The organism is Leptothoe sp. LEGE 181152, assembly GCF_032906605.1.
GTDB classification, from domain to species: domain Bacteria; phylum Cyanobacteriota; class Cyanobacteriia; order Phormidesmidales; family Phormidesmidaceae; genus Leptothoe; species Leptothoe turfae.
The window spans coordinates 57,672-173,014 of sequence record NZ_JASATU010000006.1 but is presented as its reverse complement, the minus strand read 5'-3'; the positions used below and the strand labels follow the sequence as shown (position 1 = coordinate 173,014).

The following is a 115,343-nucleotide window of genomic DNA, read 5'->3' as shown; positions in this document are numbered from 1 at the left end:
GTTACTATTGTTTACAAGGGTTGCAAAGCGTTACTGCTAACCAACGTTGTCCAATCTCTTCGGGTAATGCTTTTTAGACCCTTCTCACACACTTAGTTTCGAGGAGCCCATCATGTTTGCACCTATCGTAATTCTGCTTCGTAATCAGTTTGGCAAGCGTGAATTTAATCAAATGCGCGGAAAGGTCATTGCCCTACATTCGAAAGTGATTACAACGGTTTGTAATTGGTTCGGTATTGATCGCACAGAGCGTCAGAATCTGATTCGTGTAGCACGTGACAATGGTAAGAGACTTGGATTTTTGGCGTAAGAACTTGAATTTCATAGCATTCAGCCTGTTTCCTGACTAGTGGCTGACTGCATATATTATCTTTCCTCTCTCCAGAGATACAATACAGTCTGGCCTCTATCGTTTATGGTAGAGGCTTTTCATCGTTAGAGAGTTTAACTGTTTGGTACACCATAGCTAACAGCCCCTGACAGTGATGCCAGGGGCTGTTTTTGTCCTAAGAAGGTGACTTCTGAACAGTCGTTTTGAGTGAATTTCACCAATCTAGAAACAGGAGTCTAAGACTTTTTATTAGATTGTTTGCGAATGATGATGATGTCACCATCCTGATATTCAAAATCTTTTGAACCCTTTTTCTTAGAGGATTTGCCAGCGCCAGCACCTTGAGCCATGAGGAACAGTAATACGAATGGCAATGAAATGAAGAGAATCGGGGACATTACGTTATCTCCTAAAAAACATTGGCAGACATGAGACAGTAATCTGAAGCATCAGGGTAATGGCACCCTGAGTAGGCGCATATCATGGGTTCAATTACTCTAGAGAAAAAATGAAGGTGTTGATTTTCACTCCCTGTGATACCTGATGTAGTACGCAGTCAAAAGTGATGATTACTTAGCAGACAGTTGTTTGATTGGCCTAGATATTTAATCAAAAATACGGAAAATTTATGACTGAGTCCGTATTGCTTACAAAAGCATTGTATGTTTTCGCACCTATCCTTGCGTTACCCTTATGGGTACTTTTCCGTTAAAGATACGTAACATTTACCTTTTGGTTTGTGTGTTCTCTATCCATAACCGTGACTTGTTTGATGCAGGCTGACCATATTCGACGGAATCAAACCATCTTTCATTCTCTTCATATGATGCCAACAACAGTACCCCCACTCCGCTGTTTCCTTCTCAAGGGACAACAGAGTGGGGGTAAGAGAGAGCTATAAGCGCTAGGTTACGTTTCCTCAGGATTCCACTGAAGACATTTGTGCTCCTGTGGGGTCAAAGTTGCTAGGAAATTGTGTGGTTCCTGCTATATAGTCTGCATCTTTGAGATTAGCCTTGTCTAATCTGGCTTCCCTAAGATCGGTGCCTATCAGCATAGCACCGCGTAAGTCGGCATTATGCAAATCGACCTTGCTGAGGGTGGCATAGCTAAGGTCAACACCGCGCAGATTGGCTTGACTGAGGTCAACGTTGCTCAAGTCGCTGTAGCTAAGATCCGAACCCTTGAGGTCCACTTGGCTAAGATTCACATTAGCCAGAGATAGACCTGAGAACGCTCTTTGACCGCGACTGTAGTTTTGAAGTAAGGCAGTAGCTTGAGACATAATGCACACCTATTTAGCTGCAAAGGCTGGAGTATGAGGGCTCTGGAGTGTTAGCTGAGCATCGGGCTGCTGGCAAGCGGCCATTGTTTTGACATGCTCCATTTCATCGTCACGGATGGCGACGAACACATCGTAAAGATTTTTAATTTGGGGACGGCGCTCTGTAGGGGGATGAGAAGTTTGGAACTCATCGAACATGTAGAGATCCCCATCACGATAGTAGCTGATGGCTACTTGAGGAGCGGGTTCTTGCTTGAGAGTAGCTTCATTCGACTGTAGGAACTTGTCATAGCTAGCATAGGCATGCTCTTCGACTAATTCCATGAAGTGATAAGCCGCACGCGGATTAATGGCGTAGATGGCAACAATAATCCAGTAATAGAGCAGGGCTACATGGCGAGCCAGAAAACGATCAACCCATTGTTGGCTGCCACCCAGCTCTTCCATGATGAGCAGGTGATGCAGCTCATTCCAAGATTCAGCAAAGTGGACTTTTAGCCAGTCGACTTTCCGCCACCAGCCTAAGGTTTCATAAAGATGCAGGACAGATAGGTAGGAAAAATAGGGAACACGGGCAACGGTTTCTAAAACGTAAAAGCGTGGGTAGGGTCGATTTTTGTAGACTGTGTTGATAACAAAAACAAGAATGCCTACTAGAGCTTTAATCATGAGGTGTTCTCCAAGAGGTTAGAGAAAGAACTTTGTTGTTGGTACCTGATTGGTTGAGGTGAGGTGCATCAGTTGCCGTGAATTAGGCAGGCTGCAAACTTACTTCTGTCTCAAATAATCTAGCGATTTCTAGGATTAATGGTGGTGTTTCTTGATATCTAGTAATAGACAACATATGTGTTGTTAAACATGTTGTTAAACGTGTTATGAGGTTGTTAAACATGTTGTTAAGTTGTTAAACATGTTGTTAAAATACTGAAGTAGTTTGCAATCTAATTGCCTTGTTTTTGAAGGGGGAGAGAATTTGTCTGTTGAATGTTGCTGGTGTGATGCCTGATGACAGGTATTTTATGCAGTCCGAATTGTTGGGATGGATGCTGCTTCCCTAAAAACCCTCCTGGGGTTGCTTGGTATGAGTCCTCTCCATCAGATGGGTGTACAGCCAGGGAGCCGTTTGAGTCAATCAGTGCTACTTGACTACTGAAGCTACATACGCTCTATCCCTTTCGCCAACATCTTGAATGTGATGCTTGCCGTAGACTTCGTTACGGATAATTTACATTTTCCAACCAAAATGAATTCTGCGTGCCATTACATCGAAAAATATTGAGAAACATAGACGGTTTTGGCCTGGCTGCGTCTGCAACCTATAGCCTTCAAAGAACCGCATATAGAAACGCTAGTTAAGACGACCTATGGCACAATCCCCTAACTCACAGCCTGCTATCGAATCAATTTTGCACGAGCAGCGACTGTTTGAGCCGCCCGCTGAGTTTGCGGCAGCGGCAACTGTTTCTGGCGCTGATCAGTATCAAGCTCTCTACGATAAGGCGGCGGCTGATCCTGCTGCATTCTGGGCTGAACTCGCTGAGCAGGAACTGAATTGGTTCCAGAAATGGGATACCGTTCTTGACTGGCAGCCCCCCTTTGCCAAGTGGTTTGTCGGTGGCAAAATCAATATTTCCTATAACTGTCTAGATCGACATCTCGATACCCATCGCCGGGATAAGCCAGCCATTGTATGGGAAGGGGAACCTGGCGATTCTCGTACCCTCACCTATGCTGAGCTCCACGTTGAAGTGTGCCAAATGGCTAATGTGCTCAAAGGCATGGGTGTAGCCAAGGGGGACCGGGTGGGCATTTATATGCCAATGATTCCTGAGGCAGCTGTGGCAATGCTAGCCTGTGCCCGTATTGGTGCTGCTCACACCGTTGTCTTTGGTGGCTTTAGTTCTGAAGCCCTACGGGATCGTCTCAATGATGCTGAGGCCAAGGTCGTCATTACTGCTGACGGTGGTTTCCGCAAAGATAAGGCAATGCCGCTGAAGCCTGCTGTAGACGCAGCCTTAGCAGAGAACGCTGTGCCCACCGTAACCAACGTGCTGGTGGTGCAGCGCACAAAGCAGGCTGTGGATTGGACTGACGGCCGCGATGTGTGGTGGCACGATGTGAAGCCCGGTGCTGCCACTGAGTGTGTTGCTGAGCCGATGGACAGTGAAGATCTGTTGTTTATTCTCTACACCAGCGGTACCACGGGTAAGCCGAAGGGGGTGGTGCACACGACGGGTGGCTACAACCTTTATACCCACATGACCTTTAAGTGGGCCTTTGACATCAAGGAGGATGATGTCTACTGGTGTACGGCTGATGTGGGCTGGATTACAGGCCACAGCTACATTGTGTACGGTCCTCTGTCCAACGGTGCCACCAGTGTGATGTATGAAGGTGCACCCCGTGCGTCTAATCCAGGTTGTTTCTGGGATGTGGTGCAGAAGTATAAAGTGACTATTTTCTACACAGCTCCCACGGCCATTCGTGCCTTTCTGAAGATGGGGGACCAACACCCCAATGCTCGTGACCTATCTTCTCTACGGATTCTTGGGACTGTGGGTGAGCCCATCAACCCAGAAGCGTGGATGTGGTACCACAGGGTCATTGGCGGCGAGAAGTGCCCAATTATTGATACCTGGTGGCAGACTGAGACCGGTGGCTTTATGATTACGCCGTTGCCTGGCGCGATCGCAACCAAGCCCGGTTCAGCCACCAAGCCGTTCCCCGGTATTTTGGCCGATATTGTTGATGCCGAAGGCAACCCTGTTGGTGCCAACGCAGGGGGATACTTAGTGGTCAAGCATCCCTGGCCTAGTATGATGCGTACGGTTTACGGAGATGATGCCCGCTTCCGCCGCACCTACTGGGAGCACATTCCCCCCAAGGATGGTAAGTATGTCTATTTTGCTGGTGACGGTGCCCGTAAGGATGAAGACGGTTATTTTTGGATCATGGGTCGTACCGATGATGTACTCAATGTGTCGGGACACCGCCTGGGCACCATGGAAATTGAGTCGGCGCTAGTCTCTCACCCCGCTGTGGCAGAAGCCGCTGTGGTGGGTCGCAGGGATGAGATCAAAGGTGAAGATGTCTTTGCCTTTGTGATTTTGGAAGGCACACACAGTGCCAGTGATGAGTTGAAGGCTGAGCTGAAGCAGCATGTGGTGAAGGAGATCGGTGCGATCGCAAGACCCGGCGAAATTCGATTTGCAGACGGTTTACCCAAGACCCGCTCTGGTAAAATCATCCGTCGCTTCCTGCGTAACCTGGCCAGTGGCGAAGATCTAGTCGGTGATGCCACCACCATGGAAGACCAAGGCGTCCTAGAGAAGCTGCGGACTGGAGCATAAACCAAGCGCTGAATGGGTGTTTTTCATCCTTCACTATAGATAAACAAGATAAACAGGCAGTGGATCTAGGCTGAATGTCGCTCCGCTGCCTGTTTACTATGACTCTAAAGCTGTGCATCTGAAGCCGTGCATCTAAAGCCGTGAGGCCATGCCAATTATTTACTCTCGTTCCATCAGTCGCGGATCAAAATCGCTGCTATCCATCGCTTCTGCGGGTCCGCCAATGTCTTCTATGGCCTGGGTCCAAGCCTCTAATCGGGCTGCTTGACTCAGGGCGATGTGATACGGCAAGGGACGAAAGGACTTCAACCTGTCGGCTGTTCTCTGTACCTTGGGGCGTTGATCCAGCACTGGGCGAGCAGGCTGTGGTTTGGGACGATCCATAAATGCTGATGTACGTAAGAATGATTCCATTCTAAAGGGGCTTTTCTGTGGTGTAGTGTGGTTAACCACCTTAAAAACCGTACTTTAGGCGATGTCAGCCGTTTAATTGTAGCGATGACTGTAATTAAAATTGAGTAAAACATCTTCGTAATCTAGTTCCAAAAATCGGTCTAAAGGCATGTAAAGCCAGCGTAACGAAGAATCTGGATCTCCTTTAGTCATGCGGAAACCGAGGGTGAGGGCAAAGTCTTCTGACAGGGGGTGAATGGCAATGGTGTAAATGTCACTCAGATTGGGAAAATCATCGCGAATTTTGCGTAAGGTGATTTGAGAGTCTTTAATAAATTCACAGGCCGTCTCATAGGTCCACACATTTATCTCAATTTGCCAGCTACGCACAAACACTGTGTAGCAATCAGGATCGCCTTTGGTTGCCACTGTGATGGGATCGTCTTCTCTCATATCCAGCCGACTCAGGTGTAAGCTGCGACTAGGAGAGAGATCAAACTTCTCTTCTGAATCGGGATGGGCCGGTAAGAATGCAGCGAACCCTACCGGTTCTTTGGTAGACATCCGTCGTAAGACCCGCAGGCCATCAGGATATTGCCGAGACCATTGGCGTATGCCTTTCTTGATATTGTGCAACATTGATTCAGGTCTTTCAGGATCATAGCTATAGACCTGTTCTAGAATATTGGCAACAAGGGTGGCATCATTGCGAGGATCAAAAGCATCCGGATAGAATGTGTCATCTGCTTTCTCCTCCGGTAGCTCAAAACTTTGAGGAATATTTAAGCTCAGTCGTGTAGCAACACCGTCGGATTCGCCCCGTCTCAGAAGATTTTTAGAAGCGAGCTTGTCTAACATTTGTCCAGCAGCTCGCGGTGTTCCCTGGTTTTGGGTATAAAACAAATCTGCTGCATCGCTGTGGGAGCAGTAAAAACTACTAATCTGACGGTTGAGGGTGCTTATGGGCGCATAGTCCATGCCCCGTTGTTGCAGATAGCCGTAGCCCCACAGCCGCACAAAATAGGTTGCTTGCCTCAAGGTTATTTTTAAACCTGGCTGATGCACGATGTGTTCGATGTATTGGGTTTGTATATCAAGGGGGAACCAATCCTCAACATTGTTTGGTTTTAGCTCCTGATCCATGGTGATGCCGCTCCTATAAGCCATGAATGTCCTACGGGGCATGGGATGTCGTAACCTTGCTTCACCCCTGCTTCACCCTGCTTGATGCTAGCTCATGCTCCTCTGGGGTGCCACCCTATTCTTGATCAAAAAACATGTCCTTAACCATGACTTCTGCAGGGTTAAGGCGGCGGCATCTCCCTCGTAGGCGCTGTTCCGCCACATTGCGTAGGTTAGGAGTGTGATCAGGCGAAGCAAGAAAATCTGATTTCTGCCCCAAGGAATTCTAGGTTTGACGACGGCTGATCACGTCCCCCAACTTTTAAGCAGACCTATGCTATATACCGTGACCGACCTCCCCTTACCCCTGGGTGAGGTATCTGAGCCCATGGCCCATGGCTCAATTGAAAAAACTCTTAGCTCTGATAAGCTTGACCTGATTTTTGAACTGCTGCTAGGCCAGGTTTTCCCGTTTCGCGGTTTTATTCTGTTTGATGCAACTGGCAAGCTACTGCGGAGCACAACAAAGGCAGATGAATTTTGTGTCCTGCTGCACAAAAGTGTACCGGGCCAAGCGTTTGGTATGCCTCAGCTTTCAACATTGCCCGACCAGGTGCTGGCGCTCCGTGACTTTCTGATGGAGAGCTGTGTAGATTTTCCAGACCATACGCTGCAGTTGTATGACACTGTATGTCTGCCGGGGGGCATTCGTCTCCATCTCAATGCGGAATGGATTGATCTGGCAGATCAGCCAACGAAATGCATTTTGGTGACCATTGATGATCTGACCAAGATTGCCCATGATCGAGCGGTGTGTGATGCCTATCGCCATGGTTTGACCAGCCGTGAAGCTGAGGTCTGGGAGCTTTATCTGCAAGGGCTTTCCTACCGTCGAATCTGCAAGGAATTGATGATTACCCTGAACACGGTTAAAAAGCACATGAAGAGCATTTTCTGCAAATGCAGCATTGAATGTCGCTGTCGACACCTGGTATAGCGGTGTGCCTAATTTTACACGTAGCTGGAAAGTTACATAATGGCTGGAGATACTTAGAAACCGTCATTATGTAATTTACAAAAACATATATATTCCACGTGCTAAGTGATATAAAACACACTGTCAAGCAGCCATGATCACTCAGATTAGTCTGTAAGTGTTTAAGCTAAAGGTGTTTCCTTAACTTAGAACAAGTGCAGCACATGTTTAGCTGCCAGAGAACAACACACTCATGCGCTCCACTTTTCCAGTGATTAAACCTGCCAATAGCCATCCCCCGGACGTTGTGGAAATTTTGTCTTCAATGTGCCACGTGGCTCAACCTGAGGCTCCTCAGCCCATTGCTCGATGGATTTTGGAAGAAGGTCAGCTATTGGGCGTGCTTGTGGCATCGTTTCCTTCTCCATGGGTACGGGATACGTCGGCTTGTGGTGGATCGGCTTAGTGGTTTTGCTTTGTGGATGATTAAGGTGCCGTCTGGTTGTTGGGGGCTGCTTTGGTTATTGGTTATTAGATAGTGGTGGTGTTGTCACACTGTAGTTTTCTATGTGGCAGCGACGACTTCATGCAACTGTTGGGCATCTAAATTTTGATGCAAAATCTGACCATCTCGAAACCAAATTATTCGACGGGTGTTACGGGCTACTTCTACTTCATGGGTAACCATGACTACGGTCATGCCGCTGGCATTGAGTTGCTCAAAAATGTGCAAAATTTCTTCAGTGGTTTGAGTATCCAGGGCACCGGTTGGTTCATCGGCTAATAGTAGGACTGGCTGATTGACAATGGCGCGTGCGATCGCAACCCGTTGCTGTTGTCCCCCCGATAACTGTCGTGGTTGATTCTGTAATCGGTCACCCAGACCCACTTTAACCAGGGCGTCTTCTGCTCGCTGTTGTCGTTCACCATAGGCAACTCCGCCATAGACCATGGGCAGCATGACGTTATCTAGCGCTGTTAATTGGGGTAGCAAATGAAACTGTTGAAAGACAAACCCAATTTTGCGATTGCGGATATGGGCGAGTTCGTCGTCACTCAGCTGATCGACTTCTACTTTGTCCAGATGGTATTGGCCAGTGGTGGGGCGATCCAGGCAGCCGATGATATTCATCAGCGTGGATTTACCGGAGCCAGATGCTCCCATGATTGAGCAGTAATCGCCTGGGTCGATGGCAAAGCTGACACCTGCTAGGGCATGAACCTGGACATCTCCCATGTTGTAGGTTTTGGTAATATTTGAAACTTGAATGAGAGCCATGATCGACGTTAACTTCTCAGTGCAACAATGGGGTCTAACCGCGCTGCTTGCCTGGCAGGGACAACGCCAAAAATGAGGCCAATAGTCCCCGAAACCCCAGTGGCCAGCAGAATTGAATTCACTGTAATTCCTGGTTTCAGTGGGCTAAAAGTTGCTACCATCACAGCCCCACTTGTCCCTAAACCAATACCAATCACCCCTCCCGCAACCGATAGAATAATCGCCTCAATCAAAAACTGAGTGAGAATTACCCGCTGGGTTGCTCCGATCGCCTTGCGTAGACCAATCTCATGGGTGCGTTCGGTTACAGATACCAGCATGATGTTCATCACACCGATGCCGCCGACTAAAAGAGAGATGCTGGCGATCGCCGCCAGCATTAAGCTCAATCCTGCGGTGATTTTGGCCACCATGTCCTGGAATGACTTATTGGCCCATACTGAAAAGTTCTTTTTGCCGTGGCGACGGGTGAGAATATTACTAATCTGAAAAGCTGCAGCCCTGATGCTTTCTGAATCTTGTGCTGAGATTTCGAGAAAATCGATGGGGATGCCATTGGGGGATTGGCGACCAGAGAGCTGATAGGCCATGGTGGTGATGGGCACGTAGGCTGTTTCGTCGTAATTGACGCCAAACAGTGTGCCTTTGCTAGTCATCACTCCCATCACCTGAAAGTTGAAGTCCCCGACCTGCACCATTTTGCCTAGGGCAGAGGCTTCACCAAAGAGACGCTTTTCTAACGCAGAGCCTAAGACAATGACGGGGGCATGTTGCTCTAGATCAGTGGAGGTTAAAAAACGTCCTTTAGCCAGTGTGAGACTGCGCACGTAGCCAATACCTGGGGTGGTGCCGATGACGCTGCCACTGCGGGACCGAGAGCCATAGGTAAACTGTAGCTGGGCATTGATTTGAGGTGCTATTTCTAAGACAGCGGGGGCTTGGGATGCGATCGCATCCACATCTGCCAGGGTGATTTCTGCGGCGTCATCGTTGGGGCCTAAATCTTCGTCGCTGGCAAAAATAGTCAGCTGGTTAGGGCCAAAGGATTCTAGCTGATCTTGCGTAAACTGTTTGGCTCCTTCGCCTAAGGCCACCATGGTAATGACAGAAGCATTGCCGATGATGATGCCTAACATCGTGAGCAAACTTCTGAGTCGATTGGCGTTCAAATTTTTGGCCGCCATTTGAATATTTTCGGTGAATTGCATAGCTAGAAGGGATTATCAACGCCGTCAATTCTTTGGTCTGCGGGAGGTTCAATTAAAATCTCGTCTCCGGGGTCCAGACCTTCCATGACTTGCACCTGCGTTCCGGCTGTTGGCCCCAGTTGCACTGGTTTTAATGTGGGACCGTCCTCTTGTTGGGCATAAACCCCCGTTGTGCCATCGGTCTCAGTGACGACGGCTGCTAAGGGAATGACCAGTGCATCACTAATGGGTTGGCCGATAAATATTAGCCGTACATTCATGCCAGATTTCAGCTGCTCCTGGCCGCTTTTAAGCAGGACCTTGACCTGGAAAACAGTGACCTGGTTATCGCGAATTGCCCGAGGGGCAATGAGTTTGACTTCTCCTGAAAAGACTTCATTGGGATAAGCACTGCTGCGAACTTCTACGGTTTGCCCCACGGCTAGTTTGGCAATGCTCGCTTCCGGGACTTTAGCCTCAATTTCTAAACCGCTGGAGAGTTCAGCAATAGACGTGGATGCTGCACCATCCGTTGACGAAGCTGCTGTGGCAGGCGATACAAAGTCACCAGCCTCGGCAAAGCGACGGGTAATGATGCCATCAAAAGGAGCCCGAACAACTGTTTCATCTAGCCTTACTTGGACTGCGGTGAGCTGAGCTTGGGCTTGAGCAACAGCGGCTTCTGCCTGGGCAATCTCTTCTGGTCGGGTGCCATTTTGCAATCTCATGAGCACTGCCTGTGCTTCCTGTAGTTGTTGTTCCTCCGCTACTAAGTTAGCGCTCGCCTCTTCTGCAGTGGTTTGGTAACTGTCAAGTTCGTCGGCTGAAATCGCCCCTTGCTTTGCCAAGCCATCAAAACGGGCTAGCTGTTGTTGGGCCTGCTGCAATCGTGTCTGAGCTGCTTTAATCGATGCCTCTGTCATCGCAACACGGGCACGGGCTTCGGCAATCTCCTCTGAACGTGGCCCTGCCTTTTGTTGCTCTAGGGTTGCTTGGGTCTCGGCGAGCACCGCTCGATATTGTTCAACCTCAGCCTGACTGCGGCGGCTGGTCATACGAGCAATAATCTGGCCCTGGGTAATAAAATCACCTTCTTGAATAAAAAGTTCCGCGATTTTACCTGAATCCTCAGGACTTAGATTAATAACACGCTCGGCTTGTACGACACCACTGGCCTGGATTTGTGAGTTTAAATCCTGTTTTTTAACGAATACAGTTTGTTGTTCTGCAATTGGGGGCTGGCGTTGTTGGATGTAGGTAAATGCGATCGCACCCACCAGACCCACAGCCACTATCCCCACTGACCACGGTGGAATTGGTTTTAAGCGAGTTAATGTTTGCGCTTTCATAGTTGGGTTAGCATGTCACTCATGGTTGCATCCTAGAAAATCTCTGGGCTATATGCCATCGGCCCAGGCACCTGAACCGCTAGTGCTGAGGATCGATTTCTCTCTAGGACTTTAGGACTATTGGACAGGCTATAGATTAGGGTCAGAAGATCCTAGTGCTTTCTTGAAAGAGCGGTTTAGCATGGGTAGTGAAGACAGATATTGTCCCTGCCCATTCACCTATCTGCCTAGACTCGTGAAACATTGGCCTAAGTCCCAAGCCCATCCTTTTCGGGTGCTACACATCATTGAGTGGATTTTGCTGGGTATTGCCGTATCAGAGCTGCCGTGGGAAAGTCTGCCCTATTTGTCTGATCTTATGGGCAGCTCACTGGCGGAGACGGAGCCCATACCGTTTGCCTGGTTCTGGAGTCTAATGTGCCTGTTGTTGCTGGGGCTACTGGGGCGGCGTTTACCCATAGGGTCAGCCGTCAGCAAGTGGGGATATACGGCTGTCCAAATTGGACTGATTTTAGTGGCAACGTCCTTGGCCAATTGGCAATCTCCGTTTTTGATGCCTTACCTTGTGGTTATGATTCGTGGGTACTTGATTTTTAGCCATCGGGAGCGCTGGGTGCTGGCAGCGCTAACATTTGGGATTGCGATCTCATCTCTGGCTATTCCCCTGCTAGATATTCCAAGACTACAGTCGGCCTTTAATGAACCTCTGCCGTTGACGACTGACAAGGTTAGAACCATCAGTATGGTGATCGGCCTCTACGGCATTGTGCTTTGTGGCCTAGTATCGGCCTTTGTGCTGCTGCTGGTTAATGCCCTACTGGCGGAACGTGCCAGCCGACAACAGTTAACGGTTGCCCACCATCGGCTACGACAATATGCGCTTCGCATTCAAGATCAGGCAGCTTTGCAAGAGCGTAATCGTATTGCCCGAGAGATTCACGATGCCGTGGGCCACAGCCTTACTGCCCTACGTATTCAACTAGAGAATGCACGATTGTTTTCTCACTCTGATACCCATAAAACAGAGGATCACCTGAAAGTAGCACAACAGCTAGCTGCTAAGGCCCTCAGTGAAATTCGCCAGTCTGTTTCTACGCTACAATCTGATCCGCTCCAGGGTAAATCGCTCATAACAGTTTTAGAACAGCTGTGCTTAGACTTTCAACAACATATGAACGGCGAATTTGTTTATACCCTTGATGTTCTTCGTCCGTTGCCAACAGAAACTAGCGCCACCGTCTATCGACTGCTGCAAGAAGCCATGACCAATGTGGCTCGTCACAGCCATGCTGATCGCATTAAGCTGCAGGTGAAAACAGAATCAGGCTACCTGTGGCTAATATTAGAAGATAATGGCATCGGCTTTGACCCTGCCAAAAATACGGCAGGTTTTGGTCTCAGTAGCATGAAAGAGCGTACGGCAGCGATGGGTGGGCACTTACAATTCATTACAGCCCCTGGTGAAGGCTGCCAGCTTAGGGCGCAATTGCCGTTAGTTGAGGTGATGGCGTGATTCAGCTAGTGATTGTGGATGACCAGGCGTTGATTCGTCAGGGGTTAAGCAGTTTGTTACAGACTAAGCCCGATTTACGGGTGGTGGGCGAAGCGCAGAATGGCCAGGTGGCGTTGGAGTTAATTGAGTCGTTAGTGGGTACCCCAGACCAACCGCATCTGATTTTGATGGATGTACGGATGCCGGTGATGGATGGTGTAGCGACAACGCAGCAGATCTGTGAGCGATGGGCAGATATTAACGTGTTAATTCTAAGTACGTTTGATGATGATGCCTATGTTACCGATGCGATGCGCTATGGCGCGAAGGGCTATCTTCTGAAAGATACGCCTTCAGAAGAGCTGGCAGAGGCGATTCGGTCTATTCACAAGGGATATACCTATCTGGGGCCGGGGTTATTTGCGAAAACCCAAGCGATGATGCAACGGGCAACTAGAGAGGTTCCGCCAGAGGTGTTAACCCTCTCCCCCAGAGAGAAAGAGGTGTTAAAACTGATTGCTACTGGGGCCAATAATCGCGAAATTGCTGCGGCTCTAACTATTTCAGAGCGAACGGTAAAAAACCATGTGAGTAGTATTTTGGGGCACTTACAACTTCGCGATCGCACCCAAGTTGCCTTACTAGCCAGTAAGTTTTTGCCATAGAGCACTGGCCCTATAGCCTTTGTCTTTCTAAGCTAGAACACGCTGTCGTCGGATATCGTATCTGGCTACGTAACTGGCTGGGCTAACCCGTAGATATATAACATCGTGGATCATGTTTGAGTGCTCTTCACTGGGTTGGTGAAACGTGAGGCTGTTGCGATCTCACTTTTCCTTGTAGGCGGCTACAGCTTGCTGACGATTTGACAAGATTTTGGCCTGCTTGATTTTAGAGAATTACCCTTAAATACCATTTCATGTACTTCCCTGATCGTTAAACTGAGATCTTGCACCTGGCAAGGAAGCATTAACCCGCCTTGGATTCAAAGTTGCAAGGCTAACTGGCTCAAAACCGCTCAAGCGGTTAAAGAATTCCTAAAAGCTCTATATCTAGGGCTGCCCAGCCAATCTTGTCCCTTGAGTGGACAGCCCTCAATTAGCGTTGGGTTTTGAACCCAACGTGGGTTTGAGCTTCACAACCGACCTTAGTGCGAGATCTGAGTCAAAGGACATCATGGATGCGTGATAAAGGCTCAATGTCTAAACAACCCTAAATATCTGACTGAATTTCAATAGATTCAGCAATGACTCCAGTTGGTTGACTAGCTACAGTGCCATTGATTTGAACGTTTTGGCCTGGACTCAGTTGGTTGGCATCAGAGGAATTAGAGCCTGCGGTGACCTGCGTCTCTTCTAGTAACTGCACATAATATTTTTGGTTGTCAGCTGTTTCAACAACCAATTGAAGCGGCCAACTTTCCATCACTTCAGTAATCTTGCCATTGAGTTGGATAGCTTGAGTAGTCATGGCGGAATCAGTGGCGACGGGACTGGGAGATTCAGAAACGGCTACTTCGGGTGAAGAATCGTTGGTAGACGCAGTCTGGCAACCCAACAGAGAGATAATTAAGCTCAGTAAATAAACCGTTGTTACAGCTCCCTTTACTGACAAGGGTAGCGAAAATATCATGGGTTGTCCTCCCAGAATAAAGTCGATTGACACGTAACACTCTGGGCACGTGTCAATCGATGTGTGTTCTCATCTAAACTTAGTTTAGACAACGAATGGGGCTGACGATTTTGGGTACAGCCCTTACAGTCCCAGATTCTTCCATTCCAGCATGCGGTCAAAAACAGGACGAGTAATCCGTGTTGACTTGTTAGGACACCCACCATAAGCGTGGATACCCACAGCATGGCGCTGACCATCACGGTAACGCCAGACAGGACTGCCACTCTGTCCACCAGCGGTATCTAGCATGTAGTACAGACGACGATTGGTGACTCGAGTGATCCGACCAGCGTTAAACCACTGTGTACCAAAGGGCTTGTCACCTGGATAACCGGAGTTGTTTACCAGTAAGTTGTTGAGTGAACTGCTCGATAAGCTGGTAAAGCCAAACCAACCGACTCGGTTTCCCAAGGTATTGTTGGGCAGAATGACGGCTCCATAGTCATATTCGGGACTGCGATCGCGAGTCCAACCGGTGACGCTTCGGAAGGACGTTCCGACCTGAGATCCATAGGGTCGATTCGCCGCATCCATTCCTGGAATAACCTCAATGCGTCGAGCCCAGCCCCCTGCAGCGTGGCTATAAACACAGTGACCAGCCGTCATCACAGTGCGGGGGCCTATAAACCAGCCCGTACACCCGCTTGTGCGGCCATCGGCCCGAGTGATGATGAGCTTACAAATGGCTCGCCAAGGATATCGATTGGCAGGCGAAATACGAGCTCGATTATCAACACCGCAGACAGATTCAGGTTCGTCGTCAAACTCTAGGGCACCAGCTTCAGGTAAATTCTCAAATTCCTCTGTAATGGTAATTTGTTCACCTAGAGTGCCTTCGTTTTGAGCGTAGGTATAGTCAAATCCTAAAACGGATTCAAGCTCTCCTACAGCTTCAGTGCCATCAAAACTCTCAGAGACTAATTCTGTCTCTTCTGTTGGAGCTGTGCTTTCGCTCGATACTGACTCGTGTAAACTCTCGTCAGTGGGCTTGGTAGATGGATTTGGCGTCTCTTCTGAAGAGACAGCTTGATGTTGAGTCATGACAAATACTCCTTAAGGGTAAGTGTGTTTTTGCAGAAACTAGGGCTGCCTCATTGGTGGCAGCCTCTTGATTCATGGATTTTTTACGATGCCTCGATAATGGCTCAAACAGTAGTTCAATGAGAATCACCCCGATGGGTGATTTCTTTCTTTTGTGATTTGTGAGATATGGAAGGGAGGATTATCTTTCTCAATTAATGACATCCTCAATAAATGAGAATATCTAGGACGACCCTTCTGTGATCATTGTCACTGAATTGTCTCAGCGAATTTCAGACATGGCTTAAGACTTTCCAGAGAATGTCCAGATTAGACTCAGTGCACCCTAGCATGCTGGTAAGTGTCAGGTAATTCACATCAGCACTACATTGATGACAGTGGGGGCCGTTCAGGGTGCTTTCAATACGAATCAGCCAGGCTCCCGGATCTGTTTTTGAGACATTAAGGACGTGAATGTCCGGTAGATCAAGCGGAATGCGAATGGAGTTATCCATAGTGCCTCCAGAGGATTCACCACCGTAATCATCCCACAAAGGACATGCTCTCGTCCGTAACACTAGATATCGTAATCAACCACGGCAGTTCCAGAAGAGCCTTAATCCTTAAGGATGGGTTGCGATCGCACCCATCCTCAATCCAGCATCCAAAGCCTCGGCCCGTGGAGTATATAAAGCCAAAAAAATCCCCTGGCGAAGAACGGTCAGGGGTTTGCTGTGCTTTAAGTGGATTTGAGAGATAGGAGAGCTAATGAGTTCTCTGTTGTATGAGAATTTAGGCGATTCCAGGAGTATCCCACACCGTTTTTTGTGATCGTGCCTGCGAGCACTGTGGCGTGAGTTGATGAGGTCTTGCCTAGATGATTCAACGCATGGTTGTTTGCTGTGGCCCCATACGTTGTAGCGTTGGGCAATTAGTCTAGGAAAGCTTTAAAACACGACAGCACCCAGAACACTCGACCGAGGAACTCTTCTAAGGTAAACAAAACTTTTAAGAGTTGTTGTATATCAGGCGAACCTACTATAAACAGGGCTCTCTAGTGCAATTAAGAAGGAATATCAGTGATGTGTTTGGGCACTGTTTTTGAAACGTTGAACGATTCTATCAAGCTATCTATCGTTAGACCTCCTTTTGTTGTGACTATGAGCTTTTCAACCCATGTGTACAGCATATTCCAGTGGTGCTGAGATATCTCTTGGGTGATACAAACGTTAACTTGTTATTTGTCACTGCTGTTACTGCCAAGTAGTGAGATAAGTCTATGGAGCGACAGGGTAGAAATGGGTTTGTGATGGCAACGCATCCTCTAGACTAAAACCAAAGTATGAGGTGTGTTGATGGTGGATGAGCCGCGTTTGCTGATGACTCGGTGGCCGAGGCTGGTACTGTGGTTTATTTTGTTGCGGGATGTGGTGGTTCCGTTGTCAAGCGCAACGGAACCCACGCTGCTGCGGTCCTTAGTGGCTACGTGGCCGAGTGCTGATTCATCCGCCGTCGGCTTACTAGCGGCGTGGGGCTTCGGTCCCCTTTTGAGTCATAAAAAAGCCTCTACCAAATCGATAGAGGCTTAAGGTGTCTGTTGCAGGAAAGAGAGAGTTTGAACAGCGTCCAAGGGCTTAAACGTCATACATGCGAGATTCAGGGGCGTGGGGATTTTCGGCACAGTAGCGGGCAAAGGCCGTGGTTGGACTTACCTGTTGCTGGTGGGCCTTAGCTGTTTGTAGTTCTTCAACGGTTTCCCAGGCAATCGCGGCATCAATACTTCTGAGGCCATGCATCTCAGTTAGTCGACGAGCATGTTCTAAGGCAGCTTTTAGCCGAGTTTCAAACGTTGCTTTAGACAAAGGCTTCTGTGACGGCGTAGAGATTGGAGAAACTGTAGACGATGCAATTGTGGTGTAAGCCATGGTGAGAACTGGTTTGTTGTGAACTGTTCATAGCTTATACATAATCCTGGCAAATATAAAGGTCGCAAATATATAAGTTGTATCTATGATTCATCAGCTTTCTTTACCTATTTGCGTTGAGGTGGCACTCAGTTGTGGTTATATGATCGCTTCACCTAAGGAAAAGCCTCTACCAATTGGTAGAGGCTTAGAGTGTGTGTTGGAGAGTCTGAGTCGAAAAGGGTGCCCTGGGAATGAAGCTTTCACAGATTAGGGAGTCTGCACCGGGCACCCAAAACTGTCAGCCAGAGTACCGAAACCTTTCGGCCCCGGGCACCCAAGCTTGGGTACCGCAACAGCTCAGCGATCTGTTAGCGGACGGACTTAGTACGAGCATCCAGTGCATCAAGGCGAGCTTCCTGGATGTTATCGACTGCTTTAGTGCGGGCATCTAGCGCATTCAAACGAGCGGATTGAATATCCTCAACGGCTTTGGTTTGGTTATTCAGGTGCTCTAGACGTAGCTTGTGGACGCTGTTCTTGGTGCGAGCATCCAATGCATCAAGACGAGTCTCTTGTATGTTGTCAATTGCTTTAGTACGAGCGTCTAACGCATCTAAGCGAGCAGCTTGAATGTTATCGACAGCCTTAGTGCGGGCATCGAGGGCATCTAGTCGAGTGGCTTGGATATCTTCGATGGCCTTGGACTGGTTGTTGAGGTGCTCAATGCGTAGTTTATGGACGGAATTCTTAGTGCGGCTGTCTAGCGCTTCGAGGCGAGCGGACTGAATATTGAAGCTAGCGGGCTCGACGGCGGCAGCAACGGGTGCGATCGCAGCGGAGGCAACGAGAACAGTTAAAGCGGAAAGAAGTGTGCGTTTCATTGTTAAAGCTCCTTAGTGAATCGGTGAAGTGTTTGTTCGCTTCATTGATTACAAGAATGCCGGGGCTACCTGAACGCTATCTGACCGTTAACTGAAGATTGCTTAAGGGGTTTCTGAGATTGGCTGAGGAAGTTTGGTGATAGGGGTCACAAGGTGGGTTTTGAGTTGCGTTGGCGGAGCCGCTCCAGCGGAGCATCGCAACTCAAAACGTCTTTGATTGAAGGACCTTTTTCATACAGATCTGGATTTAATAGTACATAAATACTATTTTGAATAATAACCTTCTTGCGAGTGCTCAAATGAGTCATAACAAACACCATCAGCTACCCGATCATGGCCTGCAGCTTTACTTATCTGAAAAGGCTTTAGGCTCCTTTTTGCGTACCTCAATGAGTGGGTGTGCCGGATCATAAAGTCAACAGAGAGACCAATAAGAAGCCCCCACGGACGCTAGGTTCATGGAGGCTTCAGTTTAGATATAGAGTGGTATTCAATAAATCGTTCTTCTATGAGTCCACTCTAGGTCGGAAAGAGTCACATCGGATCCGTTACCGGGCAATTCCATCGTCTCCTCACACAACTATCAAGTTTGCTCGGCTTGTGTCTGCGATCACAGCTTTAAAACACAACAGCACCCAGAACAATCGACCAAGGAACTCTTCTAAGGTAAACAAGACTTCTCAGAGTTGTTGTATATCAGGAAAACCGACTATCAACAGGGCTCTCTAGTGCCAGTAAGAAGAAATATCAGTTGATACAAACGGTAACGTTGTTATTTGTCTCTGTTATCCTTGCCGATCAGTGAGATAACTCTATGGGATTCTGTGGTTGATGCCACCACGAGCGGCAAGGCTATCCGTTTAGAATCAGGCACTTCAATCGTAGGGTAAGCACCGATGCGCCGGCCCATAGCTTTGGCTTATGGATAGTATAGATCTTTTTCTGTCAAGTTTATTTGCAATTCGTTATATTTTTCGTTACATTGGTTTACATAAGAACGCACACATAAGAAAAAGGCTTCAGAACATGTACACCACTACTAACGAAACCGGGCAGCTCAATAACTACGCCACAGAGCCCGAAATGTATTTCGCTTCCTACCCTGCACCTGAGCAACAGCGTCGTTATTTGTTCCAGGGTGGTCTGGCTACGCTCCTCATCAGCGCACTGATGCTGACTGCACTTTCCGTTAGCTAGTTCATCAACGTCTATTCACGTCACACCACACTTCAACACAAGGAAACGCAACTATGTTTGGTATTTTATTAGCCGTTATTATCGTGGGTTGGTTGGCCGCCTCCATCATTGGCACCCAGGCCTACTTCTTCGGAGAGCAATCCAAGCCCATCCATGAACGCAACTGGAACTCCGATGGTTTTGAGGAGATTGCCAAGTTAGTCACCGGTCGTGAGACTGATTTCAACGAGCGTGTATATCCCTTTGGCGGTGACGCTTACACCAGTAACGTAGCCAACAACTAACTACATTCGTTTCACCTGACATCTACAACCTATTTCATCGGTCCCTAGCGGTTCTCTCTCCGACCCTGGGGATCTTCTTTTTTGCAAGACCATAATCGAGCTAACTGAGACGCTGGGGTCCCCATAGAGCGAGTGCAACTGCTAACATCGGTTACTCCGTAGGATGTTGTATTGAGCGTTGATTTATTACGAGAGTCGTTATTCAACCCCTGCGTAAGGAGTAGTGACCTAGTATAGGAGCGTCATCGTAGGTGTTGCTATTGAGCTGGCTTCCAATCAAGCCGAGGACAGACGCACAATTCCCGCGCTTGCAAACCACCGGAGTCAGCTAATGAGTGAATCTAGTATCGCCACCCGTGCCACCATTCAAATCGGGACCCAAGTCGGGACTCTAATCGTAGACGGTTTTATGTTGCCAGATGGCAGCTATTGCATGTCCCTGAACCAATCGTCGGGAGCCGTTGGTTTTGGGCCACAAAACGCCTCAGACTTTTTATCCTTAAAGGCCGTTAAATCGTTGTTAGGTCAAAGGTATGCGGATAATAATTCTCAGATAGAACTGGCCCCCAGTTGTCACACCCGTGGCCGCATTCAGCTTCGTGCCATGTCGTTAGATGCCGTGGCCGCCTACTGGCAATGGCAGGCCTCTAGAGGTAACCGCGATGCCCTAGCTCTCTGCATGGCGTTGAAAAGTGCAACTTTGAGCTGCCGGTTTGATACGGCTTTTGGGGTTGAGCATTCTGAGCTTGACTACAACTAGAGGAGTACAGGGCGCATTTTAGAGAACCCTATGCTGAGGCAGCTGCGGAATTCCAGGCGAATGGGGTTGCAGCTGAGTAAGTCGCGATTGGCGGCGTTGCAACCGTTGGCAGGGTGTAATCCGATGCTGGCGCGGAAGGTGGTACGCAATGAGCGGCTGGGGCTAAATCGGTCAGTAAGGCCGCAGCATATGCAATATGTGGTGGTGATGCCGATTGTGGTGGCCTGTTTGATGACGTTTGGCATCGTACGGTTTATTGGGATGGGTACGCGTAATAAAAGTCTATATATATTTGGTGGGGTCCTGGTGGCTGGGATGACGATGAAGTCGTTAGGGCAGGTGCGTGGTGCGCGGAAGCGGCTGGGGCAGTGAAGTCCGTTTAAACTGTCAGCAGACGCTCTTCGAGGGTTTCCCAGGCTTTGCGTGAGATGCTAATGGATGATTGCTTACAGCTGAGTAGGAGTTCGTTGGCATACAGGTAATCGTCCAAGCGCTTCCAGTCATCTGTTGATAACGAGACATCCTCAGCTGTCAATCCTAATGCCTTGAGAAAAGTTGATTCAAGTTTATCGGCATGGTGGGGCCATTCGTCAGATGATTTTGACAGTTGATACATGTTTTCTCTTAGGATTAATAACTGGTTGGGTAACTCTTGGAATTCTGATGTATTAAAGAGTTTGTCGTCATTCAAGTAAATAGCGCTAACGCTGGCGCTAAGGCTGTTTATAGCATTAGCGCTGTCTCTGTCGATAGCACTATCAACAGCTCTCTTGATAGCGCTAGCGATAGCGATGGTCCTGCCTATGACTCTGTCGCTGGCGATGATTCTGGCTCTTTTGATAATTCTTACGATAGCTCTGCTTGGGGTTCTTATGCTAGCTATGGTGCTAGCTATGGCGATAGCGGTGGCAATCTTTGCGAATTTCTTATACTCAGAAGGAGGACCTTGTGTAGCTTGCTCTGCCCACTGGACTAAAGACTGTATTTTAGGTTGAGCATTAATATCTGTTTTGGTTTGTTGATATATGGTGTGTAGCAGCTCATGCCCTCGTCGTCCCATCAGTCCAACAACTAGCAAAAAGACTTCTCTCCAGCGTTGATCGCTTAGATGCTGACTGACTAATTCTGATGTTAGTTGATGATTAAAAATGTAGAGTGCTGTGAGATATTCTTGTAATGTAAGATGGGAAAATGAATAAGTGTCGGTAGCTCGCTCTACAATAATTCCTTGCTGTACTTCAATGGCTTGCAAAACTGCTGCTCCGTTTAAATGTGCTGGAGCATCAAGGGTGTCTGCTAAGAATGTGCTGATCCGGTTGGTAATATCCGACTTTGAAAAGAACAAACGGTCTTCTGTAATGCTGTTGTAGGCAATATCACTCAGAAGTTCTTTTTCTAACTCTGGATGGAAATCTTCGTAGATAGGAGATTGCTCCAACCTTTTTTGGGCAGACCACTCACTCAGTAAAATACTTAATGCCCTTCCATAGAGAGTGCTGCGCCGGTTGGGTAGTGTTTGTTCTCGTTCATAAACTAGGCACAGGAATGTTAGCAGTAGAGGGGTGTGGGCGAGTTCTTTAACTGCTTTGTTGTTAGACTGCTGTAGCAGTTTCCAGTATTTGTTGGCTGTATCAGTTTGTTGGTCTAGCTCAGAGTTAAACCAGCGTTGAGTGAATTGTTCAATTTGTTCGTCATCAAAGTCGGCAATGGTGACATCGGTAAACTGTTGGAAACTACTACGATAGGCTGCGGTACGGCAGGAGGCAATAAAGGTATTTTTATCATGTTGGATCGCAAAGGATTCAATGTTATCAATAATCTGATTTACATTTTCAGTGGGGACTTCATCTAGTCCATCGAGTAGAATCAACAGCTTTCCTTGATCGAGGGATAGTTTTGTAAAATCCCTAGCATTAGGGAAACCGCAGATTTTGAATTCTTTAGCGATAACGGCTGCTAGGTCAATTGTTTTGCGTCTAAAGGTTTTTAGTTCTATAAAGACTGGAATCTGTTCTCTTTGAAGTTGCCCTTGTTGTCCTTTGAGAGCTTCTAAGCCGAGTTTTCTCAAAAATGTACTTTTGCCAACACCTGGGCCGCCTAGCACCATCAGATATTGTTTTTCTTTGGCAATGGTGATGCCATCATGCCGTTTTTCAGTAGTCTGAAAGTTTCGCTTACCCTGGTCTCGGTAGAGCTGTTCTAAATCGTCTGGGCTGGCAAATTGACAAATGCTATCTTCGTCGAGAAATTTAACTGCGGTGTAAATTGAGGCTAGGGGTACAGGCTCTTTCATCAGTCCAGGCATGACTTTGACCTGTCCGTGGCGATTTTCGTACTTTAGGTGATAATTCTGTGAAGCTTTTAGGACTTGCTCTATGTCCCTGACGTCTTGACGCGCTTCGTGGATCTGCCCGACTAAATGAACGCCGGCTTTCCAGAGTTGCTCGAAAAGTGGAACAGCAATACCTCCGATGGCACTTTCTATCATGTCTGACCTTATCAAGTGGGCTCAAACTATAAGATAACGGGAAGTTATCCTCACGCTGTGATCTCAACTTCCTTACTCCTCGGCACCGTCCAACCGTTACCGTTAGCGCCAGCCGTCCTGGGTAGCTAGCTGCCAGACATCGACACTGATATAACCGGCGTGTGGCCGATGACCGGACCAGGTATGTCTGAGTCACCTTCCTGAAGCAATGCACAATCCATATAGAACTGTGTTGAGCATCTACGTTCCGATTTTGGGTGGTCTAATCTGAGATTGGCATAGTGCTTTGACCTTACCCTGTAGTTGAATAAACAATTAAAGTCCTTATTCTATAAAGCTATCGAAGCTCCAAGAACCGATGGCTAACTTGTAATTGAGTGTGACAGTTCAAGAACCCAGTTAAAGAGACAATTTGCCGTAGTGCTGAACACTAAAATTTTCCCAAAGTGCGTTGATATATTGCGTGCTTGTTATGAATCTTTGAGGTAAGACAAGATGCTCCAGCCTGCAATGGTCGCATTGTTAACAACAGGATTACTCCTATCTGCCTCAGTAAAGGCTCAATCAGTGGAACCTGTCGTGGGTGGCGAAGTACCTCAAACCACTGCTCCTTCCAAGGATAGCGTCTCACGTCTTAATGAGAAACAATCTAAATTACTGAGACTGATGAATGACGCTCGGCGTGAACGAGGTCTTGCACCATTGACGTTTTCGAGTTCTCTGCAAAGGGCTGCGCAGGCGCATGTTGACGATATCGTGGCGCATAATAATCGACCTACGCATACTGGCTCGGATGGTTCGTCGATGAGCGAACGTGTGCAACGAGAAAATTATTCTTATAGATACCTTGGTGAGAATGTAGCGGCAGGCTATTCCTCAGCAGAAGATACGTTTGAGCAGTGGATGAATAGTCGTGGTCACCGAGAGAATATTTTGAACCCTAACTTTTCTGAAGCGGGGGTCGGCTATTACATCAATGCTCCTGGAACGACATATGGTCATTATTGGGTTTTGGTTTTTGGACAACCAGCTCGCTAAATCTGATTGGTTGGTTTGTACGAGCACTATTGGCTATGTACTTTTGGGTAGGCCAACGACGCTATTTAAAGTCGTTGACATGGCTGTTGGGCATTCTTCGGACGATGCTTATGCTCATAGTTTGTGCGAGCTTTAATCCCGTATGTGATCGCAACGATCTCTGTAGCTGGCGTAGCCATCGCCCAACAGCCCAGCTTCACCACTCCCACCTCTTCCCCAGAACAACCCACCATCCAATCTAACGAAGCCCCCGCTGCCTCACCATTAACGTTTCCGTCACCATCACCGACGACCTCAAAGTCACCGTCGGCGATCGCATCTCCGTTGGCCAGCTGATCGCCGACCGCCCACGAGATCGCACTCGCCTAGAAGCCCAGGCCCGACAACTAGACCTCACGCTGCAACGCCTGGAGCATTCCACCATCACGCCACCGCTACCACCGGCTACACTGTCGGCTTGTTCATCAAGGAAAGCGAGGGTTTCCACCAGGGAGTTGACGCCTTTAACGGGGATAAGAACGTGATTGGATGCGCCAGCGGCAGTAAGGCTGATTTGCGATCGCGCTGCTTTAACGCATTCATTCGGACCTACCTATGGAGACAATGTATCCCATGAAGCTCATCGTGACGGCTGGCAATTTTTATATGGATATGTGTTTGCAGATATGCACATGATTCGTGAAAATCTCTGCTAAATGCCTCTCTAAAGACCGCGCTTTAAATGCTGTAAACCTTCCAAATAAAGCATTTCAAGTATTTGAAAAGTATTCCTTAAAACCGATTATTTACCTCTAGAATAAAATACAAAACGTAATGCAAAAAGGCTTGACAAGTGAAAAAAAAAAAACGTTATGCTCGTAGTGCAGAACATGTCGTGTGCAATCAAACTCAAATCTACCAATATTGCAGAGGGCTTCTTGAGATGGCTATTTCTCAAAATATAATTAGCTTTTGGTGCCAACGACCAAGAAAGAGGTGTCGAGTGAGTAACGGCCAAGGCTGATTGAATGCATACGTTATTCTGGATCAGCCTTTTTTCATTGAAGGATAGAGAGGCTGTGGACAATGGGTAGTCAAAAATTAGCAGGCGGTTTTTGATGACCTCTAAAGACGGGGTGAGAAAGATAATCCTGGAAATAGGTTACTTCCTCGATGGATGCAGCACCGTTACATATGAAATCGGGAAACGTTGTTACTCTTGAGTGCAAATGGATGTCGCATTATTGACCTCTTTTATCTCAAGGAACTACTGGTTACGCCAAATTCGGTGTAACCAAATATGTTTAGGATTGTTCACTGATTCGGGAGAGCAAACTCTTGCGATTAGGTCAGTGGAGTAGTGTAATCTTTTTCCTGAAACACATGTGTCATAGCCTTTGGCAAAGTATTCGCCGTAGGGATCATTGACGATAAATCCCGTTTTATCAAATCCTCGAATGACAATGATATGCCCTGACCGCGTGAAATAACCATGAACGATACAAGGTTTTCCAGCGCTAATGGCCATACGAATATCATCTAATGTTCCGTGTTCCGTGAAATCGTCGTGACAGTCTGGAAACAGTTCAACTAATTTTTTGAGATCCTGAGCACTATGGCGATCCAGACCTTTATATTCACAGGCTTGGTAAAGCTGATCTTCTAATTGGGGTTGGCTGCCATTCCCTCGGATACCCAAAGACCAGAGACACATGGCAATGCTGGTTACATTACAGCTGCCATGGGGGTTGAATTGGTTATCTATTTGAGAAAAGTAGGTGACATCTAAGTCAATATTGCCAGGCTTATCTACAATGCGTTGAAGCATAGCTCCCTCTTAATCTAAGGATGAGCAATTTCTGCCATGAATGTATGGCAGGACATAGTGATTGCTTTCTAAAAGACATTCCTTACGCGTTTTTTTGGACTTTTTCGATTTATGGCCACATTTTGATTGGCCTGTAACAGAGCTGTGACTGCCAAGAGAATGTCCAACCATCTTTGCCGAGACATTGTCTCTTGGCAAAGGCATAATTTGCTGTCAAATCTTCCCGGTCAATACACTCAAATGTCTAAACTGGCACTGCCTCCAACCTCTAATCTATCTGAACAACAACTCCTCACAAGCATTCAAGCAGGAAATCTGGCCGCATTTTGGGATCTATGGCTTATATACCAATCTTATTTGTCATCCCGTTGTCTCCATTGGACAGGGGGGAACTATAGCGATGCCGAAGATATCCTCAGCCTGGCTATGTATCGTGCCTGGGAGCAAATTCCTCGCTATGCAGCTTGTTTAGAAAACCCTAAGGCCTGGTTGACCAAGCTAACCCATAACCTTTGCGTTAATCAGCAAGTAAAACGACAGCGCCAGGCCATTCCCTTAGGGAATATAGAAAACTCTGCATCGGATATTAATGCTTTGCCTGTGGTTAGCAGTCTAGAGTCACCTGAAGGTGTCCTACTCCGACGTGAGATTTGCAACTATCTGCTCAAGCTGATTAAAGGTCTGACGCCTCAACTGCGTGCACCCCTCTTACTGCATTACTATCAAGGCCTTAGCTGTACTGCCATTGCCCAACAGCAGCAGATATCTCTGGCCACTGTTTATAAACGGTTACAAATTGCCCGAGATACTCTTCGGCCCCAGGTACAGCAATATTTAGCCGGACACAGTTGCCTGACTACAGTCCCTGTCGCCACCAATACTGATCCTGATTGGCGTTCTCTCATTCCCCAATCTATTCCATCCTCCCACGAAACAATTGACCATACCATTCTTGCCACATGTCTGATTTCCCAGTGCCCTGGATCGTACAAGTGAAACGCGCTGATGGTGTTTTACTTACTGTCAGGTTGTTGCTTCCTAAAAAACCTATCCGACAGGCTCAGAAACTAAAGACCCTCACCCAATATGTTCAGCGCCATCCATCTGGTTGGAAAAAACGCTTAGCCCTGGCCGAACTCCGCTATGAAATGGGCCATTGGGAAGAGGCCATTTTAGATTTCCGCTGGGTGCTAGCCCGACAACCCAATCTACCTCAGGGGCTATCGGTGCGCCTCAAGCTCGCCAAAATGCTGGAAATATTAGAACGACCAGCAGAGGCGATGCCTGTCTATCAGGCTGCCCTTAATCGAATTACATACGAACCAAGCCGACAATACTTGCAACAGGCCATGGAGTCTTGTCAGAAAAACGTCGATGTGGCTGCAAACGATGACAACCCCCACAGGGAGGAGATATAGCAATGCCCATGAGACGACGAGACGATATTGACGATCAGAGTCGCAATTTAAGCCCTAATCTGGATGAATCTTCTAAAGTGAATCAACAGATGGAAGAGAGGGAAGAGTTTTATGAAATTCTAAAGTATGTGATCATACCTGGCTCAATTGGTGGAGTCGGTGGTGTTTTGCTGGAATTGAGAGGAATTTATCTAGCAGATTCAGAACTCACTGAAGTCCAGGTGGAGTCAACAAAGAATCATTGGTTACCGGTCCTTTTCGATAAACCAGGAGTTTTCAGCGTCGATTTTTTGCTTTATTTGCTGGTTAGCTTGATTTTAGGAGCTATTTCAGGGTTTATTTTCACTTTTTACACCATTGGTACGCCTAGTGGTAAAAATCGCTGGCGCGTCGTTTCCAGTGCCATGCTATTCAGTCTATTCTTTCCTACCATTCCTAAATTTATCCATCAATCCTTTTCGAGTCAGGCTGAACGCACTTATCAAGAGGAACTAGTGAGACTAAGAGAAAAAAAAGAGGACATAACAGAAGAAATAAATGAATCTATCGATGACTTGGCTGCAATGGATAGTGCCATCAATGATCGCGCTATAACTAGGGAGCTTATAGAAACTTATAAACGGTTGATCCAGATCAATGATGAGAGCCCAGCAGCGAGGATGGAATCCATCCGTGATTTAGGAGATCTGGCGATCAACAATAGTACTCGCCAACCCGAAAGTGTGGAGCAGGTGCAGAAAATTTTAGAAGACATTAGTCAAGAAGATCCTGATCTAGAGATCAGGGAAGAAGCCATGCTGCAACTTGAGCGCATTGATGAGACACAACATGCATTTCCACTGCCACCTCTACCGCCTTTTTAAGTCTTAAATACACGATATATCGACTTCGTCACGAGGGCATAGCCATCAGCCTCCACTGAGGCCTATCCTAATTGACCTCTTAAGACATTGGAGAGAGATGAGCGTTGCTCTTTTTAATTGGCGTAAAGACAGCTCAAGTATATCAAAAAAATCAGGTATCTAAGCCTGATTTTGTCCTAAGGGAGGGGGGAAATGCTGGACTCAATAGCCTATTTAAGGGGCCTCATTGGAGTCTTATCAGGGGAATTAACCCCTGGAGCACCCAATCGAAGTTTACAATTAAAGGATAGTTTTCCATGACTCAACATCCGTATGATATAAATTTAGCCGAAGCCAACCACCTAAACAAGAAGAAATGGTGGAGGATATCTAATGCGGTTTCAGGTATGTTTTTAGGGCTTATTGGCCTTATGTGGTTTTATACCACAAAGCGCTATGAACCCAATACTCAACAATTAACAAACAAAGCAGAAGTTGACAAATTTTTATCAGAAAATTTTTCTGATTTGCCCAATAGAAGAATACCAACTGGGGTCTTTATTCAGTCGCTTAAATTCAATAGTTCTAGTGAGGTAAACTTTTCTGGATACATTTGGCAAACCTATGATCGCTCAGAATTTGAAGGCACTCCTACTCAGAATATCCGTGTCGGCTTTGTATTGCCTGAAACTGTGGAAAGTGGCAATAATATTGAACCAAAACTATCTTATATACGAGATAAGGGCAGCCAGGTCGTGCTTGGTTGGTATTTTGAAGCTACCCTAAAACAAAAGTTTAAATATACTAAATACCCTTTTGATCATAAAACAGTATGGATTCGTATCTGGAGTAATGACTTTGAGCAAGAAACTGTCCTTGTACCTGATCTTTCCTCCTATGCTGCTACTGACATAGATGATGATTTTGGTTATGACGAAGATATTGTTTTAGGGCAATGGAAATTATTAGAAACATTCTTTGATTATCAAACAAAAAGCTATAACTCTAACTTTGGATTGAGTGATTCAATTATTACAGGCTCTCATCCGGAACTCTATTTTAATATTGTCATAAAACGCCGATTCTTGAATTCTTTTGTGATTTATATTTTGCCCTTAAGCCTGATTGCTTGTCTGACATTTTCAATGTTGCTAATGGTTTCTAAAAATCCAGAACGCTCATCCTTATTTGGGGTGAATCCGAGTGGGGTTATTGGCGTATGTTCCAGTCTATTTTTTGTAGTGTTACTTTCCCAGGTGCAAATCCGTGAACAGTTTGCAGGTGCAAATATTGTTTATATCGAATATTTTTACCCACTGATGTATGGGGCGTTATTAGCCGTATCGGCTAATGCTTATCTTATCTCTTTGCCTAACACTGGGAATAATTCTATTTTAAGCTGGATTGAGTCAGGGGATAATATTCATCCTAAGCTAATGTATTGGCCTCTCCTGTTGGGGAGTGCCACATTAATTACGGCACTTATTTTGTTGCCAAGTGAGCCTGACAGCTCTGTGGATGATCAGCTTGTTGTTTACGACACGGTGTTGTCTAACGATCAACGTTTGCAAGCTACTCAGCGACAAGATAGTTAAAAGGCATATGGGGCAGCATGTCGGTCTAACACTGAGCAGGTACGATTTCCGATTTTGTAGGGCGTTCCCTAGCCACATCTGCCCCTTTTTTAGCCTTAACTACAGAATAAGTTGGCTTCAGCTTCTCGCCGTCGTCGTAATCCTGCTTCAGCAGCAGTCCCTGGGTTTCGGTATTTAACAAATTGTTCTTTAATCCAGGTCTTATCAGTCCAACGGTCTGGGGAGTCACAAACCCTTGTAATTGACTGGAACCCATCACCGCCATAAAAGCCAGCACCCAGGTTATAGGCAAAGCTGTAAATGGCTCCCCGTTGGTTATCGTTCATCTTGCTCCAGGTGGGGATATGTTCCATGGCGGCACGGGTAGAGTGCTCTATATGGGCAATCAAATAGTCTTCAGCTTCGGCGCGGGTGATGATATCACCTTGTTGGACTTTGCATCCATTGGGATAGGTAGTGGTGCCGTAGCCGATGGTAGGCACTTGCCAGCCATGGATGGGGTCGGCATAGGCTTTAGCTCGTCCGTCAGGGAGTTTGTCGGCGTAGCCTTCAAATTCTTTGATCAGGTCAATGCCTGTTTTGGGGATGCTTCCCGATGAAATGTTAGCCGAGATTATGGTGGTTCTGGACGTGGATTGTTGAGGTTCGAGGTTAATAACCTGGCCGTTTTCGAGGAGGTCAATGGTAGTTTTGTCGATGTACCAGGTGTTATAGCCTCGGATAGCGATTTGGTGATTGTTGGCGTCTTTGCCAAGGGTGATTTTAAGGTAATCACCTTGGAGTAGGTGGGCAGCGATTTCGATGGTTTTGCTGGTTTGAAGGAATTCTTTCTGGGTGGTGGGTAGGTCAGTGGCAGGAGTCGGGCTGAGGGTGAGCCAAGTATCGGAGTTGATTCGAATTTGGTATGACATGGTCACGAGGTTTCTATAGGTTTTGTCTTTTAAGACATTTGGTAAGTGCGATCTTGGATTTTTTTTAGTTGAGTCGATGGTCAGAATAATTGTTGCTATGTGAGAGTTAGCCTGTTCTTCTATACTTGGCTTTGTACAATTAAATTTAATTAAATTGCCAACGACAGAGAAAATCTAACTTGAGAAAATCAAAGATTAGCTGCTGGAATTGTCTTAAGTATGAGCAAGTAGGGAGGATATTTCCTACGATTCTCTAGAATACTGTTGGATATGTAGATGTGTTGGTCGTTGGTTACGAAATTAATCGAACGAATTCTAAGTCAGCGATCGACGAAGTTCACACGTGATGGCAGGTGGATCTAGGGATTATAGAATGTTGGAAGCTATAAGTACCCGATTGGGATATAAAATTAGAGACATTTTTGGTGGACGATGCTCTACTTGCTCAGTTAGAAACGCCACTCAAAAGATTGATTATGCTTAGAACAAACAGAACGCAATTAATTCAATTGGCAGCAAAATATGGGATAAATTCTGAGCAAAGAGGTTCCTTTGCAAGAGACGTAAAGGAGAAATTTGAGCGGATACATACAGATTGTTTTGATATGTGTGAAAGACTTTTAGACCCAACACCAGATTTAAATAATCATCTTGATCGATTCTTTGGTCAACATGACGAGCAAGTAATCAACATGGTGAGACAGGTTTTAAGTGAAATGGCCAACATTCTTGCATCTCATGGCTCTGTAACTATAACCCATGCTGCAAGACATAATCCGCATGAATATGCACACGTTTGGGTCGATGGAAGGCAAATTCAGCCACCTGTGATTATAATCTATACGAATAATATGTTCATTCATGAAATAGAACATGAACTCAATAATCGATATCTTACCTTAGTCCATGAGCTATCACACATATGCTCAGGAACCGAAGATTTCAAGTACGACCAGGAAGTGTTATGGGATGAGAATGCCTTAGAGCAAGGGCATAACGGCATGTGTATTCCCCCACTCCAAGATCAGAGATACACACCAGAAGAAGCGATAGCAAATGCAGACTCATATGGATGGTTCATGGCGAGGATGTATCAACCAGCAAATGTATGAAAATAACAAACTTACCAATGCACACGAACTAAGGCTACTAGGTTGAGATTTACTCAGCCTGCTTCTATACCATTGTCCTGGAACGTGAATAAGGAGAGATCAAAAATAAAATCTCTCCTTATTTCGACAATAAGAGTCTCTAATTTCAATACAGTTCGACTCAACTTGCTTTCCCAAAGCTTCTTCCCTGGTCTTACAATCATGAGCAATCCCAATGGTCTCTGTCCATCAAGCCATTCACATTACAGGCACCAATACCTACAAATTTGGCCCACCCAAAGGCCTGACCCTACCCATTAGCGATGCGCCTGCTGATACCGACTGGCAGCGCTGGGCTATGCTCCACGATGGTGTTGACTACCGTCTTTACACCTTCAAAGACAGTAGCCCTGACACCCTCTACCAATTTGGTTGGACTGGTCAAGCCTTGCAATATAGTCATAAGTCAGTTCCTCAACTGACGATCCAGGATATTCCCCAAGACGCTGACACCAGCAGTTTTTCCGTCACCTATGGTGAAGACAATTATCGCCTTTACCTGCGTCAGTTTGGTCACCCCACCCAGCTATACCAATTTGAATGGAACGTGGCTGCCATGGCTTATATGCCCTGTTCTGGCAAAAGATTTCAACTCCAAATCCCTGGATTCCCTCCTGATACCGATTGGCATCGTTGGTCCATCCTCAATAGTGGCGGCACTACCTATCATCTCTATGCAGCTAAACTCGGCAGCAACCATGAGATTTACGAAGGTAGCTGGCATAGCCCCGAAGACGACTATGGTGACAGCGATACCTACAATATTTTCACCCTAGAAGGGATGCCTCCAGATAGCAACCTGGCAAGCCTGGAGGTGCTCCACGACGGCATTGACTACCGACTGTATTTGCAGACGCTCTAGCAATTGTTTAGAGCAATCTCCATCTTTTTGAAATGTGGTGGGCATTGAGGACATTGTCTGCAGCAATCATCCGATAAGGTGATGTTTTTTGTTTAACCTAAACCAAAGGAACCTAAAGGCATGAACTATCAAAAGATCCTTACAGAAATCAATCGTAAAAAGCTCTCAATCGAAGGAATTCAAGCATATGACCAAGGTAAGGAGTCTATTAAAGAACATATTAATATTCAAAATGGAGTTTGTCGTGCGTTAGTTATAGAGTGGTTGAAGGCAAAGAAAGATGATAGTGACTTTTGGAAGGGCAAGGGCACTGTTTCGGAGCCATTATTGCAGGAGGTCAATAGACTCAAAGATGCTGTTGACCTACAGACAGAATATGAAAATGCATCTGGATCTCGTTTCGTCCCCGATACTGCAACAAAAGATACGCTAGAGAAATCTGGTGTTACTTACAAGCAGGGTAATGTTACAGCATCTGCTCAGCAAGGGTTTGCTGTAGAGTCTCTAGGAAATGAGCTCAAAAAAATTGCTGATAAAGTACTTGATTCTGATTCTCGTTTCTTTATCTTGAGCATTCAAGGGAATAGCGGTGCCCACTCACTGGGTATTTATAGGCCATATGCATCCATCGGAAAGTCCAAGGACGCATATCTTTTTGATCCTAATATCGGCGAATTCAAGTCCAATGGCAAACAAAATCTATGCTCGTTGCTAAAGATGGTTAATTCCGAAGGGTACGCTAATTCTGGAATGGATTTGAATAAAAGCTATATCCTCTGGAGTTTTTCCGGTTGATGTTGGTTTGATGTTTGGTCGATTGAGTTGGCATACACAGCCCAACCAGGCATATTTCTTGTGTAATCTGACTGATCGACCTTTTCCACATATCCTCAACTCAGAAAAATCAGAAATCTCTCCAAAGATTGTCTTAAAGATGAGGCGGGATACAAAGTGAAACCCCTCTGTATTCCAAGCAACAGATCCTCTTACGGTCAATGCGGTTCAGTTTAATAGTTTACACACGCTTAGTCTCACGTGTTTACAACTCTCCTTAAATTCCTGTTGATCCGTCACCTGTTGAACCGAGCCGTATTGATCTTTTCTTCTTTTTTATCGCTTCAGCCCATTCGCAACAGATTTTCCTATGGTGCTGCCCACTGCTCAAGTTTCCTCGACCACACCTCTTACTAACACCTTGAATCTACCCGGTCTCGCTTCCCTCTGGAGCCAAACCCTCGGCGACCCCAGTATTTGTATTGCCGTTCTTGATGGCCCTGTAGACCAGACCCATCCATGCTTTGAGGGCGCGAACCTTACCCGACTTCCCACCCTGGTCACCGAATCAGCCAGCAGTGGTGCCATGTCCGGTCACGGCACCCACATTACCAGTATTCTTTTTGGACAGCACAACAGTCCTATTCAAGGCATTGCCCCCAACTGCCGGGGCCTAATACTACCCATATTCTCTGATAACCGCCAGCGTCGGCTCTCTCAAATGGACCTTGCTAGGGCTATTAACCAGGCCGTTGAGCACGGAGCCCACATCATCAACATCAGCGGTGGCGAACTCGCTAACTCCGGAGAAGCAGACCCTATTTTGGCAAATGCCATTCGCAACTGTAACGACAACGGTGTTCTTATTGTCGCTGCCGCTGGCAACAACGGTTGTGACTGTTTGCATGTACCTGCTGCGTTGCCAGCAGTGCTTGCTGTCGGTGCCATGGATCCCCAAGGATTGCCTCTTGATTCTAGTAACTGGGGAAAAGCCTATCAAACCCAAGGCATTCTGGCCCCTGGCCAAGACATCGTTGGTGCCATGCCAGGGGCCAGGGTTGCATCCCTGAGCGGCACCAGTTTTGCTGCCCCCATCGTAGCGGGCATTGTGGCCCTTCTCCTTAGCCTGCAAAGGCAACAGGGTGAGGACGGCAATGCCCATGCTGTGAGGGCTGCCCTGCTCAAGAGTGCACGGCCATGTCACCCCGAGACGGGCGCAGATTGTCGTCGCTATCTAGCAGGAATTCTCAATGTTCCAGGCGCTTATGCCTTAATTTCTAACGGAGTAGAAACTATGTCAGATACCCCAGCCCAAGCTTTAGACCAAACCAATGGAGAATCTATTCTGCCCAGTGTTGTTCCTTCCAATGATAGTGCGCCTGCGGATACGGCTTCACCACCTAGTATTCAACCATCAGCCTCAGTAGAGTCCAATGCTCAACTGGTGCCTTCTGTGGCCACTATGCCTGCAGAATCGTCCCCTAGTGTTGCTATTCCCCTGACTGGGATGGCTCCCAATGCCTTGCCAGCCCAGGTAATGCCATCGGGGTGTGACTGTCCTACCAGTGTTTCTTCTTCCTCCGTTCTGCCCAGTAATACTGTGTTGTCTAAGGTTTATGCCCTTGGAGAGCTTGGCTATGACTTTGGTACAGAGGCCCGTCGAGATACCTTTAAGCAGTTAATGCCAAGTTTTAGAGCTGAAGACAGCGAGACTGAGGTACCGCCCAACCCCTATGATGCTAGACAGATGGTCTCCTATCTGTCGACTGAGGGTAACTTGTCCGAAGCACGCTCTCTGATTTGGACCCTCAATTTGGAGCTGACTCCTATCTATGCCATCGAGCCCATCGGTGAATTTGCCCGGGATATCTATGAACTTCTCATTGGTTTCTTGGCGGGTCAGGTGCTTGATGGTGATTCTAGTGGATTTATTCAGCGAATTTCGATCCCTGGCAACCTGAGTGGTCGTTCTGTACGGCTCTTTTCTGGGCAGGTAGTGCCTGTGATTGAGATGAAGAACGTTCGAGGCATGTACGGTTGGCGCATTAACCAACTGATTCAAGCTGCCATTGATCAAGCATTGGGTACGGCAGATGAAGATGATGAGGTAGACGAAGAGAAACTAAGAGAATCTTTGAAATTCTTCCTTAACCGGATTTACTATGATTTCCGTAACTTGGGTGACACATCCCAAGATCGTGCGCTCAATTTTGCTGCTACGAACGCATTTCAAGCGACTCAGATATTTGTAGATGCCCTTAAAGCTGAAGAGGGGGGCGGCTCTTATCAACTTTCTAACATTTCTGTTGAGCGCAGTCCCTTTTGCCGTATGGATTCTGACTGTTGGGATGTGAAGATGGTGTTCTTTAACCCGATCAATGACCGGGCAGCTAGAAAAGTCTTCCGGTTCACCATAGACGTTAGTGATGTTATTCCTGTCACCATGGGTGAAGTCAGAACATGGAAAGAAGCGTCATAAAGTCTTAGCGTTTGACCTTAATACAGTACTTTTGCAAACTCATTCAATTCAGGAGGCATGGCAATGGTGGTTCCCATCCAGGCCGGACATGTACCCCGAAATTGATCAGGGTATAGGTTCGGTTACGTAACAAATCCACAATTAATGGAGACAATCATGAATACACAATCTAAATTCAACAAGCTTCCCAAGCAGGCTTCTCCTGTGATTCGTCATACCGTTTCTACGGCTGCTACTTCTGGTGGTGGTGTTGAAGCAAATGGGTTTTTCGATATCCTGAAAGGTGCAGCTGGTGGTGCTTTGAATGCTCTTGGCTAATTCTTTATCTGACTATAGTGTCAATACTTACTTTTTTGGCAGCTCTTTTTAGCAAACCATGGCCTGCAAGGTTTCTGGAAATAGCTAATCTTAAGACCGAGTTTTGGCTCTGTTATTAGGTAACTCGGTTGCCAGTAGTTATCTGCTGGCAACCCCACAAAAACTGTTAAACATCATCGTTAGATACCAAAGAACCGCAATGCAAATTCCTTCTCCTCCTCAAGTACAGCCTGTGCAAAGGCTTTCTTTTACTAAGCCGGGTAGGGTCATTAAGGCATATACATGTGTTAATCTCAAGCCTGAATACCCAGGTGAACCACCAACATCAAAGACTACAGGTGAATTTGCTGGATATGTCAAAGTGCAAATTCAGCTGCTCCATGGTGCTAATTATAACGATCCGGGCTGTTACGGTGGTGCCATCGGCAATCAGGGGTGTCATCTTTTCTCTAACCGCCAGATGGGCTCTAGTCCTACTGCAATGGCTTCATGTCTGGCCGCCGGAGGTCTCTTTTAAACAGAGATTTTAACCTGCCTATTGCATCCTAGCTATTTCATCGCGTTTTATCTAGATAAGAGAAATTAGTACCATGGCCACGCCTAACAATACGCCTAGTAAAAACAATCAAGGGGATAATGGCTCAGAGAAACTGGCAGTCCCTATGCAACAAGATACGCTCTCTACCGAAACGCCAGAAAATGTGAAACAAGCCATTGAGCAAGCGAGTGCTATTCCTCAGGGGCTACTTGAAAACCCAACTCAAGGGTCCAGCTCAGATCTGAATATTAAAGATCATGTGGAAGCGTCTAAAGATGCGGTTAGTGAGATCCAAAAGGAAATGCCAAGTGTTGAATTGAAGGGATCTTTTATTGATAACCTGAAAGAGCAGTCGACTAGTAGTTCATCTTCTTTAATGGCTACTGGAATTCAAGCTCAGTGGCAATCTCACAGGGAAGTTAAACAATGTTTTGATGAGGCTACGTTCTCGGATTTAAGGGGATGTATTTGGCATTAAGTTGGCGTTTCTCGCTCTGGAATTGAAATGACCTGTTAAATTGCACGATGGTTTCCCTAGCATTGGTGGCCATGGTTATAAAAATCTAGAGTATTGCCTCTCCGACGGATCTGTAGAACCGTGGGTGAGGCTTTTGCTTTTTGGGTGGATACTCAAAAACGTCTGTATCGATACAGGCAGCGTTAACTATGTGGGCGTAACGGAGACTGGAGGCATACGCGATCAAGCCTTTCATTTAAAGCCAGGAGTACTAGTCATAGCTTTTCGACTTTCCAGGCGGTTTCAGTTCCATGGTTGCCTGCTTTGCTAAATCGGAATTCGTGGAATTCAAATGTGTCCTCTGAGGGGAGTGCCTCTAGGTCTAAAACATTGGCCAGCTGACTACTGCTGAGCCACCAGTTTTGGTCCGCTAGTTCTTGTAAGCCCCGTAGTTTACTGAGTAATTTCTCGAAGTCGAAGGCAGTGTTTTGAGCCGTCATCGCCAGTTCTGATGATTGAACCTGGCTCATGTCCACTGGACTGTCGGCTCGACGTTTGGGCAGCTTGGAGCTGCAGGCAGAGATGGACACCTATGGTCAGCTGAAGCAGCGTCGGATGAGCGGAGGTCAATAATTGTGATTCAGTTTGCGAGTAAAACCGCAACAGGTCTTAAATTCAGTAACTCAGGCGGCTAGGAGCGAGTTAACCTATGGGTAGAGCATCCCCAATGATGATGAAACTGCCAGAGCTAAAACGACATACCCGCCAAGTATGGGAAGCCCTCAACACCTGGAAAGGGGGTGTTGTTTTGCAGCCTGGAAACTTCGATAGTGAGCAGTCTAAGCCGACGCGAAAATGGTTGCCTTGGTAGGTAAGTAATGGTCGCGATCGCAACGCATAAATACTGTTGGAATACAATGTAGTCTGCTGCTAAAATCAGTAAATTAGTACTAACTTAGCCCTGGCCAGCGCTGGGGCTTTTTGCTGGGCGGCTGCGCCCTAATGCGCATTGCTTGTAGCATGAGGCGTTGAGCCAGGTTGAACGCTCGTTACAAAGTTGTATGTGCATCGTCTGTAGACCTGCGCGTTGCCAATGGAATTACCACCACCACCATCGCCGCTCAAGGTTACCCGTCAAAGCAACGCGTCAAGTCAAGCTTACAGCCTCCGTTATCCAGCCGCTGCAGTATGGCAATTTCAATCGCAGCCGTATTGACGACTTCTTGCTGCCCAGCATGCTCTAGAGCGCTGTCTGTAATTCTTCCCTGATAGGGCGACTTCATCCGATTCTGTCTAAGGCTACACTCCGATTTAGAGCATTTGCAGTTCATCAGCGGCAGCGGTGGAAAGCGTGGGACCAGATGGGACGCTCAAGATATCTGATATTTTTGTTAAAATTTATTACCTTAGGATAGGAGGAAGGCTCTACCAAGCAAAGTAGCTAAAGTTTAGAACTAGCCTTTTGGGCTGAAATGGGTTCAGCACTACCTAAAACTCTGTTATCTCTTTACAAAAGACACACTATGAAACTTTTTTCTCCTCCCTTTTTCATCAGACTGATGAGTCTGCTTGCTGCCCTGATGGTGGTTCCTGCCATAGCTAGCTGCCAAAGCCCATCGGAGCCAACGGCAGAAGTCACACCTGATGCTGAAGAACAGATTGCGGCTGATCCAGAGGTGGCTGCTGAGTCTTCTGGCGATACGATTGTTGATGTTGCGATTGCAAACGGTTCTTTTGATACACTGGTCGCAGCCGTGCAAGCTGCAGACCTAGTCGAGACTCTTAGCGGTGAAGGGCCATTTACCGTATTTGCCCCTACCGATGAAGCATTTGCGGCGCTTCCTGAGGGCACTTTAGATACATTGCTGCTGCCTGAAAACCAGGCAACCCTCGCTCAAATTTTGACCTATCACGTTCTTTCCGGAGAGGTACCTTCTGGTGAGGTCACTACTGGAGCAGTTGCAACCGTTGCCGATGAGGAACTGGAAATTGTTGCTGACGAAAGCGGCGTTACCGTAGGTGGGGCCACTGTTGTCACTCCTGACGTGGAAGCGAGTAACGGTATCATTCATGTGATTGATACGGTACTGTTGCCGCCATCGTTGGATCTTTCTGCTTTGGAATAGAATCGCTCTCTTCTGTCTGAGCGTTATGGCTGGGCGGGAGAGTCGCCCTTGTAAGACCTTAAGTTAGTCAATGCATTTTCCTTAGGTTCTAATCGTATACCAGTGCAAGCCTCTGCCAATCGGCAGAGGCTTGGCGTGTGTGGGGAGTCTGAGTAGAAAAGGGTGCCCTGAGAATGAAGCTTTCACAGATTAACGGAGTCTGCACCGGGCACCCAAGCTTGGGTACCGCAACAGCTCAGCAATCTGTTAGCGGATTGACTTCGTACGAGCATCTAGCGCATCTAGGCGTGCTTCCTGGATGTTATCGACTGTTTTAGTACGAGCATCCAAGGCGTCTAGCCGAGCGGCTTGAATATCCTCAATGGCTTTAGTCTGGTTATTGAGGTGCTCCAGACGTAGCTTGTGAACGCCGTTCTTGGTGCGAGCATCCATAGCATCCAGGCGAGTCTCTTGGATGTTTTCAACGGCTTTGCTACGAGCGTCTAGGGCGTCTAAGCGGGCTTCCTGAATGTTATCGATAGCTTTAGTGCGGGCGTCTAGGGCGTCTAGTCGAGTGGCTTGGATATCTTCGATGGCCTTGGTTTGATTGTTGAGGTGCTCAAGACGTAGCTTGTGGACGGTGTTCTTAATGCGAGCGTCTAGGGCTTCGAGGCGAGCGGACTGAATGTTGAAGCTAGCGGGCTCAGCGGCGGATGCGATGGGTGCAACGGCAGCGGATGCAACGAGAACAGTTAAGGCGGAAAGAAGTGTACGTTTCATGATTAAAGCTCCTTTGTGTATCAGTGAAGTGTTTGATTCGCTTCATTGATTACAAGAATGCCGGGGCTACCTGAACGCTATGTGACGGGTAACTGAGTGTGGCTTAAAGGGTTTCTGAGATTGGCTGAGGAATGTTGGTGATGGGGGTCACAAAGGTGGTTGGGAGTTGCGTTGGCGGAGCCGCTACAGCGGAGTCTTGCCCCTGCCCAGCGTCGATTCCATATAAGAAACCCCCATGGACACTCAGGCTCATGGATGTTTGGGTTGATCTGTTTATACAATCATCAAGTTTCCTTGGAACGTCAGTCTGGTAGACGCCAATTTAGGGGGCGTAACCCTGGATAACGCCAATCTCCAGGAGGCTAATTTGAGTAGTGCGGACCCCGCTTGCGTGTAACCGTAGTTACCTATCCTACGGATTATCGCTTTTGCATAACGATATTGAACATCCAATCCCTGATTAAGGGATTTACTAACTCAGGGCGATCATCATGGGGGCAATGGCCTGCTTCTAAAAAATGTTCCTCAATGTCGCTGTAATATTTTCTAAATAACTCACTGCGCTGCTCACAGTTCATCCAAGGATCCTTTGTGCCCCACAACAACAATAAAGGCCGCTCTAATTTCGACAACAATACATCCACTCGCTCACCCCTCGGAGCTTTAAATAACGCTGCAAACGCTGCCGGTGCATCCCGTTCTGTTGCCGGACGATAAATATTCTCAATCAGTTCTTCAGTCACCGCATCCTGGTTCACATACACCTGCTTGAGCGTCTTGCGAATGTAGGACTTGTTGCGAACAAATTGAAAAACAAACCAGCTGGGAATCGGACTGAGAATAATATTTTTGATTAGCTCACCAATCGCCTGCTTAAATGGGCTGGGTTCCTGTGTTGGCATCTGCTCCTTAAACGAACCCACGCCGTTGAGTAATACGGCACCTTTTACCCACTGGGGCCGAGTCGCTGCCGTAAATAAGCAGCTATAACCACCGATGGAGTTACCTGCAATCACTGCTGGGCGACCGATAATTTGCTCGATAAAGTTGCTGAGCTGATCGCGCCATAGGTCTGAACTATAGCCGCTTGATGGTTTAGACGAGTGTCCAAAGCCAATCAGGTCGATGGCCCACACCTCAAAGTCCTGCTGTAGCTCGGCAATGTTTTTGGTCCAGTGGTCGGTAGATGCACCAAACCCGTGTACCAGCAGCAGCGGTGGTCGATCGGTGCGCGGTTCCCCTGCGCGGACGTAGTAGACGGTAAAGTCGCGCCAGGTCCAGGTATTGCCGATAGCGGGTGCAGCTGCGATGGTCATAGGTAGATATAGAAGGTGAAATGTCTTTCCTGGGGCAGGGCAGGCACAAGGCACTGCCTCCACAGGAAAGGTGTTTGTTAAGTAATATTTCGTTACTTGTTTAAGTCTATCGTGGGTTACACATCCTTGCTGCGGCAGGCCGCTAGGCTGGGTATGACCTTGTTCATGTCCAGAACTGAGGGTTTTCTACAGAATGCCTGTAGATCTCAATTTGGATGTGGTGTATGTGTGCTGTGATGCCCCCTGCCTATGGCTTTTTCGAGATCTTCCCGTCGTCGTACGTTTCAGTTGTGGTTTGAGCGAGTGATGGTTGCGATCGCAACTGCCAACCTCCTCCTCGTTTTCTTTGACCTCAGCTACATCCGCTTCCGCGACGTCTATTTCAAAACTTTGCCTGGCCCCACCAACTGGTATGGCGAAACCTTCAAAGGGATTGAAGAACATCGAGTCACCGCAGCCTATCTCAGGGAAGTCGATACCCTACAAGAAACCCTAGAAAATGAAGGGCTAGATTCACCAACCGCCAATCGTCAGTTAGCGAATCTACGCCGGAGCAGTGTGGATCTGATTGATGAAAATCCGTTTGCCGTGGCGAATAAGTCTGGAACATTGGAACGGATTAAAAAGGAAATGCGCGATCGCACCGGGCAGGAGAACTCCTCTAAAGAAGCATTGCGCACCTTTTGGAGCCAGTCCTATCTAGAGCGAGGCTGGTCCAAAGAATTAGAGTTTTTCGATGACCACATCCGACCCCGGATTGAAACCAACTATTGGCGAGGCATTGGCTTTAACGGATTACCCATCGATCGCTTTTGGATCATTGATCTCCCCTTTGCAGCCCTGTTTGGCTTCGAATTTTTACTGCGGACGTACTTCTTAAGCCGTCGTCATGAAAACACCACCTGGATGGATGCCATGCTGTGGCGTATTTATGATGTACCCTTGTTTCTCCCGTTCTGGCGCTGGCTACGGGTAGTACCTGTGGTGGTGCGGTCTAACCAGGCCGAACTATCCCATCTCGATCCCATTCAAGGACGCATCAATCGCATCTTAATTAGCCAGTTTGCCGTTGAACTGACTGAGGTGGTTTTCCTGCGCATGATTGACCAAACGCAAAACATGGTCAAAGCAGGGCAAATTAGCCGTTGGTTTTTTGAACTCACCGCCGGTAAGGAAAACTACATTGACCTCAACGATGTGGACGAGGTGCAAACGATTGCCCAGCGGCTTACAGACATTGTGGTGCATAAGGTTTTACCGGAAATTAAGCCAGAAGTTGATGCTGTCTTAAGCCATACGGTGACGGGGGCAATCTCCCAAGCTCCTGCCTATCAAGGCCTAAAGCTTTTGCCGGGGTTTACCAATGTTTCTGAGCAGATCACCCAGCAAATCTCAGCGGAGGTCTCTAAAAACCTATACAGCAGCCTCAAGCAAGCGTTGGCAGATGATAGAGGTTCTGACCTCATGGGCAAGTTGGTTGAGAGCTTTGGCCAGCATTTACGAGACGAAATTCAGCAGGGCAATACTCTCCAAGAGTTGCAAGAATTGATCGATGCTTTTCTGGAAGAATTGAAGGTCAACTATGTGGAGCGCATTGCCGTTGATGATGTTGAAACGCGTCGGGCCAATACCTATCGTCTCTATGGGACAACGCAAAAAGCACGCCCTACCCCGGCAAAATTAGTTAAATAGTAATCAGGATTATCATTAGATCAAATGCACTATATATTAGGAGCATAATTCAGGGGCAAATTCTGTGAAGTAAGGGAGCCCTTCCCAGGAGGAGCTATCGTGTATACATAAGTCGGAGAGCTATCTCTAGATTTCGAGCCCTCATCCCCCAACCCCTTACTCCCTGAGGGAGAAGGGGGACCTGGCCTCAAAGTCCTTCTCCCCCAGGGAGAAGGATTTAGGATGAGGGCCAATTCAAGGCCAGGCCTATCTTTTGGGACATTATTTTCTAGATGTGTATACATCGTAGCCCAGGAGGGGAGAGATGTCGGCGGCTATCACAGGGCTGACGCTAGCCTACCTAAACTTGCGATTTCTAGTATTTGTCTTAACCTAGGACTACTTTCTTTTTCGTACCCAATCCACTTCCTTGACCGAACCCGTCACCACGTCAATCGCTACGCAAGAATCTGCTGCTGTTAAAATCCCTCGACAGCGGTGGCAAATTTTTCCGCCTCAGGTACAGCAGGCGCAGCGGATGGCAACGGTGACACAGCTATCACCTCTGCTGGCTCAAGTCTTGATTAATCGAGGCGTGCAAACTCCGGAGCAGGCATGGCTATACCTGGATCCAGAGACGCAGCAGCTACCATCGCCTCTGGATGAGTTTCCAGATTTGCTGCGGAGCGTTGATTTGTTAGCAACCGCCATTGAACAAGGGCAAAAAATTGCCATCTGTGGTGACTACGATGCCGATGGGATGACCAGTACAGCTTTGCTGTTACGGGCTTTGTGGCATTTGGGGGCCGATGCTCACTATGCTATTCCGAGCCGTATGCAAGAGGGCTATGGTATTAACCGTCGCATTGTGGATGATTTCCATGCAGAAGGGGTGAGGTTAATTCTCACTGTCGATAATGGCATTGCGGCCTATGAACCTATTGCCCATGCGGTTGATCTAGGTCTCACCGTCATTATCACCGACCATCACGATCTGCCAGAACAGCTGCCGCCAGCCCAGGCCATCCTTAATCCCAAACTATTGTCCACAAGTTCTCCTTACTATGGTGTGGCTGGTGTTGGTGTGGCTTACATTCTCGCGGTTTGCCTGGCCCAAGCGCTTCATCGTAGCCAAGATCTCACAGCTTCGTCGTTAGAACTATTTACGTTAGGTACAATTGCCGATCTTGCGCCTTTAGTGGGTGTGAATCGTCGCTGGGTACGTCGGGGGTTACAGCTATTGCCAAAGTCGCGTATTCCTGGCATTCAAGCGCTGATTGAAGTGGCTGGGTTAGATCAGGGTAAAAAAGCGCTTAAGCCTGAGGCCATTGGCTTTCGCCTAGGTCCACGGATCAATGCGGTAGGCCGCATTGCCGATCCGCAGATTGTTATCGATATGCTCACGACTGAGGATGTGGGTATTGCGTTGCAGCGGGCAATGCAGTGTGAAGAGACGAATGCGCTGCGGCAGCGTATGTGTGAGCTGATTGAGACCCAGGCGGTAGAGTGGTGTGAAGAACAACAGGCCCATGGCAAGCTCAATTTACAACAAGAGCGTGTGTTGGTGGTTGTGCAGCCCGAGTGGCATCACGGGGTAATTGGTATTGTGGCATCCCGCTTGGTAGAACGCTATGGTGTGCCTGTTTTTATCGGCACCTACGAAGACAAAGAGAAAAAAGAGATTCGCGGTTCTGCCCGAGGGATTCCTGAATTTAATGTGTTTGAAGCCCTTCAGTCCTGTGATGATCTGTTGGATAAATATGGTGGGCACCGGGCTGCGGGTGGCTTCACCTTTGCGGCGAAAAAACTACGACAGGTGACGTCACGACTGAGTCATTTTGCTTGTCAACATCTACAGCCAGAGTATTTAAAACCCTTGGTTAATGTCGATGTAAAGGCTAATTTCGCCGATATTACTCTGGCTCTTTACGAGCAAATTGATTTTCTCCATCCCTGTGGGATTCAAAACAATGAGCCAGTTTTTTGGACATCCCTGGTCAATATAATTGACCAACAGATTGTCGGTAAGGATCGTAAACATCTTAAGTTAACGCTGGCTCACACCCATCCAGAGACGGGGCAAGTAACCTCCATCAAAGCGATCGCATGGCGCTGGGCTGAGTATCATCCTTTGCCCCATCAGGTTGATATTGCTTACAAAATTCGTCTCAATGATTGGCAGGGACGACAATCTGTTGAGTTAGAACTATTGGGCATCAAGCTAGCCCATCCCGATTTAGCAACAGGTTCGATTCCTCCCTGGTCTGACGAGTCAAAACGTTTAAATGAATCTCCGATTGTTGATACTCCAGGAGTAAAGCATAAGTTAGCTATGGGGTCTCCTCCAACAACAACAATGGCTAATCAGTTAGCCGTCACTCCAAAACGTCCCCCTGGGTCTTTGGAGCTTCCCCCAGTCAAGGAGCAGAGCCCAAAAGTAGCAGAATCTCGGTCGATTAATGGGTCTAGTTCGCTGCCTCCTCCTAAGGCGATTGATAGTTTACCCGTGGCCGCTACCCATGCTGAATTTTTCTATGGCAAACGCCGCTATGTGAGTACCATTGAGCACGCAAATACCCAAGAACTGCAGATTCGTAATTGGGAGGGGCGGTTGTTGATCGTGCAACTGCCCCAGCGACGTGGGGTTTTATATGTGCCTGGCGAGCCTCCTGAAGTGGTGGATCTTTCAGATACTTATTATTTCAATTTATTGCGGGCGGGGTTGAATGCTTTAGAGCTAAAGCAAAAGACAAGCTTGCTAATTTATAAAGATGAGTTGCTGGCAGAAAAAGATGAGCTGCTTAAGGAGAAGGATAGCCAGATTGCCACATTGAACCAGCAAGTTCAAATCTTAGAAGATAAGCTGACTCAGCTCTCTGAGGCAAAGCAGACGGCTTTCCAGGAGTTGCAAACCGAGCTCCAACAGCAGCAGGCTGCGATCGCAAATAAAGAAGCCCACATCGTACAGCTCCAAACTGAGCGACCACAAAGAACGTTACCACCCCCAGATGCCAACGTCATTAAACAAGAGGTGCGCAAAGCTTTAGGCGACAGCGTTTGGTTCTGTATTCAGGCAGACTCTCAAAAAGATTTGTGTGCGGCCTACCGCACTTACCACATGCTGCAGTCTGAGGGGGCTGATCCTCACATTGCTGACTATTCCGAAGCAGGGATTCGTCTGAGTTTTGCAGTAGAGCGTGAGGTGATGCAGCCGTTCTTTGGTGACCTTTACGATTTTGTCCGACTGGAAGGGTTGACAGAGATTGGAGGTATTGCGTTAGGCCCTCACCAAAGATATACCCTAGGTATGATGCCCTCCTTGCTTGCAGCTCAATGGCGCACTTTAAAACGAGATGCATTGACCCAGCAGAACAAGGTACCTGAGAAACAGCTCTATCGTACGTTTAAAAACTCACAGGGTTTAAGTCAGCGGGATCGTGAGTTGCTGGCGGAGTTTTTTGAGCAATGGGAGCACCCTATGACAGCTTGTTTGGGCCAAAAAGGGAAGCAAGCGGCAGCTAGCCTCGATCAAATTAGCCGTTTGCGGAATATTGCGGCCCATGGGGAAAGTTTTTTGTACGAATGGCACTATATATTGCTACGTCAACTCGTAGTCGGAGGATCAAACCGACGCGGTTTGTTTCGGCAGATTTATGGGGGTTAAGATGCCATTAGAGGCACATCTTGTCCAAACCTGTGGATAACTTCAAACATAGCTCAGAAGCTAGTTAGATTGATTTTAGTTGAAATATAAAGACAGCTGAAATTTTGTCATCCCAATGCATTGAGCACTTCTAGCTCTCTAAATAATTTAGTCTGTTTACTATAAATTGCGAACGATAATGGCAAAAATTTAACTTTTTCCAGAATTTTCCACATGTTTTCCACAGAGTTTTCCACAGACTGTGAAGGTTTTCCACAGGTCTGATAATTCAATCGGGCTATCCGTAATTAGGCGCAGAAAAAATTTCTCCGTATGCCTAAACATAATTAAGGAATTGGGATCAGATATAACCGGCCCATAAAGATTTACGTCAAGCTTTGCTAAATCTATACTTTTCGCAGTTACGCACTAATAATCCGGAAATCTCAGGGAATTAAATATTGAGCTGTGTAATGATGGCTATCGAAAATGGGGACCCTGAACCTGTGTGTCGATCTACACATGATTTTGTGTTGACATATACATAGGCAATGTATGCGGCAAGTCAACTCAAATCCCGATTTTTGTTGGCTGTGATTTTCATCAATACCAGTATCATTTCCGGCATCTATCCTTAAGATTTGTATAACTAAGTGATACTGCCCTGCGCGCATCTGCCGTATAAATACATAGATACTTATGATGAGTAGTCAAGTTATTGATATCGCCAGTGTCAGTGGCCAATCAAGTGAACAGGATGAGCGCTACAGGCTGGAGATTAATATTTGCGATCGCATCATTCAGCGCTATCCCTATCACTATCAGGCTTGGAACTATCGCAGTTACTTATTAGCCAGCATTGGTCAATATGAAGCAGCCGCTGAAAGCTACCGTCACACTCTATCTTTGAAGGCAACGGAACATCGCGTATGGTGTAATTATGGTTCTGTTCTTGAAAAACTGGAAGCATTAGACGAAGCCGCAAAATGCTACGGTCACGCCCTGAAGCAGGCTCCGTTCTATTTCAAAGCCCAGTATCGAAAAAGCAAAAACCTGCATCGAAGGGCCTTATACGGCGAAGCTATTGTGAGTTACGAACAAGCAATACAGTTACGACCTGATTCTTATAAGCTTTGGTACTATCGCGGCAAAGCACTACTACAGCTCGATCGTATTGACCAAGCCATTGCCAGCTTTAATAAAGCTGTGGAACTCTATGATGGCGATAGCAAACTATGGTTGGTGCTGGGACGCACGCTCTTACAGGTGCACAACCCCCAAGAGGCCTTAAGGGCCCTGAACCATTCCATTCATCTTGACCCCGACAATGGCAGTGTGTGGAGTTATCACGCGGCAGCACTCAAGGCTCAGGGGTATTTCGAAGATGCACTGACCAGTCTTGACAAGTCTGTGACCTTAGAGCCAGAGAAGTCGCGATTTTGGCATCTGCGAGGTCTGGTGCTTTTAGAGATGAATCGGCTAACTGCCGCCGAAGAAAGTTTTACCACATCCCTGAAACTACAGGCCTACAACTATCAAGCATGGCTGGCGATGGCATGGACATTGCAAAAGATGGGGGATTTTAGTCGCGCCATTGAAGCCTACGATAAATCTTTAGCCATTGAGCCTGATCAGGCCTTTGCATTTTATAACCAAGCCCGTTGCCACGCTCGCTTAGGTCAAGATATGTGGGCGTTAGAGCATGTGCGGCGAGCCATGTCCCTAGACCCCCAAATCTATTCAGAACGCGCTTATGCTGATCCGTTGCTTCAGGCCATTGTGCAAGATATGGAAGAGGATGATAGCGGCGAAGATTTAAAGGAAATAGAACTGATTGCCCTTGATTCCCATTAAAACCATGTGGGGACGTTCCATAGAACGTCCCCACATGGTTTTTTGAATGGAGCTAAGCGGGCTCGAACCGCTGACCCCCTGCATGCCATGCAGGTGCTCTACCAGCTGAGCTATAGCCCCTCGCGTTTATTAATAATCTCTTGCCAGGAGCTTACCGTCAAGGGATTTTATTAGGCTTTTGCGATCACTCCTGCGCATTATTGGCCAGCACGGTCTAGAAAACGTATATGACAGTTATCTCACCTGGTGTCCCTAGCTTACTTCAGACATGCCTGAAGTCGCCTTTCGGCATCAGTCAAATCGCATTCAGTCGCTCGTTGAGATAAGTCATACCCAATCCACATTCATTCAATCCGATTACCAATACCCAATCCTGTAGGGGCACTCCCTTGTGGATGCCCTGCGATACCGGGCGCTATCGTCAGGATTTCTTAGCCTACATCGTTTTCAGGTTCTGCCAAGTATGGTGGACTTCTTTGTGTAGTGATCAACAACACACCAAAAAAGAATGAGGATCACAAGCATTACATCGGAATGAACGGGGAGTAGACCGTTTCTATATATAGAACAAACAAAACACGTTCTCACCTATCACTATTGTGGAGCTCCTCACCATGACACCCTCTCAAATCGAAGGTCTTCAAGTTTGCCTCTGTTTTGCACTGTCCATGGTGATTCTGGCTCCACTGTTCTGTTGGGTCTTGCCCAATCGTCAGCACGTTCTCTAAAGCCTCCCATGTTTGCCTTGCTCGCCATTAGCCCGTCAGGAATCTACCTATGCAACTCGCTGATATCGGTGCACCTTACACTCCTGCTGCACCAACTGTCGCAACCATCGAAACTGACATCCAGCTTTGCTTTAGAGACTTTGCTTTTAAAATGAGAACCCTAAAAGAGTGTCTTCCTAAGTCTTCCATCGGTAGCCTCACCTATCGCAACGTTCGCTACAACGCATAGTTTTTTCATCGTTGAATCCAGTAGAGTAGACGTCATAGAGCCTCCGGCAGTTTTGTCAGGGGCTTTTTTTTGGAGTGTTGTGGTGCCCTCTTGGGGTATATAAATTTGACCACTACAAAATCATCGCTGCAATCCCTGAAATCTTTACTTTACAAGGCTTATAGAGGCTACTTTCATTGGAGAAATTTTAAAGAGGTCAATAAATGTCAAGGAAAGATGATTTTCTTTACATTTCTTTATATATTATTGATTTTAACAAGAGTTGCCGCACTGCATTCCAATCTAGGCTCCCTTCGGTGATTCATGTCTGGATAAGGATGAGGCACTAACTGCCCAGATGTTGTTTGAGAAGAGCACAGGTAGCTGATCTTGTTGCTATTCGTTTGTTAAATATTGTCGAAATGCAGACCCATAACCAAGACAACAGAACTGTTTATTGTGCAGAACTCCCTACACCAAATCTTTCCCGAGATATTTTAGCTGTAGCCTGTATGAGTATGGGGGTCGTTCTATGCATGTGTTTGGGGGAGCCTTGCAGTGGTTTTCGTCAGTCGCGCACGTGTTCGTCCTTGCTAGGCAATACATATCACTCAAGGGTGCATTAATGAAGGGTTCTGAATCACCCAGTACAATACAGGCGATTGATAATGGGGAATATGCATGCCAAATCTGCGATCGCGCTTTCGATTTTGGGTTATGTAGCCTGGTCAAGGTCAAAGGGCATCACACCTAAATAACCGGCTATCCATCTTCATATTTCTCAATAGGTAGAAGGGTGCTGGCATTAATCTCTTGACGAACTTCACGGCTCACATAACAGTCTCCATGAAGACAGATAGATAATAACTTATTAACATCATAGTATTCCTTAAGGGCTTTTATTTCACTTTCTACAAAACCCCAGTCATGGCCTATATTTCGATACTGTATGATTACATCTCTAAATTTAGTGCTCCAATCTAAACCATTGTGAGCCCACCATTCACGAGAGTCTACAGTTTTGCTAGGAAGTTTTTCCTTTAATTTAATTAACTCCTCTTTTAGTTCTGCACTTGCATTGTGTTCAATACATTGACGCATTAGTGACAAGATATCTTTGTGCCACTTTAAAAGGGTATCAGCTTCTTTTAGGGGAGTATTGTGCATAGATATACTAACATTCAATGTGGTGACTAACTCTGAATCTAGAATAAAATCTTCGCTTTCTGTTTGTGTTTTGATCGTTCTCTTTCTTATCACTAAATTAAAATAAAAGACTTGGCTGATAGCTTTTAGATTGCCAATACTCTTACTGCTTTTAACTGAAGAAGACTTTTCATTTAGCCAATCAAGAAATGAATCTATTTTCTTGTTTTCTTGAACTATTTTGTCAATTTCATGCTTTATAAGTCTAATCAAGTAGTCTGCATTAGGGAGCATACATGAGACAAGCGAAAATACCTCTTGCCATCTGTAATCAGTAATATGAATAGCCAGTGATTCTAGGACCTTTTTTTGTTCTTCAGGATCCAATGTCTTAACGATTTTAAGACTGACAAAATACTCATGAAATGTTCTGTGGGAGAATGAAAATATATCTTTTGCTACCTCAGTAATCAAACCATGCTGAGCAATCATGGAATCTAATACAGAATTGCAATCTAGCTCTACATCTTCAGGTGAACTAATGGAGCGTGGTAAATTATAAATATATTCTCTAATTTGATAATCGATTGTTCTTCTTTTGAATAATCCTTCATCTTTTTCAAAAGTGGCATATGCTATTTTGCTAAGTAAATCTTCTTTCTTGTTCTTAGACAGCTTTCTGTAAGTTTCAGGCCGTTCTACCGCTCTGCTAACATCCCATTTCCTCAATAAGACATCGAGACCTTCTTGATATAATTCAGCCTGATTTTTGGGGAATTCCTCTGAATCCTCAAAAACCATGCATAGTAAGGTTAGCAGTAAAGGATTGGTCGCCAGCTCACTAATCTCTTCGTCTTTGCTAATTCGGTTAATGAACTTCTCTGTTTTTTGAGGAGATTTTTTTGTGGCAAACCAGTTTTTTGAAAACATACTGATCTGCTCTTTGGTGAATTCGCAAACTTCAGCCTCCAGAAAGTTTTCAAATTTATATTCACTTGCAGCCAAGCGACATGTAATTATAAATCTATTTTTGCTATATGTCTGTGATATTTCCTTGATTAGTCTGATGACTCGGTTAAAATTTTCTTTTCGAACTTCGTCTAGTCCATCAAATAAAAATAGAATTTTTGCCTCTCTTAAAAGTAGCTCAAAACTTTCTTTGTTGACTTCACAACTAATTAACTCATTCTCTATATACTCTTTTAAGCCTATTTGGTGATCTTGGTTCTGAAAATCCTTTAAAGAAATAAATATTGGAACATAACCAGGTAGTATTTCTGATTTATTTGCAAAGACAGCAACATATTTTAAGAAGGTTGTTTTTCCAGCTCCTGGTCTTCCAAGTAGAATAAGTTTCGAGTAATTTTCAACGAGCTCAAGCCCTGAAAATTTGACACCTTCAAATAATCTGGAGATGTTGAATTTGAGGTCATTAGTTTGATGACGCTGTTGAACTATTTTTACTAAGTCTGATAGTTCTATACGTCTTTTGGATAAGATTTGTTTGGTAATCTTGACCTCTGTAAAAATGTCTTCCACTTCAATGGGTTTGCTCATGTCAAGAATTTGCATGAATCCACATTTCTCATTGATGAGTGCTCGGGTTTTGCTCTGGATTTCCTGTACTAGAATTTCGATCGCATTGTTGACTATTTCATAGACTTGCTTGTCAGAAGGATATGCATTTTGATACATATCCAGAACTTTAAAGAAAAGTAACTTTGATTTTCCAGGAGTATTTCCAGAAGAGATATTGAATTTCTTATAAACCTTTGTCATTCGAGAACTGTATCTTTCTCTCGATATGTTTAAGATCTTAGCGACCACTAAGTCTGACAGCTCAATGTCTGCTAAGCGTTCTACAAAAGCTTCTTTTTGTAATTCTGTGAGATGGTTTTGGTTGGCAATGAACTCAAGATAAGAGCGTGGTATTGAAAGCATATTCAGGAACCAACATGGCTATCTTCGGTTATAGCACCTCCCTCTACGAGATAAAGTGACTTCCTTCTTAAGGCTGAAAATCTTAGATGGAAGTCTAACTTTATTGTGATGCCTCCAGTTCAGAGGATTCCTTTTTTTGTCAAATAATTATGCCGGAAACGTTCTACTGACCCATGTTGAACAAAGACATGATAGATATTCGCCAATTGATGGCGTCTGAATGCTTTTCAGGATCTCTGCTTAGGTATGTAAGTATGTAAGCGGAATAGTTGATCGCTAAGTAATCAGGCGATGTGCCATGCTAATCCTAAATGAGTTCCTGAAGTCTGAACATTTCATATAGCCGCATAAGAGTGTATTTGTTCAGACTGTTTGTTGTCAGATCTTAAATCGTGTCGAAAATTTAAGTGGCTAGAGCAGTTATTCCTTTTTGTGCTGTCAACTGTTATCGATTGATCAGGCTCGAATTATGCTCTCCTTAACAAAAGAATGCCGATGTGATGCGACTCCTTTGTCACATCGAGAAATCGTAGTACTGAATCTTCTTCTTAAGGTTCTTTTAGAAACGTGGTTTAAAAGGTTGCGACAATCTCACCCTTCTCCTACAAACAGCTACTTAGAAGGTGTTGGTACGGCAGATACTGAGATTACCCCCTGCAAGCGAGGTCGGGTTAGGCTCAATGGTTCCTGGTGGTCAGCTTTATCCAATAGCAATATGACTATTCATCCTGGTCAGAAAGTCCGTGTTACAAGTCGCCAGAGTCATACCTTGCTGGTTGAACTATCTCAGGACGGCTGAGAAAAATTCTGTTCATTTTAATAGTTGTCTCAATCAGGTGGCATTTATGAAAGAGAAAGTACTGATGATTTCTGACATTTCTGACATTGTTTATACTTGTCCAAAATGTTCAAAAACGTCTTTGGTGAAAATAGGCCCTGATCTATATCAATGTGTTGATTGTAAGTCTCAGAAAGAGCAGACTTCTGAGACCCATAATAATTTCACTACATTTGTTTTTGGATTGATGGGTTGGTTGATGCTTCTCTTGCTAATCTAAATGTTAATGTTTGTCTTTTGTTACTTGTGTTTCGATTTTGACGCACTAAGCAGAGATTCTGGCTTTGGATCCTCTGGCAATAATGCTGTTTTGATGAGTGTTTTGCGATTACTGAGCGACAAGGTGGACACTTTACTGTAGTGAAAGCTTAATTGAGTAAAAGTAAACCCATTATGTACCGTAAAAAAAAATTAGTGACTCTTGTGTTGTGGTTAGCTATCCGCGATAAAGTCGAGAGACACTTTTCGTCTAACGACTACGATGACCACCCCTGCTCCTAATTCATCCTCTGCTGATACGGAAGCTCTAATTCTGCAATTGCGGCGTAAGCAAGGCAATTGGGTTGACTGGGCAATGGCTTGCCAGACTTTACAGAAGTCTGGCATGTCGCCCCAAGCGATTTTTGAAGGGACTGGATTTGAGCCAATTCAGCAGAATCAAATTATGGTGGCGGGGCAGGTATATCAGTCCATTCTTGGCGGTGCTGTTGCAGAACCCGTGCTAGAGCACTTCACTGCCCGAGGGAGTGACTCGCTCTATGAACTGCGGATTTTATCTAAGGATGATCGAGCTCAGGCGGTTCAGTTTATCTATGACCAGGGGCTAGATTCTGAGCAAGTGCGTGATGTGGCTAAGGCCCTGAAGGAGTTTTCTTACCGTCATGACCTGCCACCTGGTTTTACCAATCATCCAGGAGATGCGGTGGCATTTTCCTACTGGGGGTTTGCTCGGCAGACGTCTGATTTGCAGGCTCGATCACGGTTGATTGCACAGGGGTTACGGTTTGCCCACAGTTTGGGTGCTCGTGAAGCCATTGAGAAACTACTCACTGATTTTGCGGTAGTCAAGGCTAAGACTGCACCTCGACTACCTCTATTTCGCATAGAGACAGATACTGATGTGCCCTTTGTGGTGCCAATGGTCGGGCAGTGGCCGATGTCAGCTGATGTTTTTCAGGCTGTGCCCAAGATGGAACCAGAAGGTGCGTTTGGTGTGGTGAAATCTGCGGGTGAACAGGCGTGGGTGCCGGTGCCAGGGTGGCAGGTGGTGTTGACAGCGCAGGATGCGATCGCATTCCTCATGCCTTTCAATGAACTGCCCAATCAGGCCGATAGTACGGTCTCAGAGACAGTATTGATCCTTGTGGATCGCCAACAGCAAGCTTGGGATGATAGCAGCTATTTTCTGGTCAGTGACGATAGTGGTCAGCTAGCTATACGCTGGTTTGATACAGACCCTGGTATGCCCCTATTGGGTCGAGTCATCGTTATCGTACGACCCAAGAAAGTTCTAGACGAAGCCTATACCCAAGAACTTTGGCAAATTGACGAATAGCTACTGCTAACTTGAAGACATAAACGCCGATGATTTAGGAGGAATTATGGCTCTAGAACGTCGACTATCACGGGCAATGTTTGAGGCAACTGAGCTAGTGGAATTGCGGCAAATTTGCTTTACCCCAGGTCGTGTCTTTGAACCCGGTAAATACATTACTGGGGACTTACCAGATGTTGCATTCACCATGGGCCTGGTGGAAAAACTGCCCCCAGTGCGCGGTAAGAGTGAAGAGGTGGCTGAGTCGGAAGACGTTATCAATACAACCGAAGAATAACTCTTTGGGGTGACAGCGTCATGTTTTCCATAAGCCTACCTCCATGGCCTAAATTGATACCCCAAAGCAGAAAACAAAACCAAAAAGGAGCTAGGTCTATCTATACCCGTCCGTTAGCTAAATTAATTGAAGAATTTCAGCGATTGCCAGGTGTGGGGCCTAAAACTGCCCAGCGTCTGGCGTTGCATATTCTTAAACGCCCTGAAGCCGAAGTCCGAGCCCTGGCCCAGGCACTGATAGATGCCAAACAGCAGGTGGGTCAGTGCTCAATTTGCTTTCATCTATCGGCGGACCCCGTGTGTGACATCTGTCGCTCTACACGTCGGGACAATCAGACTCTTTGTGTTGTGGCAGATTCCCGCGATGTCATTGCCATTGAGCGCACCAGAGAATTTAAGGGCAAATACCATGTGCTGGGCGGTCTCATTTCACCGATGGATGGCATTGGTCCAGAGCAGCTAAACATTGGTCAACTGGTACACCGGGTCAACAAAGACGATATTGGAGAAGTGATTTTGGCCATCAGCCCTAGCATTGAGGGAGATACCACAACGCTGTATGTGGGACAGTTGCTCAAGCCATTTACGAAAGTGACTCGTATCGCCTTTGGTTTGCCCATGGGGGGCGATTTGGAATATGCAGATGAAGTAACCCTAGCCCGAGCGTTAGAAGGACGCCAGGCTTTAGGTTAGGGCAGGTATCGCCCACTTGGCCAGGTGGCATGTTTTTTACCGAAGCTTCTGCTTGATGAAGGCCAAAATCTTGGCAGTCTGATTTTTGAGCGTAGCGACTTCCTTTTGTAGGGTGGCGACCTGCTGTTTCAATGCAGCGATTTCAGCAGCACTTTCGCCACTGGCAGCGGCAGCGGCGGCAGGCGCAGCAGCGGCAGTACTTATTGGGCGTACCTTACGCGCTTTTACCATGGAAGCTTTGATGGCTTCAATGAGTTCTTTTTGCTCAAAAGGCTTCTGAATAAATTCAAAATATTCGAAAGGGCCTTGAATTTTTTCGGTAACTTCTTCCCGACGCCCTGACATCAGTACGAGGGGGATCTTTTGTAGCTCTGGAGAAGCTTGGATTTCTTGGAATACTTCCCATCCACTCATCCGTGGCAGTAAGAAATCGAGCATGATCAGGTTAGGCTTTTGGTTGCGAATGGCTTCTAACCCTTCAACGCCATCAGTGGCTTCAATCACCTCGAAGTTGCCCTGGGGCAACATATCCCGGACGCGCATGCGGATCACTCTGCTATCATCGATAACTAAAATCTTATGACTTGCTGCCACGACTAACTCCTAATAAATAGATAGCTACAGTTTAGGTAGGGGACGTTGCTGATACGCTTCTGACTCAGCAACGGTATAAAGCAATGTTGCCCAGGTCGGCAACGATGTAAGTCTGATCCTGACTAGTTTCTAAGAATCATATAGGATCAAAAAGGCTATAGAACGCTGCTATTAAGTCACCATCGTGTCTATGCTCACGTAATGCCGAGGATACCCAAGTCTACTTAGACAAGCTGATTGTGTCATGGAAAGTTTATCTCAAATGCGTTCCAGCGGTACTGCTAGGCCTGAGATTGTTCAGATGCCTGATTGGTTAAGGCGACCAATCGGTCGGGCTAGCGAACTGTCGACGGTTCAAAAAATTATTAAACAGAGACAGATCCATACGATTTGTGAGGAGGGGCGATGTCCTAATCGCAGTGAGTGCTACGCAAATAAAACAGCCTCATTTTTGTTAATGGGGCCTACATGCACTCGTTCCTGTGCATTTTGTCAGGTTGATAAAGGTCATGCTCCCATGCCCCTCGACCCTGAAGAGCCTCAAAAAGTGGCCGAATCGATTAAATTACTAGGTCTCAAATATGTGGTGCTGACATCGGTGGCGCGGGATGATTTGCCTGACCAAGGTGCGGGCTGGTTTGTGGCAACTATGACGGCTATTCGTTCAGTGAGCCCAGATACCCAAATTGAGTTGCTAACACCTGACTTTTGGGGTGGGCCTAACTCTGCTGAGAATCAGCGGCAACGGCTAGCGATGGTTGTGGACGCTAGGCCCGCTTGCTTTAATCACAATGTGGAAACTGTCGAGCGTTTGCAGGATCCGGTGCGACGGGGTGCTAAGTATCGTCGATCGCTAGAGGTTCTGCGTTATGTGAAGGAACTGGATGCGTCTATTCCCACTAAGTCTGGTCTTATGCTGGGCCATGGCGAAACCGAAGATGAGCTGGTACAGGCGATGAAGGATTTGCGAGCTGTGGGCTGCGATCGCATCACCCTCGGCCAATACATGCGCCCATCCCTAGCTCATTTACCCGTTCAACGCTATTGGACCCCCGATGAATTTGACCACTTGGGCACAATTGCCCATGACCTGGGCTTTTCCCAGGTTCGCTCCGGTCCATTGGTGCGCAGTTCCTACCATGCCGGTGAAGAATAAACCGGAAGATGGGCATTGCCCACCCTCCGGTTTATTCGATTGTTTGCGCCGCCAATTCCCGCCATTCTTTAACTGCATAGGGCGGCACAATTATTTCGCTAGGAGCTTTTCCCTGTAACGGCACCGCTAAGGTTAACGGAATTGCCTTTTGCAAGTTGTCCATTACAGGGGTGAAATCGTACTGATTGGTGTTGTCGGGTAAAGCGGGTGTCGGCGGATCAAGCTTAGGGGTGGCCTGCCACTCCAAGGCAGTGCCCGTGTTGATGGTCAACGGTTTTTTGGGGTCGACATCGGCAACACCAGGGAAGCCCACCAGACGCAAATATAGGCCGTCTAAACCATCGGGACGATAGCGCTTGAACAAAATCGCCTGCCATGAGTGGTCGTTGCGATCGCGAAGGCTTTGTTGCGATCGCAATGTGGTTTGGCCAGGGCGCTCGTGATACACATGTACCGAGGCTAAGGCTGGAGGTGCAAGCAGAAGAAACTGCAAGCAGAGACAAATGAAAATACCAATCAGCTGCCGAACCATAGAATGTCGTGAAATATCCCTTTTAGGATAAGTCGAATTCATTTGGGTGCAGAATTGATTAATCATTGTCGGGAGGTTCCATGGAACCTCCCGACAATGATTTTGCCTATGGTTTCTATAGTTTGTTTAAGGCATCTAACACTAGCCGATAGCGGTTGGCTTCATTATTGGTCAGGTAAAGGCTGCCTGCTTTCTCTAGGTCAGTAACTGCCGCACGTCTGTTACCCATCCGAGCATTGGTAATGCCACGGTAATAAAACACATCTGCGTCTAAGACATTCGCTGCAATCACTGCTGAGAAGTCAGTGTATGCGCTCTGGTAGTCGCCTGAGTCATAATGCATGCGCCCACGGCTAGCATAGGCACTCCAATAGGCACTATTCAGATTGATAGCAGTGCTGTAATCGCTCAAGGCGCTAAAGCTGTCACCTAAATCAGCAAAGGCGTCACCACGATACTTATAGGAAGGTGCATGCTCAGGCTCCAGAGCCAGAGCTGCTGTATAGTCGCTAATGGCAGCCTGTTGCTCTCCAGCCTCTAAATATGCATTACCTCTTCTATAGTAGGCTTCAGCAGAGTCAGGAGACAGTGCTAATACCTTCGAAAAGTCGTTAATGGCATCTGCTGTATTATTTGATGATGCAAAAACTTGCCCACGAACCAGGTAAGCATCAGCATTGCCAGGTTCTAAGGTCAGCACTTGATTGAGATCTGCAACTGCTGCTTGGGGGCGAGCCTCAGAAATGAGGGCGAAGCTGCGGTTGTAGTATGCTTCGACATTGTCTTCATCAATGTCGATGGCTTCGTTGAAATCCTGTAGTGCTTCTCTGGTGTCACCAATGGTGTAGTAGGTAGCACCGCGATTGATGAAGGTGGCTGCGTTATTATCATCCAGCTCAATGGATTGCGTGAAATCACTAATGGCACTTTCTGGACTGTTCAGTGCTTTGAAAACTAAGCCTCGATGGAAGTAAGCCGATGCATTGCTGGGATCGAGTCGAACCGCGTCATTTAGGTATTCCAAAGCAATTTGCTGATTCCCTTGTTCAGACGCGATCAGGCCAAGATAAATGTAAGCATTGGCCGATTCAGGATCTGTTGCAATCGTGCGCTCAAAATCTGTAGTTGCCAGATCCGTACGGCCCAGGTCGTAGTAAAGGATGCCGCGATTGAGATAGGCTGTGCTGTAATTAGCATCAATTGAGATCGCCTGGTTATAGTCATTGAGGGCAGCTTCTGTATTTTCTAAGCGGGCGAAGGCAGCACCCCGAAATAGATAGGAAGGTGCAAAATCAGGTTTTAGATTGATAGCTGCGTTGAACTCTTCGATGGCGGCCTCATCATTGCCATCTTGGTAGTCTTCTAATCCTTCATTAAAGCGGTCTAGGTAATTTTCAGTGACGGGCTCTTCTGCCGCTGGTTCGTCCTCAGCAGCTTCCTGATCTGGGAGAATATCTTCTTCTGGTAAAACAGGCTCTATAAACGCTGGTTGGACTTCAGCTGGAGCCTCGGCGTCAGTATCTTGAAAGAGCGTTTCTTCTTCAAATGTTTCAGCTTCGGTGGTGGCAACGGATTGAGCCATGCCCGCGACCGTAGTACTACCGAAGAAAGCAAATGTGCTCAGAAGGAGCAGAGCAAATCGGTTCATAATCATGTCTCTTAACCCCGTATCTGCATGCGTTTACTAAAACTTACCCAGAGTCGGGACTAGAGTTTCTACTTAACCAATAATTGTTGATATGAGTGGGGGTATTGAAAGTTGGGAAAACCTTTTTGGTTAGGGGGCTTTAGCAAACTTGCGATCGCCAACATCACATCGAATCTGATGGTCCCCCTCGCCGGGTTGATCGACACTGCATTTCTCGGACACTTGGCCGACATTCGCCATCTAGCGGGTGTGGCCCTGGCAACGGTGCTGTTTAACGTTATCTACTGGAGTTTTGGCTTTTTGCGCATGGGCACCACTGGCCTCATTGCTCAATCGGCGGGGCGAGGTGATCGCACAGAGCAATGGCGTGTGGGTCTAAGGGCGCTGATGGTGGCCTTAACCATGGGCTTGTTGATTCTGCTTTTGCAAACTCCACTGCGGGTGTTAGGGTTTGCTATTCTCCAGGCCGATGCGGATGTGCTGGATGCTGGTTTGGCCTTTTACCAGGGGCGCATCTGGGGGGCACCAGCGGTGCTCATGAACTATGTGTTGCTGGGTTGGTTGCTGGGGTTGGGCCAGGGGCGGCGAGTTTTAGCCCTGGCTGTGGTGGGTAATGGGGCTAATATCCTGCTCGACTATTGGATGATTGTTCGTTTGGGTTGGGAGAGTCATGGGGCTGGGCTGGCCACGGCTTTGAGTCAGTACGCCATGCTGCTGGTGGGTGGCATAGTGCTATTGCGGTCATTACCCTGGGCTCAAATTTGGCAGCAGCGTCTGAGTCTATGGAGTCGTCATGCTATATCAGCTTTATTTCGCCTAAATCGCGACATTATGGTGCGTACCTGGGCATTGCTGGTGAGTTTTAGCCTGTTTACAAATCTCAGCGGAGTGATGGGTACGGATACCCTTGCAGTCAATACGCTGCTGCTACAGTCGCTCATGCTCGTCACCTACTTTCTAGATGGGATTGCGTTTGCAACTGAGGCCTATGCTGGCCAGTTTCATGGTCAGGGAAAATCGTCTGAACTCAGGGCTTTGGCTAAGATTGGGAGCGGTATCAGTGTGGGATTGGGGGTGGGAATTGCGATCGCATTCATCACCTTTCCTCAAGTTCTCTTTGGTCTGCTGACCGATCACCAAACCGTATTAGCCCAACTAAATCACTATGTTATTTGGCTGCTGCCCGTGTATGGCTTTGGAGCCATTGCCTTTATGTTAGACGGCTATTTTTTAGGCCTAACCTCTGGCACTATTCTGCGAAAGTCCACTGTTTTGGCAACGTTCTGTGGCTTTCTACCATGGGCGTTAATCGCCTATTGGCAGAACAGTCCCCATTGCCTATGGCTAGCTATGGCCTCTTTTATGGCAATCAGAGCCATGACCTTAGCCTGGGCGGTGCCTGGTAGTTGGCAGCCTAGAGCCGAAGCGTCACCCTATTTAGGATCGCAGCGAATTTCCAATAAAAAACCATCTGGGTCGTAAAAATAAATGCCGCGCCCAGTGGGTCTACTCACAGGGCCATGGTCGATCGCGACCTGATTCTGTTGGAGCAGCTCAACGGCTTGATTAAACAGCTCAGGGGCGATATCAAACGCCATATGATTGGCCCGAGTAAATTGCTGAGTTGGATCCGGATTGGGAGGTTCTAAGTCCGGTTCACCGAAGAGATCCAGGATAGTGCCATCGGGTAGACGAAAGTTAGCCACTTTACCCTGGGCAACAAGTGTTACCAGGGTCTCAGGCACCTCATCGCCTGTGAGCTCATGTAGCCCTAGGATTGAACCATAAAAATGACGGGATGCAGCCATGTCTTTGACGTTCAGGGCAATGTGATGGACCCCTCGGAGGGTATTCGGCAGCAGTCCTGTGCCCCGTCTGTCAATCGATAATGTCATACCAATGCACCAGATTGCGCTGGGTTCTACTTTACTGCCAATCTATTCATCAATAAAACCGATAATAATGGGTATAGTCTCCGCTTTGTTCAACTGCTTTGACATCTATGAATAGTGCTTTCCTCGAACGTCTGCATAGCCCTGCACGGCCCGTACTTGTCTTTGATGGGGCTATGGGAACCAATCTGCAGGTCCAGGAATTAACCGCCGATGACTTTGGTGGTTTGGAGTATGAGGGCTGCAATGAATATTTGGTCGTCACCAAGCCTGAGGCGGTGGCAAAGGTCCATCGTGACTTCTTAGCTTCAGGGGCAGATGTGATCGAAACGGACACCTTTGGAGGTAGTACGTTTGTCCTGGCAGAGTACGGATTGCAGGATAAAGCCTACGACCTGAACAAAGTGGCGGCAGAATTAGCCAAGGCCTGTACGGCTGAGTTTTCGACACCTGAGAAACCTCGCTTTGTAGCCGGTTCCATGGGGCCAGGTACAAAATTGCCCACATTGGGACACATTACCTACGATGAGCTACTTGAGGCATTTACTGTTCAGGCAGAGGGCCTATACGACGGTGGTGTAGATCTATTTATCGTCGAGACTTGTCAGGATGTGTTGCAGATCAAAGCAGCCCTGAATGCGATTGAGGCTGTGTTTGAAAAGAAAGGTGCCCGGTTACCGCTGATGGTGTCGGTGACCATGGAGACCACTGGAACAATGCTGGTGGGCTCTGATATTACAGCAGTGGTCAGTATTCTGGAGCCCTACCCTATTGATATTTTGGGGCTGAACTGTGCTACAGGCCCAGACCTGATGACGGAGCACATTAAGTATTTATCAGAAACCTCTCCCTTTGTGGTTTCCTGTGTGCCAAATGCGGGTCTACCAGAAAATATCGGTGGCCATGCCCACTATAAACTCACCCCGATGGAACTGCGGATGGCGCTACATCGGTTTGTAGAAGATTTTGGTGTACAGGTGATTGGTGGTTGTTGTGGTACACGTCCTGACCACATTGCTGCACTGGCGGAGATTTCCCAGGAGTTGTCTCCAAAAGACCGAGACATTCGCTTGTCCCCGTACTTAAATGGAGCGATGGGATCTTCCCTAGCTTCTCTTGGGGCAGGGGGCGAGAAGATTATGCGCCCCGCCTTGAACTATTCACCTGCGGCGGCTTCGATTTATGGGGCGCAACCCTATGAGCAGGATAATTCGTTCTTGATTGTGGGCGAACGGTTGAATGCGAGTGGTTCCCGTAAGGTGCGGGAACTATTGAACGAGGATGATTGGGATGGGTTGATTGCGATCGCAAAACGCCAGGTTAAAGAAGGTGCCCATATCCTCGACGTCAACGTAGACTACGTGGGTCGCAATGGCGAAGCGGATATGCACGAGATTGTGTCTCGTCTTGTGACTAATGTCACCTTGCCCCTCATGCTAGACTCCACCGAGTGGACAAAAATGGAGGCAGGGCTAAAAGTTGCAGGGGGTAAGTGCATTCTTAACTCCACAAACTATGAAGACGGTGACGAGAGATTTTTCAAGGTTCTAGAATTAGCCAAAACCTACGGTGCGGGTGTTGTTGTTGGCTGTATTGACGAAGATGGCATGGCCCGTACTGCTGAGAAAAAGTCCCAAATTGCGCAGCGTGCTTATCATGATGCTCTCGAATACGGCCTGCCACCCCATGAGTTGTTTTTTGATACCCTAGCGCTGCCGATTTCCACTGGTATTGAAGAAGATCGAGAAAACGCAAAAGCCACGATTGAGGCGATCAAACAAATCAAAGAAACGCTTCCTGGCGTTCACTTCATGCTCGGAGTTTCCAATATCTCCTTTGGCCTGAACCCGGCAGCTCGTATCACCTTAAACTCAGTGTTTTTACATGAGGCTATGCAGGTCGGTATGGATGGCGCTATTGTCTCAGCTGCCAAGATTTTGCCTCTGATTAAAATTGACCCAGAGCATCAGAAAATCTGTAAAGATCTCATCTATGACAACCGAGAATTCGATGGTGAAATTTGCACATACGATCCCCTTGGAGAGCTAACAACCCTATTTGAAGGGGTCACCACCAAAGATGCCCGCTCGTCCGCATCCCTTGCTGATTTGCCCATCGAAGAACGCCTGAAACAACACATTATTGATGGTGAGCGCATTGGCCTTGAAGAGGCATTACAGATTGCTTTAGATACTCCCTATGAGCCATTGCAGATCATTAACACTTTTTTGCTCGACGGCATGAAAGTTGTGGGTGAACTCTTTGGATCTGGCCAAATGCAGTTACCGTTTGTTCTGCAATCAGCTCAGACCATGAAGGCAGCGGTGGCTTTCCTAGAACCACTCATGGAAAAAGAAGACGGTCAAGATGATAGTGGCAAAGGTAAGTTCCTGATTGCCACAGTCAGGGGAGATGTACACGATATTGGTAAAAACCTAGTGGACATCATCCTTACTAACAACGGTTATAAGGTCATCAATCTCGGCATTAAACAAACTGTTGATGCCATTGTTGCCGCCTATGAAGAACATCAGCCAGACTGTATAGCCATGAGTGGATTGTTAGTGAAATCCACAGCCTTTATGAAAGAGAACCTGGCTGTATTTAATGAGAAGAAAATTTCGGCTCCTGTGATTTTGGGGGGTGCTGCCCTGACGCCTAAATTTGTTTATGGTGATTGCCAAGATACCTACAACGGTCAGGTCATATATGGTAAAGACGCATTTGCCGATCTTACTTTTATGGATCGACTCATGCCTGCGAAGAAAGAAGAATGCTGGCAAGATGACGAAGGTTTTACAGGTGACTACGCTCAATATAATCAGAAGGGGCGCAAGGCCATTGAACAGGCAGAAGCTGCTTTAAATGGAGGTGCTGATAAAAGAGAGAAAAAGAAAGAGCCTGAAGTGATTGATACCAATCGCTCTGAAGCAGTTGATATTAATATTCCTCGTCCGACTCCACCCTTCTGGGGGACAAAAATCCTCAAGCCTGAAGACTTTGATATGGATGAACTATATTGGCATCTTGACTTACAGGCATTATTTGTGGGTCAGTGGCAGTTTCGAAAACCTAAAAATCAAACACGCGAAGAATATGATGTGTTTCTAGCGGATAGGGTTCATCCCATCCTGGCGGAGTGGAAGCAAAAGGTGAAAGAAGAAAACCTACTGCATCCTCAGCTCGTCTATGGTTACTTCCCATGCACGGCTGAGGGCAATTCGGTGCATGTTTACGAGCCTGCTGTCATCGAGCAGGGACTCACCCCTAACGATGCAGAGCCCCTCTTTACCTGGGAGTTTCCTCGGCAGAAGTCCATGCGCCGTTTGTGCATTGCTGATTTCTTCTTACCTAAAGAACAGAATCAGTTTGATGTCTTCCCAATGCAGGCAGTGACTGTGGGCCAGATTTCTGCAGACTATGCCCGCCAGCTATTTGCAGAGGATCAGTATACCGACTATCTCTACTTCCATGGCCTGGCCGTCCAGGTGGCTGAGGCCATGGCGGAATGGTGCCATGCGCTCATCCGTAAAGAGCTTGGCTATGGCGATCAAGAGCCTGATAGCATCCGCGATATGTTGGCTCAGCGCTATCAGGGAGGTCGCTATAGCTTTGGTTATCCGGCCTGTCCTAATGTGGCAGATCAGGCTAAGCAGCTGGCAATACTGGGCGCTGACCGCATCGGCATGACCATGGATGAAAGCGAACAGCTATATCCTGAGGAATCTACCACAGCGATTGTGACGTATCATCCAACCGCGAAATACTTCAGCGCATAGTGGTAATGATGAACAAAAAGTGTAAATCCGCAGGTAGGTATGTCCCATTTGCTGCAGCCATTCATTGAGGGTCAAAACCAATGACTAGTGAAGTATCAAAGCTAAAAATTTGGATTCTGTATTGATATTGGTAAAGAGTGCTAGTGTCAGTCATGCTTTTAGGGCTATAGGGTAAAGAGCCGCTCTTCATCCCTGTTACTCTTGGCTCTTCACCAAGAAAATTGCTCAGGACACATCTATCGTGTGCCCACTGATTTGGCACAAGTAATGTCAATCTTAGTCGGTATTTTGCAAGCTGAATAGTGATGAATCTTGATAATACTGCCCACCTTTTCTGGCCGACATTACAAAAACGTAAGATGTGCCATGTTGTCTATCGCCATGGCCAAGACCCTATTTATAGTGGTTAATACGCTGGTCTTTTACCAAGACAGTCTAATTTGTTGAGAGAACTAATCAGAATGAGAGCAATTTTGACTGCAATTCTGGCGATCGTTGCCAGTATCGTTTTGACAATGCCTGCTTTTGCAGACGATACCTATGTAGGTGATGTAGCTGCAGGGGAGAAAGTGTTTACCAATACCTGTGCTACGTGCCATGCGGGAGGCAACAACGCTATCGTATCCTCCCAAACATTGAAGCAGGAGGCTCTAGAACAGTATTTGTTTAACTATCGCCTTGAGCATAACGTTGAGGCGATTGTTTATCAGGTTGCGAATGGTAGAGGTGCCATGCCCGCGTTTCAAGGGCGTATTAGCGATAAAGCGATCGCTGATGTTGCGGCTTATGTAAAAGCTCAATCTGAGAGTGGCTGGCCAGAGTAGCGTTACTCGCCACATAAAGAGAGGTTGTCTCGCTCGTTATTGGGATAGTAGCCTCTCTTTATAGCGTGACGAAGACTGAAGCAAGTGTTGGCGCAGCCGCCTCTCCCTTTGGAGATAGCATTCAGCAGCTTGCTATAGATTTATTTCTATAGATAAATCGTAAAAAGTGCCCAGCCATTATTATGGCTGGGCACTTTTTAGTTCAATTGAGAAGTAAACTTACCACTTCAGCAAATTGAATTGCTCCATATCGACTGTGTCGCGGTTGCGGTAAATCGACAGCACAATGGCAAGACCTACAGCAGCTTCAGCCGCAGCAATCGTAATCACAAAGACAGCAAAGACCTGGCCCTTGATTTCAGCTGGGTCCAGGTAATTAGAAAATGCCATTAAATTCAGGTTTACGGCATTGAGCATTAACTCAATCGACATGAGTACTCGAATGACGTTTCGGCTTGTGACTAGCCCATAAATACCTACGCAAAAAAGCGCAGCGGCAAGAATCAAAAAGTACTCTAGTTGCATGGATTAACTAACTTCTTCTTATGGATAACTTGACGCAGGTTTAATCTAACTGTCCTGAGTGTCGCTGCCAGCAGCTACTAACTCACGAGGACGTTCAGGTAACGTTAGCACTTTAGGCTCGTCAGCAGGCTCATAATCCGGCACATATTCACGACGTGCCAGAATAATGGCTCCCACCAAGGCCATTAATAGTAGTACCGAGGCGAGTTCGAACGGTAGCAGAAAGTCACTAAAAAAGTGCTGACCGATGATTTCAATGGATGCTTCACCAGCTGGCGCTGCTGAAGAGAGCTGCCAGGATGTGGATAGCACCATGGAACTCAGTAAGCTAAACAATCCGATGCACACAGCACCTGTTGCAGCTTTACCAAGCCAAGCATTGGACACGGGTTGAAAATCTTCCCGCTTATTTACCAGCATAATCCCGAACAGAATCAGGATATTGACTGCACCTACATAAACCAGGACTTGAGCCGCCGCCACAAACCCTGCATTTAGCAAGATGTAAAGGCCTGAAATGCTGATAAATACCAGACCCAGCAAAAATGCTGAATAAACAATATTATTAAGCAGCACTACGCCCAGGGCTGCTAATAACATCAAGGCACCAAGGATGCCTAGGGAAACAAATTGTACGCCTTCTGCTAAGTTCACTACTACTCCGGTTATCTAGGCTGCTATTTGCTTGGCTGGTGGATAATTTGTCCTAACATCTTTGGACAAATTATTTAGTCAGCTGCTTACTCAGTCTTCGCTGGTTTAGAAGCTTCCAGTTCTTCCAAGATCTCTTGTGGTAGTTTACCAGCGCGCCGAGACCCTTCAGGTAATTCATGGGGATCCATAACACCCTTGGGTAGGTAGGCCAGCTCACGCATTGGTGTCACCATGGGATCATCAGTGACTTTGTAGGGCAAACGACCTAGAGCAACGCTGTCATAGTTGAGTTCGTGGCGGTCATAGGCGGCCAACTCATACTCCTCAGTCATGGAGAGACAGTTGGTAGGGCAATACTCCACACAATTACCGCAAAAGATACAAACGCCAAAATCAATGCTGTAGTGGTCCAGTACCTTCTTCTTAGTTGATTTATCGAAGGTCCAGTCAACAACAGGCAAATTGATTGGACAAACACGGACGCAAACTTCGCAAGAGATGCACTTATCAAACTCAAAGTGGATACGACCGCGATAGCGTTCAGATGGAATTAGCTTTTCGTAGGGATATTGCACCGTCACAGGACGACGCTTCATATGGTCAAACGTGACTGATAGACCTTGACCGATATACTTAGCGGCTTGGACGGTCTCTTTGGCGTAGTCACCAACCTGCTTTAGAAAGTTGAGCATTGTTTTACCCTCCAAACGCAAATGGAAATGCGAGCTTGAGCGCTGCTGTTAGTAGCAGATTAACCAGGGCCACTGGCAGTAGAAATTTCCAGCCTAAATCTAGAAGCTGGTCGATGCGTACGCGAGGCACAGTCCATCGTAAAAGTACGGCGAGAAATACTAAGAAATAAGCCTTAATTAGGGTCATCATGATCCCTAAAGCGGCAGTAATTACCTGTAGCCAAGGGGTGGTTTCACTAATCCCTAAACCATCAGCCATAACTTCAACAGGAATCGGAAAACTCCATCCGCCCAGGTATAGCACTGACACCAACATGGCTGAGAGGACTAGATTAACGTAGGAGCCAACATAAAATAGGCCAAACTTCATACCGGTGTATTCAGTTTGGTAGCCAGCTACAATCTCTTCTTCTGCCTCTGGTAAGTCAAATGGTAAGCGTTCGCATTCTGCCAGGGCTGCAATCCAGAAAAGGATAAAACCAACAGGCTGTCGCCAGATATTCCAGCTGAGAATGCCATAGCTTGCTTGCTGGTTGACAATGTCGATGGTGCTAAGGCTATTGGACATCATTACCACAGCCAGGACTGCTAGCGCTAAGGGGATTTCATAGCTAATTGACTGGGCTGTCGCTCGCAATCCTCCTAGTAGAGAATACTTATTGTTTGAAGAATACCCGGCCATCAGTAAGCCGATGGGGGTAACACTCGAAAGGGCAATCCATAGAAAGATGCCTACACCTAAATCGGTAATCACCATGTTCTGCCCAAAGGGCACAACCAGGTAAGACACAAAGACAGGGATAACGACCAGGGCTGGACCCAAAGTAAATAAAATTGGGTCTGCTTGGGCTGGATTAATATCTTCTTTGAATATAAGTTTGACGCCGTCCGCTGTTGCTTGCAGCGCGCCCAGCGGACCAACATATTCAGGGCCAATTCGCTGCTGGGCCGCAGCTGAAATTTTTCGCTCTAGCCAAACGGCAATAAAAATGCTGACGGTCGCAGCGATGAGAATTAGTAACATCGGCAGCGGCATCCAAACCAGCTTAGCTACAGCTGGGGGTATTCCCAGTGATACCAGTATTTGAATGAAGCTCTCTTGCAGGTTAATTCCAGAACTCATACCCAACTTAAATAGATGGAGTGGAGGGCCTCAGGGCCAATTTCCCTAATGATTCTAACGCTTAATATGTCTTCAAAGGTGAAATAACTGAGTTGGTACTAATAGGAATTACTACTCATGGTTATAGATTAAACATTAGTCATTCCTGGTGATGCATACAAAAACCCCCCTTGATATGTATCAAGAGGGGCTGGAGTTCCTGAAAATCGTCACTGATATCAGTTTCGTTGGATTTATCAGTATTGACAAGAGGGGTGATGCCCATCACAGGGGGAAAATACCGATTTATACGGATCCGTTGCGCACAGCTGACGGAGACTGAGCCTTTTTATCCCAAAGGTGCAGACGCTCTGTCACGTTTATGTATGCTTGGTTGTGAGGACCAGTATAAATTTGTGTTGGTCGAAAAATTCGATTTTCAGCCAACTGCTCTTTCCAGTGGGCGAGCCATCCAGCGGCACGTGCGATCGCAAATATTGGTGTAAATAAGTCAGTCGGAATTCCCAACTTTCGGTAAACCAGTCCCGAATAGAAATCTACATTTGGGTATACGCCCTTTTGTCCTAGACGTTCCGTGACAGCTGTTTCCAGTTCTAAGGCAATTTCGTAATATTCATCCTGGCCAAACTTCTCAAAGAGTTGCTCAGCCAGCTTTTGCAAGATAACCGCCCTTGGATCCTTAACTTTATAGACCCGATGGCCAAAGCCCATAATCTTAGCTTTACGGGCAATGCAATCATCTACAAAGGGGCGTACATTATCCACCGAACCAATCGTTTGAAGCATGGCGACGACTTCTTCGTTCGCACCGCCATGGAGGGGACCAGCTAGTGTACCCACTGCTGAAGCCACCACAGCATAGGGGTCAGTGAGTGTAGAGGCTGTGACCATTGCCGAAAATGTAGAGGCGTTGATCGTGTGCTCAGCATGCAGCGTGAGACATACATCAAAAATTCGGGCTGCTAAGGGGTCTGGTACCTCCTCATTCAGCATGTACAAAAAATTTGCTGCGTAATCGAGATCATCCCGAGGTTGAACCGGATCATTTCCCTTCCGAATCAGCTTAAATGCGGCCACCATGGTGGGAATTTTAGCTAATAAGCGGACCACGGCAGCCTGGATATAGGCCGGATCCTCTAACGCTCGCCGGGAGTAAAATAACCCTAAGGCGGCTGCACATGCCTGTAATGCATCCATGGGATGGCCGCTCTCAGGAAAGCACTTCATCATGTCGCGGATGCGATACTTCAACCGGCGATGATGTTGAATCTCATCCTTAAATAAATCCAGTTCTTGCTTGGTGGGTAGGCCTCCCCAGATAAGTAAATAGGCCGTTTCTAAAAAGGTACTTTTTGGGGCTAACTCTTCGATACGAATGCCTCGGTATTCTAAGATCCCTTCCTGACCGTTTACGTAACTAATGCTTGATTCTGTCGCGGGAATTCCCTCTAAACCAGGGCGATATTCGCATAGGGTCATTGTCAGTCGTCCTACCGCTGCTCTCTTTTATTCCTTAAGGATATCGAGAAGTGGTCTATTCATGCATTTTCCCTGAGAACAGGTAAGCTTTCTTTGAAGAAAACTAGTCCCCGATGGCCGCAATTTGGCCACAATTGCATCCACCCATCGACTCATACACATTTGATAGTAGGCAAACTTACGCCACAGAGTAATCGTCTGCTCATTACAAAATTAGGCGAGGTGGAGCTAGCCAAAATAGCTGACTATTGCCAATGGCGCTTTGTGCATCAGGCAAGGTCAGTCCGATGATACCTGCTTTTTTAAAGACCCAGCGATCATTGCTATTTCCTTGAACCAATTGCTGTGCCCATTGGCTAAGGTCCGGTTTGTGGCCAACTAGTGCCAGGCTCTTAGGAACCTCTGACTGCCAACTTTCCAACCAACTTAACCAATTTTGTAAACAGCCCTCGGGAGCCAGTGGAGGAAATAGCTGATAGTCCAAGGCAAGCTTTGCTTCACATAGGATCTTTGCCGTTTGGACTGCCCGTACCAACGGACTGGTGAGCAACATGTCAAAATGCAACCCAAGGCTCACAAGTCTTTGAGCAATCTTCTGGGTTTTCTGAATGCCTTTATCAACTAAAGGGCGCTGATGGTCATCAACATAGGTACCTCGTTCGGCTGCAATGCCATGGCGAATAAAGTACACCTGAGTTGCATATTTAGAAGACAATTCCATTTTTTGCCGTTACTGATTTAGAGGATGGATTGATCGGTAAAACTTTCTAACAGCCTAAATTTGACAGATAAAACCATCCTGAGGATCAGCCATGCTCAGTTTTTAAGCGCTACGTAAATTTAATCTGGATTCATAACCCCGTCTTTTGGGTTAATCAATTTCATGAGCTTTTGCTTAATCTGCACATCAAATACTTCCCATTTCAATCGATTGTAAGCGCCATTTTCATAAAAGCCAGATAAGAAGCCTACAGGTACTTCAAAGCCTCCCGCCATAGAGCGACCACCGCCAAAAAAGCGTCCTTGGTCGTCGTGTCCAAAGGCTTCTTTAATAAACTCATCCGGGTCAAGGGTGATTTTACTGGTGCGTAAGGAGCCAATAACGACTTCTCGTTCATCGTCCTCATCGTGGACAATGCCATAGACGACGGCTGTATGGACGTCTTCTTCGGTAAGCAGAAAGTCTGTGGCTTGAGGGATTGCATCACGGTCTTCGTATCGCAGGTAGCCCACACCTGAAATTGAGACACTGTTTTGAATATTGCGATTACGCAGCGATCGTTCAATGACATCCATGGCTCGTTTAGAGCGGGAGGCTTGGAGAATGGCACTTAGCAATTGGGCATCGCAATACTGACTAAGGTAAGCAGCTGCCATAAAGTCTGCTTCTGCAGCCTGCATTAATTGTCCTGTATCTGAACGTAAACCGTGCATTAAGGCCGTAGCACACTTAACGTGTTTGCTATTGCTACGGTCGAGATCTAACAGCCCTGCCTGGAGATACTGGGTCAAAATCGTAGCGGTTGCCCGAGCCTCTGGACGAATATCAGAAAATTCTGCCTTGGTTTTACCCTGGAGCGTATGGTGGTCAATCACAACTAAAAGAGGTACTCCTGCGGTGTTGACCTGTTCTAATAACTGGCTAGTAGTGCCCTGGGTGTCAACTAATACATAGCCTGCATACTGGGATAAATCCGGTTTTTTTTTGCTGGGCCAGCGTTTAGCGGGAAGGTTAGTTAGTTTAACTAAAGCAATATTTTCTTGATGGCTAAGGGTACCTGAATAAAAAATATCGCAATCGACATCGTAAGTAGCTGCAATCAATTGATATGCCCAGGCTGAAGACAGGGCATCGGGATCTGGAAAATCTTGAATTAAAACCAGCTGTCGGCTACCAGCATGGGTAATGAGCAAATGGCGTAATGACGCTGCGGGGCCATCGCTGAAATCCACGTTTGGCCTATAACTCGTGTGATTAGAAGATTTAAGCAATGCGTCTTGGGAGGCCATTCACAGAAAGAATTAGGTTGAAATCAGAGGAGAGCAGTGGGGGAATGTTCGGTCAATTAACCGGTAAGGCCAATGACATATTTACGCCATTCCTGATGGGCATCTCCACGCGTGTGGCGAGCAATTTCAAAGTAAAGGCTGCTGTGGGGCTTACGCGGTGTAATCCGCAGAGGCATTCTAGCCTCTTTTGGAGTTCGATTACCTTTTTTGACGTTGCAACGTACACATGCTGATACCATGTTTTCCCATACTTCTTTTCCACCGCGAGAACGAGGGATCACATGGTCTAGCGTCAGGCCATCACCTGCATAGCCACAGTATTGGCAGGTATGATTATCGCGATAAAGCAGATTCCGACGAGTTAAGGGGATTTCTTTGTAGGGAATGCGAACGTAGTGACGCAGTCGAATAACTGTGGGTAGAGGAAAATTCGCGTATATTGAGCGACCATTATGTTCCACAGTTTCGGCCTTGCCCTTAATAATCAGCACAATGGCACGTCGCCAACTTGTGATGTTCAAGGGCTCATAAGAGGCATTTAAGACTAGAACCTTGCTCATTGAGGTTCATATAAAACTTGTGATTTGATACTAACACAGGTCGCTTGAATGCCTTGGTTCTTGCGATACTGTGGCCGTGGTGTGCTTTTTCAGTAAAGGAGATGCAACATGCTGAGGTGGGAAGATACCCCAAGTGTTGCAGCCATGCGATGTTCGCGGGCTTGGGTGGAGATTAATTTGGAGGCAATCCACCATAATGTGCGCCAGTTTCGTTCATTATTACGGCCCACAACTGATCTAATGGCTGTAGTGAAAGCTGATGCCTATGGTCATGGTGCAATTGCAGTGGCTCGGACTGCTTTGGCGGCAGGGGCGACATGGTTAGGTGTAGCAACCGTGCCTGAAGGCATTGAACTACGGCAAGCGGGTTTAACCGCACCTATTTTGGTGATGGGTGCCTTGCATGATGCTGAGGAGGTAAGGGCGCTAGCTCGCTGGCAGTTGCAACCTACAATCGTCACACCTAAACAGGCGCTTGTGTTTGCGACAGCGTTAAGCGATGCTTGTTTGCCCTTGCCAGTACATATCAAATTAGATACGGGGATGTCGCGGCTTGGGTTTGATTGGCAGCGGGCATTGGAGTTTGTGGAGTTTGTTAGTGGGCTGCCTGCGTTACAGATAACAAGTATGTATTCCCATTTTGCAACAGCTGATGAACCGGATCCGACGGAAATGCGACGTCAGCATGAGCGTTTTGAGCGTGCGATCGCAACCCTTGAAATGCATAATCAACTCCCTGCACGCCTGCATTTAGCGAATACAGCAGCTACCCTCACCGATGCCGATGCCTTGCAGTACGATATGGTGCGCGTAGGTTTGGGGCTATATGGTTTGGCACCAGCACCGCATTTACAGTCGTTGCTTAACTTGCAACCAGCCTTAGAAGTTAAAGCGCGTATTACCCATATCAAGAAAATTTCTGCTGGTGCTGGCGTTAGCTATGGGCATCGTTTTGTGGCTAAACGCCCAATGACCATTGCCGTTGTAGGTATTGGTTATGCTGATGGTATTCCTCGTCAATTATCCAACCAGCTGACTGTGTTGATTGATGATCAGCCTGTTTGCCAGGTGGGTTCTATCACGATGGATCAACTGATGTTAGATGTGTCAGATATCCATGGTCTGACGGAAGGCGACATCGTCACATTGCTTGGAAATTCTACCTCCCACCAAATCACTGCAGATGATTGGGCCAATCGTATTGGGACGATTTCTTGGGAGATTCTATGTAGCTTTAAACATCGGTTGCCAAGAATTATGACAAGAAATCGCACTAGAAGGCTTTACCCCGCTGAAGATAGCTTGTTATAATGCAGCTCTGACCTTGGAGAGGTGGCTGAGTGGTTGAAAGCGGCTCCCTGCTAAGGAGTTATAGGGCGTAAGCTCTATCGAGGGTTCGAATCCCTCCCTCTCCGTTTTAATCTGGTAACTTCAACCTAATGGCTCGCGTTGTGGACAGCCCACAGTAAACGCTCTGAGCTTGCGTTTGGATGAGCAAATGAAAATAAGTGCTGAAATGTGAGACGTCCTGAGCGATCTACTACAAATTGTGCCGGTAAAGGTGCCCCCAACGCCTGGCCCGTACCATATTGGCGAAAAATACTACAGCTAGAATCCACTAAAAGTGGCATCTCCAGCCCCAGATCCCTGTGCACGATTTTACTTTGACGCATGTCAGTGCTAGTGATCATGAGCACTTCCGCACCTAGCTGGTCAAACTTTTTGTAGGTTTCGACCATCGACATAATGTGTGGATAGCAGAAGGGACAGTACTGTTTTTCGGTAAAGATACGTGTAAACGCCAGAACGACCACTGATTTTTGGCGATAGCTAGAAAGTTTAATAGACGCTCTTTGCCCCACCATGGGTAGATCAAAATCAGGCAGAGTCTGGCCTACTCGAAACTTGCTAAATGCAGGTAGCGGTAAAAAATTCCTAAAAAAACGCTGACTAATGACCCCTCGAAAATCCGTGGAGGTCAGTTTGAAAGCTGCAGTCATTGATACCTAAAAGGTGAGATGAAAACGGTTAGCTGTCGGTTGGACGATGCACCTAAATCGAAGCAAAAAACTCTTTGGACTTCACAGGATCAGGCGTCATCGTTTTTTCGCCTGGCGTCCATCCTGCTGGACACACTTCATCAGGGTGTGATTGTACATGCTGAATTGCTTGTAAAACTCGCAATGTTTCATCGACGCTACGGCCAAAGGAAAGGTTATTGATGGTAGAGTGCTGCACAATTCCATCCTTATCAATGATGAACAAACCGCGCAGGGCAACACCAGCTTCGGGCTCTAGTACATTGTAAGCAGCGCTAAGCTCTTTCTTGATATCGGAGACCAGGGGATAGGACAAATCTCCCAAGCCACCCGCTTTACGCTCTGTCTGAATCCAAGCCAAATGAGAAAACTCACTATCCACTGAGGCCCCTAATACTTCTGTATTGAGAGCCGTGAATTCATCGTAACGGTCACTAAAAGCTGTAATCTCAGTAGGGCAAACAAAGGTGAAATCTAGTGGATAGAAAAAGAGTACAACGTACTGACCACGGTAGTCAGAGAGTTTAATCGTCTTAAACTCTTGATCAACTACGGCTGTTGCAGTGAAATCAGGAGCAGGCTGACCAACACGCAGGCATCCTTCCACCGGGGTACTCATCCGTTTGTCTCCAACAAAAATCTAGTTAACTAACATACCAGCAATACGGGCCTATTGCTCAGCTACCGGAGACTACTCAAAGCGCAGAGCAGAATGTAAACAACATTAAATTCCCCGAAAACCAGAGCATCGGTTTGGCTTACTTGGTAGGGACTCCCTAACAAAGAGTGTATCAAGTGAGCGTAGCCTCTTTAGACTACCGCGATATATCAAATAAGAAAATAAAAATGGCTCAGACGTGATTTGAACACGTGACCAAGGGCTTATGAGTCCCCTGCTCTACCACTGAGCTACTGAGCCAGTTCAAGTTGCTTTACACACAGCAACTAATTAAATCTATCACGAAATGTCAAGAAACTACGTAGAGAATTGCAGCACTTACTAGTCTTTTTCCAAGCAGGATAGGCAAGGTTTGTCAGCTCTACGTGTCGTTGTAAAAAGATAAGCCTTGTCTTACTGATGGTAAGACAAGGCTTGCTCAAAATCTTAACGCTAGCTAATTCGTCTTAACGGTTGGGCAGCATTGCCATCGGATTCACAGTGCCACGGTCTGGTAGATGAACCTCGAAATGCAAGTGAGGACCAGTGCTATAACCCGTACTTCCCATGTCGGCAATGTGCTGACCCTGAGCCACCCGCTGGCCTTGTCTAACCGTAATGCGGCTGTTGTGGGCATAACGAGTCAAGCTGCCGTCGGCATGACGAACGTCAACTAAGTTGCCATAACCGCCAGAATTCCAACCCGCTCTTTCAACAACACCATCAGCAGCAGAAACAATTGGAGTGCCAACAGGACCGGCAATATCAATGCCACGATGCATACGGCCCCAGCGCCAACCATAGCCGGATGTCAGGATGCCACGAGCTGGCCAAATGTAGCCGTTGAAGTAATCAGGTGTTTCTGGGAGATACTCATCTGCCGACGGCAGTATAGGCATTTCAGGGGAAACAACTTGACCTGTGGCAGGGCTAGAAGGAGAGACGTAAACGCTTGGATCAAGAGGGGCAGCTGCTAATAATTCAGAATTTTGAGTGGAACTGATATCAGAAGTTGCTCTAGCTTCCAAACGATTCCCAGGAAACTGTGGGTTGACTACAACATCATCAGCTGCCGGCAACGATTGCCTTAAAGCAATTTCATTATCGGACTCTAACGGTGTGCTCAGCTCTGGGACCAACTCTTGCGCTGAATTCACGTCAGCCAGGAGGTCAGCGGTATATGGATCTTCAACAGTGACGGATTCAATTGTGTCTTCAATCTCTTCACTAACAAGGTGGGGCTGGGATATAACAGAACCACCTTGACCACCACGTAAGCGCTGTAGGGTTGAAGACCCGTTAATACGATTCTCAACCGTTGACTGTAGGCGACCTAGATGGGTTCCATCAAAATCGCTTAGGGAAGAGGATGCCGTTAATTCAGGAGAAGACTGTGTAATGGAAGAAGCTGCTTCAGAGATGATTAACTCATTGGCAACCTCTTCAGGAATATCTAGAGTATCTCCTGCCACAATGAAGTCAGGATCTTCTAAGCTATTTGTTGCAACTAAACTCTCAGACGTTGTGCCCAATGAGAGCGCAATATCCTCAACGGTGTCACCAGGACGAACTTCATAACTGTTGAATGCCGTATCGGTGGCTTCTTCAAAATTTAAAAGTTTTGCTGCATCGCCTGGGGATGACTGTAATTCAGTTTCCGAGCTGTCAATCATTGTAGATTGATCGCTAGATACCTGACTATTAGATGCCAACTGCTTGAGATCAGCTTGAAACCCATCAGAATGGGACACTATGCCAGCTGAGCGTAGAGAGACATCACCAGTTAACTCTTCGGAGGCAACAACAGCTGGCTCATCAACCTCGTTTACCAGCTCAGACTGTGTGGAACTTCTATCAACACTTGAAATACCTGCTACCAAACGCTCTAGATTAGGTGCTTGAGCTTGGTCACCCGAATTTTTCTGGGCCCCTGGTAGTAGAGAAACTAGGGTCGGCTGAACTGATTCCTCATTGGGAACCTTAATCACTTGACCCACCTGAAGTGTTGTGTCAGGGGATATGCGGTTTGCCAGCTTGATATCCTGAACTTCAACATGGTGCTCTTGGGCAATCTGCCAAAGGCTATCTCCTTGTTGAACCGTGTGATATACAGCATGACCATTCATTACAGGTTGCTCCGAATGGCCGTGGAGCATAGATGGCAACTGGGGTGATTCGCTTGAATTTGCTGACGTTGCGATCGCAAAAGATCCAACCGCTGCAGTTGCTTCACTATCAGCGAATAAAACTCCAGATGCACCAAATGAGAGTGCAAGTCCCAGCATAGCGGCAGACTTTGATCTGCCAGCGTTTCCAGACGGAGCTTGCTCAGAAACAGTATCCATGTCGGAGAAACATGAATGACTTACTTCAGACTTGGGCTCCTGAAAATTTGCTCGTTTCAAGGAATAACCTCCTAAATGACCGGCGTTCAACTGTTCGAAACCAACTTGTCCCTATGCAGTTGCCCGATAGTAGGCCGTTGACTACAAGTTGAATCAGGTAGATGAGGCACGTGCACAGAGCAAAAATGCCCATAGCAAGTGAGCACCTTTCGTACCCAACTTAGGCAAGTTTACACGACTTAATCAAAAGATCAATCCTGTACCAAACAAGTTCCATCGTATTCTCCAAAATCAACATGAAATTGAATTTGCGATGGATTTTTATCTCAATAAGGCGTTAGGACTGCTTTCCGGAATTCTGCGAATCCTTTTGTAGAAAAGCGTTTAAGCGATTCTAGTGATATCACCTTAGAAAGTATTGACGGCACAAAGTGTGCCTAAGAGCCTTGCCCGCGATTTGTTAGGTATAAATGCTCCCAATAGTCTTATTTTCTAGGATTCCCAGTTCTTTCGGGAACTTGATCTGGATTGGACCTTTGTGATGACTGTAGCGCTATAGAAAATTTTTATCGCAGGAATGGTTGATTTGTATCTGAAATGACTGTCTTGAAGCAGGGCAATACAGGAGAAGAAGTTGTTTTACACTCCACTCTGAGCCTTGCCGCACCTTGCTCATATGAGATTTCAGCTCTTAGACCTGGCAGTAAATTCCCTATGACTTGGCAGTTATTCTCCCTGAAATGAGCTCTATATATCTATGAACCCATAGATATATAGTCTGATTGGCTATGACAACTAGATGTGCAATCTCTCTCTCCCTATTTCTGTACCTAAGCAGTGGGAGACGATAAGTAATTAAGCTGTCGTAAGGCCTCGAAAAGCCCAATGGCGGCACTTACTGAAAGATTAAGACTACGGACGCTATCGTGCAGCATGGGGATTTTGGCAGTTTGCTCACAGGTCTCTAGCAGTGATCGAGGGAGTCCTTCACTCTCGCTACCAAATAATAGCCAATCGTCTTCTTGATACTTAATCTCTATGTAGCTATATGTGCTTTTGGTCGTAAAACCAATGAGACGGCCACCTATTTGCTGTTGATATTGCCCAAAACTATTTAAATCTGGATGCACTTGCAAATTAACGTGAGGCCAGTAATCTAAGCCCGCTCGCTTGAGATATCGATCACTGAGTTCAAATCCCAGGGGTTCTACTAAATGTAGTTCAGTGGCCGTTGCGGCACATGTGCGGGCAATATTACCTGTATTTGGTGGAATTTCTGGGTTAACAAGGACAATTTTGGGCATTGACATAACTCTATGTGGTGCAATTGATTATTTTTCCTGGGCTTTTTTATACCCAGATGCCTATTTTGCATCGCCTTTATATAGGAGTTACTAATCAATCGATCTCACTTCTTGGACGTAGGCATTTTTTTATGTCCTGACCTATGAAAAATCTAATGTTGCTAGCGCTCCATAGCATTGACTAATCGATTGGCTATTAAGCTATAACTCTAGGTTTTTATAGAACCAGGTAGATGATTATGGGGGATTGGGGCCTAAACTGGCTGACATAAATCGCTTTGTAACGCTTGCTCCTGACGTTCCATAATTTGAATGGTTTGGGCCATTACTTGAGCAACATCCAGACCAGTGTCTACTTGTTTGAGCCAATTCTGCGCCTGGTTGCCTTCCCTTAGGATTTGTTTGATAGGTGTCAGAAAACAAGCAATACCTTGAGCTTTCGCAATGGGTAGGACTTCGTTATAAATCTGTGTGATCCAATCAGTGGTATTAATGGGCTGGCCATCGTACCAATGTTGTAACTCTGCATCTAGACTGGCTTTTGCCACAGCTTTTTCATTGGCTTCAGTAATTGAGAGCAAATCGTCATGACGATTGTGACTAGGCAGTTGGCTAGAGACGAGGGGATCCAAATTTGGATCTTGCTGTAGTTGGAGAATACGTGATTCTAGGAGAGCTGTGATTGCCAATAAGTGAATTGGGTCAGTTACCAGGTCTGAAATTCTAACTTCGAGGCGATTGAGTTTATAGGGGCGGCAGTCTCCATTGGGGCGTACAGAGTTCCAAAGGTGACGAACGTTTTTCATGGTGCCTAGTTTGAGCTGTTCTTCTGTCCATTTAATGAAGTGCGCATGGCTCTCAAAGAGAGGGACATGACTAGGCGTCTGGGGAAATACATGCCAGCGACTAGAGTGATAGCCGGTCACTTGGTTGTCGAGGAAAGGGGACGATGCACTCAAGGCAAGAATTAAAGGGGCTTCAACCCGAATGAGCCGACAAGCTCGCATTAATACTTCAGGATCGCTAATACCCAGATTGATATGGATACTGGCAGTAACTACATTGGTTCCGTAGGTTTGCTCAATGTAGGCATGGTAAGGATTTTTCGGATCAGAACGATAGAAAATCTGGCTATTGCCAGTAGCTAAGGTGCTCCCAGGAAGAATGGTATAGCTGGGGTCAAGAGTTTTGAGAAACTGCCTCAACCGTCGCCGGGGCGTAACGAGTTCACAGAGTAACTGATCATAGTGCTGCAATGGAGGGGTCGTGTATTCAACGTTACGACTATCTGGCTCGCGAACAAATCCGCTCAGGGATTTAACAATTTTGTCTGACAGACCGATGATTGTGCCATCGGTGTGGCCAGTATACATTTCGACTTCAAATCCTTTTGACAGCAGCACGATGTTACTCCGATGTAGGCAGATTGCAGTTGTCGCAATAATTGCACCTGTCCATCTTAAAGGCTGAAGAGTTGACTGGAGCGGATGCTTTGTAATGGGCTTTGTTGGTTAGAGCTGATTTGATGTGGGGAATGTGGCCCTAATCGATGTGTCCTATGTCCTATACATAGTGACAACAAAATTGAGCATCATATATACGGAGAGTACATGGGAAGGAAACGTCCATAGATATGCAGAGGGGAAGTCGAATAGATAGCTATTTATCTAGATGGCACTATCTATTATCTATATAAATAACCTGTAGGTTTTTCGGTGCGGATGTAATTGATGCTGTAGTTGAGAACATAGGGTTTTGCTTGGATAGCAGGTGGATACTTGCTCTTTGGCTGGGTATTCTACCAAGGACAGTCTTTGTTGTAGCCCAAGCATCTATATATATATGAGATCCATCTATATATATAGATGAGATATATGGGTTAATGCAGCGGTTGAATGTTTGAGCTTTCGGAGCCACTCTTCAAAGAAGGTTTTTCTTTTGTAGATGTAATTATCAAGGATAGATAGGTTAAGCTACTAGGAATACATACCTAGTTACACATCTGCTGTTTTACGGGTTTGGTTTACTGTGAATCGGGATATTTTAGCGTTTACTTCTGATGCAGCGATGGATGACGATTCTGTGATTCGTCTTAGTGATGATGCCTGTCAGCGAGTAAGTGTCAAAACTGAAAAGTTTGCCCCTCGACAGCGCAAAATTGTGGCATCCGTCGCGATTCCACGTTCACTTGAGCAGGTATGGAAAATTTTGACCGATTATGAAAAGCTTTCAGATTTTGTCCCTAATTTGACTAGTAGCCGCTTATTACCGCGATCTGATGGTGGTATCCGGTTAGAGCAAATTGGGGCTCAATGTTTTCTCAACTTCAAGTTTTGTGCGCGTGTCATTTTGGATATGACGGAGCATTTCCCCCGAGAAATAGGATTTTCGATGGTGGAAGGTGACTTTAAGAAGTTCATCGGTAAGTGGACCTTGCAACCTGCCCTTTTAGGGGAGCAGACTGCGACTATTTTGTCCTATGAACTAATGGTTCAGCCACCTTTGGCGATGCCTGTTCAGTTGATTGAGCATCATATTTGCCATAATCTAACGCAAAATCTGATGGCAATTTGCGATCGCACCACAGAGCAATTTGCCTAACAGCGTAGCTTTTAAGAGCGCCTAAACGCCCACTGCCTCAGGGGAGCTAGTGGGCCGCTTATTTTGTTTTTAGAGATCAAGCGTTGGTAACCGTTCCCTTTGTTCCTCTGTCATTAGACAATTCCAATCTGGGATTCTAGACTTTGCCTCTACTTGAGCCGCTTGGTATTGCTCTGCTGTTGGGGCATTTAACCAACCTGATTTGGCATAGTAAAGCTTGGCAAGAAATTCTCTCAAGATATGTCGACGCCACATCGAAGACTTAACCTTGACCGGATAAGGTACCACTTCAAAGCCAAAGCTACGATAAACCATCGTTGCCCGTGCAATGTGCAGATCGTCCGTCACGAGTAATATCTTTGGTTTATCCGCTGAGGTCTCGATGGGCGGCATCAGCATCTCAGTATAAAATGCATTTTCCCACGTACTGCGGGAGCAGGCTTCACCACTAATACTAGCGGTGGGTATTCCCATATCCTTCGCTAAATCTATGATTATTGGAGCATCCGTGACGCCGCTGACAAAAAATAACGGAGCCCGTTCTTCTTGCCATAGTTGCACAGCTGCAGTTGTTCTATATTCAGAATATTGTGGCCCTCGACCGAGTACAACAATGGCATCGGCTGACTCACCAGTGTCTGGGCGAGCAATTATAGTTTGTAGGGTTTTATTGATCCACCAAGGAGATAATCCAAGGGTCGCTAAAACGGCCACTATCCACAATATGAATTTGTTGTTGGCTGGGGAATGAAAAACGTTCTGACAAGTTTGACAATGGTAAGTATGGCGACGTTTAAACTTAGCTTTGTGCTTTTGAATTGAGGGACTTGTGCAATTGGGGCAATCCATGTGGGGAGGGGAGCTATGGTATGACCCTTATCCTAATAATTAATAATTTGTTGCATATGTAAACAAAACAAAGAAAAAGGATGCGCCAATAAAGTTTTTGGCACATCCTTTTTCTTTTATACCCCCAGGGGAATTCGAATCCCCGTCGCCTCCGTGAAAGGGAGGTGTCCTAGGCCTCTAGACGATGGGGGCGTGTTGCCCTTGCGTGACCGTGTTGGCCTTTATAAATATACAAATCTGAGGGAATAAATGTCAAACGTCTATTGGGATTTTTTTTATGCTGCTCTATTTCGCCTGTAATGTCTTTCTTTAAGAGGGGGTTACGCTAATTTACGGGAATTACGTAAACGGATAAGCTGGCGTCGCATTTCTGGAGAGGCCTCTAAGGCTTTTATTTGATGAATATCTATTTGAGATTCCAAAGATTCCAAATAGTCATCATCACCATAGGTGTAGGCATCCACTAAAGCTTCTATCAGTGCACTACTATCACGTTCGTCGATAGCAAGCTGATCTTCAATAATGCGAAACTTTAGCCGGACCTCACACTCGTATATATTGACGCTGTTGTTTTGGGCAGGTAGGTCAAAGGACATTCCCATCAGTTCAGTTGAGGTGTGTGGTTAAAATACAAAATCTAGACAAGGTTCATATGATGTCTTGTTATCAAGTTTGTCTGATGTGCTAATAGCCAATGTTGTCTTCAATGGTAGATATTTAAATGAATCCCAGTTTTCTACATTTACTAACGGCTTTCAGTTGTTGGTGTTTGGAGTTTATTAAAAAAATAAAAAATAGTTAAGCGCATTGATTTTGACCGACTTATAAAAATCAATCTTGTCTAGGGATATAGATTACTTATAGGGCTGAAAAGCTTTTTTTGAAAGCCCTCTGACGGTTGTCTTGAGTTTTTATATTGAGTTCTATTGATTTCTAATCTATGTGTTTTAAATGGATTTTGATGATTGTTTGATTGTTTTTTTGTTTGTGATTTTTAAGGGATATATCAATATGTCTGATTTCAATCAAACATTGTTCAATTTACCTGAAAAACGATGGTTGCCTTTTCCCTGAGCGTCAGCTCCCATCTGCCTCTAACAGATCGTGGGAACCTATATACGCTTGGTAATAATGTGATTCAGGATGTATAGATTTGCCGATATGCTAGCGACCTCGGACAGCGTAAGATAGTATCGTTTGTCAGTGCGGCATAATTTTGCCGATGCGCTTTTGAATCAGCCTGCCCCACCTAATTCAAGTATGGAGCCTTTGACACGTACTCAAGTGCTAGTTGCGATCGCGGCAACAGCCCTTGTACTGTTTGTCATTGCTCGCTTTTGGCTCTTGTTTGATTCAGTAGAACAGTTACCCAGTCAGTTGGGTATTTATCCGATTGGGCTAGGGGTGCTTTTGGGGATGGGTATCACCCTGGTTAGCGCCATACTCTATTGGGCGTGGCCGAGGTATCGACATAGTGCCGAAGTTTACTTGGAGTACATTCTAAAACCTCTGGCTTTGCCAGATGTACTCTGGTTAGGCTTACTGCCTGGTATTAGTGAAGAACTGCTGTTTCGGGGAGTGATGTTACCGGCCTTTGGCGCAAATTTAGCAGCCTTAGCACTGTCGAGTCTTTGTTTTGGGTTACTACATATGAGCGATTTGCGGCAGTGGCCGTATATGTTGTGGGCCACTTGCGTCGGTGGAATATTAGGCTACAGTGCTATAGCGAGCCAAAACCTATTAGTGCCAGTAATTGCCCATGTATTCACTAACATGGTGTCTAGTTTAGTTTGGAAGCTCAAAGCTTCTGATTTAGCTACCCATTAAAAAGTTTTGGATTTTGGTGTCTACCTCAAACCCGCAGCCATTGAAGTCGGTTGGTTTACCTGATATTGACCAAATACTGGGATTGGCCGTGTTCGATGCTACTGGACTACCTCGCGATTATTTCATTACGCCGCAGCACGAAGATACTGAATGGATTCAGCTAGTCTTTCAATCTTTGGGGCTACAGCAGTTGATAGCATCAACTATGGGGTTGTCGATGTTTAGTCATGCCATGATTCGTACTAAGGTTGGCAATATCGTTCTGATTTGTTGCGATCGCAGTTATATTGCCGTCTTAATTAAGCGTGCTTTACCTCAAGAACGTCCACAGATCGAAGAAGCCTGGGTGGATTGGATTCAAGACTTTGAGGCTAATGTTGTGCGCACACACCCTAACTTCAGAGCGGTTTAATGTCTCACATAGGTTAAACGCCCGTCTTTAATTTGGACCACCGGATGGTTTGATGAGCGTACTAGCTGTTCATCATGGGTGGTAACAATCACCGTAATGCCAATAGAGTTGAGCTTTTCTAAAATTTTAATCACTTGGCGGGAATTATCTCCATCCAAGTTGCCAGTGGGTTCGTCGGCCAGTAGCAAAGGGGGGGTGCTGACCACTGCACGGGCAATGCTAACCCGTTGTTGCTCTCCTCCAGAGAGCTGATCTGGAAAGCAGCTAGCTTTATGTTGCAGGCCAACCATTCGTAGAGTGGGTCGTAAACGGCGATTGATTTCCCTACGGCTATAGCCCTGTGCCCAAAGTACAAAGGATACATTCTCTGCAACGGTGCGGCGAGGAATGAGCTTATAGTCCTGAAAGACAATACCGATGCGCCGACGTAACATGGCCAGCCGGTTTCCTCGCAGTTTAGCCAGGTCTTTGTCATCCACCAGAATCTTGCCTGATGTGGCCCGCTCTTGGCCATAGAGCAATTTGAGTAAGGTGGATTTGCCAGCCCCCGAAGGCCCAGTCACAAATAGAAAATCGCCCCGTTTGATCTGGAGGTTAATATTCCGTAGCGCTTGACTGCCGTTATCGTAGACTTTGTTAACGCCAGTCAAGGTGACCAGGGGGGGATGGGCACTGTCAGTTTTAGTCTGCTGTGGTTGCTGAGTTCCTTGCAATGTTGCCGATGTCGCCTGAAAGGCTGCATTACGCCTAGATTGTGCATCCGGACGACGACGGCGAGGGTATTGTGTCTTGGGCGGAGTCACGGCGGATGTCATAGGGGCTTTGCGTTGAGTGGGGACAGATCTTACTTGCAATGCATGGGCAGTACTTTTGTCTCTGTACAAGGATATAGGTAATGGGACAAATGTCCAGTCCCTTGACAACTTTTATTGGATTGTTTCGGTGAATTGTTAAGGGGCATTCTATAGAGCGCCCCTTAACAATTAATTTTGGCAATGATCTTGGGCCTCACACTCGTCGACCTAAGTCATAGCCTATAGAACGGAATACAAACTTAGGTAAGGCCAGCATTCTCCGCCAACGCCAGGGTTCTTGATAGAGTCGGTAAAGCCACTCAAGATTGTTGTTGCACATCCAACGAGGAGCTCGTCGCTTCTTCCCTGCCCAGATGTCAAAGCTGCCACCAACACCGACCCAAATTGCGTTGGGGCAGAGCTGACGGTGGTTTGCAATCCATAGTTCTTGGCGGGGGACCCCCAAGCCTACAAAGATCACACTGGGCTGTAATTCCTGAAGTTGATGCTGAAATCCTAACTGCTCTGTTTCCGATAGATAGCCATGCTGCGCGATCGCAATATTCAAGTCAGGGAACAGTCGTTGCCAATGTTCAGCCGCTGTTGTTGCCATACCAGGCGAACCGCCATAAAAGACGACAGTTTCTGTGGCGTGGAGTTTTTTCAATACGTCCACAGCAAATTCGATGCCGGGGTAACGTTTTAGAGGATGGCGTTGAACCCACTGAAAATACAGCTTAACGCCTGCTCCATCAGGAATTACCAGCGTGGCATTTTGAATGATTTGCTGTAAATCAGCATTGGCCTCTGCCTGAATACACATTTCTGCATTCAGGGTAACGACATGGCCACCACCACCTGAACGCAGGTGCTCCATGAGCCAGCCTACATAATCGGTACTTTGATGTACCGGTAAGCCCATAACAGATAGCTGTTTGAGTGGGCCAATAACAGGCGCGGGAGTGGATACCATGGACTCAAAACGAGGAAACGATTCGATGGAATAATGCCACGCATACCGTATATCGGTTTGCCCAAAAATGGCAAGAGTTATCCTGCTATCTCCCCTAGAAATCTTCTTCTTCGTATTCGATGACTTTTTTCTTTTGAGGAATGTTTAAAGGTTGGGCTTGATATGGCTCCTCTTCCGGGATGGCCTGTTCCATGGGAGGACGGGAGGGTTGTTCAAGCTCCAGCCGTTGAGGTGGTGCCGCTTCACGACGAGGGGCGGGAGCTTCTTGTTTGAGCCCTGAGGGCAATTGATTGCTGGCAGATGTGGGCATGATATAGCCATCATCCTCTCGTTCCCAGGGGGCTGAGCCTAAGCCAAGACGTTCTAGGAGCCCGACGCTGATCTGTTTCAGTTTTTCCTCTGAACCTTCAAAAACAATAATGCGGTCTGGCCCAGTGCTCACAATCTCTTCAACAGGTAGCTCGTAAGAACTAATCACCTGGTCTGGAATCTGGGGTAATCCCATGGACGCAATCACAAGGGATAGCAGTTTGCCACTGACCACATCAAATTTGAAGCCACGGACACGGCCCAGACCTTCACCTGACTCAGTGATGACTTCGCTTTTGACCAGATTGGTATAGTTGGCCACACTAATGTCATCCTCGATGACTGAATCATCATCAACTAAGATGACATCGCCAATTTGACGAATGCTGCTCAGCAACATGATCTGTTCTGGCCCAGACACCACTTTAGATAGGATGTTATCCCGTAGTCCCAAAGCAACCACTTCGCCACCTTCACCTCGACCTCGGTCTATATCTACCCACAGTTGACTCACTACCCCCAGACGACGGCCTGTAGAACGGGTAATCACTTGGGTGCCAATCATGTCGGAACGCAGCCGACTTTGCTCAAAACTCATCGTTTGGGGTCTACTGTGTGGTGTCTATAGGGTCTGCTTAACCAGCGTGCATGTTTCTTAATTGACAGAAGCGTGCTTCATCACATTACACCCTATACATCGATTTTTTGACAGTGTGTGAAACCGTATTGGATTTGTAGAGGCGTCCCATGGAACGCCTCTACAAATCTATTTACCCTCCGGCGGAGGCTCGCTGCAGGTTAATCCCCAGTACCTGCGTGTAGGCTCCTCTAGCTTGAGTTACGCCGATGGTGCGCTCGGCAGACTCGATCATGGGGCGTCGAAGACTAACGACCATAAATTGTGCCTGTTGTGCCTGGTGACGAATCATTTTGGAAAGGCGTTCGACGTTGGCACCGTCTAGGAACATGTCCACCTCGTCAAAGGCATAGAAGGGGGAGGGACGATAGCGTTGTAGGGCGAAGATAAAACTGAGGGCAGTGAGGGATTTTTCCCCACCCGACATGGATGCGAGCCGACGAACGGGCTTGCCCTTGGGGTGGGCAACTAGATTTAATCCACCATTAAAGGGATCTTGGGGATCGTCGAGCTGCAGATAGCCATCTCCATCGGAGAGTTGCGCGAAAATGGATTGGAAGTTTTTGTTGACCGCTTCAAATGCTTCTTGGAATGCGTGACGACGCAGAGTGGTGAAGTTTTCAATACGCAGTAATAACTCTGTACGCTCTTCTTCCAGGGTGGTGAGCTTATTGGTTAGTTCTTCCAAACGTTCTTGAGTGCGTTCATATTCCTCAAGGGCTAGCATATTGACTGGCTCCATAGCCTCAAGGCGACGCTGCAGGGACTTGAGCTGTTTTTGCAACGTTTCTAACGTCAGGTCTTCAGGAACCTCAGGCAGCGGGCTTGGGAGTTCAGCCTGTTTGGTTTCGATGGCTATCTGTAGCTCGTTGAGCTGCTGCTGTCGCTCTTGCTGAGTTTCGCTGAGTTTTTGTTGCTGCCACTCTAGCTGCTGTAGCTGGTTGCGTTGTTCCCGTAGTTGATGTTCTTTGCGATCGCGTTCCGCCTTCTCACCTGCCAAAGTCTTATCTAGCTCGGCCAGGGCTGCTTGGGTAGCAATAATCTCCTGCTTCAGCTCTGCTTGCTGCTTATTAATCTCTGTCTGTTGATTAATTTGACCCTGTTGCTGTTGGCGACCTTGTGCAAGGCTTTGCTGGTTGGTTTGAATTTTCTCCTGTAAGCGTTGGCGTTGAGCCTCTAGTTCGTTCTGTCGCTGCTGGGCGATTTGTAATAGCTGTTGACGCTCTGTCAGTTCGGCTTCTAAGGCTCGCACTTTACCCTGGGCCTGTTGCCATTCGCTATGGGTTTGGGATTCCTCTAAAGCCGTTAGTTCTTGGCGCTTTTGTATCAGTTGTCCTTCCTGTTCAGGAAGAGCGGTTTCCAACTGCCGCAAACGCTGCTGGGCAGCGGCATATTCAGATTGATATTGCTGTCGCTGCTGCTGTGCTTTTTCTAGACGTTGCTGTAGTTGCTGTTGCTGTTGCTGGGTTTGGGTGTTTTGTAATTGCTGTTCGCGGTAGCTTTGGCGGGTTTCGATCAATGTCTGAGATTGGGCTTTGACCGTGGCATCGGCCTGGGCCAGGGCGCGATCGCAACTCACTAAAATCCGCTCAATTTCGTGCAGCCGTTCTCGTAAGGCTTTCGCTTCTTCAGACTCTCCAGCTTCAACCGTGCCAAAATGTAGTCGACCCTGACGCCGCAGGCTACCGCCGGTCATCGCGCCGCTGCTTTCTAACACTTCACCATCCAGGGTGACCATGCGAAACTTTCCGAGATGGCGGCGCGCATCGTCGAGACGCTCAAAAACAGTGGTGTTGCCAAAGACAAAGGCAAACACTTCTCGGTACATGTCATCGCATTCAATCAGGTCGACAGCGTAGTCGATAAAGCCATCGGGGCGTTCCCATCGCCCTAACCTTTGACCCCGAGGTGCGCGGATAGAGTTCAGCGGTAAGAAGGTGGCTCGACCAGCGCGCTTGCGTTTAAGAATGTCGATGCCTCGGGCGGCAACGCCGTCATGTTCAACGACCAAATAACCCAATCTTGCTCCAGCGGCAATTTCTAGCGCGGTTTGATATTTAGGATCTACACGCCCCAATTGGGCCACTAGACCGCAAATACCGGTCAGACCGCTGTTAATCAAAACTTCCGTAGCCTGGGTCCCACGGGTTTCTTGGAGTGCCTGCTCCTGGGCTTCCAGCTTGTCTAACTCTCGCTGCTGTTCTCGTTGTTCCCGCAGTAATCGGTCACGGGTTTCGCGGTGGGTCTTAAGCTCCTGTTCAGCTGTTGCTACAGCCTGCGCTAGGGTCTGAATTTTCGTTTCTGTGTTGGAGAGCTCAGGGCCTGCGGTTTGAGGGGTAGCGCTGAGCTCAGCTTCCAGGTTCTGAATTGCAGTGGTTTGAGCCGTGATCTGGCTCTGCAGTTGATTTAGGCGTTCCTGTAGTCGTACCTGTTCAGCTCGCTGAGGTTCCAGTGCTTTGAGCAGTGCTTCTACTTCGCGACGTAGGTTTGTTTGAGATTCAACCCAGGCTTGGGAGGCAGTTGCGATCGCACTCGTAGCTTCTCGGCTTTCCTCCACCGCCTGAGCTGCCCGATCGCGCTCAGCTTGCAGCTGCACGATCTCATTAGTGGTGAGAACACTCAGCTGCTGACCCAGGGACTCTAACTCTTGACTGCGCTGTTGTAACTCAACCTGGGTGGCTTGAAGTTTAGCGGCTAGCTCCCGTGTCGATTGGCTGAGGCTCTGCTTCTGACGTTCAAGCTGCCGCAACTCCGCCTCTTGCGTAGCAAGTTTAGACTGCAGCGCTAAATGCTCATCTTCGCCCAGAGCTTTGACCTTGGTATTAAGTACATCTAGCTCAGCGGCAGTGGTTTCAATTAACTTGACCAGCGTGAGGCGCTGTTCAGCCAATTTAGTAGCCTTTTCCTTACCTTGGCTAATCTGGCGCTCTAAATTATCAGCTTGTTCCTGTTGTTGACGCCACCCTAAAACCGCTTGCCACTGGGTCTTTTCCTGGAGTGTCGCTTTGAGTTGTTTATACTTTTCAGCCTTTTTACGATCTTGATCAAGCCGTTCTAGTTGGTCGATTAATTCTCGCTCCACAATGCGAAAGCGTTCTTCACGTTCCCGCACCATATCAAGCTTGAGCTTTGCCTGGTCAATTTTCCGATCAAATGATGCCACCCCTGCCAGTTCATCGATAATTTCTCGACGCTCGCGCCCCTTCATCGAGATGATGCTGGTAACGTCCCCCTGTAGGACTACGTTGTAGCCTTCAGGATAGATGCGAAATCGTTGTAACTGTTCATGCAACTCAGTCAGGGTGCAGGGCTGGCCATCAATAAAATAATTTGATGTGTAAGTGCCTTGGGCTGTGACCCGCAGGCGACGAGTCACGCTCCATTCTCGCGGTAACGGAACCACATTATCAGGGGCACTAGCATTACTGGCCTGCCCATTGGCTTCGGCACCATTCTGATGAGCTGGAGTTGTGGTTGACACTACCGATAAGCTTGGATCTGTCGAGCCCCCATTATCGGTAGCGTTGATGTCTGGTTCTAAATTTGTTTCAGGACCTTCTGTATCGTTAGGCTCTTGAGCTTCCTGCTCTGGATTTGTGGCCTCTACCGAATTCGCTGCTGTATCTGAGTTGTCATGGATGCCACTTTCTTCCTCTTCCTTCTGCCGATCTTGAGGATTACTGTCGTCATCACTTAAAAGTTCTGGCGGGATATCGCTGATGTCAAATGTGACTGTGACGCTGGCTTCTGATGTGGAGCGTCGACTGGCATGATTTTGATTAACCAGATCTGGCAAGCGCTCAGCTCGCATACCCTTAGAACTGGCTAACCCTAAGCAGAATAGAAGTGCATCAAGGATGTTCGACTTTCCCGAACCATTGGGTCCAGAAATAACGGTAAAACCCGGTAACAGAGGGACCTGAGTCGTACCTCCAAAAGATTTAAAGTGGGAGAGTTCAACTCGCTTTACATGCACAAAGCAAACGCACTCGAACTAGTGCGTACAAGTGTACTTAGACCATAACATTTGCGTTCCATGTACAGCCAGTGCAATGGGGGGATCAACAACTGCTGTAAAGAACGATGGCTCTCCAAACAGCAAGACTTGGTGGGGCAATCCAAGAAGCTAAAATAATCTAGCCAGGAATGTGTAAAGCGGATTATTTATTTAGCCAGACTATAGTTTGCCAGATTTTGTTGAAATCGCAAGATAACCTTATCCAATTTCCAGCATTCGTGTCTACGATGCAGGCTACCTTAGGATAGTTCTAAAATGACTACGGGAAGACAAAGACCTCTATTTGCCTAGGGCGTATCCAAATGGGACCCTGATGGTTGAGCTGGTGGAAGTTGCAGTTCTACATATGTGTACTTTGAATTCCAGTGTTTCCTTTTTCCTCTGGTTTGCTCTGTGTCCTCCACTGTTTTTTCTAAACTATCTCAGCCGGTTATTTTAGGATTTGACCCAGGCCGCGCTAAGTGTGGTCTAGCCATTGTTGGGGTAGATCGCTCATTGTGCTACCACGAGGTGGTTCCGGCTGAGGATGTGATTGAGCATATTGAATCCCTACGTCAGACCTATCCTATCTCGCTGATTGTGATGGGGGACCAGACTGGGGCCAAAATCTGGAAACAGGAATTATCGCAGCGACTACGAGAAAGTCCCAATATCATTTTGGTGGATGAGCGTTATAGCAGTCTGGAAGCTCGCGATCGCTATTGGGAAATGTTTCCCCCTAAAGGTCTGAATCGGATATTGCCCCAGAGTATGCGCAGTATTCCTCGCCCCATTGATGATATCGTCGCGATTTTATTAATTGAGCGGTACCTCAACAAGCTGACTGAAGTCGAGCTGTGATTTGGGCAGATGTTTTATATTTCGCTATCCAAGCAATTTAATATCTCTAAAAGTTCAACGCCGAACTTTGAAACATCAGCCAGGAAATGCCGAACTTTGAAACATCAGCCAGGATAGGAAAAAGTTACTAATGAAAATAGCCAGTAGGGCGGTCACCACTGCTGTCGTGGTTGATTGCCCTACACCCTTGGCTCCCCCTGTTGTGGTTAAGCCCCAGCTCGAACCAATGATTGCTATGAGGCCGCCAAATACGAGGGCTTTGATGATTGCAGCGACTAAATCCCTGACCTCTAGAAACAGCCTTGCTGAGTCTAGAAAGACAGTTTGGGAAATATTGAACATTGTGCTTGTGATCAGCAAACCCCCCGTCATACCTGTAATGAATGACAGGATTGTTAGCAGAGGCAGCATCAACGCACAGGCAACAACTCGGGGCAATACCAGGTAGTCAACCGGGTCTGTCTTCAGGAGCTGCAATGCATCAATCTGCTCGGTCACTTGCATAGTGCCAATTTCAGCTGCGAATGCAGAACCAACCCGACCAGCAATGATCACGGCAGTTAACACTGGGGCTAGCTCCCTTGCCAGCGTCAACGCTAGCACTCCACCAACGGCTGTGCTAGCTCCAAAGTTAATAAATTCACGGGTGACTTGAATTGTGAACACCATACCGACGAAGCTGGCAGTCACCAAAGTGATCAGCAAAGACTCTGGTCCCACGGCAGCCATTTGCTCAATGGTGTTACGCCGATGTAAAGGGCGAGTTGCGAGGTGAACAATGACTTGACCACCCAGTAGAATGGCAGCCATCAAACGCTGACCCCATTTGGCAAGGCTCGACGTAGGAAATGCAGCAGACAAAGGGGATGACTCCTTAGATGCGGGGCAGCAATGAATATTTGAGCATGAGGCTTAATTATTTTAATGGGTTAAGCAGTGGGTTAAGGCAAGACTCTAAATGCTCCGTAGTTTTATGAAAATTTAAGATTCCTCAAGTTGACGCCCATATTCAATGATTGCTCGTATTGTTGGGGTGGTTGTTCCTTATGCCCATGCAGCCAAAAAATGGCAGGAGGTAGAGAATGGGCTTGCAGTTATTTAGTTCTTTAGTGCTGACATTGGTCATCTGCTTTTTGCTGCCTGCAGCTGGCATGGGAGTAGCGTTAGGTGCTTTGACCTTGGGCGTTTGGTCGCCGTTATCGACCATTAGTGCTGTAGGTAAAGATTATATGGTGGATTTTTTAATCACCTTTGGTGCAGGCAATATGGTTCAAGGTTTTGTAATTATTTGCTTAACCATCAGTATTGTGGGTGGCTTATTCGATATGTTTACGTTTTACAAATATCTCTATTTGAAATAGAGAGTTTGCCGGAGCGTGTGAATATATCAGCCAGCTTGACTATTTAACAGGACGATATTTACTCTCACGGCATTAGGGCGAATATTAGTGATTTCACTGAATCATCAATATATTGTTGGCACAACATAAAGAAAAGTATCTATGCTGGTAACGGTATTTTGCGCTGAGGTGCTATGGGCGTAATTCCGTTGGCTAAGCCAAAGGTGACGTTTCTATGGACAGCCGCTCTGGCTGTTTTGTTATGGGTGGGACTGGGTGAACCGGCTTGGGCTCAGGTCTCGGGGATATCTGGCCAAGAGCAACTCGCGGTTGAGGCCGAGCCAGAAAGCTCTATTCAGCCTTATCTTGATCGCGTGGCCAATGACGTTAGCGAGTTTACGCTTGATAACGGCATGAAGTTTATCGTGTTGGAGCGTCATCAGGCTCCAGTGGTGTCGATGATGCTCTATGCCAAGGTGGGGGCGGTTAATGAGGAAGATGGTCATACCGGTGTTGCCCATTATCTGGAGCACTTAGCGTTCAAAGGCACAACTCAAATTGGTACCAAGGACTACTCGGCAGAAGCACCGCTGCTACAGGAGATGGATGTGGTCTTTGATCAGCTGATGGCGGCTGAGAAATCAGGTGATGAAGAAAAAACGGCGACGTTGCGATCGCAGTTCGATACCCTTCAATCTCAGGCTGCAGAATACGTTGAACAAAATAAGTTTGGCCAAATTATCGAGCAGTCTGGTGGTCGTGGTCTGAATGCCACCACCTCTGCCGATGCCACCCGTTACTTCTATAGCCTGCCCTCAAATAAGTTAGAGCTGTGGATGTCTTTGGAATCAGAACGCTTCATTGATCCTGTATTCCGTGAATTTTACAAAGAAAAAGAAGTCATCCTGGAAGAGCGCCGCATGCGGGTGGACAACTCCCCCATCGGCCAAATCGTTGAAAAGTTCTTAGAAGTTGCGTTTGACCAGCATCCGTACCGTCGTCCGGTCATTGGCTATAAGGAAGACCTGCGCTTAGCCACTCGCGAAGATATCGCCAAGTTTTTTGATGCTTATTATGGACCGAGCAATTTGATTGCTGCTGTGGTGGGGGATGTTGACCCTGATAATGTCAAGGCTCTAGCCACCGCCTATTTTGGTCGCACTCAATCCCGTAGCCTCCCTCCCGAAGTCGGCATACAGGAACCACCTCAGACAGAGCCTAAATCCTTTGAACTGAAGCTACCCAGTCAACCCTGGTATTTAGAAGGCTTCCATCGTCCTGGTATTAATCATTCTGACCATGTGGTTTATGCCATGATTGAGAGCATTTTGGTAGGGGGGCGCACCTCACGCATGTATCAAGACATGGTGGTGCAATCCCAAGTAGCTCTGAATATTGGCAGCGCCAATGGATTCCCTGGTGATCGCTACGACAATATTCTCTTGCTCTATGGCCTGACGGCTCCTGGTCATACCGTTGATGATATGGCTGAGCGGATGGATGTTTTGCTTACTCAAATAAAGCAAGAACCCGTGACCCCTGAGGAATTAGACCGGGTGAAAACTCAAGCTAGAGCTTCTCTGTTGCGCAATCTGGATTCCAATGCCGGTATGGCGAGCCTGTTGACTGAATACGAAGCTAAAACCAATGACTGGCGTAATGTATTTGAAGAATTAAAAGCCATTGAAGCGGTTACAGCTGAAGATGTGCAGCGTGTAGCTCAAGCAACCTTTGTGCCGAGTAATCGCACCGTTGGTAAACTGCTATCGACGGAGCCATAGCAGCCGGAATATAGAAGCCAGAAGATAGGAACGAGAACAAATTCTTCTCTACCTATCTTTTCTTTTACTTTCTTCTAGTCTTTAGCTAAGCATCTTCACAACGGTTCTCTCTTGCCAACTGCCCATTCTCCTTAAACCCTATGTTCTGGTTTTCTAAGCGTCGTCTGACCACAAGCTTCTTTCTGGCCATGGCTACTCTTGGCTTGGTTCTCACCCTGGGGTGGAGCAAGCCCGCCAATGCTGTGACGGCGCACCACTACACTGATCTAGAATTTGAACCCCTCAGCGAAATTCAAATTCCTGAGTTTGAACGCTATGAACTGCCTAATGGCCTGGTTGTGTACCTCATGGAGAAACATGACCTCCCTTTAGTAAGCGGTTCAGCAACGTTTAGGGCTGGGGAATTTATGGAGCCTGAGGGCAAAACCGGCCTAGCCAGCATTATGGGAGAATCCATGCGGGTAGGGGGAACAGTTAACTATACTCCTGATCAACTCAATCAATTTTTAGAACAGCGGGCGGCATCGGTTGAGAGTAGTCTGAGTGCGACTACGGGGAGTGCTAGCTTTAGCGCTCTGAGTGAGGATCTAGCCGACGTATTTGCAATTTTTTCAGAGGTGATCCAGCAGCCAGCCTTTGCCCCAGAAAAAATTGACCTAATTAAAAGTCAGTACCGTGGCAGCATTGCTCGCCGTAATGATGACCCAGATGATGTCACTACCCGTGAGTTTCGCAAATTAATTTACGGTGATGAAAGTCCCTTTGCTCGCATGGTGGAGTACAGCGACATTGAGAATATTTCACGGGATGACGTTATTGACTTTTATCAAACAGCTATTCAGCCTAGCGGCACAATTTTAGGTATCAGCGGCGATTTTGATGCTACTCAGATGAAGGTGCTGATTGAAGAGTTCTTTGCTGACTGGTCACCCTCAGCTAGGGCAAAGGCTAATGTGCAAGTGCCTCAGGTAGAGCAGCAAACCAATGGTCTATATGTGGTAGATCAGCCCCAGCTCACCCAGAGTTATATTCACATTGGTCATTTGGGGGGTCGTTTAGATAGCCCTGACCATGCCCCGATGGTCATTCTCAACGAAGTGCTAAACGGCTTTGGTGGCCGCCTGTTTAACGATATTCGCTCGCGTCAGGGTCTGGCCTACGTGGTTTATGCCTTCTGGAGTCCTCGCTATGACTACCCTGGCTTATTTATTGGCGGTGGTCAAACTCGGTCTGAGACGACGGTACCTTTTATTGAAACCATGTATAGGGAAATTCAGCGGGTACGTCAGGAGCCGATTAAGGCTGAGGAATTGCAATATGCCAAAGATGCAGTGCTCAATAGCTTTGTGTTTAACTTTGCAACTCCGGAGCAAACGCTGTCGCGGCTGATTCGCTATGAGTACTACGGCTATCCATCCGATTTTGTCTTTGAGTTTCAAAAGGCAGTAGAGTCGACAACAATTGAGCAGGTGCTAGAAGCGGCTCAACGTAATTTGAAGCCCAGTGATTTGGTGACCATCGTGGTGGGCAATATTGATGCCATTGACCCTTCTTTAGGGACCTTAGCAGAGGAGGTCAAAATTACTCCGATCGATATTTCTATCCCAGAGTCATCGGTATAGAAGGACTCTTTATTGCCCATGCTTCATTGCTCATATAGAGAATGTCTGAGGAGTACTAGCCCACTAACAGATCTTCTTCGGGGTAGTGTATTGTGCTGGGTCTGGGATCCCCCAAAAGGGCAGACATGAGTAATAAAATGCCTACTCGGCCAATGTACATGGTGACAATGATGACCAACTGGCCGAGGGTGGATAGCTGAGCTGTAATGCCTGTGGATAGCCCTACGGTGGCAAAAGCGGACACTGTTTCAAATAGCAGGTCGATAAATTCGATGCCTGGGTCTGTTAGCGACAGCAGAATGGTCACCATGACCACCGTCATGCCTGATGCAACAACAACACCAACGGCTTTAAGCACCCGCTTATCAGGGATTTCCCGCTGATAGGCCAGGACTTCATCTTCACCTTTGAGGACGGTGCGGGTGCAGTTGAGCAAAATGCGTATTGTGGTGGTCTTGATGCCGCCACCAGTACTGCCGGGACTAGCGCCGATGAACATAAGTGCGATCGCAATAAACAACGAACTCGTCTCCATGGCCCCAATATCAATGGAGTTAAACCCAGCGGTTCGCATAATTACTGATTGGAAGCCCGCCTCCAGCAATTTCATATTCAAAGGCTCGCCACGCAGAGTAGCAGGATTGCTAAACTCCACAGCAAAAAAGGCCAGGGTGCCAAGAATTAAAAGGACTATGGAGGTGCTAGTGACCACCTTGAAGTGAAGTGAAAAAACCTGGTGCTGACGTTTGCGGCGGATGCGATCGCGTACCCAAATAAACATCTCCATAATCACCTGGTAACCAATACCGCCAATAATCACCAAGCCAGCAATCACCCCATTAATCCAAGGAGACCGAGCATATTGCACCAGACTGTCAGAAAATAGGCTAAACCCCGCATTATTAAAGGCGCTGATGCTATGAAAGATAGATAGCCACAGACTTTGTCCTGCACCATAATCATTGGCAAAGCGAGGCAGTAGTGAAAAGGCCCCGCTCAGCTCAAAAATCATGGTCATGGCGATAATTGATTTGATCAGGGATGCCGCAGATGATAATTCAGTCGTGTCCAACGATTGTTGAATGGCCAGCCGATCTTTGAGACCTAAACGTCGCCCCAATAACAGCAGTAGCAACGTGGTTGCCGTCATGTATCCCAGACCACCCAGCTGTATCAGCAGTAAAATGATGCCTTGGCCGAGAGGTGAAAAATAGGAGCCCGTATCCACCACAATCAGGCCTGTGACACACACCGCTGATGTCGCCGTGAACAGGGCCACGATAGGGTCATTCCATTCACCATTGGCTGTTGCAAAGGGCAGCATTAGTAACAGTGTGCCAACGGTGATCACCGTCAAAAAGCCGACACATACAGTCCTTGAAACGGTCATTGGTGGTTTACTCGCATAGTCCTAATTTAGGATGGTCCCTGCTGATTGTGGAGCAATCGGTGTATTGGCCCAATCTGCCAATACCTAAATTACATATCGGTCAATTTTATGATGCTGTCTTCTTTCAATGGAGATGATTTTGCAATATTCCCTTGGAAAATAAGCAAGAAGGAGGCAATTCTCCATGAGAACAACCCCCTTCCATAGGCCTGTATTGATCAAGTGACCGCAGTTATCGGTCAACGTTGAATTTAGTTAGTGCAATCTACCAGGCGCACAACAGCAGTGGCTGCATAGTTGCGAAGGGCATCAGTATTAGGTGCAAACGCTGTGCCACTCTCATTTACAGGGCTGGCAATGCCACAATAGGCTGAGAGGTTAGAAATCACACTATCAGCCCAGTGACCTTCAGTATCAGAGAACGCAAAGGCCTGTTGTGTGGGCGTTAAAGCAGTTCCCTGACCAAGGGTGCGCTTGCGATACTCAGCCGCTCTACGCAGTACAGCCATCATCTCGGCCCGAGTTACTTCATCGCTGGGCCTGAAGGTACCTTCGGGGTCGCCGCTGACAATGCCACTTTGGCTAGCAAATTGGATTTTTGCAGCACTCCAGCGATCTTGAGGAACGTCGGAGAAGGGAGAGCTAGTAACCTGACTGGGCAGGGCAATAGAGATATTGTCCTGGGCATCCAGTGCTTCAATCACCATGGAGACGAGCTGTTCACGGGTCAGGGCATTACGAGGACGGAAGGTGCCATCCTGGAAGCCGGCAATGAAGCCGATTTCTACTGCACGATTAATCTGTGATGCGTAGACATCGTTCGTGACATCGCGAAAAGCGACTTCTGTCGGTGTGTCAGGATCAGGCGTAGTAGGTGTCCCAGGGTCGGTCACTACGGGGCCACCCCCTTCTACTAGCGACGCTAGGCTGGCATCGTTAGTCAGATACAAGTGTCCTAGTTGACGCCCTTCAAGGGTGCGACGGGTGAGACGCCAGCCAGGATTGAGAAAGACTTTGGTAAACCCATTTTCTGCTTGGCCAAAGGTACGACCAAGGTTGATGGGATCTGCATTGCGATAAGGATTAGTGGGGAAACTGCTAGGTCTACCAACCAAAATATACTCGCCATCTGCTTCCCTGATCTCCAGGTTAAAACGGCTGCCAGCCTCGCCATCACTAGTGCGAATGGAGTAACCATTACTGTCGGTGCTACGTCCACAGATGCCACTGAAGTCAAAGTTAAGCAATAGTGGTTCGATTTGAGTGGGTTGTGAGCCAGACTCACTCCAACACTGACGCTCATCGGTTCTCTGTTCGATGATCATGAATTGGGGGCGACCCAGCAGACCACCGCCAGGAGCGGCCACGAGTACAAAGTCTTCTTGATCAACTTCAACATTGCCAAAAGACTGGGCATCTACGCGGGTAGTCGCTCCAAGAATAGTTAGGGTCGCTGCGGTGGCAGCAGCGATAGCTAAGCGTAGTGGATTCATTGTTGATTTCTTGAAAGTATGAAGCAGGACCTGATTTGAATGTTGCCCGATGGGCATAAAGACGTGACGTTACGGTAATTTTTCTTGATGGAAGCTTTAATTTAAAAACTTCAGATGTTAACCCGATATTTTTAACCCTAAGGACTAACCCAGCACTCAAAGCCTTGATTTTGGCTTTTTTAGGGTTACCCTTAGGCTTTCAGGAACGTAATAAAGACCGTTTCCTTCGTGTCGAAGCCGCACGGCGAACCATATGCTTCTACATGGGTAAGTGCCATTACGGAAACTAGACCACAAACTTGCCTTTGTTATGTTGAATTTGACACGATAGAACTGCTGTGTAAGGAGCTCCTCAAGAATGCAACCGATGGTTCTAGGAATAACCCAGTGGCTATGGCATTGCAGACTTCATCCGGTCGCTTTAGCGGGCGTCACACTATTGACCATGATGTTTGTTCAGAGTCCAATCGCCCAAGCCTTGGATGAAAATGATCTCAAACGCTTGCTTGAAACGAATGAATGCCCTGGTTGCAACTTAGAACAGGCTGATTTAAGACGCTTAGATCTGACAGGTGCCAATCTGGAAGGTGCCAACTTGAGAGACGCTAATTTGTTCTATGCAGTTTTAGATGGCGCTAATCTCAAAGGGGCCGATCTGAGCCAGAGTAACTTGGCGTATGTCAGAGCCCTGACTATCCTAACAGAGGCCACCGATAGTGAAGGCAACTTCCTCGAATTTCCAGCCCAATTTGTAGGTGCTGACCTGGAGGGGGCTCTACTAAACTATGCTGACTTTTCTGGTGCTGAAATGATGGAAGCTAATTTTTCAGAGGCTTACATCAATAAGACTCAATTCGTAGGAGCTCAACTACAGCATTCCAACTTTGTGGGGGTTATCCACGATGTTGATCTGACAGGGGCCAATCTCTGTGGTGCGACCTATTGGGGAGGCATTGACTATAGACGTGCTTGTAATGTGCCCGTACCTGATTTGGTAGAGTAGGCGAGGCCTTTTGATAAATGGACAAGGAGATTTTGAGTTTTGAATTTCCAAGTTTTGAGTTGTAGACCATCGCCAATGATGTCTTTACTGAACTGTAGCTCACTCAAAATTAAGAACTCAAAACTCAAAATTTCTAAACCTGGCTAGTCTTGCTTCACTTTTTTGAGCATTTCTACGAGAACATGGTGGGCGTCCTTGGCATCGGCTAAGGGACGCTCAAAGCTAACACGTACGGGCGTGTTTTGGCCGTTTACCGTGGCATCTAGATCCATGCCAGTGGTGTCAATGGCTGTCATGGTGGCCGCTGTTGCAGCGGTGGCATCGCCAAACTTTTGGGCGTAGATTAGCACTGCATCGGCGTGATCATCATTCATGTGCTTACAGATGCGATCGCTGACAGTTGACGTAATTGCTTCAGCCATAGAATTTTCCTGAAAAATTTCCTACACTACTGTTCTAAATCATAGGCGGGTCTTCAACATGATTGTTTTGTAATAACAATTCATGGCATTGTTAGAGACGTTATAGAACTTGTTTCTTTGCGCTCAGGCAGTTGATAGTATCCTCATCTCCCCCGCCCGGCAGCGAGCATCCTTGGCCAACGGGGCATATTTTTCAGAGCCCTGGGGCCCATCTCACCTATCGTGTTATCGGTCCCTGTTGCCGATTATTTGACCGTGAACAATTGCCTTGGCCTTGTTGTCGTCTACAGTGGCGTGGCAAAGAGCCGAGTTGGCGACGCATTGGTCGACGCTTCATTGTGGATCTAGCGACTAGGCGTCATCCATCCTACTGTGTTGAGATTGTGGGCCAAGGATATCGTGCCCAACCCATTGTGGTGACTCTCTACATGAGTCTTTTATCTAGGGAGATGCAGAACTGGTGGCACACCAAGCGGCGCTATTTAGAATCAGGAACCACCGATGCTGGCTCGTTAGAGAAGGCCAATTCATCTAAAGAGATGATACCTATGCAAGTCAGGAGTGCTCAACCCGCTCCATAAATCTTGCGATAGGATTGTTAATGTCTCTCCTAGCAATTCATATTGACGGACGGTTATGAGTATTGAGGTTCATTTCTTGCCCGATAACGTCACCGTTTCGGCCAATCCAGGAGAACCTATTTTACAAGTTGCAGAACGTGCTGGAGTTACCATACCCACTGGATGCTTGATGGGCTCATGTCATGCCTGTGAAGTTGATGTGGAAGGTCAAGAAGAACCGATTTGTGCCTGTATCTCTGCTGTTCCAGCGACCCAGTCTCCCTATGTTATTAATCTCTATGTAGATCCCACCTGGTAAGTAGCCACCACTTGGTAATCCCTCATCCACCAGGTGGCAGCTAGTAATCAAGACTTATGGGTGACAGACAGCTACTCTGTTAGTGCTTTTGGCGCTCACTCTAAGAGTACAGCTTCATAAGGAATGACGCCGACCTTGTCGCTGCCCAAACATTGGGCAGCTGCCTTAGATAAATCCAAGGAACGTTTACCAATGTAAGGTCCTCGATCGTTAATGCGCACAACCACTGTCCGATTATTGTTCAAATTACGGACTTGCAGAATGGTATTGAACGGTAAGGATTTGTGGGCTGCGGTCAAAGTATTTTGATCAAAGGTCTCTCCATTGGCCGTTAAGCGACCATGGAAATAGGGGCCATACCAAGATGCAATGCCATTGAGCTCTTGTTCAGAAGGCTTTAATCCCTTAAACATTAACTGAATTGTGCCAGCGTCTAACGGGGCTGCACCCATTTTCTGACGCAGGTGGTCGCTCCAAGCAATGGCTGCCCATTCGTTGCTTAATGCCAAGGCACTATCTACAGAAACATCGTCCCTATTCTCCTGGGTTAGTATCTTCAGCAAGATGTCACTGCTTAAACGAATGGCGGGTTGAGGGCTACCTAAAACAGGTGCTATTTCATGAGGATTGATGGGCTCATCGACCAGCATTGCTTGCAGGCTCTGGGCCACCTGCTCAGTGTCGTTTGTGCTGTTGACTGCGCCAATGACATTCCCTCGCAGTAAAACCTGTAATGTCGCAGTGCCCTGAGGGGCGGCGTAAGGAATATCAACACACTGCTGCAATTCCTGTCTAGGCATCACTGGGGTTGGACTTTCCGGTTCTGCAACCACTGGATTAGTAGTGGTGCTAGTGGATGAATTCTGGCTAGCTTGCGTTTTGCCAAACTCAGGAGTTTGCGCTGCTATGGAAGGAATATCTGATGATGAGGTTGTACTGGCAGCCTCAATTTGTGATAAAGGATTGCTGAGGGAGCTAGTTGCAAATGCTTGCTCAAGAGATTCAGCCCCATAGGCTAAATTTAGAGGCTCCAACAGTTGAAAGGACCTATCAGGCAGTAGGGTTTTAATTTGGTCGGAGTCGGTCGGTAATGCTTCAGCGAAGACGTGTGACTGTTGGCGAACTTGCTGAGGTAATAATACAGCTAGGGTTTCGAGCAAACCCGAAGAAATGGTTGGTTTCTGTAGGGTGATTTGATTAGTTCGGCTTACACCATTAGTAAGCGCGGGCGCTGAAGATACGGTTACTTCAAGAACCGGTACATCAAACATAAAAGAGCTTACAGATGAACACTTTACTAAAGAACCAGCTCCCAGACCTGGTGTGAAACCGTAATTTCAACATAGACGGTAGCTGGTGCCAGAAAAAATTAGGAAATAACTCTACCCTCTGGCCAGGTATTGTATCTAAAATTACAGTCCGTTCAGTATACAGTCTGTTCTTAGTATTAATACTTTCTGTCATCGACTCATTAATAACTGAAAAGGCAATATCAGGAAAAATGAACGGGTGAAGAACTAGGTCTGTTGGGAATTGCCATGAAATTAGATACCAATATTTTGCTTAAAAAAATAAGTAAAATTAATCTTTGCTGTCAATAAAATAGCTCATATTCATGAAAATCGGCTTGACAGGTAGAAATGGCAACTGAGGATAGGTATGGGGAATGATGGGGTTAGAGAACGATTAATTGCTCACCTTAAAGAGCTAATTCGTCAGCGAGATCCCTACATTGCCACGCAAGGTTATCACTATGCGCGGCACTACCTCCGCACCCAGTTAAGCCTATGTGGGGCTATCACTGTCATGGGTTTCAGGGTACAAGGTAAGGAGCATTTTAACTTCTGTCTTGACTTGCCGGGGTACCAACCGTCACGGGCACCTGTGGTTATTGGTGCCCACTACGACACAGTGCCTGGCTGCCCCGGTGCTGATGATAATGCCACTGGACTGGCTGTTTTATTGGAACTAGCGCGCCGATTCTCTTGCCAGCCGCCACGGCGACCTGTGCGTTTAGTGGCGTTTGATTTAGAAGAATATGGCTTGTTGGGTAGTAAAGCCTATGTAAAAGAACTGAATGGGCAGCCCATTCATCTCATGCTGTCTTTGGAGATGCTTGGATATTGTGTCAAACAGTCGGTATCTGACCAGCCAAGCCAGGCTTACCCTTTAGAATCTTTGAAGTACATCTACCCCAAGACAGGAGACTTTATTGCTCTCATCGGTAATTGGCAGGCGCTGCCTCAGTTGTGGCGATTGAATCGGTCTTTCAATGTAGCGGGCGTTGACTGCGCTTGGTTGCCCATGATGAATCGAGGATTGCCTTTGCCTATGACCCGTCGCAGTGATCATGCTCCCTTTTGGGATGCTGGTTATAACGCCATCATGGTGACGGATACAGCTGATTTACGTAATCCTCACTACCACGCTGCAACAGACACCTTTGAAACGTTGGATCTAGAGTTTTTGACCCAGGTTTGTCTGGGGTTGGGGCAATGCATTGCTCAACTGTAATGATTGAATGTGATGATTGGACATCTATAGCAGTCTGAGCTGCTGATTTTGTAGCTCATCAATGGCTACAGCCTCTGTGTCCACAGCCTCCAGATCTACTGAATCTGGGTGATGTTTATCATCATTGAGTAATGTTTGGGCCGCTAGCAGCATGTCGTCGGCCAACTCAGTCAAGTCGTCACGATTGGCTAAATAGGTTTGCAGAGCGCCCAGGGGGTCACGGGTGTTGTCCGATGTGAGCTCGGGTAGACGAGGGCGGGTGAGTTGGCTAACGAGCTCGGGATGAATGGTGTAGGAATGGGTATGGGACAACGCCTGATGTAGGGCAGTATGGTCAATTTGATCAATTTGAGCCGGGTTTAATTTATAGGCTAAACGTACAACGGCGTCGGCAATGTCAGTGTTGGCTAGCTTGTCTTCCAGATGTTGTTGGGGGGTGTCTGTTTTGGAAAGATCAATATTTAAGGTTTTAAAGGCACGTACGGGCAAAGGGCAGAACTCGATCGACGTTTGCCCAGGATGTATGTCTGCTAGTACGAATCCTTTGTCTTCTTTTTCTTCGCTAAAGTCTACCCGTTCAATGCTGCCTGGGTAGACTACCAAAGGTTCTTGGCAAAGGATTTGATGCTTGTGCACGTGACCGAGGGCGACATAGTCAAAACAGGGACGAGCTAGCAGTGCCATGGGCACGGTAAAGCCTTTACCAACAGCTAAAAACTTTTCAGCACCATAGCGAGCGGTATCCGTCATCAGGTGTGCTAACAGAATGCTGGGAATGTTGGGAGCTAGCTGACGAATCTCTCCTTCTAAGGCAACTCGTAAACGGTCAAGCATGAGCTCATTGACATCACCTAGGGATAATCCTTCGGTTTCGGGACGGGTGAGTAGGGTGGAATGGGTAAGCCAGGGCAGGGTGACCACCTGAATAGGCCCTGCCTGGGTCTCAATGCGGTGAGTGGTTAAACTGTCGCCGACAATAATGTCAGGGACTCCCAAAGTGCGATAAATGCAGAGACTGGCACCGCCCATTCCTTGGGAATGCTGGTCGTGGTTGCCGACTAACAAAACAGTCGGAATATGGGCATGGACTAATCGCTGAAACTGTTGTGCAAAGGCTTGCTGCACTATAGGGGGTGGTGTGGCATCTGGAAAAGCATCGCCGCCGAACAGGACTAGATCGACGGGGTCACTGAGAGCTCGATCAATGCAGCGACTGAGGGTGGTAACAAAATCTTCTAAACGGGTATTTAGTCCAGTTTCGGGGTTAATGTGCCCATGGCTAAAGCCACTACCCATATGGATATCTGAGAGATGGAGAACCTTAACCATGGGGGGTGTGACTAAGACGTGCGATCGCTATCAGTATCTTTGTCCTAGTTCAGAACGTCAAGGGTTACAGCTATAGTTCTGTCTGAGTTGTGTGATAGCTGTCTATATCAGCAAATAACTTATCGATGTGTTCGTTGGTGGTAAACGGGTTGAGTAAAACTGCCTTGAGCCATCGCTGGCCTCGATATACTGGCAAAGATAAGCAGGTATTGCCTTGTTTTAAAAGCCACTGTTGCAGCGAGTGATTCCACTGGTCTTGCTTTTCGATGGGCACGGTGTTGGGTTCTGAGCGAAAACAGATCAGGTTCATTTGCGGCTCGCTGGCCAGAGTCAGAAAGGGGCGTTCTTTCACAGCTGAGGTAAAGGTTTGGGTTAATGCATAGTTGTGGTCAATGATGGCACTGTAGCCGTTTCGACCAATGTGCTGCAGTGATAGCCAAAGCTTAAGAATGTCAGGATGGCGGGTTCCTTGCACCGTCAGTTCTCCTAGATTTGGCCAGTCGTTGTGATCGTTCATGTAAGGGGCTAATACTCGAAAATACTCCTGGAGCTGATCGAATTGACGAAACATGACGATGGCGCAGGTTTTCGCCACATACAGCCACTTTTGTGGGTTAAAGGTGACTGAGTTGGCCTGTTCGATGCCTGCTAGCTGAGATTGATGACGATCTGAAAACATCAGCGCTCCGCCATAGGCTGCATCCACATGAAACCAAAGTTGGTGCAGATTGGCGATATGGGCCATTTCTGCAATGGGGTCGATGCTGCCTGTGACGGTTGTGCCAGCGGTGGCAACAATGGCAAAGGGCTGCTGACCATTGGCCTTGGCTTGGATGAGCTTAGTTTTTAGATCGGTGATGTCAATTTGAGAATTCTGATGGGTGGCTACAGGAATTGCAGCTTTAGTGCCTAAACCCATGACCATGGCTGCCTTTTTAAACGAAGTGTGGGCGACTTCTGAGACGAAGAAAACGGGCTGTTTTACTTGCGTAATGCCATGGTCGAGAGCATTGAAGGCTGCATTCCGTGCCACGATGAGAGCCTGTAGATTGGCAAGACTGCCGCCGCTCACCAAAACACCGTTGGCTTGAGGACCCAGACCAAACAACTGGGCCACTTGCTTTAAAACAAGAATTTCTAACCGGGAGAAAACGGGCGACATTTCCACACTCAACATATTGTTGTTGAGGGCAGCCACCAGCAGATCGGCAATCACTGACATGGTGGATGGAATGGAGTCCATGTGGCTGATGTAGCCTGGATGGGCGGCATTCATGGAGTGGTGGAGGTGAGTTTGGACTTCTATCAAGAGCTGTTGAACATCCACGGACGCCTTGGCTAATTTGGCCCAGCCATAATCCTCTGTAAGCAAAGGCTCAGGCAACGGAGAACGCTCCGTTGCCTGAGCCATGGTTTCAACCAGTAGATCGACTACTTGATGTAAGAGAGTTGCGATCGCATCCCGATTTTTTCCATCAGGACGAATAAATGCCGTTGTCGGCAAGGCCGAAAAATCCACCGTATCAGTTGTTTATTGAAGGTGCTTTACCAGGGTAATCAATAAACCCACCGAACACGCGGTTTACCTGGTCGCATCCCTAGATGGACAAATCCTTTTTTGGCACCGTAGCCAATACTGTGGGGATATTGTTGGTCACACCAAGCCTCCACCTCATAGACGCTAACGTTTTTGATGTAGAAATCCACCGCACCCGTATCTGGCGCATCGTATAGGTGCTCAGACCGTCGAGCACCACCCACTTTGGCATTAATGCTGGGAGGACGATAACCTGAGGTGATCACCAGTGGATTACCCCCAAAGTAGTCACGGCATTTCTCAAGGAACACCGCGATCTCATAGGCTGTCTTGCACTGAAAACCATGCCGAAAGCGTCGTGATTCCTCATAAAGTGCAAATTCTCCATAGGTTATATGGGGAGTAATTAGCGTGTCAAAGGACATCTCTGGGGTCAGTCCCGCACCGACGGGCTGCTTTCCAGCGACATCGCGAACAATACGATCTAACCGTTCTTCTGGTTTGCGATCGCCTGCTTCACCCGCTTCATCATGGTCATCGTCCCAGTTGGGTGCCGCTGAGGTCACCTTTTTGCAGAACAAAGCCGCCTCTGCTAAACGACGGCGACGCAGACCTTCTTCGACCGATGTGCCCGGATTTCTGTACTTCACAAATTGGGCTTCTATCCAGCGATGATCATTCCACTGCTCGGGAGAATCACAGACGCGTGTAATGGATTCAAAATTATAGCCGCGATAAAAACCAGAACCCAGGTTATAGGCAAAGCTATAAAGCGCCCCACGCTGGTTGATATTCATACGGTTCCATGTGGGAATTTTCTCTAAGGCTTTGCGGCAGGACTTATCCACATGGTCGATGAGATATTCTTCTGCTTGATCCTTGTTAATAATGTCACCTTGCTTGACGGGAACACCGTCAGGATAGCGAGTAGTGCCATAGCCAATAGTAGGCAGTGCCCAGCCCTTGAGCGGATCGGCATAGGCTTGAGCCCGACCATCCGATAGCGCCTTAGCGTAGCCCTCAAACTCCTTGATTAACTCAATGCCAGCTCGAGGAAGTTTGCCCAGCAGGGAGTCCGATGGACGTTCAGGGTTAGGAACCTGAGGCGGCTTAGGTTTACCAATAGTTTGACCACTGACAGGCACCGCAATAACACCCAGCTGGTCGATCCATCGTCCACTTTGGCCATAAAAGCCAACAACCTGGTGGTTTGCGGGAACCTCTAAATCAATAACCGTATTGGATTGTTTACCAAAGAGGATGTTGCGCCCTTGGTTGGTAATAAACTCTATAGAACCGACATAACGGCTGCCTGTCAGTCTAACGTTAGTAATATATTCGTTGGCATTCAGAACGAAGGATTGAAGCGTTGATCCGTCTCCGCCACGGGCAGGGTGCTCATAATGTTCCCAAATCATTTGGACTTGGTCGACATACCGACCGACCCGTACTCTAACTTCGACGGGGTTTGCCTGCTGGGCAAAAATCTGATCACTGCCTGCGGGAGGCCAATTGATATCTGAGAAAGCTTTGCCACCACCGCCACCTGCGGATGAGCTCCGCCAGAGTTTTCCGACTAAAGTACTTGAGGTTTCCATAAGTGTATGCCTGTTCTACGTAGATGTTAGCCCGTGGATTTTTGGATGTGTCTGGGCTGAAATATCAGTTAGCTATGGCTTTTACAACACTACATGGCTGAAAAATTTCGGAATACATAAAGATTTATCCACATGGGGGCGATCTATGAAACAACCCTATATGGACAAACTATGAGTCTATCTATTGCTAGTTAATGAATAGTTCTATGTATGAATGCCGCATTCAGTTTTGATACTGCCGCGCCAACGACCGGCACGCTCATCTTCGCCAGCGTGCACCTTAGTGGTTAATGGCTGATCGCCAATGCTGGTGTAACCCTGATCATGTAGCGGATTGTATAAGATGCCATGGGCAAAGGTGTATCGCCACAAATCTTTGTGTGTCCAGTGGGCCAGGGGATTAATCTTGATGCGTCCAGCCTGATCACGCTCCAAAAAGGGCATGTTTTTCCGTGTGGCTGACTGATCGCGACGACGGCCAGTAATCCAGGCTTGGACAGAAAGCTCATCGAAGGCCCGTTCCATGGGTTTTACCTTGGTTAAGTCGTGAAATCGATTAACATCTTTTTCCCACAGACGATCGCCATAGAGAGCAATAAACTCCTCACGGTTGGCGGCTGTTTTATAGGTATGGAGCTTGAGGTTATAAAGGGACCGTGCTTGCTCGGCAGTTGTTAGGGTTTCTGGGAAAAGATGGAGTGTATCGAGAAAAATAACGGGAATCTCTGCCTTGAGCTCGTGATAGAGCATGTGGGTCACCGCCAGCATGCTAAAGGACGTCATCTGAACCAGATTGGGAACCGTGGCGATAGCCCAGGCCAAAATTTCTTGAGGAGTCGCTGATTCAAATCGTCGATTGAGTTCGGTTAAATCTAACTGACTGGGGTCAAACGTCATTCGTTCAACCGATTGAAAGTGAGTCAACGATTGCGCTGCTATGCAAGAAACCATTGCTGTAGATGGGGTTTCAACCCGTAAACAATCACTTGAGATATCCTATCGCAATAATCCCCCGTAACCCACCGGGGAATTGTAGATTAATCCGATCAAATTAGGCGCGTTAACCGTAACGATCGAATCTTGCCCACATAGCGTAGGAGAATAAAGGGTATGAAGAAGCTTATTTTTTACACAAAACCCGGTTGCCATCTCTGCGAAGGGTTAGAGGAAAAACTGGCTGAGTTGGATCATTTGCCGATCGATGTTGAGTCCCGCGACATCACTCAAAATCCTGCATGGTTTACGGAGTACCAGTACGAAATCCCGGTGCTGTGCCGTGTCATCAGTCATCCTGAAACGCCCGAATTAGAACAGGAACAACCGTTGCCACGCCTATCGCCAAGAGCACCTGTGCGGCAATTAGAGAAAATGCTACAGACATATTTGGGTCCCTTTGATGCAGAATAGCGGCATTTAGGTTTAGAGAAGAGGTCTGTATGACGCTACGTGAGTTACTGGCACAATTGCCCCCTGAGTTATTGCCTAATATTGATCATCCAGCCTTGGATCAAACTGTGACTGGGGTGTGCACTAACTCAACAAATTGCCAACCGGGCAATTTGTTTATTGGTATGCCCGGGACTCGCGTGGATGGTGGGGAGTTCTGGCCGGGTGCTTTGGAAAAGGGCGCGATCGCAGCCATCATCTCCCCCAGTGCCTTGCAAACGCAGCCTGCTACAGACCCATCAAATTTACTCATTCCCGTTCAAGATATGCCAAAGGCCTGCGGTGAGATCGCCGCTGCCTTTTATAACTATCCTGGTAAAACTCTCAAGCTGGTAGGGGTAACTGGCACCAATGGCAAAACCACCACCACCCATGTGATTGAGCATTTTCTAAATAGTGCTGATATGCCCACTGGGTTGCTTGGCACACTCTATACCCGCTGGCCCGGGCACCAAGAAACAGCTGTCCATACTACGCCGTTCCCCGTTGATTTACAGCGAGAGTTGGCCAACGTGGTTGGGGCAGGTTGTCAACACGCCATTATGGAAGTCAGCTCCCATGCACTGGCTCAAAAGCGAGTATGGGGGTGCCCCTTTGACGTGTCAGTGTTTACCAACCTCACCCAGGATCACCTCGACTATCACAAAAACTTAGACGACTATTTTGAAGCCAAGGCTCTCTTGTTTAACTCTGACTATTTAAAAGGTCGTGCCATCATTAATAGTCGAGATCCCTATGGCCAGAAACTGATTGACCGGCTTAGTGCTGACCAAGTTTGGACCTATAACATCGACGATACAGCGGCTGACCTCCATACGACAGATCTGCACTACAGTGCAGCAGGTGTGAGTGGCAATCTCTTTACGCCAGTGGGTTCAGCCCCATTTACGTCTCCCTTGGTGGGTCGGTTTAACCTTGAGAATCTGCTGGCAGCAGCCGGTGCTGTACTTCATCTCGGGGGGGCTGTAGAGTCTCTGGTTAATGCTCTGGCCACATTTAGCGGTGTGCCTGGTCGGATGGAGCGAGTGCAGGCTGACCCCAGTCAAGATATCAGCGTGATTGTGGACTATGCTCATACTCCCGATAGTTTGGAGAATGCTTTGCGGGCGGCCCGTCCGTTTATTTCAGGTCAGATGATTTGTGTATTTGGCTGTGGGGGTGATCGAGATCGCACCAAACGCCCTCAAATGGGACGAATTGCCTATGGGCTAGCTGACCGTGTTGTTGTCACCTCCGATAATCCCCGTACTGAAGATCCCCAGCAGATTCTGTCTGATGTGGTAGCTGGGATTGAGGCTGATTTAGGCGAGGATGAAGTGATTTGCGATCGCGCTACCGCTATTCAACGAGCTATTCTCTCTGCTCAGCCGGGGGATGGGGTATTAATTGCAGGTAAGGGGCATGAAAATTATCAAATTTTGGGTAACGAAAAAATTCATTTTGATGATCGCGAGCAGTCTCAACGAGCCCTCAAAATGCGTCTGACGTCTTAGTTAGAGATTTATTAGTTACGGTAGTAAAACTCCGTGCTAGTACGGAAAGTTAAGTGGAAATACCCATTTATCTAACATTCTCCTTAACTACCCTAGGAGCATAGATCATGATCTAATACGCCTGGGGCACTTTAGAGCCATTATGGACGCTTCTACGCTAAAGCCATCTCCATTAACTACGTCCTTTGTGGCATCGACAACACCCCCATGCACTTCAGAGGTTGACTCCCAGTTTCTTAAAACTGCTGCCCAAGAACTCAATAATCCAATTACAACCATTAAAACAGCGCTCACACTGCTTAATTCATCGAGCCTAAGACCAAAACAGCGTGAGCGTTATCTACATATGATTGGCCAAGCTTGCGATCGGCAAAGTCATCTGATTAATAGCGTGTTTAGGTTGCTAGAACTGCAGCTTACACCTCAGTCGATGGTGCTCGATAATGTGCAACTGTGGGATTTAGTTCCTGGCGTGGTCAGTACCTATCAACCTTTGGCCACAGAGTACAATATTTCATTGGCTTACACGGTATCGAGTCATTTGCCGTCTGTATTGGCGATTGAGTCCCATCTCAAACAGGTGCTGGTGAGTTTGCTAAGTAACAGCATTCGATTCACGGACACGGGGGGACGAATTTGGGTGACCGCTCAGCAGCGTCAGGATGGCAAAATTGCTTTGGTTGTTCAAGATAGTGGGTGTGGTATTCCGCCTTCAATGCTGTCCCAGGTGTTTGATTCGTTTTATCGCAACACATCTGAAGGTAGTGGTCTGGGGCTTACGCTGGTCCAACAGTTATTAACCCACTGTGGGGCTTCAATTTCTGTCAGCAGCACGCCTGGCAAAGGAACCGCATTTACAATTTTGCTAGCAGTTGCTCCTGATTAGTCCGATGAATACTCTAGACGCCTGAAACGCTAGCGTGTGATGAGGCTATGGATATTCGTAGAGAGCTCGTGTCTATTCGGATTCATCTGGCAGCAAGGTTTCGATCAATAGCTGAGCCTGCTGTTGTTTTTCTTGTAAAAAACTGTCGCATTTTTTCAATTCGGTGACGGCCTTCTCAAACTGCTCAAAAATATCAGCCAGGGGTAGATCGCCCGTTTCTAAATCAGTAATGATGGCCTCAACCTGTTCAACAGAGGCTTCGTAATTCCAATTGTTATCAGATTTTTTGGTTCTAGGCATAGTGAGTTAGTGGTAGCACTGACGGGATGATGAAATTCTGGTGGCCCTCATTTAATCGCATGACTTGCAAAGTTATGAGGATGAACAATCTCAAGATTTTGCTTCCTCAGTAACGCTGAGAACTTCTGCTTCGATTTGCCCCTGGCCAAGCTGGACAGAAATATGGTCGCCAGGGGAAAGGCTACTTGCTTGGTTAACCACACCTCCAGCTGTTGCTCGGACGAGTGCATAACCCCGTCGCAAAACAGCTGCTGGATCTAGAGTGACGAGTTTTTCGTTGAGGAGCTGGTGTTGATGCTGTGCTGTTTGCAATCGCTGAGTTAGTGCTTTAATCAGTCGTTGGGTGCGCCAATCTTGGGCTTGCTGTGCTTGGGCTAACTGGCTTTGGGGCTGTAGTTGCTGTAGTCGTAGATAGAGCTGTTGTAGATCTTGCTTATGTTGAAAAAGCCGTGTGCCAGTGGCTTGAGCTAGTCGCTGGAGTTGCTGCCCTTGGGTGTAGCGTAAATCCCTCAGTGCTGGCACAATTTGTTCCGCAGCCGCTGTCGGTGTGTGGGCGTAAACGTCAGCGACTAAATCGGCCAGGGACTCATCCCGCTCATGGCCAATGCCCGTAATGACTGGGATTGGGCAGGTTGCGATCGCACGCACCACTCTCTCATCATCAAAACACACCAAATCCTCGACGGCACCACCACCCCGTCCAAGGAGTAAGACATCAGCTCGCCCATCAATGCCAACACGCTCAATGGCTTGAGCAATAGACCTAGGGGCCTGTTCCCCTTGCACCATGGCCGGTGACAACAGCACGTTTAAGCCAGGATGTCTCTGGTTCAAGGTTTCCTGAATATCACCCCAAGCTGCAGCCTGTGGGGAGGTGACCACGGCAATACAGGTTGGTAAAGCGGGTAGCGGTCGTTTACGCGCCTCATCAAACAAACCTTCCCTGGCTAGGCGATTGCGCAGTTGACGATAGCGCAATGCCTGAAGACCAGCACCAGCAGGCAATACCTGCCAGGTCGTTAACTGATAACTACCGCGTTTGGGATAAACCTTGAGCTGCCCCAGCACCACGACTTGTTCACCCACCGTGGGTATAACGTTGAGTTTGGGCAACTGACTACGCCAAACCACAGCGTTGAGTGTGGCCGACCCGTCAGTTTCTTGCAATGAGAAAAAACACCCACTCCCATGGTTTCGAGCACTAGAAACTTCGCCAATGACCCAAACATTGCGCAGGTTTTCATCCCCCTCCAGCAGCAGCTGAATATACTCGGTGACACCAGCCACACTAATTGCTTTAAAGTCCAACGCTTCCGT

At 47.2% G+C, this 115,343-nt stretch carries 108 protein-coding genes, 4 tRNA genes and 2 pseudogenes (1 of these 114 only partly in view); 54 read left to right on the top strand and 60 right to left on the bottom strand.

Translation table 11 applies throughout. The annotated features are described in order from the left end of the window. Positions 1-112: 112 nt before the first annotated feature. Positions 113-310 carry a cyclic electron transport protein PGR5 gene (pgr5, locus tag QGP82_RS03990; protein ID WP_163661349.1) on the top strand — a complete coding sequence of 66 codons (198 nt, stop codon included), beginning with the start codon at positions 113-115 and terminating at the stop codon, positions 308-310. 257 nt (positions 311-567) lie between these two features. Here the strand turns inward: pgr5 and QGP82_RS03985 are convergent, their stop codons facing one another. The 3 genes from QGP82_RS03985 to QGP82_RS03975 form a co-directional block, all read right to left on the bottom strand. Continuing rightward, positions 568-729, bottom strand: coding sequence for a hypothetical protein (locus QGP82_RS03985; RefSeq protein ID WP_163661347.1), 162 nt, complete (start codon positions 727-729; stop codon positions 568-570). 521 nt (positions 730-1,250) lie between these two features. Continuing rightward, the gene (locus QGP82_RS03980; RefSeq protein ID WP_490795796.1) at positions 1,251-1,616 is read right to left on the bottom strand and encodes an Alr5209 family pentapeptide repeat protein; all 366 of its coding nucleotides are present in this window, start codon (positions 1,614-1,616) and stop codon (positions 1,251-1,253) included. 9 nt (positions 1,617-1,625) lie between these two features. Continuing rightward, positions 1,626-2,285: an alternative oxidase gene (locus tag QGP82_RS03975; protein WP_499057181.1), complete on the bottom strand. Its 660-nt coding sequence runs from the start codon at positions 2,283-2,285 to the stop codon at positions 1,626-1,628. 695 nt (positions 2,286-2,980) lie between these two features. On the opposite strand from QGP82_RS03975, the gene acs reads away from it, so the two are divergent. After that, positions 2,981-4,966, top strand: a complete 1,986-nt coding sequence (acs, locus tag QGP82_RS03970; protein ID WP_163703135.1) for an acetate--CoA ligase — start codon at positions 2,981-2,983, stop codon at positions 4,964-4,966. Between the two features lie 159 nt (positions 4,967-5,125). Here acs and QGP82_RS03965 read toward each other — a convergent pair whose 3' ends face one another. Next, positions 5,126-5,350, bottom strand: a complete 225-nt coding sequence (locus QGP82_RS03965; protein ID WP_163661341.1) for a hypothetical protein — start codon at positions 5,348-5,350, stop codon at positions 5,126-5,128. A gap of 102 nt (positions 5,351-5,452) precedes the next feature. Continuing rightward, on the bottom strand, positions 5,453-6,502 hold the full coding sequence (locus QGP82_RS03960) for a hypothetical protein (protein ID WP_499057178.1): 1,050 nt from the start codon (positions 6,500-6,502) through the stop codon (positions 5,453-5,455). Positions 6,503-6,815: 313 nt separating this feature from the next. Here QGP82_RS03960 and QGP82_RS03955 point away from each other — a divergent pair, with 313 nt between their 5' ends. Continuing rightward, entirely contained in the window at positions 6,816-7,478 is a 663-nt protein-coding gene (locus tag QGP82_RS03955) for a helix-turn-helix transcriptional regulator (protein WP_499057175.1), read from the top strand. 232 nt (positions 7,479-7,710) lie between these two features. Continuing rightward, positions 7,711-7,923, top strand: coding sequence for a hypothetical protein (locus tag QGP82_RS03950; protein ID WP_163661335.1), 213 nt, complete (start codon positions 7,711-7,713; stop codon positions 7,921-7,923). 99 nt (positions 7,924-8,022) lie between these two features. Here the strand turns inward: QGP82_RS03950 and QGP82_RS03945 are convergent, their stop codons facing one another. Genes QGP82_RS03945 through QGP82_RS03935 form a run of 3 tightly spaced genes read right to left on the bottom strand, consistent with a single transcriptional unit; the run spans position 8,023 to position 11,272 of the window. Continuing rightward, the gene (locus QGP82_RS03945; RefSeq protein ID WP_499057173.1) at positions 8,023-8,736 is read right to left on the bottom strand and encodes an ABC transporter ATP-binding protein; all 714 of its coding nucleotides are present in this window, start codon (positions 8,734-8,736) and stop codon (positions 8,023-8,025) included. Positions 8,737-8,744: 8 nt separating this feature from the next. Continuing rightward, positions 8,745-9,944 carry an ABC transporter permease gene (locus QGP82_RS03940; protein WP_499057171.1) on the bottom strand — a complete coding sequence of 400 codons (1,200 nt, stop codon included), beginning with the start codon at positions 9,942-9,944 and terminating at the stop codon, positions 8,745-8,747. A gap of 2 nt (positions 9,945-9,946) precedes the next feature. Beyond that, positions 9,947-11,272: an efflux RND transporter periplasmic adaptor subunit gene (locus QGP82_RS03935; RefSeq protein ID WP_163661329.1), complete on the bottom strand. Its 1,326-nt coding sequence runs from the start codon at positions 11,270-11,272 to the stop codon at positions 9,947-9,949. Between the two features lie 235 nt (positions 11,273-11,507). Between QGP82_RS03935 and QGP82_RS03930 the strand changes: the two genes are divergently transcribed. Both QGP82_RS03930 and QGP82_RS03925 read left to right on the top strand, forming a co-directional pair. Continuing rightward, complete coding sequence (locus QGP82_RS03930) at positions 11,508-12,785, top strand: sensor histidine kinase (protein WP_499057170.1); 1,278 nt, start codon at positions 11,508-11,510, stop codon at positions 12,783-12,785. Continuing rightward, positions 12,782-13,429 carry a response regulator gene (locus tag QGP82_RS03925; RefSeq protein WP_499057168.1) on the top strand — a complete coding sequence of 216 codons (648 nt, stop codon included), beginning with the start codon at positions 12,782-12,784 and terminating at the stop codon, positions 13,427-13,429. Before QGP82_RS03930 ends, QGP82_RS03925 begins: the two co-directional genes overlap by 4 nt. Before the next feature lie 547 nt (positions 13,430-13,976). Here QGP82_RS03925 and QGP82_RS03920 read toward each other — a convergent pair. The 3 genes and pseudogenes from QGP82_RS03920 to QGP82_RS03910 all read right to left on the bottom strand — a co-directional run. Then, the gene (locus QGP82_RS03920) at positions 13,977-14,396 is read right to left on the bottom strand and encodes a hypothetical protein (protein ID WP_163702556.1); all 420 of its coding nucleotides are present in this window, start codon (positions 14,394-14,396) and stop codon (positions 13,977-13,979) included. Between the two features lie 123 nt (positions 14,397-14,519). Beyond that, complete coding sequence (locus QGP82_RS03915) at positions 14,520-15,479, bottom strand: trypsin-like serine peptidase (protein WP_163702555.1); 960 nt, start codon at positions 15,477-15,479, stop codon at positions 14,520-14,522. Between the two features lie 344 nt (positions 15,480-15,823). Further along, positions 15,824-15,973 (bottom strand): annotated as a pseudogene (locus tag QGP82_RS03910) (ISL3 family transposase); the annotation flags it as partial. Between the two features lie 840 nt (positions 15,974-16,813). Here QGP82_RS03910 and QGP82_RS03905 point away from each other — a divergent pair. Continuing rightward, on the top strand, positions 16,814-17,047 hold the full coding sequence (locus QGP82_RS03905) for a hypothetical protein (RefSeq protein WP_499057166.1): 234 nt from the start codon (positions 16,814-16,816) through the stop codon (positions 17,045-17,047). Positions 17,048-17,092: 45 nt separating this feature from the next. Here QGP82_RS03905 and QGP82_RS03900 read toward each other — a convergent pair whose 3' ends face one another. After that, complete coding sequence (locus tag QGP82_RS03900) at positions 17,093-17,383, bottom strand: Calvin cycle protein CP12 (RefSeq protein ID WP_499057164.1); 291 nt, start codon at positions 17,381-17,383, stop codon at positions 17,093-17,095. A 350-nt stretch (positions 17,384-17,733) separates the two neighbouring features. Further along, positions 17,734-18,246: a hypothetical protein gene (locus tag QGP82_RS03895; RefSeq protein WP_499057162.1), complete on the bottom strand. Its 513-nt coding sequence runs from the start codon at positions 18,244-18,246 to the stop codon at positions 17,734-17,736. Positions 18,247-19,272: 1,026 nt separating this feature from the next. Here QGP82_RS03895 and psb34 point away from each other — a divergent pair. The 4 genes from psb34 to QGP82_RS03875 all read left to right on the top strand — a co-directional run bounded on the left by psb34 (position 19,273) and on the right by QGP82_RS03875 (position 20,859). Next, positions 19,273-19,443, top strand: a complete 171-nt coding sequence (psb34, locus tag QGP82_RS03890) for a photosystem II assembly protein Psb34 (RefSeq protein WP_163661311.1) — start codon at positions 19,273-19,275, stop codon at positions 19,441-19,443. 53 nt (positions 19,444-19,496) lie between these two features. After that, entirely contained in the window at positions 19,497-19,727 is a 231-nt protein-coding gene (locus tag QGP82_RS03885; RefSeq protein WP_163661309.1) for a photosystem II protein, Psb35-related, read from the top strand. 331 nt (positions 19,728-20,058) lie between these two features. Then, a complete protein-coding gene (locus QGP82_RS03880) occupies positions 20,059-20,487 on the top strand; it encodes a hypothetical protein (protein ID WP_163661307.1) in 429 nt (142 codons plus the stop codon). A 30-nt stretch (positions 20,488-20,517) separates the two neighbouring features. Then, positions 20,518-20,859: a hypothetical protein gene (locus QGP82_RS03875; RefSeq protein WP_499057159.1), complete on the top strand. Its 342-nt coding sequence runs from the start codon at positions 20,518-20,520 to the stop codon at positions 20,857-20,859. Positions 20,860-20,866: 7 nt separating this feature from the next. Here QGP82_RS03875 and QGP82_RS03870 read toward each other — a convergent pair whose 3' ends face one another. Further along, positions 20,867-22,975 (bottom strand): NACHT domain-containing protein, encoded by a 2,109-nt coding sequence (locus QGP82_RS03870; protein WP_499057157.1) that lies wholly within the window; start codon positions 22,973-22,975, stop codon positions 20,867-20,869. Positions 22,976-23,470: 495 nt separating this feature from the next. Between QGP82_RS03870 and QGP82_RS03865 the strand changes: the two genes are divergently transcribed. Next, on the top strand, positions 23,471-24,013 hold the full coding sequence (locus tag QGP82_RS03865; protein ID WP_499057154.1) for a CAP domain-containing protein: 543 nt from the start codon (positions 23,471-23,473) through the stop codon (positions 24,011-24,013). 238 nt (positions 24,014-24,251) lie between these two features. Here QGP82_RS03865 and QGP82_RS03860 read toward each other — a convergent pair whose 3' ends face one another. Both QGP82_RS03860 and QGP82_RS03855 read right to left on the bottom strand, forming a co-directional pair. Beyond that, a complete protein-coding gene (locus QGP82_RS03860) occupies positions 24,252-24,500 on the bottom strand; it encodes a hypothetical protein (protein WP_499057152.1) in 249 nt (82 codons plus the stop codon). Positions 24,501-25,259: 759 nt separating this feature from the next. After that, entirely contained in the window at positions 25,260-25,820 is a 561-nt protein-coding gene (locus QGP82_RS03855) for a C39 family peptidase (RefSeq protein ID WP_163661299.1), read from the bottom strand. A gap of 240 nt (positions 25,821-26,060) precedes the next feature. Here QGP82_RS03855 and QGP82_RS03850 point away from each other — a divergent pair, with 240 nt between their 5' ends. The 4 genes from QGP82_RS03850 (at position 26,061) to QGP82_RS03835 (ending at position 29,675) form a co-directional block, all read left to right on the top strand. Next, positions 26,061-26,816 (top strand): RNA polymerase sigma factor, encoded by a 756-nt coding sequence (locus QGP82_RS03850; protein WP_163661296.1) that lies wholly within the window; start codon positions 26,061-26,063, stop codon positions 26,814-26,816. After that, on the top strand, positions 26,813-27,238 hold the full coding sequence (locus tag QGP82_RS03845) for a tetratricopeptide repeat protein (RefSeq protein WP_163661294.1): 426 nt from the start codon (positions 26,813-26,815) through the stop codon (positions 27,236-27,238). Before QGP82_RS03850 ends, QGP82_RS03845 begins: the two co-directional genes overlap by 4 nt. 77 nt (positions 27,239-27,315) lie before the next feature. Further along, on the top strand, positions 27,316-28,101 hold the full coding sequence (locus QGP82_RS03840; protein WP_163661292.1) for a hypothetical protein: 786 nt from the start codon (positions 27,316-27,318) through the stop codon (positions 28,099-28,101). A gap of 296 nt (positions 28,102-28,397) precedes the next feature. Next, a complete protein-coding gene (locus tag QGP82_RS03835) occupies positions 28,398-29,675 on the top strand; it encodes a ligand-gated ion channel (RefSeq protein ID WP_499057149.1) in 1,278 nt (425 codons plus the stop codon). A 95-nt stretch (positions 29,676-29,770) separates the two neighbouring features. Here QGP82_RS03835 and QGP82_RS03830 read toward each other — a convergent pair whose 3' ends face one another. Then, the gene (locus QGP82_RS03830; protein ID WP_499057147.1) at positions 29,771-30,586 is read right to left on the bottom strand and encodes a lysozyme; all 816 of its coding nucleotides are present in this window, start codon (positions 30,584-30,586) and stop codon (positions 29,771-29,773) included. A 425-nt stretch (positions 30,587-31,011) separates the two neighbouring features. On the opposite strand from QGP82_RS03830, the gene QGP82_RS03825 reads away from it, so the two are divergent. The 7 genes from QGP82_RS03825 to QGP82_RS03795 all read left to right on the top strand — a co-directional run bounded on the left by QGP82_RS03825 (position 31,012) and on the right by QGP82_RS03795 (position 37,186). Then, a complete protein-coding gene (locus QGP82_RS03825; RefSeq protein WP_499057145.1) occupies positions 31,012-31,698 on the top strand; it encodes a M35 family metallo-endopeptidase in 687 nt (228 codons plus the stop codon). A 214-nt stretch (positions 31,699-31,912) separates the two neighbouring features. Then, positions 31,913-32,599 carry a hypothetical protein gene (locus QGP82_RS03820; RefSeq protein ID WP_499057143.1) on the top strand — a complete coding sequence of 229 codons (687 nt, stop codon included), beginning with the start codon at positions 31,913-31,915 and terminating at the stop codon, positions 32,597-32,599. A 120-nt stretch (positions 32,600-32,719) separates the two neighbouring features. Beyond that, positions 32,720-33,394 (top strand): YopT-type cysteine protease domain-containing protein, encoded by a 675-nt coding sequence (locus QGP82_RS03815; protein WP_499057141.1) that lies wholly within the window; start codon positions 32,720-32,722, stop codon positions 33,392-33,394. Between the two features lie 349 nt (positions 33,395-33,743). Then, positions 33,744-35,852 (top strand): PatA/PatG family cyanobactin maturation protease, encoded by a 2,109-nt coding sequence (locus QGP82_RS03810; protein ID WP_499057140.1) that lies wholly within the window; start codon positions 33,744-33,746, stop codon positions 35,850-35,852. Positions 35,853-36,008: 156 nt separating this feature from the next. After that, positions 36,009-36,170, top strand: coding sequence for a hypothetical protein (locus QGP82_RS03805; RefSeq protein WP_163661281.1), 162 nt, complete (start codon positions 36,009-36,011; stop codon positions 36,168-36,170). A 199-nt stretch (positions 36,171-36,369) separates the two neighbouring features. After that, on the top strand, positions 36,370-36,687 hold the full coding sequence (locus QGP82_RS03800) for a hypothetical protein (RefSeq protein WP_163661279.1): 318 nt from the start codon (positions 36,370-36,372) through the stop codon (positions 36,685-36,687). A gap of 145 nt (positions 36,688-36,832) precedes the next feature. Next, on the top strand, positions 36,833-37,186 hold the full coding sequence (locus QGP82_RS03795; protein WP_163702543.1) for a hypothetical protein: 354 nt from the start codon (positions 36,833-36,835) through the stop codon (positions 37,184-37,186). A gap of 254 nt (positions 37,187-37,440) precedes the next feature. On the opposite strand, the gene QGP82_RS03790 is transcribed toward QGP82_RS03795, so the two are convergent. Continuing rightward, positions 37,441-37,695 (bottom strand): hypothetical protein, encoded by a 255-nt coding sequence (locus QGP82_RS03790; protein ID WP_499057137.1) that lies wholly within the window; start codon positions 37,693-37,695, stop codon positions 37,441-37,443. A 179-nt stretch (positions 37,696-37,874) separates the two neighbouring features. Between QGP82_RS03790 and QGP82_RS03785 the strand changes: the two genes are divergently transcribed. Next, the gene (locus QGP82_RS03785) at positions 37,875-38,036 is read left to right on the top strand and encodes a hypothetical protein (RefSeq protein WP_499057135.1); all 162 of its coding nucleotides are present in this window, start codon (positions 37,875-37,877) and stop codon (positions 38,034-38,036) included. 256 nt (positions 38,037-38,292) lie between these two features. Here QGP82_RS03785 and QGP82_RS03780 read toward each other — a convergent pair whose 3' ends face one another. Then, entirely contained in the window at positions 38,293-38,448 is a 156-nt protein-coding gene (locus QGP82_RS03780) for a hypothetical protein (protein WP_163661273.1), read from the bottom strand. A 240-nt stretch (positions 38,449-38,688) separates the two neighbouring features. Between QGP82_RS03780 and QGP82_RS03775 the strand changes: the two genes are divergently transcribed. After that, positions 38,689-39,291 (top strand): fasciclin domain-containing protein, encoded by a 603-nt coding sequence (locus tag QGP82_RS03775; protein ID WP_250564739.1) that lies wholly within the window; start codon positions 38,689-38,691, stop codon positions 39,289-39,291. Between the two features lie 246 nt (positions 39,292-39,537). Here QGP82_RS03775 and QGP82_RS03770 read toward each other — a convergent pair whose 3' ends face one another. Together QGP82_RS03770 and QGP82_RS03765 are read right to left on the bottom strand one after the other, a co-directional pair. Then, positions 39,538-40,050: a hypothetical protein gene (locus QGP82_RS03770; protein ID WP_499057132.1), complete on the bottom strand. Its 513-nt coding sequence runs from the start codon at positions 40,048-40,050 to the stop codon at positions 39,538-39,540. Positions 40,051-40,153: 103 nt separating this feature from the next. Then, a complete protein-coding gene (locus QGP82_RS03765; protein ID WP_499057130.1) occupies positions 40,154-40,303 on the bottom strand; it encodes a hypothetical protein in 150 nt (49 codons plus the stop codon). A 27-nt stretch (positions 40,304-40,330) separates the two neighbouring features. On the opposite strand from QGP82_RS03765, the gene QGP82_RS03760 reads away from it, so the two are divergent. Beyond that, the gene (locus tag QGP82_RS03760) at positions 40,331-40,447 is read left to right on the top strand and encodes a pentapeptide repeat-containing protein (protein ID WP_163703651.1); all 117 of its coding nucleotides are present in this window, start codon (positions 40,331-40,333) and stop codon (positions 40,445-40,447) included. Positions 40,448-40,469: 22 nt separating this feature from the next. Here the strand turns inward: QGP82_RS03760 and QGP82_RS03755 are convergent, their stop codons facing one another. Continuing rightward, positions 40,470-41,366 carry an alpha/beta fold hydrolase gene (locus QGP82_RS03755; RefSeq protein WP_499057128.1) on the bottom strand — a complete coding sequence of 299 codons (897 nt, stop codon included), beginning with the start codon at positions 41,364-41,366 and terminating at the stop codon, positions 40,470-40,472. A gap of 249 nt (positions 41,367-41,615) precedes the next feature. Here QGP82_RS03755 and QGP82_RS03750 point away from each other — a divergent pair, with 249 nt between their 5' ends. The 3 genes and pseudogenes from QGP82_RS03750 to QGP82_RS03740 all read left to right on the top strand — a co-directional run bounded on the left by QGP82_RS03750 (position 41,616) and on the right by QGP82_RS03740 (position 48,534). After that, positions 41,616-43,058 (top strand): hypothetical protein, encoded by a 1,443-nt coding sequence (locus tag QGP82_RS03750; RefSeq protein WP_499057127.1) that lies wholly within the window; start codon positions 41,616-41,618, stop codon positions 43,056-43,058. Between the two features lie 517 nt (positions 43,059-43,575). Continuing rightward, a pseudogene (recJ, locus tag QGP82_RS03745) lies at positions 43,576-45,261 on the top strand (single-stranded-DNA-specific exonuclease RecJ); the annotation flags it as partial. Positions 45,262-47,379: 2,118 nt separating this feature from the next. Then, positions 47,380-48,534: a tetratricopeptide repeat protein gene (locus tag QGP82_RS03740; RefSeq protein WP_163661261.1), complete on the top strand. Its 1,155-nt coding sequence runs from the start codon at positions 47,380-47,382 to the stop codon at positions 48,532-48,534. 47 nt (positions 48,535-48,581) lie between these two features. On the opposite strand, the gene QGP82_RS03735 is transcribed toward QGP82_RS03740, so the two are convergent. Further along, a tRNA-Ala gene (locus QGP82_RS03735) sits at positions 48,582-48,654 on the bottom strand. A 657-nt stretch (positions 48,655-49,311) separates the two neighbouring features. Between QGP82_RS03735 and QGP82_RS03730 the strand changes: the two genes are divergently transcribed. Then, positions 49,312-49,491 carry a hypothetical protein gene (locus QGP82_RS03730; protein ID WP_163661259.1) on the top strand — a complete coding sequence of 60 codons (180 nt, stop codon included), beginning with the start codon at positions 49,312-49,314 and terminating at the stop codon, positions 49,489-49,491. Between the two features lie 741 nt (positions 49,492-50,232). Here the strand turns inward: QGP82_RS03730 and QGP82_RS03725 are convergent. Next, positions 50,233-52,557 carry an NACHT domain-containing protein gene (locus QGP82_RS03725; RefSeq protein ID WP_499057124.1) on the bottom strand — a complete coding sequence of 775 codons (2,325 nt, stop codon included), beginning with the start codon at positions 52,555-52,557 and terminating at the stop codon, positions 50,233-50,235. A gap of 469 nt (positions 52,558-53,026) precedes the next feature. Between QGP82_RS03725 and QGP82_RS03720 the strand changes: the two genes are divergently transcribed. The 4 genes from QGP82_RS03720 to recR all read left to right on the top strand — a co-directional run bounded on the left by QGP82_RS03720 (position 53,027) and on the right by recR (position 55,919). Beyond that, the gene (locus QGP82_RS03720; RefSeq protein ID WP_499057122.1) at positions 53,027-53,356 is read left to right on the top strand and encodes an NfeD family protein; all 330 of its coding nucleotides are present in this window, start codon (positions 53,027-53,029) and stop codon (positions 53,354-53,356) included. A 520-nt stretch (positions 53,357-53,876) separates the two neighbouring features. Continuing rightward, positions 53,877-54,950: a RuBisCO accumulation factor 1 gene (locus tag QGP82_RS03715; RefSeq protein WP_499057120.1), complete on the top strand. Its 1,074-nt coding sequence runs from the start codon at positions 53,877-53,879 to the stop codon at positions 54,948-54,950. A 46-nt stretch (positions 54,951-54,996) separates the two neighbouring features. Beyond that, on the top strand, positions 54,997-55,227 hold the full coding sequence (locus tag QGP82_RS03710; protein ID WP_006517207.1) for a hypothetical protein: 231 nt from the start codon (positions 54,997-54,999) through the stop codon (positions 55,225-55,227). Positions 55,228-55,247: 20 nt separating this feature from the next. Beyond that, positions 55,248-55,919 (top strand): recombination mediator RecR, encoded by a 672-nt coding sequence (gene recR, locus QGP82_RS03705; RefSeq protein WP_499057119.1) that lies wholly within the window; start codon positions 55,248-55,250, stop codon positions 55,917-55,919. A gap of 36 nt (positions 55,920-55,955) precedes the next feature. Here the strand turns inward: recR and QGP82_RS03700 are convergent, their stop codons facing one another. Then, positions 55,956-56,462 carry a response regulator gene (locus QGP82_RS03700; protein WP_250564831.1) on the bottom strand — a complete coding sequence of 169 codons (507 nt, stop codon included), beginning with the start codon at positions 56,460-56,462 and terminating at the stop codon, positions 55,956-55,958. 295 nt (positions 56,463-56,757) lie between these two features. On the opposite strand from QGP82_RS03700, the gene lipA reads away from it, so the two are divergent. Next, complete coding sequence (lipA, locus tag QGP82_RS03695) at positions 56,758-57,669, top strand: lipoyl synthase (RefSeq protein ID WP_499057117.1); 912 nt, start codon at positions 56,758-56,760, stop codon at positions 57,667-57,669. A 31-nt stretch (positions 57,670-57,700) separates the two neighbouring features. Here lipA and QGP82_RS03690 read toward each other — a convergent pair whose 3' ends face one another. Then, positions 57,701-58,201, bottom strand: coding sequence for a DUF3122 domain-containing protein (locus QGP82_RS03690; RefSeq protein WP_499057116.1), 501 nt, complete (start codon positions 58,199-58,201; stop codon positions 57,701-57,703). A 115-nt stretch (positions 58,202-58,316) separates the two neighbouring features. Further along, a complete protein-coding gene (locus QGP82_RS03685; protein WP_163661245.1) occupies positions 58,317-59,849 on the bottom strand; it encodes a tetratricopeptide repeat protein in 1,533 nt (510 codons plus the stop codon). A 111-nt stretch (positions 59,850-59,960) separates the two neighbouring features. On the opposite strand from QGP82_RS03685, the gene QGP82_RS03680 reads away from it, so the two are divergent. After that, positions 59,961-61,331, top strand: coding sequence for an MATE family efflux transporter (locus tag QGP82_RS03680; RefSeq protein WP_499057114.1), 1,371 nt, complete (start codon positions 59,961-59,963; stop codon positions 61,329-61,331). Here the strand turns inward: QGP82_RS03680 and QGP82_RS03675 are convergent. Next, positions 61,283-61,744 (bottom strand): VOC family protein, encoded by a 462-nt coding sequence (locus QGP82_RS03675; RefSeq protein ID WP_163661241.1) that lies wholly within the window; start codon positions 61,742-61,744, stop codon positions 61,283-61,285. The two genes, QGP82_RS03680 and QGP82_RS03675, sit on opposite strands and share 49 nt — an antisense overlap. A 107-nt stretch (positions 61,745-61,851) precedes the next feature. On the opposite strand from QGP82_RS03675, the gene metH reads away from it, so the two are divergent. Continuing rightward, complete coding sequence (gene metH / locus QGP82_RS03670) at positions 61,852-65,520, top strand: methionine synthase (RefSeq protein WP_163661239.1); 3,669 nt, start codon at positions 61,852-61,854, stop codon at positions 65,518-65,520. Positions 65,521-65,981: 461 nt separating this feature from the next. Continuing rightward, complete coding sequence (locus tag QGP82_RS03665; protein ID WP_006517217.1) at positions 65,982-66,344, top strand: c-type cytochrome; 363 nt, start codon at positions 65,982-65,984, stop codon at positions 66,342-66,344. Positions 66,345-66,563: 219 nt separating this feature from the next. Here QGP82_RS03665 and nuoK read toward each other — a convergent pair whose 3' ends face one another. The 8 genes from nuoK to QGP82_RS03625 form a co-directional block, all read right to left on the bottom strand. Beyond that, on the bottom strand, positions 66,564-66,869 hold the full coding sequence (nuoK, locus tag QGP82_RS03660) for an NADH-quinone oxidoreductase subunit NuoK (protein ID WP_006517218.1): 306 nt from the start codon (positions 66,867-66,869) through the stop codon (positions 66,564-66,566). A gap of 45 nt (positions 66,870-66,914) precedes the next feature. Then, positions 66,915-67,523 carry an NADH-quinone oxidoreductase subunit J gene (locus QGP82_RS03655; RefSeq protein WP_163661237.1) on the bottom strand — a complete coding sequence of 203 codons (609 nt, stop codon included), beginning with the start codon at positions 67,521-67,523 and terminating at the stop codon, positions 66,915-66,917. Between the two features lie 86 nt (positions 67,524-67,609). Beyond that, positions 67,610-68,215 (bottom strand): NAD(P)H-quinone oxidoreductase subunit I, encoded by a 606-nt coding sequence (gene ndhI / locus QGP82_RS03650; RefSeq protein WP_163661235.1) that lies wholly within the window; start codon positions 68,213-68,215, stop codon positions 67,610-67,612. 4 nt (positions 68,216-68,219) lie between these two features. Then, positions 68,220-69,338 (bottom strand): NADH-quinone oxidoreductase subunit NuoH, encoded by a 1,119-nt coding sequence (gene nuoH / locus QGP82_RS03645; protein WP_163661233.1) that lies wholly within the window; start codon positions 69,336-69,338, stop codon positions 68,220-68,222. 285 nt (positions 69,339-69,623) lie between these two features. Then, the gene (locus tag QGP82_RS03640; RefSeq protein ID WP_163661231.1) at positions 69,624-70,817 is read right to left on the bottom strand and encodes a citrate synthase; all 1,194 of its coding nucleotides are present in this window, start codon (positions 70,815-70,817) and stop codon (positions 69,624-69,626) included. A 205-nt stretch (positions 70,818-71,022) separates the two neighbouring features. Further along, a complete protein-coding gene (gene sixA, locus QGP82_RS03635) occupies positions 71,023-71,538 on the bottom strand; it encodes a phosphohistidine phosphatase SixA (protein ID WP_499057111.1) in 516 nt (171 codons plus the stop codon). A gap of 119 nt (positions 71,539-71,657) precedes the next feature. Further along, positions 71,658-72,827, bottom strand: coding sequence for a DHH family phosphoesterase (locus QGP82_RS03630; RefSeq protein WP_163661228.1), 1,170 nt, complete (start codon positions 72,825-72,827; stop codon positions 71,658-71,660). 56 nt (positions 72,828-72,883) lie between these two features. Beyond that, entirely contained in the window at positions 72,884-73,387 is a 504-nt protein-coding gene (locus QGP82_RS03625; RefSeq protein WP_163661226.1) for an HNH endonuclease, read from the bottom strand. A gap of 108 nt (positions 73,388-73,495) precedes the next feature. On the opposite strand from QGP82_RS03625, the gene alr reads away from it, so the two are divergent. Next, on the top strand, positions 73,496-74,698 hold the full coding sequence (gene alr / locus QGP82_RS03620) for an alanine racemase (protein ID WP_499057107.1): 1,203 nt from the start codon (positions 73,496-73,498) through the stop codon (positions 74,696-74,698). 15 nt (positions 74,699-74,713) lie between these two features. Beyond that, positions 74,714-74,802, top strand: a tRNA-Ser gene (locus QGP82_RS03615). Between the two features lie 21 nt (positions 74,803-74,823). Here QGP82_RS03615 and QGP82_RS03610 read toward each other — a convergent pair. From QGP82_RS03610 to gshA, 6 genes are all read right to left on the bottom strand, one after another. Continuing rightward, on the bottom strand, positions 74,824-75,387 hold the full coding sequence (locus tag QGP82_RS03610) for a peroxiredoxin family protein (protein ID WP_499057105.1): 564 nt from the start codon (positions 75,385-75,387) through the stop codon (positions 74,824-74,826). A 52-nt stretch (positions 75,388-75,439) separates the two neighbouring features. Then, entirely contained in the window at positions 75,440-76,045 is a 606-nt protein-coding gene (locus tag QGP82_RS03605; protein ID WP_163661220.1) for a peroxiredoxin, read from the bottom strand. A 228-nt stretch (positions 76,046-76,273) separates the two neighbouring features. Continuing rightward, positions 76,274-76,345, bottom strand: a tRNA-Met gene (locus tag QGP82_RS03600). Between the two features lie 206 nt (positions 76,346-76,551). Then, positions 76,552-78,489 carry a peptidoglycan DD-metalloendopeptidase family protein gene (locus tag QGP82_RS03595; RefSeq protein ID WP_499057103.1) on the bottom strand — a complete coding sequence of 646 codons (1,938 nt, stop codon included), beginning with the start codon at positions 78,487-78,489 and terminating at the stop codon, positions 76,552-76,554. Positions 78,490-79,259: 770 nt separating this feature from the next. Then, positions 79,260-79,733 carry a tRNA (cytidine(34)-2'-O)-methyltransferase gene (locus QGP82_RS03590; RefSeq protein WP_163661743.1) on the bottom strand — a complete coding sequence of 158 codons (474 nt, stop codon included), beginning with the start codon at positions 79,731-79,733 and terminating at the stop codon, positions 79,260-79,262. A 254-nt stretch (positions 79,734-79,987) separates the two neighbouring features. Further along, positions 79,988-81,136 (bottom strand): glutamate--cysteine ligase, encoded by a 1,149-nt coding sequence (gene gshA, locus QGP82_RS03585; protein WP_163661216.1) that lies wholly within the window; start codon positions 81,134-81,136, stop codon positions 79,988-79,990. 625 nt (positions 81,137-81,761) lie between these two features. Between gshA and QGP82_RS03580 the strand changes: the two genes are divergently transcribed. Next, positions 81,762-82,334 (top strand): SRPBCC family protein, encoded by a 573-nt coding sequence (locus tag QGP82_RS03580; RefSeq protein WP_163703001.1) that lies wholly within the window; start codon positions 81,762-81,764, stop codon positions 82,332-82,334. Between the two features lie 69 nt (positions 82,335-82,403). On the opposite strand, the gene QGP82_RS03575 is transcribed toward QGP82_RS03580, so the two are convergent. From QGP82_RS03575 to QGP82_RS03565, 3 genes are all read right to left on the bottom strand, one after another. Next, the gene (locus QGP82_RS03575; protein ID WP_499057100.1) at positions 82,404-83,048 is read right to left on the bottom strand and encodes a YdcF family protein; all 645 of its coding nucleotides are present in this window, start codon (positions 83,046-83,048) and stop codon (positions 82,404-82,406) included. Between the two features lie 254 nt (positions 83,049-83,302). Further along, positions 83,303-83,375 (bottom strand) — tRNA-Glu (locus tag QGP82_RS03570). A gap of 128 nt (positions 83,376-83,503) precedes the next feature. Continuing rightward, positions 83,504-83,785, bottom strand: coding sequence for an Npun_R1517 family heterocyst differentiation transcriptional regulator (locus QGP82_RS03565; protein ID WP_006517234.1), 282 nt, complete (start codon positions 83,783-83,785; stop codon positions 83,504-83,506). A gap of 628 nt (positions 83,786-84,413) precedes the next feature. Between QGP82_RS03565 and QGP82_RS03560 the strand changes: the two genes are divergently transcribed. After that, positions 84,414-85,010, top strand: coding sequence for a CPBP family intramembrane glutamic endopeptidase (locus QGP82_RS03560; RefSeq protein WP_431732010.1), 597 nt, complete (start codon positions 84,414-84,416; stop codon positions 85,008-85,010). A 16-nt stretch (positions 85,011-85,026) separates the two neighbouring features. Further along, on the top strand, positions 85,027-85,422 hold the full coding sequence (locus tag QGP82_RS03555) for a hypothetical protein (RefSeq protein WP_163661209.1): 396 nt from the start codon (positions 85,027-85,029) through the stop codon (positions 85,420-85,422). On the opposite strand, the gene ftsE is transcribed toward QGP82_RS03555, so the two are convergent. From ftsE to smc, 4 genes are all read right to left on the bottom strand, one after another. Next, positions 85,419-86,237 (bottom strand): cell division ATP-binding protein FtsE, encoded by an 819-nt coding sequence (gene ftsE / locus QGP82_RS03550; protein WP_163661207.1) that lies wholly within the window; start codon positions 86,235-86,237, stop codon positions 85,419-85,421. The two genes, QGP82_RS03555 and ftsE, sit on opposite strands and share 4 nt — an antisense overlap. 193 nt (positions 86,238-86,430) lie before the next feature. Further along, the gene (locus QGP82_RS03545; RefSeq protein WP_163661205.1) at positions 86,431-87,189 is read right to left on the bottom strand and encodes a WecB/TagA/CpsF family glycosyltransferase; all 759 of its coding nucleotides are present in this window, start codon (positions 87,187-87,189) and stop codon (positions 86,431-86,433) included. A 94-nt stretch (positions 87,190-87,283) separates the two neighbouring features. Continuing rightward, complete coding sequence (locus tag QGP82_RS03540) at positions 87,284-88,096, bottom strand: PRC-barrel domain-containing protein (protein WP_163661203.1); 813 nt, start codon at positions 88,094-88,096, stop codon at positions 87,284-87,286. Between the two features lie 172 nt (positions 88,097-88,268). Then, entirely contained in the window at positions 88,269-92,111 is a 3,843-nt protein-coding gene (gene smc / locus QGP82_RS03535) for a chromosome segregation protein SMC (protein ID WP_499057097.1), read from the bottom strand. Positions 92,112-92,546: 435 nt separating this feature from the next. Between smc and QGP82_RS03530 the strand changes: the two genes are divergently transcribed. Continuing rightward, a complete protein-coding gene (locus QGP82_RS03530) occupies positions 92,547-92,993 on the top strand; it encodes a RuvC family protein (protein ID WP_163661199.1) in 447 nt (148 codons plus the stop codon). 75 nt (positions 92,994-93,068) lie between these two features. On the opposite strand, the gene QGP82_RS03525 is transcribed toward QGP82_RS03530, so the two are convergent. Beyond that, positions 93,069-93,854: an MlaE family lipid ABC transporter permease subunit gene (locus tag QGP82_RS03525; RefSeq protein ID WP_163661197.1), complete on the bottom strand. Its 786-nt coding sequence runs from the start codon at positions 93,852-93,854 to the stop codon at positions 93,069-93,071. 221 nt (positions 93,855-94,075) lie between these two features. Here QGP82_RS03525 and QGP82_RS03520 point away from each other — a divergent pair, with 221 nt between their 5' ends. The 3 genes from QGP82_RS03520 (at position 94,076) to QGP82_RS03510 (ending at position 97,736) form a co-directional block, all read left to right on the top strand. Continuing rightward, a complete protein-coding gene (locus QGP82_RS03520) occupies positions 94,076-94,354 on the top strand; it encodes a hypothetical protein (protein ID WP_499057094.1) in 279 nt (92 codons plus the stop codon). A gap of 173 nt (positions 94,355-94,527) precedes the next feature. Then, entirely contained in the window at positions 94,528-96,114 is a 1,587-nt protein-coding gene (locus tag QGP82_RS03515) for a M16 family metallopeptidase (protein WP_499057093.1), read from the top strand. A gap of 140 nt (positions 96,115-96,254) precedes the next feature. Continuing rightward, on the top strand, positions 96,255-97,736 hold the full coding sequence (locus QGP82_RS03510) for a M16 family metallopeptidase (protein ID WP_163661191.1): 1,482 nt from the start codon (positions 96,255-96,257) through the stop codon (positions 97,734-97,736). A 55-nt stretch (positions 97,737-97,791) separates the two neighbouring features. Here QGP82_RS03510 and QGP82_RS03505 read toward each other — a convergent pair whose 3' ends face one another. Both QGP82_RS03505 and QGP82_RS03500 read right to left on the bottom strand, forming a co-directional pair. Further along, a complete protein-coding gene (locus QGP82_RS03505; protein ID WP_163661189.1) occupies positions 97,792-99,126 on the bottom strand; it encodes a TrkH family potassium uptake protein in 1,335 nt (444 codons plus the stop codon). Positions 99,127-99,377: 251 nt separating this feature from the next. Beyond that, positions 99,378-100,619, bottom strand: coding sequence for a DUF3747 domain-containing protein (locus QGP82_RS03500; protein ID WP_163661187.1), 1,242 nt, complete (start codon positions 100,617-100,619; stop codon positions 99,378-99,380). Positions 100,620-100,986: 367 nt separating this feature from the next. Here QGP82_RS03500 and QGP82_RS03495 point away from each other — a divergent pair, with 367 nt between their 5' ends. Continuing rightward, on the top strand, positions 100,987-101,622 hold the full coding sequence (locus tag QGP82_RS03495; RefSeq protein ID WP_499057090.1) for a pentapeptide repeat-containing protein: 636 nt from the start codon (positions 100,987-100,989) through the stop codon (positions 101,620-101,622). Between the two features lie 143 nt (positions 101,623-101,765). On the opposite strand, the gene QGP82_RS03490 is transcribed toward QGP82_RS03495, so the two are convergent. Next, positions 101,766-102,044: a DUF2470 domain-containing protein gene (locus tag QGP82_RS03490; RefSeq protein WP_163661183.1), complete on the bottom strand. Its 279-nt coding sequence runs from the start codon at positions 102,042-102,044 to the stop codon at positions 101,766-101,768. 131 nt (positions 102,045-102,175) lie between these two features. Between QGP82_RS03490 and QGP82_RS03485 the strand changes: the two genes are divergently transcribed. Both QGP82_RS03485 and QGP82_RS03480 read left to right on the top strand, forming a co-directional pair. After that, complete coding sequence (locus tag QGP82_RS03485; protein ID WP_163702996.1) at positions 102,176-102,625, top strand: DUF8632 family protein; 450 nt, start codon at positions 102,176-102,178, stop codon at positions 102,623-102,625. A 55-nt stretch (positions 102,626-102,680) separates the two neighbouring features. Then, positions 102,681-102,923 carry a 2Fe-2S iron-sulfur cluster-binding protein gene (locus QGP82_RS03480; RefSeq protein ID WP_006517251.1) on the top strand — a complete coding sequence of 81 codons (243 nt, stop codon included), beginning with the start codon at positions 102,681-102,683 and terminating at the stop codon, positions 102,921-102,923. A 95-nt stretch (positions 102,924-103,018) separates the two neighbouring features. On the opposite strand, the gene QGP82_RS03475 is transcribed toward QGP82_RS03480, so the two are convergent. After that, entirely contained in the window at positions 103,019-104,194 is a 1,176-nt protein-coding gene (locus QGP82_RS03475) for a septal ring lytic transglycosylase RlpA family protein (RefSeq protein ID WP_250566020.1), read from the bottom strand. Positions 104,195-104,582: 388 nt separating this feature from the next. Between QGP82_RS03475 and QGP82_RS03470 the strand changes: the two genes are divergently transcribed. Then, on the top strand, positions 104,583-105,437 hold the full coding sequence (locus QGP82_RS03470; RefSeq protein WP_499057086.1) for a M28 family peptidase: 855 nt from the start codon (positions 104,583-104,585) through the stop codon (positions 105,435-105,437). Positions 105,438-105,461: 24 nt separating this feature from the next. On the opposite strand, the gene sbcD is transcribed toward QGP82_RS03470, so the two are convergent. The 4 genes from sbcD to cysH all read right to left on the bottom strand — a co-directional run bounded on the left by sbcD (position 105,462) and on the right by cysH (position 110,798). Further along, a complete protein-coding gene (sbcD, locus tag QGP82_RS03465; RefSeq protein ID WP_163702994.1) occupies positions 105,462-106,766 on the bottom strand; it encodes an exonuclease subunit SbcD in 1,305 nt (434 codons plus the stop codon). A 70-nt stretch (positions 106,767-106,836) separates the two neighbouring features. Further along, complete coding sequence (locus QGP82_RS03460; RefSeq protein ID WP_499057084.1) at positions 106,837-108,285, bottom strand: pyridoxal phosphate-dependent decarboxylase family protein; 1,449 nt, start codon at positions 108,283-108,285, stop codon at positions 106,837-106,839. Positions 108,286-108,323: 38 nt separating this feature from the next. Beyond that, the gene (locus QGP82_RS03455; protein ID WP_499057082.1) at positions 108,324-109,901 is read right to left on the bottom strand and encodes a D-Ala-D-Ala carboxypeptidase family metallohydrolase; all 1,578 of its coding nucleotides are present in this window, start codon (positions 109,899-109,901) and stop codon (positions 108,324-108,326) included. 204 nt (positions 109,902-110,105) lie between these two features. Next, positions 110,106-110,798 carry a phosphoadenosine phosphosulfate reductase gene (gene cysH, locus QGP82_RS03450; RefSeq protein ID WP_499057276.1) on the bottom strand — a complete coding sequence of 231 codons (693 nt, stop codon included), beginning with the start codon at positions 110,796-110,798 and terminating at the stop codon, positions 110,106-110,108. A 213-nt stretch (positions 110,799-111,011) separates the two neighbouring features. Here cysH and QGP82_RS03445 point away from each other — a divergent pair, with 213 nt between their 5' ends. From QGP82_RS03445 to QGP82_RS03435, 3 genes are all read left to right on the top strand, one after another. Next, complete coding sequence (locus QGP82_RS03445; RefSeq protein ID WP_499057081.1) at positions 111,012-111,308, top strand: glutaredoxin family protein; 297 nt, start codon at positions 111,012-111,014, stop codon at positions 111,306-111,308. Between the two features lie 29 nt (positions 111,309-111,337). Continuing rightward, positions 111,338-112,840 carry a UDP-N-acetylmuramoyl-L-alanyl-D-glutamate--2,6-diaminopimelate ligase gene (locus QGP82_RS03440; RefSeq protein ID WP_499057080.1) on the top strand — a complete coding sequence of 501 codons (1,503 nt, stop codon included), beginning with the start codon at positions 111,338-111,340 and terminating at the stop codon, positions 112,838-112,840. Between the two features lie 142 nt (positions 112,841-112,982). Next, entirely contained in the window at positions 112,983-113,726 is a 744-nt protein-coding gene (locus QGP82_RS03435; RefSeq protein WP_163661169.1) for a sensor histidine kinase, read from the top strand. A 72-nt stretch (positions 113,727-113,798) separates the two neighbouring features. Here the strand turns inward: QGP82_RS03435 and xseB are convergent, their stop codons facing one another. Further along, positions 113,799-114,026 carry an exodeoxyribonuclease VII small subunit gene (gene xseB / locus QGP82_RS03430; RefSeq protein ID WP_163661167.1) on the bottom strand — a complete coding sequence of 76 codons (228 nt, stop codon included), beginning with the start codon at positions 114,024-114,026 and terminating at the stop codon, positions 113,799-113,801. A 90-nt stretch (positions 114,027-114,116) separates the two neighbouring features. Continuing rightward, positions 114,117-115,343, bottom strand: the 3' portion of a protein-coding gene (xseA, locus tag QGP82_RS03425) for an exodeoxyribonuclease VII large subunit (protein ID WP_163661165.1). 6 nt of this gene lie beyond the right edge of the window; 1,227 of the gene's 1,233 nt are visible here — the last part of the coding sequence; its start codon lies beyond the right edge, outside the window — the gene reads right to left on this strand; the stop codon is at positions 114,117-114,119.

What these genes read in the sequence shown, in the direction of transcription:
- pgr5 (WP_163661349.1), top strand. Translation starts at nt 113, where the DNA reads ATGTTTGCACCTATCGTAATTCTGCTTCGTAATCAGTTTGGCAAGCGT.
- QGP82_RS03985 (WP_163661347.1), bottom strand. Translation starts at nt 729, where the DNA reads ATGTCCCCGATTCTCTTCATTTCATTGCCATTCGTATTACTGTTCCTC.
- QGP82_RS03980 (WP_490795796.1), bottom strand. Translation starts at nt 1,616, where the DNA reads ATGTCTCAAGCTACTGCCTTACTTCAAAACTACAGTCGCGGTCAAAGA.
- QGP82_RS03975 (WP_499057181.1), bottom strand. Translation starts at nt 2,285, where the DNA reads ATGATTAAAGCTCTAGTAGGCATTCTTGTTTTTGTTATCAACACAGTC.
- acs (WP_163703135.1), top strand. Translation starts at nt 2,981, where the DNA reads ATGGCACAATCCCCTAACTCACAGCCTGCTATCGAATCAATTTTGCAC.
- QGP82_RS03965 (WP_163661341.1), bottom strand. Translation starts at nt 5,350, where the DNA reads ATGGATCGTCCCAAACCACAGCCTGCTCGCCCAGTGCTGGATCAACGC.
- QGP82_RS03960 (WP_499057178.1), bottom strand. Translation starts at nt 6,502, where the DNA reads ATGGATCAGGAGCTAAAACCAAACAATGTTGAGGATTGGTTCCCCCTT.
- QGP82_RS03955 (WP_499057175.1), top strand. Translation starts at nt 6,816, where the DNA reads ATGCTATATACCGTGACCGACCTCCCCTTACCCCTGGGTGAGGTATCT.
- QGP82_RS03950 (WP_163661335.1), top strand. Translation starts at nt 7,711, where the DNA reads ATGCGCTCCACTTTTCCAGTGATTAAACCTGCCAATAGCCATCCCCCG.
- QGP82_RS03945 (WP_499057173.1), bottom strand. Translation starts at nt 8,736, where the DNA reads ATGGCTCTCATTCAAGTTTCAAATATTACCAAAACCTACAACATGGGA.
- QGP82_RS03940 (WP_499057171.1), bottom strand. Translation starts at nt 9,944, where the DNA reads ATGCAATTCACCGAAAATATTCAAATGGCGGCCAAAAATTTGAACGCC.
- QGP82_RS03935 (WP_163661329.1), bottom strand. Translation starts at nt 11,272, where the DNA reads ATGAAAGCGCAAACATTAACTCGCTTAAAACCAATTCCACCGTGGTCA.
- QGP82_RS03920 (WP_163702556.1), bottom strand. Translation starts at nt 14,396, where the DNA reads ATGATATTTTCGCTACCCTTGTCAGTAAAGGGAGCTGTAACAACGGTT.
- QGP82_RS03915 (WP_163702555.1), bottom strand. Translation starts at nt 15,479, where the DNA reads ATGACTCAACATCAAGCTGTCTCTTCAGAAGAGACGCCAAATCCATCT.
- QGP82_RS03905 (WP_499057166.1), top strand. Translation starts at nt 16,814, where the DNA reads ATGGTGGATGAGCCGCGTTTGCTGATGACTCGGTGGCCGAGGCTGGTA.
- QGP82_RS03900 (WP_499057164.1), bottom strand. Translation starts at nt 17,383, where the DNA reads ATGGCTTACACCACAATTGCATCGTCTACAGTTTCTCCAATCTCTACG.
- QGP82_RS03895 (WP_499057162.1), bottom strand. Translation starts at nt 18,246, where the DNA reads ATGAAACGCACACTTCTTTCCGCTTTAACTGTTCTCGTTGCCTCCGCT.
- psb34 (WP_163661311.1), top strand. Translation starts at nt 19,273, where the DNA reads ATGTACACCACTACTAACGAAACCGGGCAGCTCAATAACTACGCCACA.
- QGP82_RS03885 (WP_163661309.1), top strand. Translation starts at nt 19,497, where the DNA reads ATGTTTGGTATTTTATTAGCCGTTATTATCGTGGGTTGGTTGGCCGCC.
- QGP82_RS03880 (WP_163661307.1), top strand. Translation starts at nt 20,059, where the DNA reads ATGAGTGAATCTAGTATCGCCACCCGTGCCACCATTCAAATCGGGACC.
- QGP82_RS03875 (WP_499057159.1), top strand. Translation starts at nt 20,518, where the DNA reads ATGCTGAGGCAGCTGCGGAATTCCAGGCGAATGGGGTTGCAGCTGAGT.
- QGP82_RS03870 (WP_499057157.1), bottom strand. Translation starts at nt 22,975, where the DNA reads ATGATAGAAAGTGCCATCGGAGGTATTGCTGTTCCACTTTTCGAGCAA.
- QGP82_RS03865 (WP_499057154.1), top strand. Translation starts at nt 23,471, where the DNA reads ATGCTCCAGCCTGCAATGGTCGCATTGTTAACAACAGGATTACTCCTA.
- QGP82_RS03855 (WP_163661299.1), bottom strand. Translation starts at nt 25,820, where the DNA reads ATGCTTCAACGCATTGTAGATAAGCCTGGCAATATTGACTTAGATGTC.
- QGP82_RS03850 (WP_163661296.1), top strand. Translation starts at nt 26,061, where the DNA reads ATGTCTAAACTGGCACTGCCTCCAACCTCTAATCTATCTGAACAACAA.
- QGP82_RS03835 (WP_499057149.1), top strand. Translation starts at nt 28,398, where the DNA reads ATGACTCAACATCCGTATGATATAAATTTAGCCGAAGCCAACCACCTA.
- QGP82_RS03830 (WP_499057147.1), bottom strand. Translation starts at nt 30,586, where the DNA reads ATGTCATACCAAATTCGAATCAACTCCGATACTTGGCTCACCCTCAGC.
- QGP82_RS03820 (WP_499057143.1), top strand. Translation starts at nt 31,913, where the DNA reads ATGGTCTCTGTCCATCAAGCCATTCACATTACAGGCACCAATACCTAC.
- QGP82_RS03815 (WP_499057141.1), top strand. Translation starts at nt 32,720, where the DNA reads ATGAACTATCAAAAGATCCTTACAGAAATCAATCGTAAAAAGCTCTCA.
- QGP82_RS03810 (WP_499057140.1), top strand. Translation starts at nt 33,744, where the DNA reads ATGGTGCTGCCCACTGCTCAAGTTTCCTCGACCACACCTCTTACTAAC.
- QGP82_RS03805 (WP_163661281.1), top strand. Translation starts at nt 36,009, where the DNA reads ATGAATACACAATCTAAATTCAACAAGCTTCCCAAGCAGGCTTCTCCT.
- QGP82_RS03800 (WP_163661279.1), top strand. Translation starts at nt 36,370, where the DNA reads ATGCAAATTCCTTCTCCTCCTCAAGTACAGCCTGTGCAAAGGCTTTCT.
- QGP82_RS03795 (WP_163702543.1), top strand. Translation starts at nt 36,833, where the DNA reads ATGCAACAAGATACGCTCTCTACCGAAACGCCAGAAAATGTGAAACAA.
- QGP82_RS03790 (WP_499057137.1), bottom strand. Translation starts at nt 37,695, where the DNA reads ATGAGCCAGGTTCAATCATCAGAACTGGCGATGACGGCTCAAAACACT.
- QGP82_RS03785 (WP_499057135.1), top strand. Translation starts at nt 37,875, where the DNA reads ATGGGTAGAGCATCCCCAATGATGATGAAACTGCCAGAGCTAAAACGA.
- QGP82_RS03780 (WP_163661273.1), bottom strand. Translation starts at nt 38,448, where the DNA reads ATGAAGTCGCCCTATCAGGGAAGAATTACAGACAGCGCTCTAGAGCAT.
- QGP82_RS03775 (WP_250564739.1), top strand. Translation starts at nt 38,689, where the DNA reads ATGAAACTTTTTTCTCCTCCCTTTTTCATCAGACTGATGAGTCTGCTT.
- QGP82_RS03770 (WP_499057132.1), bottom strand. Translation starts at nt 40,050, where the DNA reads ATGAAACGTACACTTCTTTCCGCCTTAACTGTTCTCGTTGCATCCGCT.
- QGP82_RS03765 (WP_499057130.1), bottom strand. Translation starts at nt 40,303, where the DNA reads ATGAGCCTGAGTGTCCATGGGGGTTTCTTATATGGAATCGACGCTGGG.
- QGP82_RS03755 (WP_499057128.1), bottom strand. Translation starts at nt 41,366, where the DNA reads ATGACCATCGCAGCTGCACCCGCTATCGGCAATACCTGGACCTGGCGC.
- QGP82_RS03750 (WP_499057127.1), top strand. Translation starts at nt 41,616, where the DNA reads ATGGCTTTTTCGAGATCTTCCCGTCGTCGTACGTTTCAGTTGTGGTTT.
- QGP82_RS03740 (WP_163661261.1), top strand. Translation starts at nt 47,380, where the DNA reads ATGATGAGTAGTCAAGTTATTGATATCGCCAGTGTCAGTGGCCAATCA.
- QGP82_RS03730 (WP_163661259.1), top strand. Translation starts at nt 49,312, where the DNA reads ATGCAACTCGCTGATATCGGTGCACCTTACACTCCTGCTGCACCAACT.
- QGP82_RS03725 (WP_499057124.1), bottom strand. Translation starts at nt 52,557, where the DNA reads ATGCTTTCAATACCACGCTCTTATCTTGAGTTCATTGCCAACCAAAAC.
- QGP82_RS03720 (WP_499057122.1), top strand. Translation starts at nt 53,027, where the DNA reads ATGCTCTCCTTAACAAAAGAATGCCGATGTGATGCGACTCCTTTGTCA.
- QGP82_RS03715 (WP_499057120.1), top strand. Translation starts at nt 53,877, where the DNA reads ATGACCACCCCTGCTCCTAATTCATCCTCTGCTGATACGGAAGCTCTA.
- QGP82_RS03710 (WP_006517207.1), top strand. Translation starts at nt 54,997, where the DNA reads ATGGCTCTAGAACGTCGACTATCACGGGCAATGTTTGAGGCAACTGAG.
- recR (WP_499057119.1), top strand. Translation starts at nt 55,248, where the DNA reads ATGTTTTCCATAAGCCTACCTCCATGGCCTAAATTGATACCCCAAAGC.
- QGP82_RS03700 (WP_250564831.1), bottom strand. Translation starts at nt 56,462, where the DNA reads ATGCGCGTCCGGGATATGTTGCCCCAGGGCAACTTCGAGGTGATTGAA.
- lipA (WP_499057117.1), top strand. Translation starts at nt 56,758, where the DNA reads ATGGAAAGTTTATCTCAAATGCGTTCCAGCGGTACTGCTAGGCCTGAG.
- QGP82_RS03690 (WP_499057116.1), bottom strand. Translation starts at nt 58,201, where the DNA reads ATGGTTCGGCAGCTGATTGGTATTTTCATTTGTCTCTGCTTGCAGTTT.
- QGP82_RS03685 (WP_163661245.1), bottom strand. Translation starts at nt 59,849, where the DNA reads ATGAACCGATTTGCTCTGCTCCTTCTGAGCACATTTGCTTTCTTCGGT.
- QGP82_RS03675 (WP_163661241.1), bottom strand. Translation starts at nt 61,744, where the DNA reads ATGACATTATCGATTGACAGACGGGGCACAGGACTGCTGCCGAATACC.
- metH (WP_163661239.1), top strand. Translation starts at nt 61,852, where the DNA reads ATGAATAGTGCTTTCCTCGAACGTCTGCATAGCCCTGCACGGCCCGTA.
- QGP82_RS03665 (WP_006517217.1), top strand. Translation starts at nt 65,982, where the DNA reads ATGAGAGCAATTTTGACTGCAATTCTGGCGATCGTTGCCAGTATCGTT.
- nuoK (WP_006517218.1), bottom strand. Translation starts at nt 66,869, where the DNA reads ATGCAACTAGAGTACTTTTTGATTCTTGCCGCTGCGCTTTTTTGCGTA.
- ndhI (WP_163661235.1), bottom strand. Translation starts at nt 68,215, where the DNA reads ATGCTCAACTTTCTAAAGCAGGTTGGTGACTACGCCAAAGAGACCGTC.
- nuoH (WP_163661233.1), bottom strand. Translation starts at nt 69,338, where the DNA reads ATGAGTTCTGGAATTAACCTGCAAGAGAGCTTCATTCAAATACTGGTA.
- QGP82_RS03640 (WP_163661231.1), bottom strand. Translation starts at nt 70,817, where the DNA reads ATGACCCTATGCGAATATCGCCCTGGTTTAGAGGGAATTCCCGCGACA.
- sixA (WP_499057111.1), bottom strand. Translation starts at nt 71,538, where the DNA reads ATGGAATTGTCTTCTAAATATGCAACTCAGGTGTACTTTATTCGCCAT.
- QGP82_RS03630 (WP_163661228.1), bottom strand. Translation starts at nt 72,827, where the DNA reads ATGGCCTCCCAAGACGCATTGCTTAAATCTTCTAATCACACGAGTTAT.
- QGP82_RS03625 (WP_163661226.1), bottom strand. Translation starts at nt 73,387, where the DNA reads ATGAGCAAGGTTCTAGTCTTAAATGCCTCTTATGAGCCCTTGAACATC.
- alr (WP_499057107.1), top strand. Translation starts at nt 73,496, where the DNA reads ATGCTGAGGTGGGAAGATACCCCAAGTGTTGCAGCCATGCGATGTTCG.
- QGP82_RS03610 (WP_499057105.1), bottom strand. Translation starts at nt 75,387, where the DNA reads ATGACTGCAGCTTTCAAACTGACCTCCACGGATTTTCGAGGGGTCATT.
- QGP82_RS03605 (WP_163661220.1), bottom strand. Translation starts at nt 76,045, where the DNA reads ATGAGTACCCCGGTGGAAGGATGCCTGCGTGTTGGTCAGCCTGCTCCT.
- QGP82_RS03590 (WP_163661743.1), bottom strand. Translation starts at nt 79,733, where the DNA reads ATGCCCAAAATTGTCCTTGTTAACCCAGAAATTCCACCAAATACAGGT.
- QGP82_RS03565 (WP_006517234.1), bottom strand. Translation starts at nt 83,785, where the DNA reads ATGGGAATGTCCTTTGACCTACCTGCCCAAAACAACAGCGTCAATATA.
- ftsE (WP_163661207.1), bottom strand. Translation starts at nt 86,237, where the DNA reads ATGACATCCGCCGTGACTCCGCCCAAGACACAATACCCTCGCCGTCGT.
- QGP82_RS03545 (WP_163661205.1), bottom strand. Translation starts at nt 87,189, where the DNA reads ATGGTATCCACTCCCGCGCCTGTTATTGGCCCACTCAAACAGCTATCT.
- QGP82_RS03540 (WP_163661203.1), bottom strand. Translation starts at nt 88,096, where the DNA reads ATGAGTTTTGAGCAAAGTCGGCTGCGTTCCGACATGATTGGCACCCAA.
- QGP82_RS03520 (WP_499057094.1), top strand. Translation starts at nt 94,076, where the DNA reads ATGGGCTTGCAGTTATTTAGTTCTTTAGTGCTGACATTGGTCATCTGC.
- QGP82_RS03515 (WP_499057093.1), top strand. Translation starts at nt 94,528, where the DNA reads ATGGGCGTAATTCCGTTGGCTAAGCCAAAGGTGACGTTTCTATGGACA.
- QGP82_RS03510 (WP_163661191.1), top strand. Translation starts at nt 96,255, where the DNA reads ATGTTCTGGTTTTCTAAGCGTCGTCTGACCACAAGCTTCTTTCTGGCC.
- QGP82_RS03505 (WP_163661189.1), bottom strand. Translation starts at nt 99,126, where the DNA reads ATGACCGTTTCAAGGACTGTATGTGTCGGCTTTTTGACGGTGATCACC.
- QGP82_RS03500 (WP_163661187.1), bottom strand. Translation starts at nt 100,619, where the DNA reads ATGAATCCACTACGCTTAGCTATCGCTGCTGCCACCGCAGCGACCCTA.
- QGP82_RS03495 (WP_499057090.1), top strand. Translation starts at nt 100,987, where the DNA reads ATGGTTCTAGGAATAACCCAGTGGCTATGGCATTGCAGACTTCATCCG.
- QGP82_RS03490 (WP_163661183.1), bottom strand. Translation starts at nt 102,044, where the DNA reads ATGGCTGAAGCAATTACGTCAACTGTCAGCGATCGCATCTGTAAGCAC.
- QGP82_RS03480 (WP_006517251.1), top strand. Translation starts at nt 102,681, where the DNA reads ATGAGTATTGAGGTTCATTTCTTGCCCGATAACGTCACCGTTTCGGCC.
- QGP82_RS03475 (WP_250566020.1), bottom strand. Translation starts at nt 104,194, where the DNA reads ATGTTTGATGTACCGGTTCTTGAAGTAACCGTATCTTCAGCGCCCGCG.
- QGP82_RS03470 (WP_499057086.1), top strand. Translation starts at nt 104,583, where the DNA reads ATGGGGAATGATGGGGTTAGAGAACGATTAATTGCTCACCTTAAAGAG.
- sbcD (WP_163702994.1), bottom strand. Translation starts at nt 106,766, where the DNA reads ATGGTTAAGGTTCTCCATCTCTCAGATATCCATATGGGTAGTGGCTTT.
- QGP82_RS03455 (WP_499057082.1), bottom strand. Translation starts at nt 109,901, where the DNA reads ATGGAAACCTCAAGTACTTTAGTCGGAAAACTCTGGCGGAGCTCATCC.
- cysH (WP_499057276.1), bottom strand. Translation starts at nt 110,798, where the DNA reads ATGACGTTTGACCCCAGTCAGTTAGATTTAACCGAACTCAATCGACGA.
- QGP82_RS03445 (WP_499057081.1), top strand. Translation starts at nt 111,012, where the DNA reads ATGAAGAAGCTTATTTTTTACACAAAACCCGGTTGCCATCTCTGCGAA.
- QGP82_RS03440 (WP_499057080.1), top strand. Translation starts at nt 111,338, where the DNA reads ATGACGCTACGTGAGTTACTGGCACAATTGCCCCCTGAGTTATTGCCT.
- QGP82_RS03435 (WP_163661169.1), top strand. Translation starts at nt 112,983, where the DNA reads ATGGACGCTTCTACGCTAAAGCCATCTCCATTAACTACGTCCTTTGTG.
- xseB (WP_163661167.1), bottom strand. Translation starts at nt 114,026, where the DNA reads ATGCCTAGAACCAAAAAATCTGATAACAATTGGAATTACGAAGCCTCT.